Source organism: Aeromonas sp. FDAARGOS 1418, from assembly GCF_019048585.1.
Taxonomy (GTDB): Bacteria; Pseudomonadota; Gammaproteobacteria; order Enterobacterales; family Aeromonadaceae; genus Aeromonas; species Aeromonas caviae.
On record NZ_CP077387.1, the window covers coordinates 3049222 to 3163350 of the forward strand.

Consider the following 114129-nt stretch of genomic DNA (forward strand, 5'->3'; position numbering starts at 1 on the left):
TGGCATCCTGCTCGGCCACCAGATAACCGATGCTGTTGCTCTTGATGCCGCAGGCCATCACCGGCTCCATCAACTTGCCATCAAAGCTGACAGGGCGCTCCTTGAGGGTCCCCGTCATGGTCGGGATGGAGGGGCCATAGATGTCCGCATCCAGCAGGGCGACCCGCGCCCCCTCTTTTTGCAGCGCCAGCGCCAGGTTGACCGCGGTAGTGGACTTGCCCACCCCTCCCTTGCCGGAGGCAACCACCAGGATATTGCGGATCCCCTGCACCGCCGCCAGTTGCTGCGCGCGGGGCATGCTGGCCACGTCTATCTCCCCCGTCCAGTCGATGCGGGTCGCACCGGTTGCGCTGCGCAGCCGGGCATCGAACTCCTCTTTGATCTGTTCAAACAGGGACTGGCCGGCAAAGGGCAGCACCAGCGTGATGGCCAAGGTCTGTTCGTGCTGCTCGACTGCACGCACAAAACCGGCCGCGACCAGATCCTTGCCCCATCCTGCCGGCTTAAATTCGGCAAGGATCTGTTTTACTGAATCAATCACCATTAACTCCCCATTATGTTGTCGTTATGCTGAGGTGAACGGTTACCGCACATAAATCAGTGGCTTGCCGACGACATCGTGATGCCGCCAGTCAGGGCACCGGGGGCCACAACCCTAGGCAGGCCGCCCCCAATTCGGGTAACATGCACGGCACTGTATCATCCCAACAGGCACATAAAGAACGTATTATGGCAACTGATCCTCGTAGAATGCTGGTAACCTGCGCCCTCCCCTATGCCAACGGCTCCATTCATCTCGGCCACATGCTGGAACACATCCAGGCCGATATCTGGGTTCGTTATCAGCGAATGCGTGGCCATCAGGTGCATTTCGTCTGTGCCGACGATGCCCACGGCACGCCCATCATGCTCAAGGCTCAGCAGATGGGGATCTCGCCGGAAGAGATGATTGCCGCCGTCTCCCAGGAGCACCAGGGGGATTTTGCCGGTTTCAACATCAGCTTCGACAACTACCACTCCACCCACAGCGACGAAAACCGCGAGCTGGCGGGCGTGATCTATGGCCGCCTCAAAGAGTCCGGCAAAATCAAGATCCGCACCATCTCCCAACTGTTCGATCCGGAAAAATCCATGTTCCTACCGGATCGCTTCGTCAAGGGCACCTGCCCCAAGTGCAAGTCCCCCGATCAGTACGGTGACAACTGCGACAGTTGCGGCGCGACCTACAGCCCGACCGAGCTGATTGATCCGAAATCCGCCGTCTCCGGTGCGACCCCGGTGATGAAGGACTCCGAGCACTACTTCTTCGACCTGCCCCAGTTCGAAGCCTGGCTCGCCGACTGGGTACGCGGCTCCGGCGCCATCCAGGAAGAGATGGCCAACAAGATGCAAGAGTGGTTCGAAAGCGGCCTGCAACAGTGGGACATCACCCGTGACGCACCCTACTTCGGCTTCGAAATTCCCGGCGCCCCCGGCAAGTACTTCTATGTCTGGCTGGACGCCCCCATCGGCTACATGGCGTCGTTCAAGAACCTGTGCAACAAGCGTGGCGACATCGACTTCGACAGCTACTGGAAAGCGGACTCCGACGCCGAGCTCTATCACTTCATCGGCAAGGACATCGCCTACTTCCACTGCCTGTTCTGGCCGGCCATGCTGGAAGGCGCGAACTTCCGCAAGCCGACCAAGGTCAACGTGCACGGCTATGTGACCGTCAACGGCGCCAAGATGTCCAAGTCCAAGGGCACCTTTATCAAGGCGTCCACCTATCTCAAGCACCTGGATCCGGAGTGCCTGCGTTACTACTACGCCGCCAAGCTCAACAGCCGCATCGACGATCTGGACTTGAACCTCGAAGACTTCGTCTCCCGCGTCAACGCCGACGTGGTCAACAAGCTGGTCAACCTGGCCTCTCGCAACGCCGGCTTTATCGCCAAGCGTTTTGACGGCAAGCTGGCCGCCACCTGCGCCGAGCCCGCACTCTACGCCGAGTTTGCCAACGCCAGCGCCAGCATCGCCGAAGCCTATGAAGCGCGCGAATTCAGTCGCGCCATCCGCGAGATCATGGCCCTGGCCGACAAGGCCAACCGCTATGTGGACGACAAGGCTCCCTGGGTCATCGCCAAGCAGGAAGGGGCGGATGCCGAGCTGCAAGCCGTTTGCTCCGTCGGCATCAACCTGTTCCGCGTGCTGATGGCCTACTTGAAGCCCGTCATGCCGCAACTGGCCGAGCGCGCCGAAGCCTTCCTTGGCGAGACCCTGACCTGGGACGGCATCGCCGCCCCTCTGGTCGACCACGGCGTCGCCCCCTTCAAGGCGCTCTTCTCCCGCATCGAGTCCGCCAAGGTGGATGCCATGGTGGAAGCGTCCAAGGAAGACCTCGCCAAGGAGCAGAGCAAGAAGCCGGCAGGCCCCCTGGTGGACGATCCCATCAGCGAGACCATCACCTACGACGACTTTGCCAAGATTGACCTGCGGGTGGCGCTGATCAAGAAAGCCGAAGCGGTGCCGGAAGCCGAGAAGCTGCTGAAGTTGCAGCTGGACATCGGCGGCGAAACCCGTCAGGTCTTTGCCGGTATCAAGTCCGCCTACAACCCGGAAGATCTGGAAGGCAAGCTCACCGTGATGGTGGCCAACCTGGCCCCGCGCAAGATGCGCTTTGGTATGTCTGAAGGCATGGTGCTGGCGGCAGGTCCGGGCGGCAAGGATCTCTGGATCCTGGAGCCCCAGGAAGGTGCCCAGCCGGGCATGCGCGTCAAGTAAGCGCTGCCGCAGCCGTTCGCAACGAGGGAGGCCTCTGGCCTCCCTTTTATTTTCTCTCTTTCCTCCTCTTCTCCTGCTGATTGCGCCGTTGTGTGCTTTTCATCCCCCCTTGGGCGCTTGTTGCTCTCGATCAATTTACCTAGACTGGCGATTCACTTCGGGCCCATGGCCCCATTCATCAGGCAAGGAGCAAGCATGATCACCTTATATGGCACCCCCATCAGCCGTGCCCTGCGCGTATCCTGGTTACTGGAAGAGCTGAACGTGGCATGGCAGTTCCAGTTTCTCGACTTCGCCAAGGGCGAGAACCGCAGCGACTGGTTCTTGACCCTCAACCCGAGCGGCAAGATGCCGGTGCTCAAGGACGGGGAGTTCGTGTTGACCGAGTCCGCCGCCATCATGCAGTACCTGGCCGAGGTGTATGGCCCGAACTGGCTGCCGGCCAGAGGGACCCAGGCCTCGGCGCTGCACGCCCAGTGGATCAGTTTCATCACCTGCGAGCTGGAGCAGCCACTGTGGACCATCGGCAAGCACCGCTTCGCCCTGCCCGAGGCCCAGCGCCTGCCGGCCATCTTCCCCACCGCCAAGTGGGAGTTTGACAAGGCAGCGGCCATCGCCGAATCCTGGGTACCCGAGCAGGGTTACCTGCTGGGTGAGCAGGTCACCATCGCGGATCTGCTGCTGGCTCATACCCTGATGTGGGCCACCCGCTTCGAGCAGAGCATTCCCCCCAAACTCGCCGCCTATCGGGATCGCCTGGCCAAACGCCCAGCCCTGCAAACGGTGCTCGCCAAGACCCAGGCCATCGCCGACGCCGCCCAGGCAGGCTGACCCGCAGACAAGAGATCATCAATGCAAACGGGAGCCCGCAAGGCTCCCGTTATTGTGTGCAGGCGATGACCCTTGCCTGGCAAAGGCCGCCTCCTCAGTTGGTGTGAAAACCACTCCCCTTGGGCGGTAGCGCCACCTCATATTCCATTCGGGTCACCTCGGCGGTTCGGGGCCCGTGCTCAAGCCAGCCCAGCATCATCTGTACCTTCTGTTCGGGACCGGCAATCAGGATTTCCACCGAGCCATCTTCCAGGTTGTAGGCATGCCCCCGCAGCCCCAGTTGCAGCGCCCGCTCCCGGGTGAAGTAGCGAAACCCCACCCCCTGAACCTGACCCCACACCCGCACGACAAACGATTGCTCTCCCATTTATCACACCTTTCCCTTAAGTAATTTTTCCCCGGGGCGATAATGAGCGCGACACTCTCTTCCCCTTGCAGGACGCAATACCATTATGAAAGAAGTAAAGTTTCGGTGGGTTGACCGTTATCTCATTCACCTCACGATCAGCGAGAAATTTCTCATCACCTTCTGGTGCCCCCTGGTGTTCATCGCCTTCCTCACCTGGTATCTGCTGGCCGACGGCCATGATCAGGCGATGCAGCTCAGAGTGGATCAGCTAAAAGGGCGGGTCGAGACCACGGCCCAGCTGGTGAGCCAGCAGCCGACCCTTGCCCTGCCTGCGGATCTCGTGCTGACGCCTGGCGCCGCCACCGGCCTTAGCCAGCAGGGAGACATCTATCGCTATGGCGCCAGCGCAGGTCAGGCGGGCGTCGTCTCCGGCACCCTGGATACGAGTCACTACGCCCTCTGGGATGGTCAGGGCACCACGCTCACCATCATCGCGGTGCTGGCCGCCCTGCTGGCCCTCATCACCCACTATCTGATGACCTTTGTCTCGGGGGCGCTCTACTCCACCAACAAGGCATTGCAGACGGTAGCGAACGGCGATCTCACCTTCCGGCTCAACTTCTTCCCGGTGCGGGACGAGTTCTCCATTCTGGCCGGCAGTATCGACACCTTCACCGACCGCCAGCACAAGATAGTGCAACTGGTGGAAGAGTCCGCCGATGCCCTTACCCTGGCCGCAGACGAATTTCGCGAGCATGCCAGCGACGGCGAGCAGCTTGCCCGCGCCCAGCGCCAGCACATGGACTCCCTTGCCGCCGCCATGGAGCAGATGTCCGCCGCCATCCGGGAAGTGGCCCGCAACGCCAACGACACCCTGCTGCAAACCCGCCAGTCCAGCGACGAGGCGACTCACGGGGCACAACGGGTGGCACGCACCATCACCGCCATCCGCACCCTGGCAGACGAGATTGGCAATGCATCGGGCGCGGTCGAGCGGCTGACTCACAACGCCAATCGCATCAACGAAGTGGTCAACGTCATCAACGCCATCTCCCAGCAAACCAACCTGCTGGCCCTCAACGCCGCCATCGAGGCGGCCCGCGCCGGTGAACAGGGACGCGGCTTTGCGGTGGTGGCCGACGAGGTGCGCACCCTCGCCAGCCGCACCCAGCAGGCCACTGTGGAGATCCAGCAGATGATCGAGGAGCTCCAGGCCGGGACCGGGGCGCTGAACGACATCATGGAGAAGACGGTGGGGCGCGCGGCCGACAGCCAGCAGCTCATCACCGAAGTGGGCATGGACATCGAGCGGCTCAGCAACCACAGCGATGCGGTGCTGGAGATGAGCACCCAGATCGCCACCTCCAGCGAAGAGCAGAGTTCGGTGGCAGAGGAGATCACCCGCAACCTCGACAAGGTGCGCCACGAGGCAAGCCGGGTGGAGGAGTCCGCCAGCGCGGCGGTTGCCGGCACCACCGGCCTCAAGGGAACCGCCAGCGAACTCGGTCAGGCGCTCACCGGCCTGCGGATCTGACCCCCTCCGGCAGGCCATCGTCCAGATGGCCTGCCATGTCTGGGCCAGGCGCTGGGGACGCGCGAAACAGCCCGTTCGACCCTGACAGCGTGTGGATCCACGGATCCCGGTAGACGCGGCTTGCGTGCCTACCCTCACAGCCCCTACTATATGCCCCCTTCTTTTCTACCATCGGCAACTACCCATGAGCGCTTCCATCTATCTCGTCAAAGGCCGCGAAAAATCCCTGCTGCGTCGCCACCCCTGGCTCTTCTCCAAGGGCATTGAGCGGGTGCAGGGCAACCCCGTTGACGGCGATACCGTCGAAATCTTCACCCATGACGGCAAATGGCTCGCCCGTGGCGCCTGGTCCGGCAGCTCCCAGATCCGTGCCCGGGTCTGGACCTTCGACAAGGATGAGAGCGTCGATCTCGACTTCTTCATCCGTCGCCTCAAATATGCGCAGGAGTCCCGCGATGGGCTCATCAAGCGTCAGGGCCTCACCGGCTATCGCCTCTGCGCCGCCGAATCCGACGGTCTGCCGGGCCTCACCATCGACCGCTACGCCGACTTCCTGGTGTGCCAGATCCTCTCCGCCGGTGCCGAGTTCCAGCGCGAGCTGATCACGCAAGCCCTGCGTACCCTCTACCCCGAGTGCAGCATCTATGAGCGCTCCGACGTGGCCGTGCGCAAGAAGGAAGGGCTGAAGGAGCGCACCGGCGTCATCCATGGCGAGACCCCGACCGACCCCGTGGTGATCGAGGAGAATGGCGGCGTCAAGATCCTGGTCGATATTCGTAACGGTCACAAGACGGGTTTCTATCTGGATCAGCGGGATAACCGCCTTGCCGCAGCGAAATACACTGAAGGCAAGCGGGTGCTCAACTGCTTCTGCTACACCGGCGGTTTCGGGGTCTATGCCCTCCAGGGCGGTGCCAAGGAGGTAGTCAACGTCGATCTCTCCCAGAATGCGCTGGACATCGCCCGCCAGAACGCCGAACTGAACGGTCTCGATACCAGCAACACCCAGTTCGTGCGTCACGACGTCTTCAAGCTCTTGCGCGAATATCGCGATAAGGGCGAGAAGTTCGATGTTATCGTGCTGGACCCACCCAAGTTTGCCGAGAGCAAGGCCCAGCTGCTGGGCGCCTGCCGCGGCTACAAGGACATCAACATGCTGGCGTTCCAACTGCTGGCGCCGGGTGGCGTGCTCTTGACCTACTCCTGCTCCGGCCTGATGGAGCAGAGCCTGTTCCAGAAGATAGTGGCCGATGCGGCCCTCGATGCCGGCCGTGATGCCCAGATCCTGGAGCTCCTCTCCCAGGCATCCGATCACCCCATCGGCACCGCCTATCCGGAAGGCTTCTACCTCAAGGGGCTGGTGGTGCGCGCCCGCTAAGCCGAGCAGACCAGCGCTGCCCCCTTGTTCCCGGTTCCAGATCCGGGCCAGGCTGGGTTCTGCTAGTCATCAAAAAGCCCGCGATCAAAGCGGGCTTTTTTTATGCGGCCGCCAAAGAGACAACCTCCCCCCGACTTTGCCACCAACAGCGATTGCTGCCCCCATCCCTCCTCTTCAACTGACGACTGCCATCTTCAATCAAAGGTTGCCGCATCGTTAACCCGATTCTCATCTCTCTTTCACTACACAACCCACCAACAGAGACATGCCCGGCATTTTTTTATGCAAAAGCATGAAATATTACGCATCAACATTAAAAAATTCTCGGGGAAATATCAGCCATAAACGCATACCCACTCATCCGAATGAATATTGCTGTTTTTTCTCTGCTGTTGATAACGCCATATCCTGTCCGCCTCGAACATTGTCTGGGCGGCAGTGCCCCGCCCACCACAAATCATCCCGCTCAATCACGCGCTGGCGCGCCCAGCGGGAAGTAGTGACGAAATGGCCTCGCCTCCTCCACCACCCGCACGATGGAGGGATGATTGAGCAGACGGGCGCGATAGGCACGCAGGTGACCATAGCCAGCCGGGATCTCGTGGGCCCAGTCGGCGTAGAAGAGCGAGGGGGCGGCGGCGCAATCGGCCAGCGTGAAGTCTGCGCCGGCAATCCAGTGGCGTCCTTCCAGTCGCTGATCGAGCCAGGGGTAGATCTGATTGAGCATCTCACGGGCCTCCGCTACGCCATAGCGGTCGCGATCCGCGGCCGGGCGCAGCGCATCCAGCACCACTTTTTGCATCGGCGTCATCACATAGTTGTCGAAGACGCGATCCAGCATATGCACCTCCAGACCCGCATCGCCGGGCGGGATCAGGCTGACGGGACCCGGATGGTGCGCCTGCAGATGGGCGACGATGGTGCTGCTCTCGAGGATGCAGCGACCATCATCCAGCAACACCGGGAAGCGCTTGAGTGGCCAAAGGGCGGCAAGTTCGGCGCTGGCCGCCGGCTCTTCGAGATTCTGGTACTCGAACAGGGTGGCATTCTCGTAAAGGGCGATCAGCACTTTCTGGCTGTAGGACGAAAAGGGGTGGGCATAGAGTTTCATGAGGATGTTCCTGACGCTCAGAGGGATGACTTCCCTAGTCTAGATCCCCTCTCTATTTTCGATGCGTCCCTATCCCATGCTGGTTTTGGGATGATAAACGCCCATTCATGACGGCAATCACACCCGTATGGCTCTCTTTTAGGTAGGGTGATCCCGCCTGTGGCCGCCAAGCCGGGGCAGCCGACTCATCAGGGTTGATGAGCGGCACCACAACAAAAATTGATGTCAGGCCAAGCTGAACATCATCAAGGATCCCGTCATGAATCAATCATTGCCGCTGTTGACGCCGCTGCGGGGCATCGCTGCCCTGATGGTGGTGCTGTTCCACGCCCGCTTGCTGCTCTTCCCCCAGTGGATGGAGTCGATCGCCGGCCACACCCGACTCATCGAGAACGGCTACCTCTGGGTCGATCTGTTCTTTATCTTGAGCGGGCTGGTGCTGGCCCATGTCTACGGGGAGGCTTTCGCCCGCACGCCCCGCACCATAAGTTATGGCCGCTTCCTCTGGCTGCGGCTGACCCGGGTGTATCCCCTCTACCTGGTGACCCTGCTGCTGCTGGTTGGCTGGGAGCTCTACAAGGCCCACCACGGGATTGGCTTCTACGCCGGCCCCCTGTTCAAGATGTGGGAGTGGGAGGGGATGCCTCCTTTTGGTTCCCCCTTCACCCCCGCCGAGGCACTGCCAAGCGCCTTCCTGCTGCTGCAGGTGGTAACGGATCACGGATTGACCTGGAACTTCGCCGCCTGGTCGCTCAGCGTGGAGTGGATTAGCTATCTGCTGTTTCCACTGCTCATTCCCCTCGCCGTCACCCGCAGCCGCTGGAGCAACCTCGCCCCCTTGCTGGCCCTGACGGCACTGGCCTTTATCGTGCACAGCCGGGGTACCCTGGATGTCACCAGCGGAGCGCTGGCCATCGGGCGTGGGGTGAGTGAATTCGTGCTCGGCCTCTGGCTGCTGCCCAAGGTGAAGGCCGCCCGCCAGTGGCCCATGATGCAGCAAGATCTGCCGCTGCTGCTCGCCTTTCTACTCCCCTTCGCACTGATGCAGTTCACCATGACGCCGTTGTTGACCCTGCTACTGATCAGCGCCTACGTGTTGCTGATCTGGATTGCCGCTGCCCAGGGTGATCGCCAGAGCCCGCTGCTGCGCCTCCTGGACAACCGCTTCACCAACTGGCTGGGGGATCTCTCCTACTCCATCTACCTGCTCCACGCCCTGGTGTTGCTCACCGGCTGCGAGCTTGTCCACTCTCTGGCGCCGGGGCTCACCGCGTGGTGGTACGCCCAGACCAACCCCTTGCTGGGGGTGCTGGCCACCCTGTTGATGCTCGCCGTGCTGATCGGGCTCTCGGCGCTGAGCTACACCCTGCTGGAGCGGCCGCTGCAACGGCGACTGCGCCGGCTAGGCAAGGCTCCCCAACCAGTGATGGAGCAAGCTGGCTAGTTTCCGTCGCCACATGCTGCCCCGATGCAAGACCGGCACGCCGTCGGGGCGGCTCAAAGTGGGACTAGCCTGAGCAAGGCGAAGAGTACGGCTCTTTTTGAACCCGACAATCCCCTGCGCTTTGTGTGAATTCCAGTTCGAATCAAGAGGGCCGTCTGTGGCATAATGGCTCGTCCTGTGGTCCTCGGCGGGGCTTCGCCGGCGCATCCTTGCCCTCCTCCCGCCCTGCCTGGCAGCCTGACATCACTGTGTTCACAGGCCGCCAGGGCCACCCTATTTTTGCGCGCACATTTGACGGCGCCGCAGCAGTTATTGGCACACACAAGTCTGCCCACACAAGGGGAAAGCATGTCTTCCATTCGTCTGACCCAATACAGCCACGGCGCTGGCTGCGGTTGCAAAATCTCCCCCAAGGTGCTCGACACCATCTTGAAGAGCCAGATCCCGGGCTTTGACGACCCCACCCTGGTGGTCGGCAACAGCAGCAAAGATGACGCCGCCGTGGTCGACATCGGCAACGGCCAGGGCATCGTCTCCACCACCGACTTCTTCATGCCCATCGTCGACGATCCCTTCACCTTCGGTCGCATCGCCGCCACCAATGCCATCAGCGACATCTATGCCATGGGCGGCAAGCCCATCGTCGCCATCGCCATCCTCGGCTGGCCCATCAACACGCTGGCGCCGGAAGTGGCCCAGCAGGTGATCGACGGCGGCCGCCAGGTGTGCCACGAGGCGGGTATCTCGCTCGCCGGTGGCCACAGCATCGACGCCCCCGAGCCCATCTTCGGTCTTGCGGTGACCGGTATCGTGCCACTCGACGCCATCAAGCAGAATGACACCGCCCAGGTGGGCGACACCCTCTATCTGACCAAACCCCTTGGCATCGGCATCCTCACCACAGCCCAGAAGAAGGGCAAGCTCAAGCGCGAACATGAGCAACTGGCCCCGGATGCCATGTGCACCCTCAACAAGATTGGCCAGCGCTTCGCCGCCCTCCCCGGCGTGCACGCCATGACCGACGTGACCGGTTTTGGGCTGGCAGGCCACCTGCTGGAGATGTGCGAAGGTTCCGGCGTCAGTGCCCGTCTGGACTTCAAGGCGCTGCCGCTGCTGGACGAGGTGGATTACTACCTGAGTGAGGGCTGCGTACCGGGCGGTACCCTGCGCAACTTCGACTCCTATGGTGACAAGCTGGGCGCCATGGATGATCGCACCCGCAACATCCTGTGCGACCCGCAGACCAGCGGCGGCCTGCTGGTAGCCGTCGGTAAAGAAAGTGAAGCCGAGCTTCTTGCCATTGCCGCACAGGCAGGGCTGACCCTCTCTCCCATCGGCCAGTTGCAGGCCCGCACCGGCAACCAGTTCATCGAGGTTGTCCGATGAATACCCTGCCACTGGCCACGGATTACGCCCGGATCTTTTTGGATCAGGTTCCACTCATCGATCTGCGCGCCCCCGTCGAGTTCAAGGAAGGGGCCTTTCCCACCGCCGTCAGCCTGCCGCTGATGACGGACGAGGAGCGTGCCCGGGTCGGTACCTGTTACAAGCAGGAGGGACAGGCCGCAGCCATCACCCTGGGCCATCAACTGGTAGGTGGCGCGGTGCGCGCCGCGCGCATGGAAGGCTGGCTGGCCAGGTTGCGCCAGCAACCCGACGCCCTGCTCTACTGTTTTCGCGGCGGCCTGCGCTCCCAGACAGTGCAGCAGTGGCTGGCCGAGGCCGGCGTCACCCGCCCCCGGGTCGCGGGCGGCTACAAGGCGCTGCGCCACTTTCTCATCGACACCCAGGCGAAGGCCAGTGCAGAGTGCGACTGGACCGTGCTGACCGGCATGACCGGCTCCGGCAAGACCCACATGCTGGCGCACATCACCCAAGCGGTGGATCTGGAAGGGCACGCCCATCACAGGGGGTCGTCGTTTGGCCAGCTGCCGGGTGGGCAACCCGGCAACATCGACTTCGAAAATCGGCTTGCCATCGAGCTGCTTCAGCGTCGCAACCGGGGGGAATCACAGTTTGTGCTGGAAGACGAGAGCCGTCTTATCGGTCGCTGCGCCCTGCCACTCAACCTTTATGAGGCCATGTGCCGGGCTCCTCTGGTGGTGGTGGAGGTGCCGCAGGAGGCACGGGCCGAGCAGATCCGCACCGATTACGTGCAGGATCTCTGGTTGCGCTATCTGGAGTTCCATGGGCCAGATGCAGGCTGGCCACTGTTTGCCGGCTACCTCACCGACGCCATGGCCAGGCTCAAGCGCCGACTCGGGGACAAGGATTATCGCGAACTCGATGGGCTGTTGCAGGCCGCCCTCAGGGAACAGGCCCAGAGCGGGGACACCCGCGCCCATCTGGTCTGGATCAGGCTGCTGCTGACTCGCTACTATGACCCCATGTACCGCTATCAGCTGGACAACAAGCGCGAGCGGATCCTGTTTCGTGGTGACAAGGAGGCCTGCCTCGCCTTCTTCGCCAAACGCCCCCCCCTTCAGACCCCTCAGGAGAGTCCCACATGTTGAAGTTCGAGGTGATCCCGGTCACCCAGTTCGCCCAGAACTGTTCCCTTATCTGGTGTGACGAGACCCGCCAGGCTGCCCTCGTCGATCCCGGCGGCGAGGCGGACAAGCTGCTGGCCGCCATTGCCAAACGGGGGCTGACCCTGACCCATATCCTGCTGACCCACGGCCATCTGGATCACGTGGGCGCCGCCGCCGAGCTGCGCGAGAGAACCGGTATCGCCATTACCGGCCCCCACAAGGAGGATGCTTTCTGGCTCGATATCCTGCCCCAGCAGAGCCAGATGTTCGGCTTTGCCCATACTCCAGCCTTTACACCGGATAGCTGGCTCGAACAGGGTGACAAGGTGCAGGTTGGCAAATGCGAGCTGGAGGTCTACTTCTGCCCGGGCCATACTCCGGGTCACATCGTGCTGCTCTGCCAGTCAGAACGCCTCGCCTGGGTGGGGGATGTGCTCTTTGCCGGCAGCATAGGCCGCACCGATTTCCCGCGCGGGGATCACGGGACGCTGATCAAGTCGATCACCGAGACCCTGCTGCCGCTCGGGGATGAGATCGTCTTCATTCCGGGCCATGGCCCGAGCTCCACCTTTGGTCACGAACGGGCCAGCAATCCCTATCTGACCCAGCCCATCTGGTAATCCCCCCGCTCCTCGCGGGCATCCCATTGCGCCTTGAGGCGCAAGATCTCCGGCATGATCTCGAGAAAACGGGAGAGCAGCCGGGGATCGAAGTGCTGGCCGGAGCCATCGCGCATGGTAGCCAGCACCCGGTCCAGGGGCCAGGGCTCCTTGTAGGGACGACGCACGCTCAGGGCGTCAAAGACGTCGGCGATGGCCACGATCCGCGACGCCTCGGGGATCCCCTCGCCGGTCTCGCCGGCGGGATAGCCCGAGCCGTCCCATTTCTCGTGGTGGTGCAGGGCAATCTCCGCCGCCATGCGAAAGATGGGGGCATCGGATCGCCTCAAGATCTCGTAACCGATACGCGGGTGACTGCGCATGATGACCCACTCCTCCTCGGTGAGGGGGCCGGGCTTCTTGAGGATGTGGTCAGGGATACCAATCTTGCCCATGTCGTGCATGGGGGCCGCCAGCTCCAGCAGATCCGACTGCTCCGGGCTCCAGCCCGCCGCATCAGCCAGGGCCCGGGCGTAAGCGGCCATGCGCCAGATATGCACCCCGGTGTCGGTGTCGTTGTAGTGGCCCGCCTCGCTCAGCATGACGATGGCGGTGCGATAGCTGCACTCGAGCTGATCGAGGCGCACCAGGGAGAGATGATTGCGCACCCGGGCACGCACCGTGCTCGGACAGACCGGCTTGTAGATATAATCCACTCCGCCCGCCTCGAACCCCTGGCTCTCGCTGTCTGCGTTGTCGCTCGCGGTGATAAAGAGCACCGGGATCCCGGCGTGAGCCGGATCGGCCTTGAGCCGACGGCACACCTCGTAACCATCCATGTCGGGCATGCGCACGTCCAGCAGGATAAGTGCCGGCTCGTGACGCCCCACGGCGGCCAACCCCTCCTCTCCCCCTTTGGCAAAGAAGAGGTTGTACTCCTCCTTGAGGATTTGCCGCAGCAACCCGAGGTTGCTCGGCTCGTCGTCGATGATCAGCACGCGCGGTCGACTCATGGCGCAGGTTCCTCCCGATCCTCCAGATATTCCTCCAGCTTGCGGGTGGCGAACGGGATATCGAACAGCTCCAGGGCTGCGCTTATCTCGCTCACCAGCTCGCAAGGCAAGTGACTCCTTGCCTGGCTCAGCGCCGGCTCAATCAGATCCAGATCCTCGCTCACCAAGGCCTGATGCAGGGCGTGCAGGCAGACCTCCCGCGCCTCCCCCTGGGCCAGCGGGGAGCTGACCGCGCCCGGCTCGCGCCCGGCATAGGTATCGATGGAGTGTTGCGCCCGCTCCAGGGCCTCGAGGAAGGGTGCGATAAGCTGGCTGGTGTCGCCACCCTGCTCGATGGCCTCGTTCAACTCGGCACTGATACGCGCCACATCGGTGAGCGACAGGCTGCCCGCCACCCCCTTGAGCTTGTGGGTCAGGCTCGCGGCCGCATCGGTCTCGTGCTGGGCGATGTAACCCGGCAACACGGTACCAACCGTCATGTAGTCATCGCGAAAACGCCGCAGGTATTTAAGATAGACCGAGGCTTCACCCCAGTTGCGCAGTCCGGTATCGATATCGATGCCGGCCACCGGCTCGTGGGGGAGTAGCTCGTCGTTCACGGTGAGCGGCAGGACAACGTCCGGCAGATAACGCAGCAAGGTCGCGATGAGCTGCTCCACATCGAGCGGCTTGGCGATGAAGTCGTTCATGCCAGAGGCCAATGCCGCCTCCCGCTGATCCTTGAATACCCCTGCGGTGAGAGCCAGCACGGGAGTCTCCTCCCGCCCCGGCAGCAGGCGCAGGCGACGGGTCGCCTCGTAGCCATCCATCACCGGCATCTGCACATCCATGAGCACCAGATCGATGCGCCGGGCCGGATCTGCCAGGCAGGCCAGGGCTCGCTCCCCGTCGATGGCGGTGATCACCTCGGCCCCCTCCCGTTGCAGCAAGCGGGTCGCCACCTCCAGGTTGATGTCGCTGTCATCCACCAGCAGTATGTGCACGCCCGGCAGGCGCAGACGGCGCTGGCCACTCTCAAGGGGCTCCACATGCTCGCGCTTCTCGTGGATGAGACGCGCCACCGCATTGTAAAGACTGGAGCCGGTGACCGGTTTGTGCAGTACCAGATCCACCTGATCCGAGCCGGGGCGGTGCATCAGTTCATCCTGGGAATAGGCGGTCGCCATGATGATGATGGGTGACCGCTCCTGCTGCTCGAAGGCACGGCGAATGGCCAGGCAGGTCTCGAGCCCGTCCATGCCCGGCATGATCCAGTCGAGCAGGATCACGTCGAAACGCTCCCCCTGGCGCAGCAGATGGTGCAGCGCCTGCTCACCGGACTCCACCACCCGCGACTGCCATCCGAGGGAACCCACCGTCATCGACAGGGCGTCGCGGGTCACCTGATTGTCGTCGGCGATGAGCAGCGAGATGTGCTGCAGACGCTCGTTCAAGGCCTCGGGCCGCTCTACCTGCTCCAGCCGGACGCGGAACCAGAATTCGCTCCCCTTGCCAAGCTCGCTGGTGACGCCGATGTCCCCCCCCATCAGGTTCACCAGGCGGCGACTGATGGTCAGACCAAGCCCGGTGCCCCCAAAGCGGCGACTGGTGGAGGAGTCTGCCTGGGAGAAGGCATTGAAAATGTTGGCCTGCTGCTCGGGGGGAATGCCGATCCCGGTGTCGCGCACCCGAAACAGCAAGGTGGCCATGCCGTCTTGCTCTGCTTCCAGCAAGACCTTGACCTCCACCTCGCCGCGTTCGGTAAACTTGATGGCATTGCCGGTCAGGTTGAGCAGCACCTGCTCGAGGCGCAGGGCGTCCCCAATCAGATGGGAAACCGGCTCGGGGGCACTGCTCACCACCAGTTCGAGGTGCTTCTGGCCAACGCAGGTGGACATGATGGCCGCCACGTGATCGAGCACCTCTTCCAGACTGAATGGCACCCGCTCAAGCTCAAGCCGACCCGACTCAATCTTTGAGAAATCAAGGATGTCGTTGATGATCCCGAGCAGCGCCTGCCCGGCCTGGTGGATTTTGCGCACCAGGGCATGCTGACCATCGTCGAGACCTCCCTGTTCGAGCAGGTAGGTCAGCCCCATGATGGCGTTCATGGGGGTGCGGATCTCGTGGCTCATGTTGGCGATGAAATCACCTTTGACCTGTGCCAACCTGGCCGCTTCCTGCTGGGCCAGTTGCTCCTTGTGCCTGCTGCGCACCAGTGCAGCCACACCGGCACCAAACAACAGCAGCAGCACGGCGCTGGCGGCCAAGATGATCCCCCAGATATGAGTGCGAATGGCCTGCAGCTCGCTGTGCGGCACCAAGGACGCGGCTTTCCAGATCAGCTGATCATGATTCTGTGCCGGGTACAGGGTGGTCCAGCTCCAGAGTCCGTCGGCAGACTCCATCTGGCCGTTTGATGCGTCCCAGAACGCCTGCCAGGCCTGGGGGGAAGTGTGCTTCAGGGTGAGATCCGGGCGCTCGAGCATGAAGCCCCACTCCCGGGATGGGTCCGGGCTGCGCAGCCAGTATCCGTCCTGGTTGAACAGCATGGTGTGATCGGCTGCCTTGCCGCTGCTGTCGGCAAACTCCTTGAGCATACGGGCGGCCTGGACGTTGATAAGCAGCAAACCAAGATCACGCCCCCCAAGGCGCAGACGCTTGGCAATGCGGATCATGGGGTTGAAGGGGCGATCGATCACCCCGTGTTCAACGTTGAGATCGAGCGGCGAGACGTAGACCCGCTCCCAAGGCAGCGCCATGGCATCACGAAAGTAGTAACGATCCCCCTTGTTCTGCAACTGGTCGTCCGCCACCCGCCACAGACGCGGACCCTGACGATCGATGCGCACTAGCTCCATGCCATCCGGGGCAAGCCAACGCACCTGGGCATAGTCGGGATTGCGGTTCATCAGGATGGTGAACTGGACGGCCAGGGTGTCACGGTCATTGCGAGCCGCCGCTTCGAGCAGGATGGGTTCTTCCGACATGCTGCGCACATGGCGCAGTGGCACCGCCAGCTCGCCGTCAAGGCGGCCGCTGGCGAGCGCCAGGAAAGTGCTCTCATCGCTGCGAACGCGATAGAGCTCGCGCTCGATCAGTGCATTGCCCAGCAGATAGCCACCCGCCAGGACCAACAGCAGAATAGGTGAAAACAGCAGGATATATGTCCGTACGATTCCCTTCATAACGGTCAACATCGCCCCGAAAAATGGACTTGTCCGAGTACTTCTTGAACATCAGAGCACCACAACACGTGTCCTGCTGTCAATCATGCCTACAAGTAAAGACCAATAGTGCTGTTTGAGTATTTTATTTTCCCGGAAAAAATGCTGTAAAAACAAAGAGGCCACCCGATTGGGTGGCCTCTTCACAGGAAAGTTCGTTGTCGATTAGACGCGAACGAAATCCAGGTGAACCAGCTTGTAACGAACCGGGTGACGCTGGATAGCTTTCACGTTCACTTTGACTTCTTCACCGTTGATGACCAGGGTCAGCTCGGAGGAGTAGAACTCCGGCTTCTCTTGGGCCAGGATCAGCTTCTTGTGGTCCAGGGTAACGGACACGGCTTCTTTGCCTGCACCGTAAACGATGGCAGGAACCAGGTCAGCATGACGCAGGCGGCGGCTCGCACCTTTCCCCAGGTCAGAACGGACTTCAGCTTGGAATACGAAAGACATAGTGATTATCTCTTTTAAGATGAATGTATGGTGTTGACTGCGACCGGTCAGCACCTCGCAAAACGAGCGCGAATACTAGCACGGGCCCGGAGGGGATACAAGGAAAGAACCCGCGGCACTCCTCTCTAGGCAAAAAGGCACTCCACCACGCCTCTCGCCATCCCCTAACGCCCCTGCTCCAGACGGGCAAACTGCTGCTGTCGCCGGGCCGGGCTCAGGGCATCGAATTGCGCCAGAGTCTGCGCTTTCGGGCAATAGAGGCGCTGCCCGGCCTGTACCTGGATCCCTTTGGCCATCCTGTCACGATTTTCCTGCACCAGCGCCAGCAGATAACTGTAAGTATCCGAGCCGCCGGCCTCCTTTGACTGAAGCTGGCTTGCAATGCGCCACAGGGTTTCTCCCGCCGCCACCTGATGACAAACCCGCGATGCCTCCCCTGCCGCCGTGGCGGAAAGAGTCAGGGTCGCCTGCTCAGGGGCAGAATCTGCGGTGGCCATGGGCTGTGCATCTCCCTGCCTTGCCAAGGCCTGTGTAGGGACCTGCCCCCCAAGCCGTGCGAGCAAGGGCTCCCCCAGAGGCATCCGCATCTTCCTCTCCCGGGGCAGGGAGAACTCGGCGACAAAGGCGACAGCGCCCTGGACTTCGAACGAGGGGGCCGAGGAGGCGGCTTGCTGTACTGATTGGTGGGGCGCCATGCCATAGGCCATCTCATCGATGCGCTTTAGCCTGGCCAGGTAAGCCTTGGAGAGCTGGGCCTCCCCTTCGAACAGATCGAAGGGGGGCACCAGCCGGGCAGGAAAGAGGATCTGCCAGCGGCCATTCTTCTTTCTCTGTTCAAGTGGGGGAAACTGATTGCCCCGCCAGGCCGCAAAAATGGGCGGCACGGGGCGCAGCACCGGATAGTACTCCGGGTTGAGCTGCACCCAGGTTTGTTCCGCAATGGGTTGATACCCGCTGATGTTGACCAGTGCCACCCCCAACCAGATCCCCAGCATATGACGGCCTCCCTTCCCTTTGGCGTCTCGTTGCTTTCACACTATGGCTCAGAAAACAGATAGATAGTAGCTTAGCACTGGGCAATGGCGCTCTGCACCCGTTTATCCGAGATAGGGTATGGCGTCCCCAGTTGCTGGGCGAAGAAGGAAACTCGCAGCTCCTCGATCATCCAGCGGATATTGGCCACCTCGGCCGGGATCAGCTGGGATTTGGGGATCTTGGCGAGCAGTGCCTTGTACTCCGACTCCACGCTGTGCACCTTGAGCATGTAGACCCGATCCCGGTTGGGATCGATGGCGAGCTTCTCGAGCCGCCGCTCGATGGCCCGCAGGTAGCGCAGCAAGTCAGGCAGCCGCTGCCAGCCGGTCTCGGTGACAAAGCCCTTGTGAATGAGGTTACCCAACTGCTGCTGGATGTCCGACATGGCAAAGGCGGTGTCGAGCTGCATCTTGCCCTTGAGCCGTTTCTTGATCTCATGGGAGAGGGTCAGCACGGCTTCCACCTGTTTGGCCACCTCCACCACCGCATCGTTGAGCTCGGCGCGGACATACTCCTTGAGCGCCTCGAAACCCGCCTCGTCCCAAGCCAGCCCGCCGTGCTGCTCAATCAGCTTGTCGCAGCCGCAGGCGATGCAGTCGTCAATCAGCTCGGCCACCTTGCCAAAGGGGTTGAAATAAAGTCCCAGCTTGGCCTTGTTGGGCAACTTCTCCTGCAGATACTTGATGGGAGATGGCACGTTGAGCAGCACCAGCCTGCGTTGGCCTGCCCACATCAGCTGCTGCTGCACCACTGGACTCTCCACCAGCTGGATGGCGACCGAATCCTTCTGATCCACCAGGGCCGGATAGGCTTTCACCTCGAACCCGCCCCGCTTCTGGCTGTACTCTTGCGGCAGCTCGCCAAAGCTCCACAGGGTGAGGCCAGACTGCTCGATGTCATCGTCCGCCACTTGCGACAGGGTCTCCTGCACCTTGCCGCGCAGGGACGCTTTCAATGCCTCCAGATCCTTGCCTTCCGCCACCTTCTTGTGCTTGTCGTCCACCACACGGAAGGTGAGTTTCAGGTGATCGGGCACCGCAGCCCAATCCCAGGATTCACGGGGCACGGTCACGCCGGTCATGCGGCGCAGCTGACGCTCCATCTCGTCCAAGAGCGGCCCCTGCTCGGGGTTGATACTGGCGAGCAACGCGTCGGCGTAGTTGGGCGCCGGCACGAAGTTCTTGCGCATCGGCTTTGGCATCGACTTGATAAGAGCGACGAGCAGCTCATGACGCAGCCCCGGGATCAACCACTCGAACCCCTTCACCTCCACTTGGTTGAGCAGCGGCAGCGGAATATGCAGGGTCACACCGTCCGCCGCCTCCCCCGGCTCGAACTGATAGGTCAACTTGAGCTTGAGGCGCCCCTGCTGCCAGAAGTTGGGGTAGTCGAGATCGCTGATGTGGGCCGCATCCCCCTTCATCAACATCTCTTTTTCGAAGTTGAGCAGCTCGGCGTCCTGCTTTTGCGCCTCTTTCCACCACTTGTCAAAGTGGCGGCTTGATATCACCTCCTCCGGCAGACGGGCATCGTAGAAGCGGAACAAGTCCTCATCATCCACCAGGATGTCGCGCCGGCGGGATTTGTGCTCCAGCGCCTCTACCTCGGCCAGGAGCTTGCGGTTATCGCTGAAGAAACGGTGGCGGGTCTCGAAATCCCCCTCCACTAGGGCGCGGCGGATAAACAGCTCGCGGCACAGCGCCGGATCGATGCGGCTGAAGTTGATGATGCGCTCGTTGACCAGGGTCAGGCCATAAAGCGTCACCTTCTCCTTGGCCATCACGGCACCATTTTTCTTCGACCAGTGGGGGTCGCTGTGGTGTAGCTTGATGAGGTGCCCCGCCAGCGGCTCCACCCACTCGGGTTCAATCTTGGCGTTGATGCGGGCATAGAGGCGCGAGGTCTCCACCAATTCTGCGGCCATCACCCACTTGGGCGGCTTTTTGAACAGACCGGAGGCCGGGAAGAGGTGGAAGCGGCCGTTGCGGGCCCCGAGGAATTCGGGCTTTTCCAGATCCTTGTTGCCGATATGGCTCAAAAGACCGGTCAAGAGCGCACAGTGCACCGTCTTGAAGTCTGCCGGTTCCTGGTTGGCCTTGAAGCCCAGCTCTTTGACCGTCTGGCGCAGCTGGAAGTGAATGTCCTGCCACTCGCGCACCCGCAGGTAGGAGAGAAACTCCTTCTGGCACATGCGGCGAAACGGGTTGCTGCCAAGGAGATCCTGCTGCTCTTTCAGATAGTTCCAGAGGTTAACAAAAGCGAGGAAGTCGGAATCCTTGTCCTCAAAGCGCCTGTGCTGTTCGTCGGCGGCCTGCTTCTTCTCCATGGGCCGCTCGCGGGGATCCTGAATGCTGAGGGCGGCGGTGATCACCATCACCTCGCTCAGGCAACCGGTCTGCGCCGCACTGATCACCATCTTCGCCAGACGCGGATCAAGGGGGATACGCGAGAGCTGGCGACCTGTCTCGGTCAGCTGCAGCTTGGCTTCGCGATCGCCGGTGGCGGGCAGCTCGCGCACCGCCTCCAGCTCTTTCAAGAGGGTCAGACCGTCCTTGATATGGCGCGACTCGGGTGGCTCGACGAAGGGGAACGCCTCCATATTGCCAAGGCCGAGCGCCAGCATCTGCAAGATGACGGAGGCCAGGTTGGTGCGCAGGATCTCGGGGTCGGTAAAGGCCGGACGGCCGTTGAAATCCTCCTCGGAGTAGAGGCGGATACAGATACCGTCCGCCACCCGGCCACAGCGCCCTTTACGCTGGTTGGCGCTGGCCTGGGAGACCGGCTCGATGGGCAGGCGCTGCACCTTGGTGCGCCAGGAGTAGCGGCTGATGCGGGCGGTGCCCGGATCGATGACGTAGCGAATGCCCGGCACCGTCAGCGAGGTCTCCGCCACGTTGGTGGCCAGCACGATGCGCCGCCCGGCATGTTGCTGAAACACCTTGTTCTGCTCGGCGTTGGAGAGGCGGGCGTAGAGCGGCAATACCTCGGTATCGCGCAGGTTGAGCTTGCGCAGGGCATCGGCAGTATCGCGGATCTCCCGCTCGCCGTTCATGAAGATGAGGATGTCCCCGAGCCCCTCGCGTGCCAGCTCTTCCACCGCATCGAAGATCCCCTGCAGCTCGTCACGCTCTTCCAGCCCTTCGCTTTTATCACTGACGAGCGGGCGGTAGCGCACCTCCACCGGGTAGGTGCGGCCAGAGACCTCGATCACCGGCGCCTTGTTGAAATGGCGGGAGAAACGTTGCGGGTCGATAGTGGCCGAGGTGATGATCACCTTGAGATCGGGGCGTTTGGGCAGCAGTTGCTTGAGATAGCCCAGGATGAAGTCGATGTTGAGGCTGCGCTCGTGGGCCTCATCGATGATGATGGTGTCGTACTGGGTGAGCATCCGGTCGTTCTGGATCTCCGCCAGCAGGATACCGTCGGTCATCAGCTTGATGTGGGTCTGCTCGCTCACCTGATCGGTAAAGCGCACCTTGTAACCCACGTAGTGGCCAAGCTCGGACTCCATCTCCTCGGCGATGCGGGCTGCGACGGTACGGGCCGCCAGACGGCGCGGCTGGGTGTGGCCGATGAAGCCCTTGACCCCACGCCCGAGCGCCAGACAGATCTTGGGGATCTGGGTGGTTTTGCCCGAACCGGTTTCGCCGGCGATGATCACCACTTGATGCTCTTCAATGGCTTTGGCGATCTCCCCCTGCTTCTGGCTGACTGGCAGATTGTCCGGATAGGTGACCTTGGGCACGCCCGCCAGACGGGACTGATAGCGCGCCTGTGCCACATCCAGGTCAGCGGCGATGGTCTCGAGCACGGCAGCCTGCTTGGCTTCCGGCAGCTTCTTGACCCCGTGCAGTCGACTGGAGAGACGGCGGGCGTCGAGATTCATGCAGGCGGTAAGACGGCGGCGCAGCGCCTCGATAGAGAGAGACAAGGTACGAATTCCTTAAAAGAGTGCCCATCAAGGGCCATATCGATAGCTGGGGGAGATCCTAAAGAGCGAAGCTGGGCGGTGCAAGCCTTAAAGCGCCGCGCCAGCACATCAAGCCGGAGGCGTCATGACCGTCACGGATGAAAAGAGCAGGCCGGAGCCTGCTCTTTGAAAACAACCAGACAACACCGTTCAGACTCTGGCCTGATGCACGAAACAGGTGCCAAGCTGGGCGTGGATGGCCTGCATCACATTGTGGCGGTTGATGACCCCGAGCAGGCGCCCCTCCTCCACAACAGGATAGATCTTGGGCTTTTGACCCATCATCATCTCCGCCAGATCCAGGATGCTGGTGTCGGGACCGACTGCCAGCACCTCCTTGCGCATCACATCCCTGACCTGGGCCACCTGTTCACAGTGGTAGGCCTCCTTGAGCATGACGGCGATGCAATCCTGCTCGGAGACCCAGCCAATCAGATGTCCCTGGCTGTCCACTACGGGGCCGCCCAACTGATGACTGTTGAGAAATTTTTCCACCGCCGCCTGTACCATCATCTCTGCGCTGAAGGTGATGGGCTTGGTCTGCATGTAGTCCTTTGCCTTGAGTGATTCCATGACGCTTTCCCCCAACGAGCCTCCCGGGGGGAGGCAAGAGCCGGGCACTATGTCCGGCTCACTCCAAGCATAGTCCGCATGGATCAGGAGATGGATTGCAGCAAGAGCAAGAGCTCGTTCTGGCTGTGGCAGTCGGTCTTCTTGAACACCCCTTTCAGGGTGGAGCGCACGGTTTCCACCTTGACACCGCGCAGCTCCGCAATGTCGTTGCTGCTGTAACCCTTGCTCATCAGCACCAGCAACTCCTTCTCGCCGATGGTGAGGGGATAGAGGCTGGCCAGCGCTTCGATGTCGGGGTTGAAGGCGTGCTCGGGGTCACGCAGCACCACTTCCACATAGCGTTCAAAGCGGCTGAGTCCGCTCATCAGGGTGCATTGGACCAGCAGCGGGCGCAGGTTAGGCTGACGGGGAATGGACATATAGGCGCTGGCGCCGGGCAGCAAATAGGCAAAGCCATTGAGGATCTCCTTGAGCTGACGTTGCTGCTCCTTATTCTGCAAAGAGAAAATGCCATTGATGGCCCGCAATTCCACATTTTCATCGGCGATACGGTTGAAGGCCACATTGGAATAATGAATATGCCCCTTGTCGTCTATGATGGCGCTGGGCTTATTATGGTTTTTCACCAGCTGTTGCAACTGATAGTTCTGGGTTTCCAGGGCCAGCAAGTTCCAATAATGGTGGCTCCAGGCCGCCAGTCCGGAATAGATTTCGGAGAGCGAAGTGAGGTCGCGACTGCTGAAATCATCTTGCGCTGCACCACGGTAACTGCACAGGCTGCTCAGCCCCCTCCCTTTCACCTGGCAGACGCCGCCGGCGGCGAATTGGGCGCCGAAACTTGCCAGCAGGCCCACCGAGCTTGAAATGCTGTTGGCGCTGACGATCCCCTTGCACCCTTTATCCAGATAATGGTTGAACCACACATCCTGGCGATGATGTTGCAGGTAAAACTGCTGCTGTGCCTCGGTCAGACCGCTGGAAAAAAGCTTTATTCCGTCGCTCTTGTCATCATCCCGCAATAAAAACAGGGATGAACTGCAGGAAACGTCGGCGCGAAATTGGTCCACGACGAGCTTAATGTCAGAATCATTAATACCGCACTCGTATAACTGGCTGATATAGGGCGATATCCTTTCTTTCTCTAATGCCTTCACACCCGAACTCCTAATTCTTATTTTTATTGAAGAGGCATCTTACTCTGCAATGGGATAGCCGAAAAGTAGTCAAATGAACAAAGGGTTTATGATTTATTCATAAATAGTCATGAATATAGGCTCATGAATGAATATGACCAGAAAGGGTAAATAGCCGCTCATGTTTTTCCTGGCGCTGGTCGCTTACCTCCCTGTTTTGCCTCTTGATGCCTCACCACCCACTTGCCATCCCGGCCCCTCTTCCCCCCAAGATCACGCTTTTCAACCTTGGGGTCATCTGCATCCACACCGATTCACATGTTGCATTTTGGTGACTTTGGTGTTTCCATTTTGAGCGCCGGACGATATTGTATATACAAATCATCCCCTCAATGGAATTGAACCATGCGGATAACAAGGAGAGAAAATGGAACCTGAACACACGCTCACTGCACCGGCAGGATCAGGGGCCGGCATCAAGCTGCTGCTGGCCAGTCTGCTTGGCATCGCCATCTTTTTTGTTCCCTTCGAGCTTGGCGGGCGCAGCACCATAGTGGTGGATCACCTGGCCGGCTTTCTGATTGCCCAGCGCCCCCTTGCCCTGACCCTCATTCTCTTGCTCATCGCCTATGGCGCCATCACCCCCTTGCTGGATGGCCGCTGGCGTGCCCGTCCCATCGACAGGGTATTGAGCCTGTTCAAGCTGCTCGGGCTGGCCCTGGCCATTTTGTATGTCACAGACTGGGGCCCTGCCTGGTTGATGACCCCGGATCGCCTCCCCTTCCTGTTCGACAAACTGGCCATGTCAGTGGGTCTCATCGTGCCTATCGGCGCCATGGCCCTGACCTTCCTGCTCGGTTTCGGCCTGCTGGAATTCATCGGGGTGCTGATGCAACCCGTGATGCGCCCCTTGTGGCGCACGCCGGGTCACTCCGCCATCGATGCGGTCGCCTCTTTCGTCGGCAGCTACTCGGTGGGCCTGCTCATCACCAACCGTGTCTTCCTCGCGGGCAAGTACACGGTGCGAGAAGCCGTCATCATCGCCACCGGCTTCTCCACCGTCTCGGCCGCCTTCATGATCATCGTGGCCAAGACCCTCAACCTGATGGGACACTGGAACTTCTACTTCTGGTCCACCCTGGTGATCACTTTCATCATCACCGCCATCCTGGCGCGCGTTCCTCCCATCAGTCGCCTGGCTCACCATGGGGAGACCGACGAGCCGCTACCGGCTGGCATGAGCCGCTGGCAGGCGGCCCTCACCTGCGGCCTGACCCAGTCCCACCAGGCCGATCCACTGCTGCGGCAATTGAAGGACAACCTCAGGGACGGTCTTCACATGGCCGCTGCCGTGGTGCCCACCATACTGTCCGTCGGTCTGCTGGGCCTGCTGCTGGCAAAGCACACTCCCCTGTTCGATCTGCTGGGCTGGCTGCTCTGGCCACTGACCTGGCTGCTGGATCTCGGCGAGCCGCTCGCCACCGCCAAGGCCCTCTCGGCCGGTCTGGCCGAGATGTTCCTGCCCGCCATCCTGCTCAAGGATGCCGACCTGCTGGTGCGCTATGTCGCGGCCGTGGTTTCGGTCAGCTCGGTGCTCTTCTTCTCTGCCTCCATCCCCTGCATCCTGGCCACCCGGATCCCGGTGAGCGTGGGACAGCTGGTGGTGATCTGGCTGCTGCGCACCCTGCTTGGCATCCTGCTGGCCGCCTTGTGCGGCAGGCTGGCGCTGGCCCTCGGCTGGCTCGGTTGACCAAGGCTCATAAAAAAACAAAGCGCCATCAGGCGCTTTGTTTTTATCGGGATTGTCTCAGGGGGCGATGACGGCGAACCGGCCGCTGTTGAAATCATCTATCGCCTGATGGATCTCTGCCTCGCTGTTCATGACAAAGGGCCCATAACCCACGATGGGTTCATCGATGGGCTCGCCACTCAACAGCAACAAGCTGGCCTCGCCCTCCGCCTCCAGCATGAACTCCTCCCCGTTGGGATCGAGCAGCACCAGTTGTGCTTCGCCCGCGCGCTCCTGACCGTTGATCAAGAGAGAGCCCTTGAGCACCACCAAGGCGCTGTTCCATCCCGCTACCGCCGGCAGCACCACGCTGGCCCCGCCCTTGAGCCGCAGATCCCAGATGTTCATGGGCGAGAAGGTTCGGGCTGGCCCCTCTACCTCGCCTTGTTGCAACCCGGCATCGTTCCCGGCGATGATGCGCACCCGCACATCGCCCTCCTTGAGGCTCAGTTGCGGGATGGTGTCGCTGGTGATGCCCTGATAACCGGGCATCGACATCTTGTGTTTGGCGGGCAGGTTGACCCACAACTGCACCATGTCGAGGGTGCCACCACGACGGGTGAACCCCTGGGAGTGGAACTCGTCGTGCATGATGCCGGCGGCGGCCGTCATCCACTGCACGTCTCCCGGACCGATGATCCCCCCCTGGCCGGTCGAGTCGCGATGGGCGACCTCCCCTTCATAGACGATGGTGACCGTCTCGAAGCCACGGTGCGGGTGCTCCCCCACTCCCCTGGCATGATCGGCGGGCTCGAAATGTGCCGGACCAGCCCTGTCCAGCAGCAGGAAGGGGCTCAAGGCGCGGCCATGGGTCTGATACGAGAACAGCGAGCGAACCGGGAATCCGTCGCCGACCCAGTGTTGTCGAGGGGCGCTGTAAATACCGATGACTCTTTTCATGATGCTCTCCTGGGTGATCGTCACGGGATGTGCCGTTGCTCGCATTGTGAGTCTGGAACGCTGCACCCGGTAGACGTAAAATTTGCCATCAGCGTCCTATTTTGTGAACGATAAACCCATGCAACAGGATCTCAACGACCTCTATTTCTATGTCCAGGTGGTGGATCACGGGGGCTTTGCCCAGGCTGGCAGGGCCCTCGGCATGCCAAAATCGCGGCTCAGCCGCCGCATCGCCATGCTGGAGGAGCGACTCGGAGTGCGTCTTATCCAGCGTTCCACCCGCAGCTTCACCGTCACCGAACTCGGGCAGGCTTATTACACCCGTTGCCGGGCCATGCTGGTGGAAGCCGATGCGGCGCAGGATCTCATCGCCGCGACCCAGAGCGAGCCTTGCGGTCTGGTTCGCATCGCCTGCCCCATCGATCTGCTGCACGCCCACGTAGGGAGGATGCTGGTCTCCTTCGCCCTGGCCCATCCCAGCGTCAAGGTGCAACTCGTCGGGGTCAACCGGGCGGTGGATTTGGTCGCGGAGGGGTTGGACATGGCGCTCAGGGTGCGACCACTGCCCCTGGAGGACAGCGATCTCGCCATGCGGGTGCTGGGTTATGCGACCCAGTGTCTGGTGGCAAGTCCGGCCCTTGTCGCGTCACTCGGCATGCCCCGGGCCCCCGCAGATCTGCTGTCATGGCCGAGCCTCGGTCATGGCGCCAGCCTGGAAGGCCATCACTGGACCCTGCTGGGCCCCGATGGGGCCCGAGTCAAACAGCACCACAGCCCCCGCTTTGCCACCACCGACATGCAGACATTGCGTCAGGGGGCGATCGACGGGCTCGGGGTCGTGCAACTGCCCACCATGATGATGAATGAGCCCCTGGCCGATGGCCGGCTGGTGCGTCTGCTCCCCGACTGGGCCCCGCGCCAGGAGGTGATCCACGCGGTCTTCCCCTCACGCCGCGGTCTGCTGCCTGCCATCCGCGCCCTCATCGATCATCTGGTCGAGGGCTTCTCCCCCCTGGGGCAGGCAAGTGCGCCGCCCCCGCCATGATCTGTGCATGGCCGTTCCCGGGGGTGCCGACATGCAAAAGGCCAGAGCTTGGCTCTGGCCTTTTCATTTTTCCCCTTCTCAGAGGAGGGGAAACAGATACGGGCAGTATCCTCAGAAGGGCATCTTGAAGCCCGGGGGCAGTTGCATGCCGCCGGTCAGCTCGCCCATCTTGGCCTTGTTCTGCTCTTCCACGCGGCGCACGGCGTCATTGACGGCGGCGGCGACCAGATCTTCCAGCATCTCCTTGTCATCTTCCATCAGGCTGGGATCGATCTCGATACGACGCACGCTGTGGCTGCCGGCCATGGTCACCTTGACCATGCCTGCTCCCGCCTCGCCGACCACTTCCATCTGGGCCAGCTGCTCTTGCATCTTCTGCATGCGCTCTTGCATCTGTTGGGCCTGTTTCATCAGGTTACCCATTCCACCTTTACCAAACATAGATCGTCTCTCGTCTTGAAATCCGGCATCCAGCGCCGGGCTGTGGGTTCATCTGCCCTAAGTGGGGGCAGCCAAAGGTTTTTTCAACCGGGGGCAAGCCCCGGCACGGTTTTTTCACCGCAATTCAGCGACTCAGGGGTTCGATGCTCTCGGGATGGAGCACGGCGCCGAAACGCTGCTGCAAGAATTGTACGTTGGGATCCGCCGCCAGATCCCGGCTCACCTGTTCACGCACCCCGAGATAGAGACGATGCTCTATCTCGAGCGGCGTCTCCCGCGCGGGATCCGAGCCCAGGGTCACATCGATGTGAACCGGGCCGCCCAGCTCGGGACCGATGATCTCGGCCAGATCGGCGCGGGCCTTGTCGCTCACCAGATGGCGCTGCTCGGGTTTGAGCAGCAGGGAGACCCGATTGCCTTCCCGGGTCATCACCGCGTTGATGGCCAGTTGACGCAGCCGACCACCCACCCCGGTGCGGGCGATGAGCTCGGCCCAGGCGTCCCCGCAATTGACCAGCAAGGACGAGGGGATCAGACGGGCGACCTCTCCCTCCTCCTCGGGCTGGGCGTCGCTCTCCAGGGCATCCCAGTCGATGGTCTCCATCAATGCAATGGCGGGCTGAGGCTCGCTGGCGGCCACTGGAGGCGCGGCAGACACCATAGCGACAACCGCAGGTGCCGCCGCATCCGCGCTGCCGACGTCAGCGCCCAGATCCCAGGGCGGCAGATCCTCCTGCGAAGGAGGAGCCATGGTGGCGGGAGCTGGCTGAGCGGAAGTCACTGCCCGCGTGGGCAACGGGGCACTGGCAAACCCCTCGTCAAACCCCTGATTCAGATACTCTTCGTAGTCACTGGCCCCCTCTTCATAGGCATCGAGAGGGGGCAGGTCGTCATACCCCGTTTGCATGGCAGATCCCTGCCCCGGCATCTCGGGCCGCGCCGCTGGTTGCACCTCGGCCAGGGGCGAAGTCGCGCCGGCAGGCATCGCAGGGGCCGGTTTGGTCGCGGCCACCGGTTTGACGGGAGTGATCCGGGCAGGCGCGGCGTTTGCACTCTGCTCGCCACGCAGGCGGCTTCGCAGCAGATTGCGCTTGCCAAGCAGGCTCTGCATGCTGGAGGTCGAAGAGATGGTGACGTCTTCCCCTTGAACCTCAACCTGCTGCGTCTGCCCGGCGTCATCCGCCGCCAACGGCGCAGAGGCAGGCTCTGCAGGCGGACTGGTGGGCACCACGGCCTCGTAACCCATCCGTTCGGCCTCGCGCAGCAGCTCATCCTGCTCGGCAAAGAGCGGATCCAGCACTGCGCCCTCCTCCGCCTTGAGTGCGGGGGCGACGTGCTCGGCCTCAAGGACCGATGCTGGCGCGGCGGGAGCCTGTGGTGCTGCGCTGGCAGCCGGGGCCGGCTCAGCCCCCTGAGGCTTTCCCGGCAGGAGCGGCGCGTTTTCCCTCGCAGCCGCCATCACGCCGGTGTGCCCTGTCATGAGAGGCTGGGCCGCCAGGTTGGCGGGATGGACCACCTCGCGCCGGGGCGAGAAGGCCAGCATCCGCAGACAAGTCATCTCCAGTGCGGTGCGCCCGTCAGGGGCCCAGGGCAGATCCTTGCGCCCCCCCAGCACGATTTGATAGCAGAGCTGTACCTCTTCCGGGCTCATGGCTCCGGCAAGCTGCAGCAAGGCATCGGCATCCGCCCCCTGCTCCTGCACGCTCGCAGGCAGCAGTTGCGCCATGGCCACCCGATGGAGCAAGGCTTCCAGCTCGGCGTGAAGCTGGTCGAAATCCGGCCCCAGGGTAGCAATCTCGGTGATCTTGGCCATGGTGGCCGGGGCATCCTGGCGCAGCACTGCCTCCAGCAACTGGTGCAGGTGGTGATGATCGAGGGTCCCCAGCATGGTGAGCACGCTCTCCAGGCGCACGCTGCCGTTGCCGTGGGCCAACGCCTGATCGGTGAGGCTCAGGGCATCGCGCATGCTGCCGTCGGCCGCCTTGGCCAGGGCCAGCAGGGCGCGAGGCTCGAAGGGTTGGCCCTCCTGGTCCAGCACCCATTCGAGCTGCCTGGCAATCTGGGTCTGATCCAGGCTCTTGAGATGAAACTGCAGGCAGCGCGAGAGGATGGTGATGGGGAGCTTCTGCGGATCCGTGGTGGCCAGCAGGAATTTCACATAGGGGGGCGGCTCTTCCAGGGTTTTGAGCAGCGCATTGAAGCTGTGGCGCGACAGCATGTGCACTTCATCGATGAGGTACACCTTGAAACGACCACGGGCCGGACGGTACTGCACGTTGTCGAGCAGTTCGCGGGTGTCTTCCACCTTGGTGCGGGACGCCGCATCGATTTCCAGCAGATCGACGAAATTGCCCTGATCGATCTCGCGGCAGGTATCGCACACACCGCATGGATGGCTGCTGATCCCCTGCTCGCAGTTGAGGCTCTTGGCCAGGATGCGGGCGATGGTAGTCTTGCCCACCCCGCGGGTCCCGCTCAGCAGGTAGGCGTGATGCAGCCGTCCCTGATCCAGGGCATTGGTCAGGGCAGTCAGCACATGTTGCTGGCCGACCACTTGTTCAAACGTATGGGGGCGCCATTTGCGCGCCAAAACCTGATAGCTCATAGATCTCGATGCTGGGAAACGAGGCATTGAGGCTGGATGCTAACACAAATGGAGGGCTGGCTGTATGGGGGATGCGCCGCCTTGGGAGGGATCGCTTGAATTTCAAACCGGTGCCCGTTCAGGCACCGGTTTGCGGCAGAAAGCAGGGTGACGAGGCCTGCCGCGCGAAGAGGCGATTTACGCCCCCGCGAGTTCCACCAGAGAGACCACCTTGACGCCGGCGGCGGTCAGGCGGGCATCACCGCCCAGGGACGGCAGGGAGATGATGAAAGCGGCATCCGCTACCTCACCGCCGGCGCGGCGGATGAGCTTGACGGTGGCATCGACGGTGCCGCCGGTGGCCAGCAGATCGTCCACCACCAGCACCTTGTCACCGGGCACGATGGCATCGGTGTGCAGTTGCAGAGTGTCGGTGCCGTACTCCAGGGCGTAGGACTCCTCGATGACGGCGCGGGGCAGCTTGCCCGGCTTGCGCACCGGCACGAACCCCAGCCCCATGGCGTAGGCAACCGGGGCGCCGAAGATGAAGCCACGGGCCTCGGTGCCGACAATCTTGGTGATGCCTTGATCACGGTAATGATCGGCCAGCAGATCGATGGTGGCCTTGAAGGCCTCGGCATTCTCGATCAGGCTGGTGATGTCGCGAAACAGAATGCCCGGCTTCGGATAGTCGGGAATGGTCTTGATGCTCGCTTCGATAAACTTCAGGGTTTCCGGATTCATTATTTGACCGCTTATTTTTTGAGCCCTGCCATGGCGGCGCACGGGGTCTCCGCCTGGGGGCAATAAAAAGGCCCGTCACGCAAAAATGACGAGCCAACTCCATAGCATTATTGCCGCGATAGCTTAGGGATTTCACTTCTTCATTGCAACCGGCTCCAGCACCGGCAGACGCATCAACCAGGTGAGCAGGATCACCATTATGACAACCAGCAGCCATCTCACCCAGGGCAATGGCACCACCAGCAGCGATACCGAAAACGAGATCAGGATGAAGATGATGGCGCGGCGTCTGGCATGGCGGCGAATGCCGCGATACTGCTGCCAATCGAGGATGGGGGGGCCAAACCAGGGATGCGCCAGCAACCAGCCATGAAAGCGGGGGGAGGAGCGCGCAAACAGCGCCGCCGCCAGCAACATGAAGGGGGTGGTCGGCAACAGGGGCAGGACTATCCCGACTATCCCGGTGGCGAAGGCAAGCCAGCCCAGGGCCATCAGACACCAGCGTTTCATGGGTACTCCTCTGCATGTATCTCTGCCTTTAGCCTAACAGAGTTGGCCCGGAAGCTGACAGCCTGGCCCAGTCTGCGACCGTCGATGGGGGCCATCGAGTGGGCAGACGGCTGACAATCCCGGCCATTGCCACTACAATCTGCGCTCTTTTTTCTCCCCTTGTCTTCGGAAGCAGCTATGCGCGTTATTTTGGCCCCCATGCAGGGGGTGCTGGATCACCTGATGCGGGAGGTCCTCACCTCCGTCAATGATTACGACCTCTGCGTCAGTGAATTCATCCGGGTGGTCGATCAACTGCTGCCCGCCAAGGTCTTCCATCGCCTCTGCCCCGAGCTGAAACAGGATGGCAAGACCCGTGCAGGGACCCCGGTACGGGTGCAACTGCTGGGACAACATCCGGAGTGGCTGGCAGAAAATGCCATCCGGGCCATCGAGCTCGGCTCTCCCGGGGTCGATCTCAACTTCGGCTGCCCTGCCCCCACGGTCAACAAGAGCAAGGGGGGCGCCGTGCTGCTCAAGGAACCCGAGACCGTCTATCGCATCGTCAAGGCGGTGCGGGAGGCCGTGCCTGCCCACCTGCCGGTGAGCGCCAAGATCCGCCTGGGATACGATGACAAGGATCTCTATCTGGACAACGCCCAGGCCGTCTATCAGGGGGGGGCCAACGAGCTGGCGGTGCATGCCCGCACCAAGCGCGAAGGCTACAAGGCGCCGGCCCACTGGGAGTACGTGGACGCCATCCGCCGCGCTCTGCCCATCCCCGTCACCGCCAACGGCGAGATCTGGAACCATGCCGATGCCCTGACCTGTGCTCGGGTGTCCGGTTGCGATGCCCTCATGGTGGGCCGGGGCGCCATCTCCCTCCCCAACCTGGCCAACGTGATGAAGACGGGGTGTGCCCACATGAACTGGGCCGAGGTACTGCAACTGATGGTGACCTACACCGAGCAGGATCTGGCGAGCGACAAGGCCGACTACTACCCGAGTCGCATCAAGCAGTGGTTCTCCTACATAGTGCGGGAATACCCCCAGGCCGACGAGCTGTTTCGTCGCATCCGCACCATCAAGACCGCAGAGGAGATCCGCACCGCCCTCGAGCGCGAGTGCGCCTCACAGGCCTAGACTTGGCCGCCGCCCCGCGGCGCCCTATGATGAAGGCTCATTGACAGGAGGTCAGGATGCAGGGAGTGCCGGTCAACTTTACCCATCAGCACGACAGGGCCGATTTTCGCGCCCTGCCGGGGCAGCCTGCGACCGAGCTCTATCGCGCCCACATCCAGCACCACATCTTCGATCCCCATAGTCACGAGGGGTTTGGCCTCGGTGTCATCGAGTGCGGCGCCGAGCGCTTTCGCTATCGCGGCAGCCAGCTCCTGGCCGGTCCCGGCAGCCTGGTGCTGATGAACCCCGATGAGCTGCACACGGGCGAGTCAGCCTGCGAGCAGGGATGGCGCTATCGCATGCTCTACCTGCCCGCCGACCGGCTCGAGGCCATCAGCGGCGAGCGCGACTGGTATTTCACCGATGCCGTGCGAAGCGATCCGCGCACTGCCCCCGTCCTGCAGGCAGCCCTGGATGCCCTCTGGCACTGTGACAGAGAGCTCGCCGCCGACGGCCTGCTGCTAAGGGTGTGCGAGACCCTGCGCCCCCATGCCCGGACCCTGGCGGCCCCGCGCGAAGCGGCCCACCCTCTGGGCCGCGCTATTGACTATATGCAGGCCTGTTTCGCTCGCCCCATTACCCTGGCCGAGCTGGCCGGTGCAGTGAACCTCAGCCCCTACCACTTCCAGCGCAGCTTCAAGGCCCGCTTTCACGTCACCCCCCAGCAGATGTTGATGGCCATCCGCCTGCAGCGCGCCAAGGGGTGGCTGGCTGCCGGCCTGCCCGCTGCCGAGGTGGCCGCCGCCTGTGGTCTGGCCGATCAATCCCACCTCAACCGTGCCTTCCTGCGCCGCTATGGCACCACCCCGGTCCGCTACCAGAAACAGGTGCAGGCTGGCCGCTAAAGCGCAATCTGGTTCAATACGCCCCCCCTTCCCCCCTGCTAGGCTGGCCTCCTTCTTCTTTAGCGGATATGAAACATGTTGATCGGAGTCCTGTTTGCCCTGCTGGCCGGCCTGATGTGGGGGCTCATCTTCGTCGCCCCCCTCTTGGTGGACGGCTATCCCCCCGCCCTGCTCGCGAGCGGCCGCTACCTCGCCTTCGGCCTCATCGTACTGCCGCTCGCCTGGCAGGCACGCAAACACCTGGCGGCCCTCTCGGCCAGCGACTGGCGAGAAGCCCTCGCCCTCACTCTGGTGGGGAACCTCCTCTACTACTTCTGCCTGTCGGGGGCCATCTTGCGCATCGGCTCGCCCCTGGCGGCCATGTTTATCGGCACCCTGCCGGTGGTGACGGCCCTGGCCGCCAACCGCCTCTATGGCGCACGGGACGGTCGCCTCTCCCGCACCCGGCTCTACCCGTCCCTGGTGCTGATGGGGGCCGGCCTCTATCTGGTCAACAGCGCCGAGCTCACCTGGCACACCGAGGCGCGCACCGAACAACTGCTTGGGCTCGCCCTGGCGGTGGGCGCCGTGCTGTGCTGGACTTGGTATCCCCTGCGCAACGCCCGCTGGCTGCGCGAGCACCCGGGCCGCAGTCCGGCCGTCTGGGCCACCGCCCAGGGGCTGGTGACCCTGCCGGTGGCGCTCATTGCCTATCTCGGCAGTCTCGGCCATCTTGCCCTGAGCGCACCGGACTTTCCCCTGCCCTTCGGGCCGACGCCCCTGCGCTTCGTGCTGCTGATGGGGGCGGTGGGGCTCTTCTGCTCCTGGCTCGGCACCCTGTGCTGGAACGAGGCGAGCCAGCGCCTGCCGACCGTGCTGGTCGGGCCGCTCATCGTGTTCGAGACTCTGGCGGGGCTCTTGTATGCTTTTATGCTGCGCGGGATCATGCCCCCCATGAGTACCCTGGTGGGTGTCGTCTGTCTGGTGGCGGGAGTGCTCTACGTCATCACCGGCAAGCCGCAGCACCTGCCGGAAAAACCCGTCAAAGCACGGTTAACTTGACTCATGTCATCTTGATAAACCGCGGGTTTCCCTATACTGGCCGAGTTTTATCACTCGTTTTTGGGGGCTGCTGTGTGTGAAGTGACGCAAGTCCGGTTGGCCGAATGGCATCAGCGCCTTCTGACCGACTGGGCGCAAACAAGAGAGGAGCTGATCCGTCAGCTCAAGGCCTGTCGACAAGATGACTGGGCACAGAAGGTGGAGCGCTGCGAGCGGGATCAACTGGTTGATCTGACCAGCCGTCTCGATCTGCCCGGGGTGGAACACAACGTGGCACGCCTCAAGCGGCTCGACGCGGCGCTCTGCCAGATGGATCTGGGGCTCTATGGCTTCTGCTCCGATTGTGAGGAGCCGCTGCTCCCTGAACAGCTGGAACAGGATCCGACCCTGCAACGCTGCCCGCGCTGCGAGGCCCGCTACCGCAAGGGATTCCACGCTCACGAACTCTGATGGGGGCACCCTTTGTGCCCGCCATTTTCCTCCTCCACCCCTTCTCGCTTCCCATCATGACCAACCCCCTGGTGCGACGATCCCGGCAACCCCTGGGGGCAGCCGCACAGGCATGAAAAAGGGGAGTCATGGACTCCCCTTCTCGTACTGCGTACTCGTCACTGGGCCAGCAGGTGGCCTACCAGCTCATGACGCCACCCTTGCAGCAGCATGGGCTTGTCCGCCCTGGCCCGTTCCTCGGCACTCATGCGCCAGCTCCAGGTGAAGTACTGGTGGATGATCTTCTTGCTCGCCACCAGCTCCGGTGGAATGTTGCTGGCCTTGGCCTTCTCCTCCACCATGGCCTTGATGCGCTTGAGCTCGGCCTTGTACTGGGGGAAGTCCACCAGACGGCGGATGGGATCGGGCCAGCTCGCAGGGTCGCTCTGCTGGGCGGCGGCGACGATGTCCAGCATCCGCTTGCCGTGGATCTTGATCTCGATGGGCGAGAGGCCCAGCTCGTTGAGATCCCGAAGGGAAGCGGGACGACGCTCCGCCACCTTGAACAGGTGCAGCTCTTTCACCACGAAGTTGAGGGCGAGATCCCGGCGTACCGCTTCCTGCTGGCGCCAGGCGGCCAGCTCGCGCAGGATGGCCAGCTCGCGGCGACCCAGTTGCCAGGCGTTGACTATCTCGAGGTAGGCCTGACGGGGATCGCTGCCCTGGGTCTTGCGGGCGGAGTGGTTCTGGCACTCCTGCTCGAACCAGGGGAACTTGCCGCTCTCGCGCAGTCTGGCCATCACCTTCTCGTAGAGGGGCATGAGGTAGAAGACATCCGCCGCGGCATATTCCAGCTGACGAGGGGTAAGGGGGCGCGCCAGCCAGTCGGTACGGGCCTGATCCTTCTCAAGCTCGACCCCGAGGAATTCGTTGACCAGGGCGCCAAACCCCACCGACACGCCATGGCCCAGGAAGGCTGCCGCCAGCTGGGTATCGTGCATCTGGTTGGGCAGGTGACCCGCCTGATGCTGGATGAGCTCCAGATCCTCACCGGAGGCGTGCAGGATGGCAATCTGTCCGGCCCGACCGAGGCGCTGCCACAAACCGGAGAGATCCAGGGTCAGGGGATCGAGCAGGGCAAGCTGCTTGCCATCGTAGATCTGGAACAGACCGAGCTGGGGATAGTAGGTACGGGTGCGAACGAATTCGGTATCGATGGCCAGGGGAACGTCGGCCAGAGAAGCGAGATACTGATCCAGTTCGGCTTGCTGTGAAATGAGTTGATATTGCATCGTTGCCTGCACGTTGGTCGGATCCAGAAAGAAAAAACCGTGGATGTCCCACGGTTTTGCATAACGACAGCGCTGGACTGCAAAGCAGTGCATGCCGGTTACTGCTTGGCAATCTCCTCGTCGCGCAGCACGCGGCGCAGGATCTTGCCCACGTTGGTCTTGGGAAGTTCGTCGCGAAATTCTACCAGTTTCGGCACCTTATAGGCAGTCAGATGTTTGCGGCAGTGGGCAATTATCTCCTCTTCCGCCAGCTTTGCATCTTTCTTGACCACGAAGATCTTCACCTGCTCGCCGGACACCGGGTTGGGTACGCCGACGGCGGCCACCTCCAGCACCTTGGGATGCAGGGCTACCACGTCTTCTATCTCGTTCGGGTAGACGTTGAAGCCGGAGACCAGGATCATGTCCTTCTTGCGATCGACGATCTTGAAGAAGCCCTGCTCGTCGCATACCGCGATGTCGCCGGTGCAGAGCCAGCCATCCTGCATCACCTCGGCGGTCGCCTCCGGGCGCTGCCAGTAGCCGGTCATCACCTGAGGACCGCGTACCTGCATCTCGCCGGGGGCACCCCGTTCGGTGACCTGGTTCCCCTCGTCATCCACCAGACGGATCTCGGTGGAGCAGACCGGCAGACCGATGGAGCCGTTGTAATCCACCAGATCATAGGGGCAGACGCTCACCAGGGGCGAGCACTCGGTCAGGCCATAGCCCTCCAGCAGCGGGGTGCCGGTCAGCCCCTTCCACTGCTCGGCCACCGCCCGTTGCACCGCCATGCCGCCACCGATGGTGAGCTTGAGCTTGGCAAAATCCATGCCCTTGAACTCGTCGTTGTTGACCAGGGCGTTGAACAGGGTGTTCACCCCGGTGATGCAGGTGAAAGGATACTTCTTGATCTCTTTGACAAAACCCGGGATGTCACGGGGGTTGCTGATGAGCAGGTTGTAGCCCCCCAGACGCATGAACAGCAGGCAGTTCACCGTCAGGGCGAAGACGTGATAGAGCGGCAGCGCCGTGACCACAAACTCCTTGCCGCGCTCCAGCACGGGGCCATAGACACCGAGGCACTGCTCGACGTTGGCGATCATGTTGCGATGAGTCAGCATGGCCCCCTTGGAGAGGCCGGTGGTCCCGCCAGTGTATTGCAGGAAGGCGATGTCCTGGTTGCTGATCTCGGGTTTGATGTACTGCAGGTAGCGCCCCTTGGCGAGGGCCTGGCGCATGGTGCTGGCATGGGGCAGGTTGTACTTGGGCACCAGCTTCTTGACGTATTTGACCACGAAGTTGACCAGGGTCCCCTTGGCCAGCCCCAGGTTGTCTCCCATCCGGGTCAGGATCACATGCTTGACCGGGGTGTCATACACCACTTTTTCCAGGGTGTGGGCAAAGTTGGAGACGATGACGATGGCCTTGGCGCCGGAGTCTTTCAACTGATGCTCCAGCTCGCGCGGGGTATAGAGGGGGTTGACGTTCACCACCGTCATGCCGGCCCGCAGGATGCCGAATACCGCGATGGGGTATTGCAGCAGGTTCGGCATCATCACGGCCACCCTGTCCCCCTTGCCGAGCTTCAGCTCGTTTTGCAGGTAGGCGGCGAAGGCTCGGGACTGCTCCTCCAGCCGACGGTAGGTAATGGTCTGCCCCATGTTGACGAAGGCGGGTTGATCGGCGAACTGGTTCACCGACTCTTCAAACATCTCGACCAGAGAGCCGTATTGGTCTGGATTGATCTCGGCGGGCACCCCTTCTGGATAACGCTTCAGCCAGACTCTTTCCACGAACTTCTCCTGCATAACTCGCACCTGTGCGCTCACTGTGTTGCCTCCGTCCCTGTCACATCCATTTCAATCAGTTGTTTTAAGTTCATGCTCTAATGCCGCACATATTTACATAAGGCAACATCAATTAACAGTGAATTAACAACGGGAAATGTGAGGGAGAAAGCAAACCTGACATGATTCAAAGCCGCCGATCCTACCGGATTTGAGCGAAGTTTTCGATATAAACGGCGGTTTCTGATGAATTTTCCATATGAAAATGATGGCCTCCTGCCACTGTCACCCGTTCAATGTGGCCAAAGGCCGCCTCCCGCAACTGCCACTGTGCCAGGAGCCCGGGGAAGCCCTGCTCTCCCCGGATAAAGAGCACCGGACAGGCGATGGCCCGGATCAGGGCCTGGGCCTGCCCCTCGCTCATGCGCAGGGGCGAGAGATCGCGAAGACGGGGATCACTGCGCCAATACCAGCGCCCTGCCCGCACCTCCAGTTGTCGCTCGCAGATAAGGCGTGCCGCACTCGGGGGGATGTCCGCCACCTTGCAGCGGGCAGCCACCGCCTCCTCGAGGGTGGCAAATCCACTGGTTGCACGCTCACGGGTACGAGTGCGGTTGAGGATGGCGCGGCGCAGCTGCCCCGGCACCTCCTCGTCGGGCTGGCTCAAGGGGCCGAGCCCCTCCAGCAGAATGAGCCGCTCAATTTGTTCGGGAAAAACGCCGGCATAGGCAGAGGCAATCAGCGCCCCCAGGGAGTGACCAAGCAGGATGAAACGCTGCCAGCCCGCGGCCTGGGTGATCTGGTAGAGATCATCCAGCCAGTCCACGAAGACATAGGGAGTCGACTTGTGATCGGAGTGACCATGGCCCGGCAGATCGACGCAGACCAGATGAAACGCCCCCAGCCAGGGGGCCAGAGGCAAAAAGCTGGCACCGTTGTCGAGCCAGCCATGGAGGGCCACCAGCAGCGGTCTGCCCTCCTGACCATTGTCCAGCAGGGCGATGTGCCGCCCGTCCGCCAGGCGCAGCCTGCGCTCCTGCAATGTCGCCGTCATCCGGGCTCCTCAGCGGCGCAGGGGCCGTCTGGGCCAGAAGGGATCATAGAAAGGATCGTAAAAGTAGGGATCCATGTAGCGGATCTCCACCTCCTTCACCGGTGGCCACAGCTTGCTCCCCGTCACCTTGAGTACCGAGAAGCGATACTTGTGCTCGCCAATCTGGCTGTCCACCGGCTTGTCGAGGGTGCCGAGCACCGTCAGGCTGCGACCCTTGGCATAGAGGGTCGGGTCGACAAACCCTTGCATGATGGCGAGAAAACGACCTGGGCTCTGCTCGGTCTGCTCCGGCACCCCGTTGGACTTGAGGGGCAGATAGACCACCTCGATGACACTCTGATCCGCCTTGTTGTGGACCGCCGAGATGACACCGCTCCAGCGGGCCGGCTTGCCTTCCATTCCCTGCAGGGCAGGTTGATAGGCCACCAGCTGATCCGCAGGCTCATAGGCAAGCTCTTTGGGCACCGTGCTGCAACCGCCCAGCAGCAGCCCCACCAATCCCAGCATGATCACGGATTTTCTCATTCGTCTCTCCTTCATCGTCCGACAAAGCAGCCCGGGGCAGCTGTTGCCGCCTATTCGCGACCCGGCAGTTTCTTCCAGGTCACCTTGTCACGCAGATAGACAGGGGTGGCTTGCTCAACCGGCACCGCCTCACCCGCAAACCAGGCCTGGCGTGCCAGAGGCAGCATGTCGGCGGCCGCCGGGAAACGCACCTGGCTTGGCATCAGCACATCTGCCAGGCCGCCCAGAGTCTCGCCATAGGTTTCAAAACCGGTGCCAACGCAGCTCACCGCGCCAGTCAGCTTGTCACGGGCCTGCACCAGTGCGGCAGGCTCGCTCACCACCTCCTCGCCCACCAGCGTCATCACCCCGTCCACCAAGGCGTAGTGGCCGAAATAGACCTCGTCCATGCGCGCATCGATGGCGGCAAGCACCTGCTCGGCCCCTTCCAGCTTATGGGCCCCCTGGGCCATGGCTGCCAGGGTGGAGACACCGATCATCGGTACGCCGGCACCAAAGGCGAGCCCCTGGGCCACGCTGATCCCGATCCGTACCCCGGTGAAGGAGCCAGGCCCACGACCGAAGGCGATGGCGTCGAGCTCATCCAACGATAGACCGGCTTCATCCAACAGAGCCTGAACCATGGGCAGGATCTTGCGGGTATGGTCACGGGGCGCCTCTTCCCAGCGGGAGTAGAGGCTATCGCCCACCAAGAGGGCTGCGGAGCAGGCTTCGGTGGCGGTATCCACGGCCAGGATCTTCAACTCATCCATTCTTTTTATTCTCTTCACATCAGTCAGTTAAATCGTCAGCATGGCCAAGGCCTGCCGTCATGCATGGCCGGGTGCAATCAGCCCCGGCGCGGCGGACTCACTCCCGTGGTCCGAAAAATTCTCCCAGGGTCGCCAGCTCCCGGGTCCGTGGAATGGCAGGCAGGCTCTTGATGAAGGTGGCGCCATAGGGCTTGTTGACCACCCGGGGATCACAAATAACCAGTACGCCGTGATCACTGCGATCACGGATGAGCCGCCCCACCCCCTGCTTGAGGGCAATCACCGCCTTGGGCAACTGCAGCTCGGCAAAGGGATCCCCCCCCTTGAGCTTGCAATCCTCCACCCGTGCCTTGAGCTGGGGATCGTCCGGGCTAGCAAAAGGCAGTTTGTCGATGATAACACAGGACAATGCCGCCCCCCGCACGTCTATCCCCTCCCAGAAACTGCTGGTGGCCACCAGCACGGCCCGACCGTTCTCCACGAAGGTCTTGAGCAGCCGCTGCTTGTTGTCTTCCCCTTGCAGCAGGACGGTGCGGCCGATTTCCCGGCGCAGCACCTCGGCCACCTGGCGCATCACCTGATGGCTGGTGCAGAGGAAGAAGCACCCCCCCGGCGTCTTGTTGATGAGGGGGATCATCAGGGTCGCCAGCTGCTCCCCGCGCCCGAAGGCATTGGGCTCTGGCAGGAAACGGGGTACGCACAGGCGCGCTTGCTCGGCGTAATCGAACGGACTGTCGAGAATGAGTTCGGCGCTGCCGGCCAGCCCCATCTCGGCGACGAAGTGGGCGAAGCGATTGTCCACCGTCAAGGTGGCCGAGGTGAAGACCCAGGCCACCTCGGGGCGCTGCACCTCGGCACCGAAGCGCTCGGCGACCGACAGCGGCGTCAGATTGAGGGTGAAGTGCAGACGCGAACAGTCATACCAGTAGGAGAAACCGGTCTGGTTGACCGCCAGCACCTCCCCAAGGCGAGTACGCAGCTCGCTGATGCGCTCGAAACAGTGATCCAGCTGCTCCCCTCGCCCGAGCGCCAGTTTCAGCACTTCATAACAGAGCCCGATGGCATCGTTGAGGCGGGCCAGCGCCTGGGCCCAGAGGGATTGTCTCAGCAGATCCCGGGTGTTGCCGCGCCCCCCCTCCACGCCGAAGGCAAGGCGCAGATCCTGACTGGCAATGGCAAGCCTGTCCGCCGCCTTGCCAAGCTGGGCCATGTCATGAGCCTCTGCCCGGTAGGCAAGCTGGATATCCTGCGCCAAATCCTGGATGGTGCGGCTACCCACGGACTTGCCGAAGTAGTGGCTGGCGATCTCGGGCAGCTGGTGCGCCTCGTCGAATACATAGACCTGCGCCTCGGGCACCAGCTCGCCAAAGCCGGTGTCTTTGACCGCCATGTCGGCGAAAAAGAGGTGGTGGTTGATCACCACCACCTGGGCGTCCATGGCACGGCGCCGGGCGATGACCAAGTGACAATCATCGTAATAGGGGCAGTCGCGACCCAGGCAGTTGTCGTTGGTGCTGGTGACATGGGCAAGGATCTCGGCGTTCTCCTGTAGCCCCGGGATATCCCCCACATCGCCGTTGTCGGTGGCAGTCGACCAGGATTTGACCTTCACGAGATCGCTCAGGATCTCGGGCTTTTGCAGATGGGATTCACTCAACAGCCGGTTCATCCGCTCGATGCAGAGGTAATTGCTGCGCCCCTTGAGCAGTGCCACCGGCGGGGTGTAGTGAAGCGCCCCCCTGATGGTGGGCAGATCCCGATAGAAGAGCTGCTCCTGCAGATTCTTGGACCCGGTGCTGATCACCACCCGCTTGCCGGATTCCAGCGCAGGGACCAGATAGGCATAGGTTTTGCCAGTGCCCGTTCCAGCCTCCACCAGCAAGCGGCCACCTTGCTTGATGGCACGGGACACCGCCTCGGCCATCTCCAGTTGCGGGGCACGGGCCTTGAAGCCGTCAATATGGCGGGCCAGGGGGCCGTCTGGCTTGAACAGGGTCTGGATGATGGTCAAAGGCATGTCCCGCTGCAAAAGCGGGCATTATGCCAAAAGCGCGGAAAAAGCGGGACTGATAATGCGTTCAGACGAAGAGATCAATCCGGTGGTCCGGATCCGGTTTGTGATCATCATCCTGCACCGCTGGTTGATCAGGCCTTGGCGGCTGCTCTCTCTGCTGGTGATGCTGGCCACCGCCGTCATTGTCGGTGCCTATCTTGCGCAGCTGATGTTTCTGGCTGATCTGGGTCACCTCCCGCTTGATGTCATCCGGGCTCGGTGTCGAGGGTGCGCGGGGCAGGATGGGAAATAACAGGTCCTGGCTGGGCATGATGTCGCCTCCTTTGGCATCTCATTGTCTAGTTATCGACCAGAAAACCGTTTTCTCAACTTTAATCGTCCTGATCACATTTTTCGGTTGCATTTTCTGTCAAGGCAGGTAGTTTAAATCGGGCGTCAACAACGACATCTGATTTGTAAAGGATTGATTACATCATGAAGTTCACCAACCTGAAGACTCATCATCACCATCATCATCCCGAATAGTCTTTCAGGAGGTTGACTGCTGGAAGACACTTAACTGGTGACTTCCAAAAGGACCGCAAGATTCATGAACCCTCGGAAGCACATACTTCCGAGGGTTTTTTCGTTTTTGACTAGAAGGAAATCGAGCAATGGAAACACAACGTCTGCGCATCGCCATGCAAAAATCCGGTCGTCTGAGCCAGGATTCCCAGGCCCTCTTCAAGAGCTGCGGCCTCAAGATCAACCTGCGGGAACAGCGCCTCATCGCCCATGTCGAGAACATGCCCATCGACATTCTGCGGGTGCGTGATGACGACATCCCGGGTCTGGTGATGGAAGGGGTGGTCGATCTTGGCATCATCGGCGAGAACGTTCTCGAAGAGGTGCAGCTCATCCGCGCAGCCCAGGGGCAGCCCTTTGCGGTGAAGACCCTCAAGCAGCTCGACTTCGGCGGCTGCCGCCTCTCTCTGGCGGTGCCGGACGATGTCAACTACACAGGACCCGAGAGCCTGGCCGGCAAACGCATCGCCACCTCCTACCCCGGTCTGCTCAAGCGCTTCTTCGACGAGAAGGGCCTGGGCTTCAAGAGCGTGATGCTGGGCGGCTCGGTGGAAGTGGCCCCCCGCGCGGGTCTGGCCGATGCCATCTGCGATCTGGTCTCCACCGGCGCAACCCTGGAAGCCAACGGCCTGAAAGAGGTCGAGGTGATCTACCGCTCCAAGGCCGTCCTGGTGCAGGCTCCCAACCCCCTGAACGATGCCAAGCAGAAACTCATCGACAAGCTGCTGCCCCGCATCCAGGGGATGCAACAGGCGCGCGAAAGCAAATACATCATGCTGCACGCCCCCAAAGACAAGCTCGATGCCATCACCGATCTGCTGCCGGGGGCGGAGCGTCCCACCATCATGCAGCTCGCCGGTGACACCAACCAGGTGGCCCTGCACGTCGTCTCCAGCGAAACCCTGTTCTGGGAGACCATGGAACAGCTCAAGGCCCTGGGTGCCAGCTCCATCCTGGTGCTGCCCATTGAAAAGATGATGGAATAAGCCGAGATGATGGAATAAGGAAGACACATCATGCAGACCCTGATCTGGAAGACCCTCTCCCCCGCCCGGCAAGCCGAAGTCCTGACCCGGCCCGCCCTTGGCGACGAAGCCGACATCGGTACCGTGGTGCGAGACATCATTGCCGCGGTACGCAGCCGGGGCGATGAGGCCCTGCGCGAGCTGAGCCAGCGTTTCGAACGCGCGCCCCGCGAACAGCTTCGGGTGAGCGACGCGGAAGTGGATGCCGCCTGCGCTCGACTCGGTGATGACATCAAGGGTGCCATCGAGGCCGCCATCGCCAATATCCGTACCTTCCACGCCGCCCAGGTGCAGCCCGTCGTCCGAGTCGAGACCCAGCCCGGGGTGCTGTGCGAGCTGCGCACCCAACCCATCAGCCGGGTCGGTCTCTATGTCCCGGGAGGCAGCGCGCCGCTCCCCTCCACCGTGATGATGCTGGCCATTCCGGCAAGCCTGGCCGGTTGCCGCGAGGTGGTGCTCTGCACCCCGTCTCCGGCGAGCGACGAGATCCTGTTTGCCGCCCGCGCCTGTGGTGTTCGTCAGGTGTTCGCCATCGGCGGCGCCCAGGCCATCGCGGCCATGGCCTATGGCACGCAGACCATCCCCAAGGTGGACAAGATCTTCGGCCCGGGCAACGCCTATGTGACCGAAGCCAAGGGCCAGGTTTCCCGTGACTGGCGGGGCGCCGCCATCGACATGCCAGCCGGCCCCTCCGAGGTGCTGGTGATCGCAGACGAGAGCGCCAACCCGGCCTTCGTGGCATCGGACCTGCTCTCCCAGGCCGAGCACGGCCCCGACAGCCAGGTGGTGCTGGTCACCACCTCTGCTCCCCTGGCCGATGCCATCGGCAGCGAGCTCCAGGCGCAACTCGCCGAGCTCAGCCGCCGCGACATCGCCGAGCAAGCCCTGAAGGCAAGCCTGGTGATCCTCTGCGACAACCTGGAGGAGGCCTGCGCCATCTCCAACGCCTATGCACCGGAACACCTCATCGTGCAGACCCGGGCCCCCCGGGATCTGCTGGACAAGCTCGAGAACGCGGGCTCCATCTTCCTCGGGGCATGGACACCGGAGTCAGTCGGTGATTACGCCAGCGGCACCAACCACACCCTGCCCACCTACGGCTATGCCCGCACTTGCTCGAGCCTGGGGCTTGCCGACTATCAGCGCCGCTACACGGTTCAGGAGCTCACTGCAGACGGCATACGCGGCCTTGGCCCCATCGTCCAGCGCATCGCCCAGGCCGAGGGACTCGATGCCCACAAGCATGCCGTCACCCTCAGGTTGAACGCCCTGGCCGCCGAGCCCCAACAAACAGCACAGCAGAAGGATTTGTCATGAGCATCGTCAATCTGGCCCGTCGCGTCGTGCGGGCTCTCACTCCCTACCAGTCCGCGCGCCGCATCGGCGGCCAGGGCCACGTCTGGCTCAATGCCAATGAGGCCCCCCTGGCCTATCCCTTCACCGTCGAGGGGAGTCGCCTCAACCGCTATCCCGAGTGCCAGCCGGCCGAGGTGGTAAACGGCTATGCCGCCTACGCCGGGGTCAATCCGGATCAGGTGCTGGTAAGCCGCGGTGCCGACGAGGCCATCGAGCTGCTGATCCGCACCTTCTGCGAGGCAGGGGAAGATCAGATCCTCATCTGCCCCCCCACCTACGGCATGTACGCCATCAGCGCCGAGACCTGTGGCGTGGGGATTGTCGAGCAGCCATTGACCGCCAGCCGTCAGCCGGACTGGCCCGCCATCGCCGATCGCCTCTCTGACGTGAAGCTGGTGTTCCTCTGCTCCCCCAACAATCCCACCGGGGATCTGGTGGGCCGCAAGGGACTCGTCGCCCTGCTGGAGAAGGCCCGGGACCGCGCCATCATCGTCGTGGACGAGGCCTACATCGAGTTCTGCCCGGAGGCCTCCGTGGTGGACCTGCTCGCCCAATACCCCAACCTGGTGGTGACCCGCACCCTCTCCAAGGCCTTCGCCCTGGCAGGGATCCGCTGCGGCTTTACCCTGGGGGATCCCGAGGTGATTGCCATGCTGGCCAAGGTGATCGCGCCCTACCCCATTCCCGACCCCATCGCCCAGATTGCCGCCCAGGCGCTCTCTCCCATGGGGCTGGAATTGATGCAGGAGCGGGTGCAGGAGCTCAACAAGCAAAAGGCGCTCATCAAGGCGGAGCTGCTTCGTCTGTCCTGCGTCAAGGAAGTGTTCGAGGACAAGGGCAACTTCGTGCTGGTGCGCTTCAAAGATGGCGCCGCCGTGTTCGCCGCCATGAAGGCCGCCGGCATCATCTTGCGTGATTTCTCCAGCAAGCCTGGCCTTGACAACAGTATCCGCATCACCATCGGCTATCAGGGCGAAATGGACGCCGTGCTGGCGGTATTGCGTGACCTGCCCCCACCCTCTCTGTAAGACAAGCAAGGATGTAGCGATGAAAACCCCGTTTTTGTTTATCGACCGTGACGGCACCCTGATCGAGGAGCCGGTCACCGACAAGCAGGTGGACAGCCTTGCGAAGCTGCGCTTCGAGCCCATGGTGATACCTGTGCTGCGTGAGCTCCAGGCCGCCGGCTACGTGCTGGTGATGGTGACCAACCAGGATGGGCTCGGCACCGCCAGCCTGCCCCTTGAACACTTCCAGCCGCCTCACGACCTGATGATGCACCTCTTCGAATCCCAGGGCGTCACTTGGGAGCAAGTGCTGATCTGTCCCCACTTCCCCACCGACGGTTGCAGCTGCCGCAAGCCTCACCTTGGGCTGGTGAAGGAGTATCTCGCCTCGGGCCGCATCGACTTTGCCAACTCCTTCGTGATTGGCGACAGACAGACCGACATCCAGCTTGCCGAGAACATGGGCATCCGCGGCATACGCTACCACCCGCAAGATCACGGCTGGACTGCCATTCGTGATCAGCTGCTCTCCAAGGGGCGTGTGGCCGAGGTGGAGCGCTACACCAAGGAGACCCGCATCCAGGTGGCGGTGGATCTCGACAAGAGCGGTGGCAACCAGATCGCCACCGGCATCGGCTTCTTCGATCACATGCTGGATCAGATAGCGACCCACGCGGGCTTTCGCCTCAAGCTCAAAGTGAGCGGCGATCTGCACATCGACGATCACCACACGGTGGAAGATGTGGGATTGGCGCTGGGTCAAGCCCTGCGTCAGGCCCTTGGCAACAAGCGCGGCATCGGCCGCTTCGGCTTCGTGCTGGCGATGGACGAGGTGCAGGCGGTGATCGACGGGCGTCCCCGCCAGGAGGCTGACAACACCTCGCTGACCGAGCTGGACGTGGCCACGGCACTGGATCTGAGCGGCCGTCCCTACTTCGTGTTCGACTGCCCGAGCGGCTTTGGTCGCGACAGCGTGGGAGAGATGGCCACCGAGATGGTGCCTCACTTCTTCCGCTCCCTCTCTGACGCCATGGCCATCACCTTGCAGATGAAGGTGGGCAGCGGCAACACCCACCATCAGGTGGAGGCGCTGTTCAAAGGCTTTGGCCGCGCCCTGCGCCAGGCCATTCGCGTGGAAGGGAGCGAGCTTCCCTCCAGCAAGGGGGTGCTGTGATGGGGAAACAGAACCTGGTCATCATCGACACCGGCTGCGCCAACCTCGCCTCGGTGCGCATGGCGTTCGAGCGCCTCGGCGTGCAACCCAGGGTGAGCTGCAAGGCCGCCGACATCGAGCAGGCGGACAAGCTGATCCTGCCCGGCGTCGGCACCGCCATCGCCGCCATGAAGAACCTCAATGAGCGGGAACTGGTGCCCCTCATTCGCGCCGCCAAGCAGCCGCTGCTCGGTTTTTGCCTCGGCATGCAGATGCTGGCACAGGCCTCGGAAGAGAACATGAGCACCGATGGCAGCGAAGGAGCGCTCATCGACTGCCTCGGCATCGTGCCTGGCAGGATCCGCCTGATGGAGGTGGGCAACCTGCGCCTGCCCCACATGGGCTGGAACCAGATTGAGCACGACGAGACCCACCCGCTACTCAAAGGCATCCCCAGCGGCAGCTACTTCTACTTTGTCCACTCCTATGCGCTGGAGGTGACCGACGCGACCCTGGCGACCTGCGACTACGGCCTGCCCTTTACCGCCATCGTCGGGCGGGACAACTTCTTTGGCGCCCAATTCCACCCGGAGCGATCCGGCCCGGCCGGTGCCCGCCTACTGCAAAACTTTCTGGAGCTATGACAGGCATGATTATTCCCGCAATCGACCTTATCAACGGTCAGGTCGTGCGCCTCTACCAGGGCGACTACGGCCAGAAAACCGCCTACAGCGACAACCCGCAGGCCCGCTTCGATGACTATGTCAGCCAGGGGGCGGCGCAGCTGCACCTGGTGGATCTGGACGGCGCCAAGGATGCCAAGGCACGCCAGTTGGCCCTCATAGCCCAGCTGCTGTCCGCCACCGAGGCACCGGTGCAGGTCGGCGGCGGCGTGCGCAGCGAACAGGACGTGGCCGACTTGCTGGCGGCCGGCGCCAGCCGGGTGGTGATCGGCTCCACCGCCGTCAAATCCCCGGATCTGGTGGCCAGCTGGATGGAGAAATATGGCCCCGAGCGCATCGTGCTGGCGCTGGATGTCAACATCGATGAACAGGGCAACCGCCACATCGCAGTAGCTGGCTGGCAGGAGAACAGCGGCATCTCCATCGAGGCGCTGATCGAGCGCTTCCTCCCCGCCGGACTCAGACACGTGCTCTGCACCGACATCAGCCGGGACGGTACCCTGGCGGGCACCAACGTCGAACTCTACCGGGATCTCTGTGCCCGCTACCCGAGCGTCGGCTTCCAGGCCTCCGGCGGTATCGGCGGTCTGGCGGATATCGAGGCGCTCAAGGGAACCGGCGTCAAGGGGCTCATCCTCGGCCGTGCCCTGCTGGAGGGCAAGTTTGACGTGGCAGAAGCCATTCGCTGCTGGGGTGACGGCCGCGCTGCGTGACGCGCCCCTTTCCGGCATCAGACAGCCTGCCCATCCGGGCAGGCCTCTTTCTCCCCGATGGGGGCGAACCTTATGATTTGGCAGCAATTGGCTCTATACTCGACCTCACAGGGATAGCGTCATGGAAGACATATGTTGACACCTCACAACGCCACCATCCTGATCGTCGACGACTCACCCGAAAATCTGATGGTACTGACCGAATTGCTTTCGCCTCATTACCGCGTGCTGGCTGCGCAGAGCGGGGAAAAATGCCTGCGCATCGTCAGCGCGGATCCAAAGCCTGACCTCATCCTGCTGGATGTGATGATGCCCGGCATGGATGGTTATGAAGTGCTCAGGCAATTGCGTCAGTCCCCGATCAGCAGCCGTATTCCCGTCGTTCTGCTCACCGCCCTCGCCGACCCCCAGAGCGAGGAGTTCGGCCTCTCCCTCGGCGCTGCCGATTACATCACCAAGCCCATCAAGCCGGTGGTCGTTCAGGCCCGGGTGCGCACCCAGCTGGAGGCCAAGCAGGCCCGTGACGGCCTGCAAAACCAGAATGCGGCGCTGGAAGCCGAGGTCGCGCGGCGAATGGCGGAAAACGACCTGATCCAGCAGGTCTCCATCCGCGCACTCGCCCATCTGGCGGAGATCCGCGACCCCGAAACCGGCAACCATATCCTGCGCACCCAGGGCTACGTACGTCTGCTGGCGAGCGCCCTGGCTGATCACCCCCGTTTCGCCGATACCCTGACCCCGGGTTACATCGACCTGCTGAGCCGCTCCGCACCGCTTCATGATATCGGCAAGGTGGGCATTCCCGACCACATCCTGCTCAAGCCGGGCAAGCTGACTCCGGAGGAGTGGCAGATCATGCGCACCCACGCCAAGCTCGGCAGCGATGCCATTGAGGAGGCCGAACAGGACATGGAGCAGCCCCTGGCCTTCCTCACCCTGGCCAAGGAGATCGCCCACTGGCACCACGAGAAGTGGGATGGCAGCGGCTACCCGGACGGCTTGCAAGGGGACGCCATCCCCCTCTCGGCTCGCCTGATGGCGCTGGCAGACGTGTTTGACGCCCTCATCTGCGCCAGGGTCTACAAGCCGGCCATGAGCTACGACGAGGCTCGCGCCCTCATCCTCTCCGGCAGCGGCCACCATTTCGATCCCGATGTCGTGACCGCCTTCGATCGCCATTTCGACGCATTCGTCACCATTGCCGAACGCTACCAGGATGGCAGCGAGGCCGTGGATGGCTGAGGCTCCCCTGACCCGGGCACATGTGCTCAACGTCGTGCTCACCTATGCCGCCGTGGCAAGCCTGTGGATCCTGCTCTCCGACAAGGCGGTGGAGTGGCTGTTCAGCACCCCTGCCCAGTTCGCCATGGCAAGCACCATCAAGGGCTGGCTCTTTATCCTCATCACGGCCCTCATGCTTTATGCCATGCTGCGTCGTCGCATTGACACCACCGGCAGCACACCTGTCTTTACGCGGCGTCAATGGATCCCCTTCCTGTTGCTCAACGGGCTCATTTTGGCCCTGACCGCCATGGCCATCGCCCGCAACATCGAACTGGCACGCAACAAGGAGGTGGCTCGTCTCGAAGCCATCGCGGATCTCAAGAGCCAGCGCGTCACCGAGTGGCTCGGAACCCACGAGCAGGATATTCACCAGCTCATAAAGGGTCTGGGCAGTACTGATTTCTATCGTCCCGGACAAGCACCATCCTCACCCGAAGCGATCACGCCACCACTGGCAAGGCTGCTCGAATTCATCTCGGTACGCGGATTTCACGGTGCGGCCGTGTTCAATCCTGCCGGACAGCCCCTGTGGCATACCCCGGGTGGCGACACCATGAATGCCACGTTGCGTGACGCCCTGACACGGCTCGAGCAGGGCAAAGTCATGCGTCTTGGTCCCTATCTCGATGATCGCGGCCACGCCAGGCTGGACTTTCTGGTCAATCTGGAGGTCGCTGCAGGACCTGCCCCCGTGCTGGTGATGCAGATAAGCGCAAATCGCTGGCTCGATCAGATCCTGGGGGCCTGGCCCGTCCCAGACAGCAGCGGAGAAGCCATACTGTTTCGCCAGCAGGGGGATCAGGTCCACTATCTGAGTAGCCTGCGCCATCGCCCGGAACCGGCTCTCACCCTGCACTATCCCGTCACCCACCCCACCCTGCTGGCAGCCCAGTATTTGCGGCTCGCCGAACGCGGCACGCCCCAGGTACTCTATGGCCAGGATTACCGGGGTAGCGAGGTCTTCGGGGTTGTCTATCCGGTCATGAACACGGACTGGTATCTGCTGGCCAAGATCGACAAGGCGGAACTCTACCAGGCCACTTTCAAGGAGAGCGTCTGGATCGGTCTCATCGGCCTGCTGGTGCTCTTTGTCACCAACGCCGGCATCATCCTGCTGCGCCAGCACACCCGGCTGCAGATGGCCGAACAGCTTCAGCACTCCCAGTCCCAGCGGCTGGAGGCGTTGCAACTGCTCTCCGCCATCGCCGACAGCTCGGAAGACGCCATCTTCGCCAAGAACAAGGAGGGCAGATACATCCTCTTCAACCGGGCCGCCAGCCAGTTTGTCGGCAAGCCGGTTGACGAGGTGCTGGGCCAGGATGATCTGACGCTCTTCCCGCCGCCGCAGGCACAAATGCTGATGGCATCCGGGCGCCAGGTCATAGAGCGCAACCGGGTACAGACCGAGGAGGAGTACCTGACCCTGCCCGATGGCGAGCGCGTTTTTCTCGCAACCAAGGGCCCCTTGCAAGACAGCGAGGGGAAGGTGATCGGGATCTTCGGCATCTCTCGGGACATCACGGACTTCAAACGGGCCGAGGCCGACTTGCGAGAGCGGGAGGGGCTGTTCCGTGCCCTGGTGGAGCAATCCCTTGCCGGGATCTACATCATCCAGCAGGGTCGGCTCTGCTACATCAACCCCTGTTTTGCCCGACTGTTTGGCTATGACACCCCGGGGGCGCTGATCGCCGTTGGCCAGTTGCACGCCCTTGCCGCTCCCAAGGACAGCACCAGGGTCGCCGAGCTGGTGCGCGCGTGCGAGCAGGACGCGCGCGATATCCACACCCGCTTCAGTGCCCTGCATCAGCACGGGGAGTCCCTGGAGGTCGAGCTGTACGGGCGGCGCGTCGATTACCTCGGCCAGCCCGCCATCATCGGCATTCTGCTCGATGTCACCGAACGGGAGCAGGTTGAACAGGCCCTGACCCGCCAGGCCAGCGAGCTGCGCCAGCAGAACCATGAGCTGGAGCGGTTCAACAAGGTGATGGTGGACAGGGAGCTCGCCATGCTGGCTCTCAAGCACCAGATCAACGGGCTCTCCCGTCAGCTCGGAGTGCCGCCCCCCTATCCCCAGGCCCCCATGCCACCGGAGGATCTCCCATGATGAGCTGGTCACCCCTGTGGCATGTGCGCCCCTCTACCCAGCGCTGGGGGATCTCCCTGCTGGCCGTGCTGCTGCCCGTTCTGATGTTGCAAATCCGGGTCCAGCTGCCCATCGCCTTTGGCGAGCGACCGCTGCTGGTTCTCTTCATGCTGCCCATCATCGTCTGCGCCCTGTTGGGGGGCTTGTTGCCTGGTCTGCTCTGCACTCTGGTCACCGCCCTGGTCACCAGCTATTTCATGCTCCCCCCCACCCACTCACTGAGCGTGGCGGTAGGCCAGGATCTGGTGCAATGGTGCCTGCTCATCGCCAACGGTCTGCTCATCAGCGTACTCAGCGCCGCTTTTCATCGTGCCCGGGCCAGAGAGGTCCAGCGCTGGCAGGAGCTGATGAACGCCCAGAACCAGTTGCAGCAGAGCGAGAACCGCTTCCAGGTTACCTTCGAACAGGCGGCGGTCGGCATCGCCCTGGTCTCCCCCGATGGACACTGGCTGCGTGTCAATCAGCGGCTGTGCCACATCCTGGGCTACCGGGCCGACGAGCTCACCGGGATGACGTTCCAGCAGTTGACCCATCCGGACGATCTCTACATCGATGAGGCCCACGTCGCCCGGGTGCTGGCGGGGGAGCTCCCCCACTACACCCTGGAGAAGCGCTACCTGCACAAGGGGGGCGAGATTATCTGGACCACCCTGACGGTGGCCTTGGTGCGCGACGCCGAGGGCAATCCCGACTACTTCATCTCCATCATCGAGGACAACCGGCAGAACAAGGAGACCGAGGAGGCGCTGCGCCGCAACGAAGCCATACTGCGTGAGTCCCAGCGTCTCGCCAAGATAGGGAACTGGCGCTGGCGCGTGGCCGATGACAGCCACTTCTGGTCACCGGAGATCTATCGCATCTATGGCCGGGATCCGGCCCTCCCCCCCGCCGTCTATCCCGAGGTCAGAAAATACTTCACCCAGGAGGGGTGGCATACGGTGGCCCAGGCCGTCGAGCGCTGCAGGATGGACGGGCAGCCCTACGAGTGCGATGCCGAAGTGATCACGGAGCAGGGGGAGACCGCCTGGGTCATTGCCCGCGGGGCGGCGCTCAGGGACAGGGATGGCACCATACTCGAGCTCTACGGCACTGTGCAGGACATCACGGAGCGCAAGCTCGCGGAGCAGCGCCTGCAACACAATCAGCAGATGGCGCTCGATACCCAGCGTCGTGCTCGCCTCGCAGCCCTGAACCTGATGGACGACGCCATCAGTGCACGGGTGCGCGCCGAAACCGTCAGCAGCGCCCTGCGCGAGAGCGAACAGCGCCTGCTGATGGCCCAGGAAGGGGCCCATGTCGGCATCTGGGAATGGGACATGGTCAGCAACCGTCTCTTCTTCTCGCCGGAATGCGCCCGCCTCTATGGCCGCAGTGCCGAGGCGCTCGGCGAGCTGGCCGCCTGGCAAGCTTGCCTGCATCCGGATGACAGGCCCCGCATCGAGCAGTTGCTGGCGGAGCGGGCTGTCAGCGGCGCCCCCGTCGAGCTGGAGTTCAGGATCCTGCTGCCAGATGGCGGCATCCGCTGGCTGGTGAGCAAAGGGAGCGTCTATCGGGACGCCCAGCAGCGGCCCGTGCGCCTCCTTGGCATCCATCTGGACATCACCCAGAGCAAGCTGGCCGAGCAGCAGTTGCGCCAGTTGTCCCTGGCCCTCGAACAGAGCCCTGACGGCGTCTTCATCACCGACACCCGGGCGCGCATCGAGTACGTCAACCCCGCCTTCCTCGCCGCCAGCGGTTACCAGCAGCATGAGGTGATAGGCCGGACCCCGTCCCTGCTGCGCTCTGGCCTCACCCCGGATGCCAGCTATGTCGCCCTGTGGGATGCCATCAACCACGGCCAGCGCTGGCATGGCGAATTCATCAACCAGCGCAAGGATGGCTCCCACTACCAGGTGCTGGCCACGGTGTCGCCGATCCGCCAGGAGAGCGGCGAAATCACCCACTACGTCACGGTCCAGGCCGACATCACCGAGAAGAAGCAGCTCGGCGAGGAGCTGGACCAGTATCGCTACCACCTGGAGGAGATGGTCAACGAGCGCACCCGGCAGCTGGCCCAGGCCCACCAGCGGGCCGAAAGTGCCAACCACGCCAAGAGCGCCTTCCTTGCCAACATGAGCCACGAGATCCGCACCCCCATGAATGCCATCCTGGGGCTCACCTATCTGCTCAAGCGCGACACCCGGGATCCCACCGACCTCGAACGGCTGACCAAGATAGACACTGCCGCCCAGCACCTGCTCAGCATCCTCAACGACATCCTGGATCTCTCCAAGATCGATGCGGGCAAGATGACGCTGGATCTGACCGATTTCTCCCTCACCGCCATGCTGGACAACGTCCGCACCCTGATGAGCGACCAGGCCAGGGCCAAGGGGCTCACCATAGTGACGGACATTGGCGATACCCCCGCCTGGGTGCACGGTGACATCACCCGCCTGCGCCAGGCCCTGCTCAACTATGCGACCAACGCCATCAAGTTCACCGAGCAGGGAACCGTCACCCTGCGCGTCAGGCTGGCCCGCCCCCTCACCACCGGCTACCTGCTGCGCTTCGAGGTGGAAGACACCGGTATCGGCATCACCCCTGCGCAGCGCGAGAAGCTGTTCCAGGCGTTCGAACAGGCGGATGTCTCCACCACTCGCAGATATGGCGGCACTGGCCTTGGCCTTGCAATCACCAGCCGGATCGCCGCCCTGATGGGGGGTGAGGTCGGAGTCACCAGCGAGCCAGGCCAGGGAAGCTGCTTCTGGTTTACCGCCAGGCTGTTCAAGGCAAAGGAGGACGCCCCTTCCCGGACCCCGTCCGAGCAGGGGAACGAACAGGCCTTGAGCTTCCCTCGCCACGCCCGAGTCCTGCTGGTGGAAGACAACGCCATCAACCGGGAAGTGGTGCTCGAGCTCCTGTGCCACAGCGGCCTCGTCATCGAGACGGCCGTCAACGGCCAGGAGGCCCTGGCCCTCGTCAGCCAGCACCCCTTCGACCTCATCCTGATGGACATACAGATGCCGGTGATGGATGGCTACAGCGCCACCCGCGCCATCCGGGCCCTGCCCGGCATGGACAGGTTGCCCATCCTGGCGCTCACCGCCAGCGCCTTCGAGGAGGACAGAAAGGCGAGCGCATCGGCCGGCATGAACGATTTCATTGCCAAGCCCGTTACCCCCGCCAAGCTGTTTGACGCCCTGCAGCGCTGGTTGCCCCAGAGCAAGGTCCCCGAGCTTGCCCCGGACGACAGCACTCGCCATCCCGTGACAGGCCCCCTTGCCCGCCTGCAGGCACACCCGGGTCTGGATCTCGACCAGGGGCTGGCGACCCTCAACGGCAATCAGGAGAAATACCTGGCCCTGCTTCGCTACTTCATCCATGAGCATGGCCAGGACATGGCCCGGCTGCACCGCCACTTGCAGGCCGGGGAGCACAGTGGTGCGACCCGCATGGTCCACAGCCTGCGCGGCGTGGCGAGCACCCTGGGGGCGCATGAGCTGTCGCGCCACTGCCTGACCCTGGAGCAGGCCATCGCGGACGGCAACACTGAACCCACCGGACTCATGTCATCCATCGATGAAGAGATCGCCGCCCTTTGCGCTCTGCTCGGGGACGATCTCGCCGCCCCGACCACCGATCTGGTGCCTCTGGGGGATCAGTGGCGCCAGCAACTGCTGGGCCAGATGGAAGCCCTGCTGGTGCAAAGCGACACCGCCGTGCTCCCCCTCTACGAGCAGTATGCCGGTCCCCTTCGCCTCATGCTGGGGTCTCGCAGTGACACCCTGACCAGGCAACTGAAGGCGTTTGATTTTGATGCTGCCCTGCTCACCCTGCGCCAGCATATGGCAACGGACGAGACCCACCCGGACGATCGGGCCCGCCTCCCCGAGGCGCCAGCCTGCCATCCGGGGCAGGTGAAGGGCGACAAAGGGTTGAATCACTGAATAAAGTCATGCATATAGTGGGGTGCCCAGAGGCGACGAGACGGCCTGCCGGGCCTGTCGTTTCTCCCTTCATGGGCCCCCGTTCAAGGCATGCCAACCCTGTTCCCGTCCGCCGCCCGGGCCAACGCCGGCGGCAGAACGACGTTTCTTTAACCGTGCTTTACATGGAGCAATGAGCATGTTGTCAAAGCGTATTATCCCCTGCCTCGACGTCAAAGATGGCGTGGTGGTCAAGGGCGTGCAGTTTCGCAACCACGAGGTGATGGGCGGCATTGTCGACCTCGCCCGCCGCTACGCCGCCGAGGGCGCCGATGAGCTTGTCTTCTATGACATCACCGCCTCGAGCGACGAACGGGTAGTGGACAAGAGCTGGGTAAGCCGGGTGGCGGAAGTCATCGACATCCCCTTCTGCGTCGCCGGCGGCATCAAAAGCGTGGAGGATGCCCGCCAGATCCTGGAATTCGGGGCCGACAAGGTCTCCATCAACTCCCCCGCCCTGGCCGATCCCACCCTGATCACCCGGCTCGCCGAGCGCTTCGGCGTGCAGTGCGTGGTGGTGGGTATCGACTCCTACTTCGATGCCGCCCTCGGTCAATATCAGGTCAAACAGTTTACCGGCGACGAGAGCCGCACCCGCACCACCAGCTGGACCACCCTGGAGTGGGTACAGGAAGTGCAGCGCCGGGGCGCGGGGGAGATAGTGCTCAACGTGATGAACCAGGACGGCATGCGTCAGGGCTACGACCTTGAGCAGCTCAAGCTGGTGCGCGCCGTGTGCAAGGTGCCCCTCATCGCCTCCGGCGGCGCCGGGGCCATGGCGCACTTTCGCGATGCCTTTACCCTGGCCGACGTGGACGGGGCGCTGGCCGCCTCCGTGTTCCACAAGGGCCTCATTCCCATTCCCGAATTGAAACGCTGGCTGAAAAACGAAGGAGTCGCCATCCGTGAATAATCAAGCAGTAGACAATGCATTGCCGCTGGCCGAACGCCTGGACTGGGCCAAGTGTGAGGGCATGATCCCCGCCATCGTCCAGCATTCCCTCAGCGGCGAAGTGCTGATGCAGGGCTTCATGACCCGCGAGGCGCTGGAAAAGACCCAGACCACCGGCCAGGTCACCTTCTTCAGCCGCAGCAAGCAGCGCCTGTGGACCAAGGGCGAGAGTTCGGGCCATGTGCTCAAGCTCGTCGCCATCACCACCGACTGTGATCAGGACTCCCTGCTCATTGCCGCCGACCCGGTCGGCCCCACCTGCCATCTGGGCACCCCCTCCTGCTTCGACGGCCACCCCGTGCCGCCGCTCGGCTTCCTGGCCGAGCTCGAACAGATCCTGGCATCACGCAAAGGGGCAGATCCCGCCACCAGCTACACCGCCAGCCTCTATGGCAAAGGCACCAAGCGCATCGCCCAGAAGGTGGGTGAAGAGGGGGTGGAAGTGGCCCTGGCCGCCATGGCGAAAGACAGGGAAGAGCTCATCAACGAATCCGCTGACCTGCTCTACCACCTGACCGTCTTGCTGCAAAACGAAGGCTTGGGTTTGAAGGATGTGGTGCAGCGCCTGCATGAGCGCCACACCAAGTAATTATTGAATTCTTTTCAACAAAACGGGCCCTATGGGCCCGTTTCATTTCATGATTGCCCCCTCGCCGGGGGATGGCAGGCCCCGCGCCGCCCTCAGCCGATACGGGTCCAGAAGCTCATGTTGACCGAGTGATGGTCAAGCAGGGTCAGGTACTCCCCTGCCACGTCGTTGTGCAGCCACTGCTGGCAATAGGCTTCCACCAGCGACTGGCTGGGGGCCATCACCACGTCCGCATAGAGGCCGTCGGCGCCGCGCAGCAGGCAGTGCATGATGAGCCCGGATTGCTGGACAAGAAACTCGGACTCGACCCGCCGTGACAGGGCGAGCAAGTCCGCCTCCGTCACCCCTTCCCTGAGCCTGAAGGTGGCAAATTCGACGCCCCCTGCCTCTTGCATGTCACCCTTGATGATCATCTCGTTTTCTCCGTTGTGGATGGTCTGGAGAACCCAGCATAACGAAGGGCTACTGACAGCCTTGTGTCAGTCCTGAATGACCTTTTCGGCGCCACTGCCCCCAGGGGGGAACGCGTCCGACTGGCGCAGGGCAAGGTAATCGGCCAGAGTCGCGCCAGGTGGTGCCCCTTCTCCCGGTCGGCACGGCGCCAGGGTGTCGATGCGATCCACCCTGAAATCCCGGTAGGCCCGGCGCAGCGCACACCAGGCGCCGAGCGTCCAGCATCCGCCCCAGTAGAAGAGCCCGAGGGGAAAGAGCTGACGTTCCGTCCTGCTGGCGCTGGCATCCCGGTAGCCAATGTGCAGCCAGTGACCGGCCGTGATGGCGTCGTGCAACCTGTCCCAGCGAGCGTATGCAGGCTGCGCCGTGGAATAGTCCGGCACCCGCACCACGGGGACGCGAGGTGCCCGAGCCTCCTTGGCGGGCAGGGCCGCTTCAATCTTGGCGAGCAGGGCGCGGGCCGGATCGGCCATCCCCTTGCCCGTCAGCACCGCCACCAGGTTCACCCCGGTGATGAGGGCCTCCAGCTCGGCCGCACTCAGTTGCAACGGGGCCATTTCGAATCCCTCGCTCAGCCGATAGCCCAGCCCGGCTTCCCCGTAAACCGGAATGCCCGCCAAAGAGAGATCGTCGATATAGCGGTAGATGGTGCGCTCCGACACGCACAGGCGCGTCGCCAGCTCCCGGGCGGTCAGGGGTTGATGCGCCCGCAGCAGGTTGGTCAGTTGAAACAGTCGGTCCGATTTTCTCACAGGCATCCTCAGGCTGGCGGGAGATGGCAGGCATGGTAAGCCGGGATTGGCTCGAAAGGCACGCGTTGTTGGTCGAACTCCGTTATCAGAGGCCCAGGCCATCTTTGAAGCAGCATCTTCACCCCTGAGGCCACGAAACACAAAACGGGCCCGCAGGCCCGTTGATGGCGCGGCGCCTTTGTCGTCACGCCAACTGCTTGCGCAGCATGAATTTTTGCACCTTGCCGGTGGAGGTCTTGGGCAGCGGGGTGAAGATGATGCGCTTGGGGGCCTTGAAGTGGGCCATCTGCTCGCGGCAGAACGCAATGAGCTCGGCCTGGGTGAGCTCGCGCCCCTCCTTGAGCTTCACGAAGGCGCAGGGTACCTCCCCCCAGGTCTCGTCCGGCATGGCGATCACCGCGGCTTCTTCCACATCGGGGTGGCGATAGAGCACGTCTTCCACCTCCAGGCTGGAGATGTTCTCCCCGCCGGAGATGATGATGTCCTTGGATCTGTCCTTGATCTCCACATAGTTGTCCGGGTGCCAGACCGCGAGATCCCCGCTTCGAAACCATCCCAGTGCCATCGCCTCCTCGCTCGCCGCCGGGTTCTTGAGGTAGCCCTTCATGACGATGTTGCCCCGCAGCACTATCTCTCCCAGGGTCTTGCCATCCATGGGGACCGGCTCGCCGCTGACGGGGTTGATGACCCGCATCTCCCCTTGCAGGGGGGAGGCCACCCCCTGGCGCGCCTTGAGACGGGAGAGGGTGGTGGCATCCTGCCCCTGCCAGCGTCTTTGCGGCTCGCACACCACGCAGGGACCATAGGTTTCGGTGAGGCCATAGACATGGGTCACGGCGATCCCCATGGCCTCCATGCCGGCGATCACGGTGGCGGGTGGTGCTGCCCCCGCCGTCATCGCCTTGACGGGGTGGTCGAGTCCCTGCTTGAGGGCCGGATCGGCATTGTTCAGCATATTGAGCACGATGGGGGCGGCGCAGAAATGGCTCACCTTGTGTTCGCGCAGCGCCCCGTAGATGGCCGCCGCCTGCACGTGGCGCAGACAGACGCTCACCCCGGCGGTGGCCGCCAGGGTCCAGGGGAAGCACCAGCCGTTGCAGTGAAACATCGGCAGGGTCCAGAGGTAGACGGGGTGCTTGGGCAGCTCCCAGGAGAGGGCGTTGTTGACCGCATTGAGGTGGGCGCCGCGATGGTGATAGACCACCCCCTTGGGGTTCCCCGTGGTGCCGGAGGTGTAGTTGAGGGAAATGGCCTGCCACTCGTCCGCTGGCAGCCAGCCGGGTTCGTCCCCGTCCCCCAGGGCGATGAAACCCTCGTAGTCGAGCTCGCCCACCAGCTCCCCTTCCCGGTAGAGGGGATCGTCGATGGCGATCACCAGGGGCTGGCTGTCAATGAGAGAGAGCGCCTTTCGCACCACGGCGCCGAACTCCCGGTCCACCAGCACCACCTTGCTCTGGGCATGCTGGAAGATGAAGGCCATGGCGTCCGCATCGAGCCGGGTGTTGATGGTGTTGAGGACGGCGCCGCTCATGGGCACCCCGAAGTGCGCCTCGAACATGGCCGGCACATTGGGGGCGACGATGGAGACGGTGTCCCCCTCGCCAATGCCGCGACGGCGCAGGGCCGAGGCGAGCTGGCGGCAACGGCGTTCGGTCTGGGCCCAGCTCTGGCGCAGGGGCCCGTGGATCAGCGCCGGATAGTCGGGATAGACCCTGGCGGCCCGCCCCAGAAAGCTCAAGGGGGTCAGCGCCTCGAAATTGGCGGGCGTCTTGCCAAGGCCGGCGTCGTACATGTTCTGCTCTGTCATCGGATCCTTCCTCACAGGGACACAAAACGGGGTGGCTCTCGCGGTTCACCACGACCGGCATTGCGCCCTGATGCGGGGCCAGGATACCGGCTGGAACCGGATGAAAGGGTATCAAGGGGGCCAGATCCCAGGTATTAGCGAAACGTCTTAGGGGCCCTCGACCCTGCTCTCCCTGTCGCCAATCGCCGACGCTATTTTTGCGCGGTCACTTTTTGCGCAGTCAGCCCCTGTCGCGATCCCGTGGCCCTTGCCTTGAGCCTGCGGCGCAAAATGCGAAGAATGATCCCAAGCCCTCAACGGGTATGAGTACGAGGAGAAGAGTGATGAACAAATCCATGTTGGCAGGTGTCGGGATCGGTGTGGCCTCTGCGCTGGCATTGTCGGCGGTCGCCAGCGGATCCCTGTTTTCATCAGAGCCCCAGTTTGCCGAGGTGCTGGCCAGCAAGCCGGTGACCGAGACCATCAAGACGCCGCGTCAGGAGTGCCGCAACGTCACCCTGACCCACCGCAAGCCGGTGCAGGACGAACACAAGATCCTGGGTACCGTGGTTGGCGCGGCCCTGGGCGGCGTGGTCGGCCACCAGTTTGGCGGTGGCAGCGGCAAGAAGGTGGCCACCGCCGCAGGTGCCGTGGCAGGGGGTTATGCCGGGAATCAGGTGCAGGGAAACATGCAGGCGGGTGATACCTACACCACCACGGAGCAGCGCTGCAAGACGGTGCAGGAGAGCAGCACCCGCACCATCGGCTATGACGTCACCTACCGCCTCGCCGGCCAGGAAGGGGTGGTACGCATGGAGAAGCAACCCGGCCCCACCATTCCGGTCAAGGATGGCAAGCTGGTACTGAGCAACGCGCAGGGTTGATACTCCGTTAGGAGCGCCCTGCCATGAGGAAGGCCCACCACGACGGTGGGCCTTTTTCCTCTTCGCAACCCAACCTGTCTGCAACAGGTCTTCCCAACAAAAGTTTTCTCAACAGAAAGGGGCCCGCAGGCCCCTTTCTTGTTGCTCAATCATCCTCAGTGGCGACCGAAGGGCCACCAGGACTTGTCGTTGTCCAGAATGTCGACCCGGGTCTGCTGCAAGGCGCCGGGCTGGCCCCCTTCCACCCGATCGAGGCTCACCCTGAACTGCTCGTTGGGCTCGACGAACCAGTCATCGATGATCAGCACCTTGACCGACTTGCTGCCCCCCTCGCCCGCGGCCCAGCTCACCGACTGACCGAACCAGGGCAGGAAATCCAGTCCCCAGCGCGCCGTGACCCCGTCAAGGGCCACCCGGGCCCGGGCTGGCTTGCTGAGATCGCCGCTTCGCACCAGGGGGATCTCGGCAAACCACTGCCCCTCGTTCACCGTCACGCTGGCGCGCGCCAGCGAGATGGTGGACGGTGCCAGCTTGTCCTTGATGGTCACCAGGGTCTGGTGCTGATCCCCCAGGGTCGCGCCGCTCGCATCAAACAGCTCCAGGGTAAAGGTCTCATCCCCCTCGTGCAGGGTGTCGCTCTTCACCGGGATGCTGATGGTCTGGGGCTCGCTCTGCCCGTCCGCCCAGTGCAGGGTGCCGGTGAGGGGCGCCACGTCGCTTGTGTCCGCGCTGCCGTAGACGATGCGATAGCTGACGCTCGCCTCCCCGTGGCTGCCATCGCTGCGACTGACACTCAGGGACAAGGTATTCCCCTCCTCCACGTTCGCAGCGGCGCTCTCGAGGCTCAATACCCCGGCTGGCGGCAGCGGATACTGGATGGCTACCAGCACGGGATCGTGATCCGAGGCGCTGAAGGGCCCTTCGGATTTCGCCAGCTGGCCGCTGTACTTGCTGCCGTACTCGAAGAAGTTGCTCTCGGCGGAGTTGATGTGCCAATCCTCGATACCGATCACCTTGGCCGCGAGGCTCGGGTTTGCCAGGGCGTGATCCAGGTTGCCGAGCTCCCCTTCATAGCTGTAGGAGTAGGTGTCGGTGCCGTGGAAGCGGGTGTTGAGGTTCACAAACCCATACCCCTTGCCCAGGACGCTGCCGCTCTCCTCGAAGGGCTGGCCCGCCAGGGTGGTGAAGGAGGCGCTCATGATCTGGCGCGCCTGGGCGGCCGGATCATAGTCAGTCAGCACCCGGATGGGATCTTCCATGCCGTAGGCGTTCATGTCGCCGATGAGCAGCAGATCCCCGGCCAGATCCTTGAGCTGTTCCCCCAGCACCTTGGCGGCGGAGACCCGCAGCGCGTTGCAGTGGCCCTGGCCATCCAGCGGATCGGCGGTGGCGTAGTCGGGGTAATCCTCGAAGCAGGCGGAGCCCTTGGACTTGAGGTGGTTGACCACCAGGGTCAGGGGCACATCCCCCTTGGGCGAGCTGAAGCGCTGCACCAGCGACTCGCGCATCCCCTGATTGATGGTCACCGGCTTGCCGCTGGCATCCACCGCCTCGGCCTGCTGCACCGGCAACGCGATGAGGCTGGCGGCCCCTTGCGGGCTCACGCTGGCGGGTCGGTAGATGAGCCCCACCGTGATGGCGTCGGTGCCAATGGGCTTGCCATCCGGCGAGGCAATCCAGCGGTAGTGATCCGCCTCGTCCGGCTGGGCGGCGTTGAGGGCCGTCACCAGGTTGGCGATGGCGGAGTTGTCGCCATAGCCGTTGTTCTCGATCTCCATCAGCCCCACCACGTCGGCATTGAGGCGGGTGATGGCGCTGACGATCTTGGTACGTTGCAACTCGAACTCCGCCACCGTCAGGGCGCCCCGGTTGCTGCCGGTGGGGTTGGCATCCCCGCCCACGACCGTGGTGAAGAAGTTGAGCACGTTGAAGCTGGCGACCCGCAGATCCCCCGCCTCGGCGAGTTCCGGCGTTTCCACCCGATCCCAGCCGCTGTGATCTATCTGGCTCGCGTCGATGCGGTTGCTGGCCACCAGCCTGAACAGGTTGTAAGAGTAACCGAGCGCCCCCTCCAGCCCGTTGAGCTTGTCGCCGATGCGCAGGTAACCGTCCTCGGCGTTGAAGCCGGGGAACCAGGGCAGCACACCGTCCGGCGCCTTGGCGTCGGTCTCCACCACCAGCTGGTTCTGCTGGTTGCGAAGGGCCCAGTCGCTCGCCTCCTGGCTCATGGCGGCAAATTTCTGGGTCGACTTGATGAGCGGCGCGCCATAAGAGAGCACCAGGTTGTTGCGCTTGCCGTCGTAATCGAAGCTGAAGTTGCGGGTCACCACCAGGCTGGAGCCGGGCACCAGCCGTACCTGCATCCCCTCGTGACGCTCCAGCAGCTGGCTCAGGCTCTCGCCCGCCACCGGCACCAGATCCACTGCCGCTGGCACTGCCCCAGCGGGCCGAGTCACCACCAGATCGTCTGCGTTGATCTGGGTCTGGTTGAAATACTCCTTCACCTTGCCCGAGACGCACACCTCGGCCCCCGGCACGATGGCAGCATTGGCCTTGGTGCTGTAGACGAAGAGGCCGTCGGAGGTCGCCGGATCCCCGTCCCCCTGCTCGTCCTGAATGAAGAAGCCCTTGTAGAGGCCGCTCACTACCTGGGTTACCACGCCGCGGGTGGCGTAGGCCTGTTCCGATTCGAACTTGCCGGCTGGCACCAGGGGGCTGCTGGTGCCGGGGCCCTGAATGGCGGGCACGGGCACCAACTGATCCACCGGGCAGACGAAGGCGGGCGGCTGGGTGCCATCGCAAGGGCCATCGCCACTGCAACCCAGGCCACTGGCGTCATCTTTCGGGGCGGCCACGTATTCCTGCGCCGGATCAAAAGGGGACGTCGCATCAGTGCGGCCCATGGTGACGGTGGCCTTGCGGCGCAGGGTCATGTCCAGGGTCGAGACGTTGCCCGACACCCAGGCCATGCCGGGATCCACCCCTACCTGGCCGACGCTGTCGATTATCTCGCTGCCGCGATAGAGCACCAGGGCGTCGTCACCGTTGAACACCAGGTTGCCGCTGGTCTGGGTCGTCTTGGCCAGGATCTCGGCATTTGCTGAGGGGTTGGCCAGCACCAGGGTGGCGCCCGGGGCGAGGGTGCCTTGCAGCGCCAGGCTGTTGGTGGGGGATTCGCTGATGGGTTTGCCGTTGGCGTAGAGCGCCAGCCGGTATTGGGAGAGATCGACGAGGTCCGAGCCGAGGTTGCTCAGCTCCACCGCCTTGTTGTTGCCGGACCCTTCCAGGTATTCGGTGATAAGCAGTTGCGCCTGTGCCTGTCCAGCGAGCGCCAGCCCGACGGCCAGCGCCACCAGAGAGTGTCTTCCTGACATGGTCAGTTTCCTTTTTTATTTGCAGATCATGTTATTGGCGCCCCGCACAAGGCGGGCCGCAGCACCTTGGATGCAGCCATCAACGGAAGGCATGTCAGCCCCCGGCCGAAACTGCGCGCCCACTCTGCCCCGTCGGCGCCGGGGCTGCTGCGAGCTGGCTAACAATGACAACAAAATGTTGCGCCAAGGTGACGGGCAATACCCGAATGGGCAGTGTCTGCCATCGCTGCGCAGGAAGTTGTCGCCACCCCCAGCCCCTGCTGGCGGCCTCTGTCAGGGAGCGACATCGGCGCCGGGGCAGACGGGGGGAGCATTACGGCAGGCCTCTGCCCGGTACCATCTCGTGAGCAACCCCACTCACAGACACTGGATCATGGGCAAATCCATGGGTGCCATACCGGGCGCCACTCCCTTCGTGGCCCGAGAAGGCAGAAAACCGGGGGATGAGACTCTCTTCTGGTGCTCTTGTGGAACCGGTTCCAGTAATGACAGAAATAACAAGAGAGGAGATGACACAAACGTTTGTTGCTTTTGCGCTCGCGAATGGCAATAGTTCTCACTTTCTTTTTTGACCGTCTCTATTCTCGAGGTGCTACAAGATGTTTCGTCACCCCCTGGCAAAGTTGCTGCTGCTCGGCCAGCTCGTCCTGGTGAGCTGGATGGCGCAGGCCGCCCCCCCCGTTGAAGTGGAAGATGTGATGGGCCGCAAGGTCTCCCTCAGCCTTCCGGCAAGCCGCATCGTGCTCGGTTTCTATCCCGAAGATTACCTGGCGGTGGCCGGTGAAGGCGGGGCCGAACGCCTGGTGGGCATGTCCCTGGGCTGGTTCATGAAGTCCCGTCCCGCCATCTGGTCGCTCTACGTGGCCAGCCAGCCACAACTGGCCAAGGTCCCCGACCTTGGCAACGTGCAGGATCAGAGCTTCTCCATCGAGAAGACCCTGGCGGTCAAGCCCGACCTGGTGATCCTGGCGAAGTGGCAATATGAGGCCCTGAGCGCCGACCTGCCACGCCTTGAGCAGGCGGGGATCCCGGTGGTGGTCATCGACTACAACGCCCAAACCCTGACACAGCACATGGCAAGCACCCTGCTGCTTGGCAAGCTGACCGGCCAGGAGGCCCGCGCCCGGAAGATGGCCGACGAGTACAAGGCCAAGATTGACACCATCACCTCCCGCATTGCCGCCGCGAAGCGCACGCCGCCCCGGGTCTACATCGAACTGGGTGACAAGGGTCCGGCCGAGTACAGCTACACCTATGGCAAGGACATGTGGGGCGCCATGGCCCTGCTGGCCGGTGGCAACAACGTGGCCGCCCCCTTCGTCGATCGCTGGGGCCCCATCCACCCGGAACAACTGCTGGCGAGCAAGCCCGAGGTGATCCTGATGGCGGGCTACGAGAGCGTGAGCAGTGCTGTCGCCATGCAGGTGGGCCAGGATGTGTCGGCAGAGACCGTGCGCCAGCGTCTGCAAGGCTTTGCCGCCCGTCCGGGCTGGAGCGAGCTGCCTGCGGTGAAGCAGGGTCGTCTCTACGCGGTCTATCACGGCGCCACCCGCAGCATCATGGATGCCGCCCTCATCGAGTTCATGGCCAAGGCCCTCTATCCGGACCTCTTCCAGGATCTCGATCCCCTGGCCACCTATCAGGCGTTCTACCAGCACTACCTGCCCATCCGTCCCCAGGGCACCTTCATGCTGGGCATCAAGCAGGATGACGCAAGCTAAACCCGGCAATTCGGGTGCGGCCCACCTCGGCCATACCCTCTTCAGCAACCCTCTTGGATTGTGTGGGCGCCTCTTGCGGCGCCCGTTTCAGGATTGACATCATGAATGATTTGGCTGCCCTGCAGCAGACCCTCGCCCGGCAGCGGCAACGGGAGCGCCGTCGCTGGCACTGGCTCCTGCTGCTCGCCCTGGTCCTGTGCATTACCCTGGTGCTCGACATCGCCACCGGCCCCTCCCTGCTGGCCCTGCACGACGTGATCGATGCCTTGATCGCCCCCGCCCAGGCCGATCCCATGACCCGCACCATCGTCCACGACATGCGCCTGCCCATCGCCCTCATGGCCCTGGTGGTCGGTGCCTCCCTCGGTCTTGGCGGTGTGCAGATGCAGACCCTGCTAGACAACCCCCTCGCCAGTCCCTATACCCTCGGGCTCGCGGCGGCGGCGGGCCTTGGCGCGGCGCTGGCCCTCTACACCGGCGGCCTCGGGCTTCCTCCCCTGGTGGCCATCCCTGCCGGTGCCTTCATTGTGTGCATGTTTGCCGCCTGCCTGCTGTTTGGTCTGGCCATGATGCGCCATGTCAGCAGTCAGACCCTGATCCTGGCGGGCATCGCCCTGCTGTTCCTGTTCCAGTCCCTGCTCTCCCTGCTGCAGTTCCTCTCCTCCCCCGAGCTCAACCAGCAGATCCTGTTCTGGCTGTTTGGCAGCCTGATGCGCACCACCTGGGACTCCCTGATCATCACCGCCGTCGTCACCCTGATCTGCACCCTGCTCATCTACCGTGACGCCTGGGCCCTCACCAGCCTGCGCCTCGGGGAAGCCCGCGCCCGCAGCCTCGGGGTCAATGTCGACAGACTGCGCATGAAGACCCTGGTGCTGGTCGCCCTGCTCACCGCCACCGCCACCAGCTTCGTCGGCGTGATCGGCTTCGTCGGCCTGGTGGCCCCCCATATCGCCCGCATGCTGGTGGGGGAAGATCAGCGCTTTTTGATCCCCCTCTCCGCCCTGTGCGGCGCCTGCATGCTCTCGGCGGCCTCGGTGCTCTCCAAGTCCATCATTCCGGGGGCCCTGTTCCCCATCGGCATCGTCACCGCGCTCATTGGCGTGCCCTTCTTCATCTGGTTGATCCTCGGCAGGGGGCGTAAACGTGCTTGAAATATCCCGACTCTCCCTCTCCCTCGGCCAGCAGACCTTGCTGCGGGATCTCAGCCTCACTCTGCATCCGGGTCAGGTCCATGTGATCATCGGCCCGAACGGGACCGGCAAGACCTCCTTGATGCGCACCCTCTTTGGTGAACTGACCCCGGACAGTGGCGACATTCGTCTCGGGGACCAGAGTGCCCGCCAGATGACGCAGGCCAGGTGGCGCCAGCAGTTTGGCTACATGCCCCAGAACATCCAGCTGGAGCTGGATCTCAGCGTCATCGAAGTGGTGGTGCTGGGGCGCCTCGACAGCCTCTCCATGCGCCTCGCGGACGAGGACATCCTGGCTGCCGGCCGCGCCCTGCAGGCGCTCGGGATCGCCCATCTCGCGGATCGCCCCCTCTACTCCCTGAGCGGCGGCCAGCGGCAGATGGTGCTCTTCGCCCAGGTGCTGCTGCGCGACCCCCGCATCATGATGCTGGACGAGCCGGTCAGCGCCCTGGACCTGCACCACCAGATGCAGCTGATGGAGCACCTGTGCCAGCAGACACGGGAGCAGCAGTGGATCACTCTGGTGGTGCTGCACGATCTCAACCTGGCCGCCCAGTTTGCCGATCAGCTGATCGTGCTGGCAGGGGGAGATCTGCAGGCCTTCGGCCCCCCCGCCCGGGTGCTCGACGCGGCCCTCATCGAGCGCCTCTACCAGGTGCCGGTGGAGATAAGCCACGATCAGCACGGCATCCCCTTCCTCAGAACCCTGCGAAAGACACCATGACACAGTGCTGCGCCACCCCGGCGACCACCGCCCCACGCGCTGGCGGGAGGCGACCATGAACGGCGCCTCCTACTGGCGGGACTGGCAGGGCATGAGCCCGGCCGCCCGCCTGCTCATCACCAATGGGCTCGCCTTCAACCTCGGCTTCTACATGATGATGCCCTTCCTCGCCCAGCACATGGGCAGCGGGCTGGGCCTGGCCGGCTGGGCCTGCGGCCTCGTCATGGGGATGCGGGTCTTCAGCCAGCAGGGGCTCTTCCTGTTGGGCGGCACCCTTGGGGATCGCATCGGCTACCATCCCGCCATCGTCTGGGGCTGCTTGGTACGATCCTTGGGCTTCGTGCTGCTGGGCTGGGCCGAGTCCCTGCCCATCCTGCTGCTGGCCGCCGCCCTCACCGGCTTTGCGGGAGCCCTGTTCACCCCCTGCGCCCAGGCCTACCTTGCCAGCGAATGCCACAACCCGAGCCAGCGTCAGCGCGCCTTCGCCCTGCACAATCTGGCCAGCGAGGCGGGCATGCTGCTCGGCCCCCTGGTCGGCCTCACCTTGACCCAGCAGAGCTATACCCTGACGGGGATCCTGGCGGCGAGCCTCTTCGCTCTGCTCGGAGTGCTGCAATACCGGGTGCTGCCCAAACGCCCGGTGAGCAACCAGAGCCCCCGTAGCGCCATCTTGCGCCAATGGGGGGAGATAGTGCGCCAGCGCCCCTTTATGGGGTTCACCCTGCTGGCAGGCAGCTACCAGATCCTGTTCCACCAGCTCTATCTCGCCCTCCCCGCCCATATCCAGAGCCTGCCGGACGCCACCCACCTGCTCGGCGGCGTCTTCACCCTCTCGGCGGTGATCGGCGTTCTGCTCCAGCTCCCGGCCTCCCGCCTGGTGGAGCGCCGCCTGGGAGTACCGCTCGCCATGGGGCTGGGGATAGGCATGATGGGCCTAAGCTATCTCGCCCTGCCCCTGCTGGCACCCTGGCCGACGGCAGGCGTGTTGACGCAGGTGGCCCTGCTCTCCCTGGGCTCCATCCTCTGCTTCCCGCTCTTCGCCGCCCAGCTGCCCCGCTACGCGCCCCCTGAGCAACTCGGCAGCTACTACGGCTTCTATGCCAGCGCCGGGGGCTGCATGGCGCTCTTTGGCAACCTGCTCATCGGCTTTATGCTGGGGGATGCAGGCAGCCGCCCCGCCACCGCCATCTGGTGGCTGCTGGCCCTCGCCGGCCTGCTGGCGGGAGTTGGCCTTTATTCTCAGTTGCGCAAGGATGGCCAGGTTCAACCTGCTCCCCATCAATAAACAGGGCGGCCAAGGCCGCCCGGTTTTATTCCCTTTCTCCCCCTTCCACTCTCTGCCTTATCCGGCTAAACCGGCTTCAAAACCTTGTCAGATACGCGAGCAAGCTCGGCTGTACTCGATGAGCAAAACAACATCGGACATGCACGATAGCAATAAAAAGGACGCCATCGGGCGTCCTTGAAGAGGAAGACAGAGCAGGGTCAACTCCCCAGATGCAGCGCCAACAAGACCGCCAGCGGGATCACCACCACCGAGAGCGCATTGCCGCCGAGCACAATACTGGCCACCTTGTCGGGCTGGCACTGGTACTGCTCGCACAGGATGTAATTGAGCACCGCCGGGGGCAGCGCCACCGACAGCATCAGGAGTGGTATCCAGTCAGGTTCGAGGGGCAGCAGCCAGACGGCGAGCCCCAGGGAGAGGCCCCCCGCCAGCAGGTAGAGCAGGTTGCACTTGATGGCCAGCCCCTGGTGATCCAGCTCCCCTTCCATCAGCCGGATGCCTAAGGCAAACAGCATCAGGGGCACCGCTATCTGGCCGAGCAGGGCGGCGCTGGTCACCAGGTATTCCGGCAGCGGGATATGCAGGTTGGCCACCAGCAGCCCGGCGAAGGCGGCCCAGAGCACGGGGCTTCTCAGCCAGCCCCAGCGGGAGCTGCTGGCCGAGAGGATGAACATGCCCACCGAGAAGTGGAGCAGGTTGGAGAGCACAAAGAGGATGACGATGGCGCCGAGCTGCTGCTCGCCAAAGGCGAGCACCATCAGCGGAATGCCGAGGTTGCCGGTGTTGCGAAACATGGCGGGCAGGATCAGCGCGGCCCGCTCTATCTCCTTGAGTTTGAGCAGGGAGAGCAGCAAACCGGGCAGCAGGATCACCAGGGCACCGGCCCCCACAAGGGGCAAGTGCGCCGCCAGATCCAGGGGGTATTTCACCAGGGCCGAGAAGACCAGCGCCGGAGTAAAGAGTTCGATATTGGCCCGGTTGACATAACCCAGGGCCCCGCCCGGTCGCAGCCGCCCATAGAGGGCGCCAAGGCCCACCACCGCAAACACGGGAATGACGATATTGAGCAGGGCGCTGAACATGGGTATCCCGTTTACAGTTCGCGGGCCGGGCGTCCCATCAGCACCACGGGGTCCAGCGTCACCTCCTGGCTGCCGTTGCTGACCCAGAGCTGGCCGTCGGAGATGGTGCAGGTGAGCTGCATGGTGCGCTCCACCATGGCCGCCAGGGGCAGGGTCTGGCAGTCGGAGAGTTCGATGACGCTCAGGTTGTCGTGCAGACCGAGCTTGCCCTGGTTCTGCTTCCACCAGACGCTGGTGCCACGACCGCCATAGAGGTAGAGCACCACCTGGCGAGAGCGATTGCATGCCTTCTTGAGACGGCGCTCGTCCGGCTGACCCAGCTCAATCCAGAGTTCAATCTCATCGGAATAGTTCTTGCACCAGAGCTCGGGCTCGTCGTCGGCTGAGAGCCCCTTGGTGAACTCCAGTCGCTCGGCGGCATGCCAGGCGAAGGCCGCGAGGCGGATCATCATGCGCTCGTCGGTCTCGGAGGGGTGACGGGCCAGGGTGAGGGAGAAGTCCTGATAGAGATTGCGATCCATGTCAGACAAGCTGATCTGGGCCTTGAAGATGGTTGCCTTGAGCGCCATAGAAGTCGTGAATACCTGATAAAAGAGAAGGGGGCGGACATGCCGGGCGTCAGTGTAATCAAAATGGCCGCCGTGTTCGACCGTCTTGCGCTCCCTTTACCCCATCAGGGGCGGGCAAGTGCTTCAGAAGCACAAAAAACAAATGCCAGTCGTGAGACTGGCATTTGGCGGCATGAACGAGAGTGACTCACTTCTCGGCGGACTTGACCCCGAAGGCATTGAGCAGCAGGCAGCAGGTCACTGCCACTGCCACGAACCCGCTCAGGAAGATAAAGGGCATGGCCCCATACCCCAATACAGTCCAGATGGTGTGTTCAAGCAGACTCATAGTGTGTCCTTCATCCAGTGAAATGGGTGTCCCTTTCGTGACGGGGTCGCCCCCGTTCCTGATGAGACTATTTGACCTCAACCCGCGCCTGAGTCCTATGCCACCAAAGTAATAAATGGGGCACCAGTTTGCGCCAGATCAAGGTTTTAGCCCTCCCCGCCCCGTTTTTCTTCGCGCCCTCGCCCCAAACCGGAAAGGTACGCCCAACAAAAAGCGAGGCGACCTTGGGGTCGCCTCGCTCGATGCATGCCGTCGAGAGCCATCAGTAGAAGGTCTGCTGCTCCGCCGCCATCGCTTTCAGCCGCGCACAGGGGGCGAAGCGGTCGCCAAAGCGCTTCTGATGGTGCTCAAGACGCCCCACCAGATAGTCGATGCCGAGGCTGTCCATGTAGCGGAACGGACCGCCCAGGAAGGGGGGGAAGCCGATACCGAAGATGGCGCCGATGTCGCCATCCCGGGCCGAGGCCACCACGCCGCCATCCAGGGCCATGGCCGCTTCGTTGAGCATCAGCAGCACGCAGCGCTCGGCGATCTCCTGCCTGGCAAGCTTGGCCTGGGGCTTGACGCCCAGCACGTCGTAGACGCTCGCGTCCACCGTCTTCTTGCCCTCCTTGCCGGTGAGCTTGTTGCGCGGGGCCGCCTTGCCATAGAGATAGAAGCCCTTGCCGTTCTTGCGCCCCTTGCGATCGTCCTCCAGCAGCTTGTCAAAGGCCTTGGGCGCCTGGAACTGCTCGCCACCCAGCTCTTTTTCTAGGATGGGGGAGATCTTGGCCCCCACGTCGATCCCCACCTCGTCCAGCAGGGTGATGGGGCCGACCGGGAAACCGAAGTCGAGCAGAGCGCCGTCCAGTACCTCCACCGGCTCCCCTTCCAGCACCAGGCGCGCCGCCTCGTTCATGTAGGGCGCCAGGATGCGGTTGACGTAGAAGCCGGCCTCGTCCTTCACCACGATGGGGGTCTTGCCCTGGGCCCGGGCGAAGGCCAGGGTGGTGGCCACCGTCTCGGCGCTGGTACCCGCGTGGGGAATGATCTCGGCGAGCGGCATCTTGTCCACCGGGCTGAAGTAGTGCAGCCCCACCACCCGCTCCGGATGCGTCGCCGCCGAGGCGATCTGGTGGATGGGCAGGGAGGAGGTGTTGGAGGCAAACACGGTGTGCTCCCCGCACTCGCGCTCCACGTCCTGCACCATCTGGTGCTTGAGGTTGATGTCCTCGAACACCGCTTCCACCACCATGTCCACCCGGTGGAAACCGGAATAGTCCAGGGTGCCGGTGAGCAGGCTCATCTGTTTTTCCAGCTCGCTGCGCAGCAGTTGGCGACGCTTGAGCTTCCTCGCGAGGAGGTCGTAGCTGTAACGCATGGCATTGCCGATGCCGGCGCTCGCCACATCCTTGATCCGCACCGGTACCCCCGCCTTGGTGGCGGTGACGAAGGCGATGCCGCCCCCCATCAGGCCGCCCCCCAGCACGGCGGCATGACCCACCTTGCGCGGCTCGGCTCCTTGATAGCTCACCTCTTTCTTCATCTCCGTGGTGGCGAAGAAGAGGGAGCGCAGGGCGGCGGATTCCGGCGTCATCACCAGCTCGCCGAAGTGGCGGGCCTCGGCCTGCAGGCCGGCCTGCATCCCCTCCTCCACGCCGATGCGCACCACCTCGATGATGCGCTCCGGCGCCGGGTAGTTGCCCCGGGTCTTGGCCTTGACCCCCTTGCGGGCCTGATCGAACAGCACCTTGCGACCAAATTTGTTGGTCTCCAGCACCTTGCCCTGCAGATCCCGTTTCAGGTGGTGGCGCGGCTTGCCCTTCTTGGCAAGCTTGATGGCGGCCTCCAGCAAAATGGACGGGGGCACCATGTCATCCACCAGCCCGAGCTTCCTGGCCTGTTTGGCCCGCACCTGCTTGCCGGTCAGCATCAGATCCAGTGCCTTGGCCACCCCGATGAGGCGCGGCAGGCGCTGGGTACCGCCGGAGCCCGGCAGCAGGCCGAGCTGCACTTCCGGCAGGCCCAGTACGGTTTTACCGTGATCGGTCACCACCCGGCCATGACAGGCGAGCGCCAGCTCCAGCCCGCCGCCAAGGCAGGGGCCGTGAATGGCGGCGATCACCGGGATCCCCAGGGCTTCGATTTCGGCGAACACCTCCTGTCCGGCCCGGGACAGCGCTTCGGCATCCTGGGCGCTGGTGCAGGCCGCCAGCATGGCGATGTCGGCCCCGGCAACGAAGGAGTCCTTCTTGCCGGAGACGATCACCAGGCCGATCAGATCCCCGTTCCCTTTTACCTCGGCCAGCAGAGTGCGGATCTCGTCCGCAAAAGAGGCCTTCAGGGTGTTCATGCTCTCACCGGGCACATCCATGGTGAGGATGCCGATGCCGTCTTTGCGAATATCCAGAGAAAAAGTCTTGGCACTCATCATTCCACCTCCAGCACCATGGCCACACCCAGCCCACCCGCCGCACAGGCGGTGTTGAGCCCCAATCCCCCACCCCGGCGCCGCAGTTCATGCAGGGTCTGGGTGATCATGCGCGCCCCGGTGGCGGCAAAGGGGTGACCAAAGGCCAGCGAGCCGCCGAGCACGTTGAACTTCTCCATGTCCACCTCGCCGATGGCCTGATCCCGGCCCAGCTTGTCACGGGCAAATTCGGCGCTTGCAAACATCTTGAGGTTGGCGAGCGTCTGGGCAGCAAACGCTTCGTGCATGTCGATGAGGGTCAGATCCCCAAGGGTGATGCCGGCACGGTCCAGCGCCAGCGGCGTGGCATAGGAGGGGCCCATCAGCATGTCCTGCCAGACATCGATGGCGGAGAACGCGAAGCTGCGGATGTAACCCAGCGGCTCCAGACCCAGCTCGCGGGCCCGCCCTTCACGCATCATCAGCACGGCGGCGGCGCCGTCGGTAAGCGGAGTGGCGTTGGCGGCCGTCACCGAACCGTGGGCCCGGTCAAAGACCGGTTTGAGCTTGGCGTAGCTCGCCAGATCCGAGCTTTCACGGATGTTGTTGTCCCGCTCCAGCGGCGACTTGTAGGGGGGCACGTGGGCGGTGAACACCTCGCCACTCAATTTGCCCTGCGCCCAGGCTTCGGCCGCCAGGGTGTGGGAGCGGTGGGCCAGCGCATCTTGCGCCTCGCGGCTGATCTGGTGGGTCTTGGCCATCTGCTCGGCGGTCTGCCCCATGGAGAGACCGGTGGAGTACTCAGCCACGGCCGGGGGCACCGGCAGCAGGTCCTTCAGGCGCAGACGGCGCAGAATATTGAAACGCTGCTGGAGGTTGCGCGCCTTGTTGAGATCCACCAGGGCGCGGGCCAGAGACTTGCTGACTCCGATGGGCAGCACGGAAGAGGAGTCGGCACCGCCGGCGATGGCGATGTCCACCGTGCCGGCCATGATGGATTCGGTGACGTTGGCCACCGCCTGGAAACTGGTGGCGCAGGCGCGCGACACGCTATAGGCATCGGTGCTGACGCTCATGCCGGTGCCAAGTACGATCTCCCGGGCGATGTTTGGCGCTTCCGGCATCTGCACCACCTGGCCGAACACCAGCTGGTCGATGAGCTTGGGGTCGAGATCGGTGCGGGCGAGCATCTCGCTCACCACCAGTTTGCCCAGATCGACCGCAGGCACGCCGTGAAAAGCGGTGGCCTGCTTGGCAAAGGGGGTGCGCAGACCCGCCACGACGGCTATCCGTTCGCCCTGGCGAGTCGTCAGTTTCAATGGCTGTTTCATCCTGGCTCCTTGGGTTAAAAAGGCAGAGGTCTGACCTCATTGCGCCACATCTTAACAATCCAATCACAACTTTCATACGGCTGATTGAAACTAAATTGTCCCCATCTTGCCACCCTCCCTCGCCCTTGTGAGCCAACTGGGGTATAAAAAGATCAACTTCCATAAAAACAACGGGTTTATCGCATGGCAGCGGCCGAGTTCAGAGCACTTGGAGACTATCTGGGCAGCCAGATCCTGGGACAGGGCCCCCTCATCGAGGGGCTGCTGATCGCCCTGTTATGTGAAGGACATGTGCTGATCGAGGGGGCCCCCGGTCTTGCCAAGACCCGGGCGGTCAAGGCGCTGGCCGGCGCCGTGGAGGGGCGCTTTGCCCGTATCCAGTTCACCCCGGATCTGCTCCCTGCCGATCTCACCGGCAGCGAGGTCTTCCATCCCCAGGATGCGAGTTTCGTGTTTCAACCCGGCCCCCTGTTCAATCACCTGGTGCTGGCGGACGAGATCAACCGGGCGCCGGCCAAGGTGCAGTCCGCCCTGCTGGAGGCCATGGCCGAGCACCAGATCACCGTGGGCAAGAAGAGCTGGCGCCTGCCCTCCCTCTTCATGGTCGCCGCCACCCAGAACCCCATCGAGCAGGAAGGGACCTATCCCCTGCCGGAGGCCCAGCTCGATCGCTTCTTGCTCAAGCTGCTGGTGGATTACCCCAGCCCCGCCATGGAGCTGGCCATCCTTCAACTCAACGCCCGCGGCGACGCCCTGCCGACGCCGCCGGTCACCCTGAGCCAGTCCGACTTGCTGGAAGCTCGCACCGCCGTTCAGGGGGTACAGATGCAGGGGCGCCTCGAGCACTATCTGGTGCAACTGGTGTGCGCCACCCGCCCCGGCAGCGGCCTGTGCCCCGAGTTAGACCCCCTGGTCGCGGTGGGGGCCAGTCCCAGAGCCAGCATCGGCCTCGCAAGAGCCGCACGGGCCCGGGCCTGGCTCGCCGGGCGCGACTTCGTGCTGCCCGAAGACATCCAGCAACTGGCGCCTGCCGTGCTGCGCCACCGCCTCATCCCGAGTTATCAGGCGCTGGCGGACAACCTCGATAGCGAGGCGCTCATCACCCTGCTGCTGGATGCCATTCCATGCCCCTGAACCGGCCCCCGCAGGCAGCCCTATCGCCATGACCCCCGTCGCCGAGCCCCGGGATCACCCCGACATCGCCCTCACCCTCGAGCGGCTGCTGGCGGTGCGCCTCTGGACGCGCCAGGGCGAGCGTGCCCGCATTCATCAGGCGGCCCAGGGGCGTATCGGGCGCCAGCCCGGGCTGCATTTCAGGGAGCTTCGCCTCTATCAGGCCGGTGACGAGGTGCGTCACATCGACTGGCGGGTCACCGCCCGCCTCGGCCGCCCCCACACCCGCCTCTACGGGGAAGAGCAGGATCAGGCCCACTGGTTGCTGCTGGATCTCTCACCCGCCATGTACTTTGGCTCCCGCGCCCAGCTCAAGGCCCGCCTTGGCTGCGAGCTGGCCGCCGCCCTGCTCTGGCAGGGGGAGAAACAAGCCAATACCTTGATCTGCCAGGGCGCAGCCCCCCACACAGAGCACCAGCGCGGCTCTCTCATGCCTCTCCTGGAAGCGCTCTGCCGCCATTACGAGGCAGGGCTGGATCGCGCCCCCCAGCCTAGGACGCTGGCCCAGACCCTGGCACGACTCATCCTGCCCCACGGGGCCAGATTGACCCTGATAAGCCATCACCAGGTACCGGACCAGGCCCTCTGCCAGCAGTTGCAACGCCTTCGCCTGCGCCACGATATCCACTACTGGCAGATCCGCGATCCCCTGGAAGCCGCCCTGCCCGAGCAGGGGCAGCTGGCAGTGCAGGCAGGCAGACACAGCGGTTGGCTCGCGGGAGAAGATCCCCGCTTTCGCGCCCGCTACCAGAGGGCGGCCGACGAACAGGCCGAGGCCTGTCGCCAGCAGTTGCTGCCCCTGGTGACGCGCCTCTATCGCCTCGACAACGGCGCCACCCTGCAACGCCAGTGGCAGGAGGGCGGATGCCGTCTGTTTTGAGGGGGGAGCAAGGCGTGCCCGCACCGGATGCATATCGCCAGCCCTCGTCCAGTGAGGCCTTGCAAGCCATCCGTGCCGAGCTGCGCGACATCCACCAAGGCCCCGCTCTCGAGCCTGCACAGGATCCTCGCCTGATGGCCCTCGGGGGGCTGCTGATCGCGGCGATCGCCGCTTGCCTGATCGCCATGACGGCCCTCACCCTGTGGCGCCAGCGCCACTGGGCGCTCCGGATAGACTGGCAGGCAGATGATCTCGTCCCCAGGCTGCAGGATGCCCTGCGAGAAGCGGCCATGGCCCGCTGGCCCGAGGCGGCCCCCCTGCAAGGGGAGGACTGGCTCGCCTGGCTGGACAGCAAGGGGGGGAGCGATTTTTCCCGGTTTGCCGCCCAGTGGCCGCTCTGGCTCTATGGGGGCAGAGTGCCCGATGAGGCGCAGCGCAAAAGATTGCGCCTCGCCTATCTCGCCTGGGGGCGACGCTGCGTCAGCGCGCCGCGATTCCCGGCAAGCAAGCGAGGGGCCCCTTCCCCGGAGGGTACGCGATGATCCTCGCCTGGCCCTGGTTTTCCCTCGCCCTCGCCCTGCCGCTGCTGGTGCGCTTCGGCCTGCCTCCCATGAAGGGGCGCAAGGGAGGAAACCGGCTCGTTCATGGAGGTTTTCCCCTGCTCCAGCCCCAGGCGGGGCAGCCCTTGTGGCGCATGATGATCTGCTGGTGTGCCCTGGTACTGGCCCTGTGCCGCCCCCAGTGGCAGGAGCCCCCGATCATTCACTACCAGAGCAGCCGGGACCTCATCCTGGCGGTGGATCTCTCCGACAGCATGCGCACCCAGGACATGCTGGATGACGGAGAGCAAACGGACAGGCTTGCCGCGGTGCGCCAGCAGATAAGCAACCTTGTCGCCTCCCGCCCGGGGGATCGCATCGCCCTCGTCGTCTTTGCCGATCACGCCTATCTGCTCTCCCCCCTCACCCAGGAGACCGGGGCCCTGCTCACCCTGGCCAGGGAACTCGACTTCGATCTGGTGGGGCGCACCACGGCCCTGGGGGAAGCCATCCTGCTTGCACGCCAGCACGCCGACCCCACCCGCCCCACCGCCCTGCTGCTGGTGACGGACGGGCGAAATACCTCGGGCAATGCGGATCCCCTGACCGAGGCCAGGCTCGCCGCCAAAGCAGGCATCCGTCTCTATACCCTGGGGGTGGGCGCCGACCCCGACACCTTCGCCGCGCCCGCAGGGGACGCCGATCCCAGTGCCGAACTGGATGAAGCCCTGTTGCAGCAGTTGGCGACGCTGGGAGGAGGCCGCTATTTTCGCGCCCGCAACCGGGGCGATCTCGCCGCCATCAAACAGGCCATCGACACCCTGGAGCCCCTCGCGCGGCCCCAGACCCTCTCCCGGCCCCACCAGGAGCTCTACCCCTGGCCACTGGCCCTGGCCTGGCTGCTGCTCTGCTGGCCAGCCCGCTGGCACATCCCCCTGTCACACAGGCCATCCCATGAGTAGGCAGGCCATGATGGTGGCACCATGGAGCTGATCTTGCTGCGCCCCCTCTGGTTGCTGGCCCTGCTCCCCTGGCTGTGGCAGGGGTGGCGCCGCCGCCGCGATCCCGGCTTGCTCTCCCCGGCCATGCAGGCCTATCTGCTGCCGAGCCGCCATCGGGCCATCCCCTGGCGCTGGCTTGCCTGTCTGCCGGTGATCCTCGCGCTCTCGGGCCCCGCCCTGCGCCAGCAGAGTCTCTCCATGCCGAGCCCGGCCCTCGATATCTGGCTGCTGGATCTCTCCGATTCCATGCTGGCACAGGATCTGGCGCCGGACCGGGCAACCCGGGTGAGACTGGGATTGCAGGAGATGCTGGCCGACATAGCGCGGCAGGACGCGGCCCATCCCATCGCCCTCATCCTGTTTGCCGGGGATGCCTACCTCGCCATGCCTCCCACCCGGGATCATCAGGCCATCGCCCTGCTGCTGCCGGACCTGCGCCCGGCCATCATGCCTGTCCAAGGCAGCGCCCCCGAGCGCGCCGTTGCCCTGGCCCTCACCCAGATCCCGCCGGGCCAGTCCGCCCGTCTGCTGCTCGTGACCGACGGCCTCTCCGGGACAGCGCGCGATCGCATCGCCGCCCTCTTGCCCTGCCTCAACGACCTGTTCTGCAAGGCAGGCTCAGCCCCGCGGCTCGACATCCTGCTGGCCAGCGGGGGCAAGGAGACCCGGCTGCCCGGCGTGGCTGCAGAGCGCTGGCAGCTCGGCAGCCCGATCGGCCACACCTTGCCGGCGCCCGACGAGGAGGCCATGACCGCCCTTGCCGCCAGTACCGGAGGCAGGCTGGCCTGGCTCGATTCCGGCCTGCCCCGCTTTGCCCCCCTGCCCATGGGCCAGGCCCTGACGCAGGGGCAATCCCGGGATCTCGGCCCCTGGCTGCTCATCCCCTTGCTCCCCCTGGCGCTGCTGGCGCGGATCGGCGCCCACTGGCTGCTGGTGATCCTCGTCATTGGCTTCGCGCCCCCTTCCCTGCAGGCGGCCTCCCGACAAGATGAAGCAGGCTGGCAGGCTTATCGCCAGGGACACTATCGGGAAGCGGCCAACGCCTTCCAGGATCCGGTCTGGCAAGGCAACGCCTGGTATAGATCCGGGGATTACGCCAGGGCCGTCGCCGCCTATGGCAGGGCAAACAGCGCCACCGCCCACTACAACAGGGGCAATGCCCTGGTCTGGCTCGGGGATCTTGCCGCCGCGGAGCAGGCCTATCTGAGCGCCCTTCGCCTTGAACCTGGGCACAGGGATGCCTTGCACAATCTGGCCCTGCTGCGGGCCAACCCGCCGCAGACAACGCCCTCGGCAAATACCCCGGAGCAGGCCGACACTCCCGACCCCGCCCGCGCCTCAGAGGCTCCCCGCCCCCCGGCGCCCCCCGTGCTGCTGCTGGAGCAGCGTCTTCGCAAGGAGGCCCTGCGCCGCCCCCTGATCAAGGTGGAGGAGCCCTGGTGATCCTCGTGCTGCGCTTGCTCTCCCCCCGGATCGGCTGCTGGCTGCTGCTCGCCCTGTGCGCCATGCGGGTGCAGGCCGTCCCTGTCGAGGCCGAGCTGTTGCCGGGGGCGAGCGAGCGCGACTGGCTGCTCGTCATCGAGGCCGACGGGCTGCACCGCGATGAGGATCTCAACCTGCAACCGCTGCTGCGCCAGTTTGCGGTCGGGCGGGTCAGTATCCAGCGGGTCAGTGCCCAGAGCCGCAGCCTGACCCGCTGGCAGATCCCCCTGCACCTGCTCGATACCAGCCCGCGCCAGGTGCCCTCCCTGCCCCTTGGCGCCGATCTCACCCCCTCCCTGGCGGTGCCGACACGTTCCCTGGACGGCACCCTGATGCCGGCACAAGACCCGGTATTCTCTCCGGTCGAGCTGCAGGCCCGGGTGCTCCATGAGGGGAATCTCTACCCCGGCCAGCCCTTCATCTATGAGCTGACCCTCTGGCTGCCTGCCAACCTGGAGGCCCCCAACCTCGGCGAGCCCATCACCCCGGCCTTTACCATTCGCCGCCTTGGCGAGGACCGCTGGGACTCTCCCGCCAGCCCCGGCCTGCCCGGGCGTCTCACGAGAAAATGGCTGCTGCAGGCCAAAGGGCCCGGGCTCCATCGCGTCGAATCCCCCCGCTTTCAGGGGCGGTTGCCGCCCCAGGACCAGGCCGGTGCGACCGCGCCAGACAACGCGGGGGATCTGCTGTCCGCCAGGGCGACGACCCTCTTCATCAAGGTGGACAAGGCCCCCCTGGAGCCGGTGGCGAGCAGCCTGGTGCTGCGCCAGCAGTTCAGCCCGGCGCAGGCCAGGGTGGGTGAGCCGGTGATCCGCACCCTCACCCTGGTGATGGAAGGGGGGGATGGCAACCGCCTGCCCCCCTTGCCGCCCCCGCCCCTGCCCGCCGGCCTCTCCATGAAGCCGGACGGCGAGCAGCAACAGGAGCGATTCGTGGCCGAGGGGGCGCTTCGCTTCGAGCGCCAGTGGCGCCAGGCCCTGACCACCGACGAGGCGGGGCGCTATGTGCTGCCCCCCCAGACCCTGCGCTGGTTCAACACCCAGAGCGGTCGCATCGAGGAGGCGCGCCTGCCCGCACATTCTCTGGTGTTCACGGCAAGGGAGAGCGCCACTCCCGCCTCCCCCGCACCAGGGGTCCAGTATCTCTATTGGGTGCTCCTGGCCATCCTGCTGCGGGCATTCATGCGCCGCTGGCCGCGCTGGCGCGCCTTCTATCGCCTGCAACGGGCCCTCGCCACGGGCTCTCCTGACGAGGCCAGGGAAACCCTGCTGACCTGGGCCGTCCTGCGCTGGGACGCCCCCTGTCTGCATCTGGCCAGGCTGCCCTGTCACCGCGACCCCGCCATGGGAGCGCTGCTGGACGACCTGGATCGGGCCTGTTTTGCCCCCGTACTCGCCCCTGGCGAACACCTGCCCAGACAGGCGCTCGCCAGGGAGTTGTGCACCTGGGAGAGCTTTGCGATAGCCTATGGTCTTCGAATACTGGCGTGGATGCGTGCATGATGCGCCCCTCATGAAACAGGACACCCTTTTATGGCGTTAGGTTTTTTCAGAAGAAAAAGGGCCGGCACGGGAAAGGATCCCTGCGCTTCTCCGGTCTATGGGGAGATGGCAGACAAACAAACCAAGTACGAAGCCCTGGTGCACGCCCTGCACGGGGACATCTACCGCTACGCCTACTGGCTGTGCCGGGATCCGCAAATCGCCGAGGATCTGGTGCAGGAGACTTTCCTGCGCGCCTGGAAGGCGATAGATACCCTGCTGGACGACAAGGCTGCCAAGGCGTGGCTCATCACCATATTGCGGCGGGAGAATGCCCGCCGCTTTGAGCGAAAGCAGTTCGATCTTGTCGACCTCGACGAGCACCCCCTGCGGGATCAGGGTGTCCTGCCAAGCGAGCAGGAGATGGAGCACGAATGGCTCAGGCGCCACATCGCCCGCCTGCCTGCCGAGTATCAAGAGCCGCTGCTGCTGCAGGTACTGGGGGGATTCAGCGGGGAGGAGATCGCCGAGCAACTCGGCCTGAACAAGAACACCGTCATGACAAGGCTGTTTCGCGCCCGCAACCAGATAAAAGAGGCCATGGAGTCTGCGAAACAACAGAGAGGACACACCAATGGATGAGCTTGAATTTCGCCGCCGGGCCATCACTCACCCCTCGGACAGGGATCCCGCCTTCTTGAAAGCAGCCGAGGCGTCACCGGCCAATCGCAAGCATCTGGACGAGATGCAGCAGCTCGAGCGCCAGGTGCGCAGCACTCTGGAAGTGGACGTACCGGCCGGTCTTGCGGAGCGGATCCTGCTCAGGCAGGCGATGGCAGCCGAAGAGGAGCAGGTGGTCCCGCTGCCCGTCACTCCTGCACGCACGCAATGGCGCGCTCTGGCCATCGCGGCCTCGGTCGCCTTCCTGCTCGGCATGAGCACCCGCTGGATCAGCTGGCCTGTGGCACCGGACACCCTGTCGCTGGCTCAAGTCGCCATGTCCCACGTTTATGGGGAAGAGCCCTTCATTCATGCGGTGGATGAGCGGGTCAGCCTGCACACCATCAACGCGAAAATGGAGAAATATGGCGCCACCCTGAGCGAGATGCCGGGCATGAAGGTAACCTATGTCAACCACTGCGCCTTCTACCAGGGACCGGCCCTGCACATGGTGCTGCAGGGCAAGATGGGACCGGTCACCCTGTTTCTCGTCCCCAAGCATCTGCCACTGACGATCCAGTCCGATTTTGCAGACGGGACCCTCAAGGGGGAGATACTGCCGCTCAAGGGGGCCAACATGGTGCTCATCGGAGACATGCAGGAGCCCCTCGCCCCAGTTGCCCGCCAGCTTGAGTCACGCCTGCACTGGTCCATTTAACAGACCTTGACCCAGGCTGACTCGTCCTCCGCCTCAGCCACATCACAGGCAGACATCCTCATTGTCTGCCTGTTCATCCCCACATCCCCGCATGTTCCCGCCCATTGCCCGCGCGAAGTCACATTTTTACTATTTATTTTAAATGACGCAAACGGCACCATTTGTGCTTTATTTATCCAATAATAGATAAATCAGCCTAATAAAACGGCAAGTTAAAACAAATGATTAACACAATGGAAACTTTTATGTATTCTGCTGTCACTGGTCTGATTTCTTACCTCCTACCAGATCCATAGAATCACGCCAGCAATGAATGGGAAGAAGCTGACATAACAACAGATCATGTCGTCAATAGCCGCCAAAGAGCCGCGATGTCGACAGAAAATCTGCTTACAAAGAGAGAACACTATGACAACTGCCTTTTTCAAGAAAAGCCTGATCGCTGCGGCCGTGACCCTGGCCAGCACCCAGACCTTCGCCGCCGCGTTCCAGCTGAACGAGCACTCGGCCTCCGGTCTGGGTCGCGCCTACGCAGGTGAAGCAGCCATCGCCGACAACGCGGCCGTGCTGTCCCGCAACCCGGCGGCCATGACCACCTTCGACAAGATGGCACTGTCTGTATCCGGCACCTATATCAAGCCCGACGTGGACGTGGCTGGCGACATTTATGCCGGCCCCACCAAGCTGGCTCCGTCCAGCGAGAGCGACATCGCCCCCGATGCCTTCGTGCCGGCCACCTACTTCATCCAGCCCCTGAATGATCAGTGGGCCTGGGGGATCGGCCTCTTCTCCAACTACGGCCTCTCCACCGAATATTCCAAGACCTTCGCGGCCGGTGCCGGCGCCGGTGACACCGAGCTGCTGACCTTCAACATCAACCCCAACATCGCCTATCGCATCAACTCCAGCTTCAGCGTCGGTGCCGGCATCAATGCCGTCTACGCCGCCGCCGAGCTGAACCGTTATGCCGGTGCGCTTTCCGCCGCCATTCCGGGCGCCAACTCCGATACCCGTCTGGCTCATCTGAAGGGCGATACCTGGGGCTTTGGCTGGAACGTCGGCACCCTGTACGAGATCAATGAAAACAACCGCCTCGCCCTGACCTACCGCTCCCAGGTGGACTTGAGCTTTGACGGCGACTTCCAGGGCGCCACCTCCGGCAATCGCGTCGTCGATGGCAACCTGAAGCTGGATCTGCCTGCCCAGGCCGAATTCGCAGGCTACCACCGCCTGAACCAGCAATTCGCTGTCCACTACTCCGTGAACTGGACCGACTGGAGCGCCTTCCAGGAGCTCAAGGCCACCAGCAGCAACTGCGCCGGCGGCGTGTGCCTGCAAAAAGACGAGAAGTTCAAGGACTCTGCCCGTTACGCCCTGGGCGGTACCTGGTACGTCAACCCGTCCTGGGAAGCCCGTATCGGCTTCGCCTACGACAACAGCCCCATCGAGCCGGAATACCGCAGCCTGAGCATTCCTGACTCCGACCGTATCTGGTACAGCGCCGGTGCCACCTACCACATCAATCCGGACATGAGCCTCGACTTCGGCATGGCCTATCTGGACGGCAAGGAAGTGGACGTGAACGAAGGCCTGCGCAACCACAGCGATGCGCTGCGCTGGAAGGGCACCTCTCACGGCAACGCCCTGCTGGCTTCCGCCCAGTTCAACATGAAATTCTGATTTTCATGTCATCATCAAGAGCGCCCCAGGGCGCTCTTTTTTTATCCAACTTCGCCATCTGAGCGCACAGCTGTGGTAAACAACTGTACTCTTTTCTTTTTTTATCAAGCTGTTATGGGGATTTCTTTCAGCATTTAATCCCGTTTTGCCGCACGTTCCCCTCTCCCCGTTGCCTTGCTGGTCATACCATATAAAATCCCGGCCCCAACCGAATAACAGAATGAACACCCAGTTCATCCCGAGGAAAGACCATGCATCCGACGTTCAAACCCTCCCTCATAGCCCTCTTGCTGCTGTCGAGCCAGGTGCAGGCTGCCGGCTTCCAGCTCGCGGAGCAATCCGCCACAGGCATGGGGCGTGCCTTCGCGGGTGAGGCCGCCATCGCCGACAATGCCAGCGTGCTCTCCCGCAATGCCGCCGCCATGACCCGGTTCGATACCCTGGCCTTCTCCGGCGGCGTTATCCACGTGCACCCCGACGTCAACATCGAGGGCACCACCCGGGTGCCTACCCCCCAGGGGCCGGTCAGCCTGGATGCCGGAGCCCACGACATTGCGGGTGACGCCTGGGTGCCCAACGCCTATCTCATCGTGCCCCTCAACGAACAATGGCGCCTCGGACTTGCCGCCACCTCCTATTACGGACTCGGGGTCAAGATGCCGGACAACTACAACGCCGGTCACTTCGGCAACGTCTCCGACATCAAGACCATGGATCTGGGGGCCTCCCTGGCCTATCGCATCAACCGCATCTGGTCCGTCGGGGCCGGTCTCTCCGCCATTCAGGGGGAAGGGGAAGTGGGCGGCACTTTCCCCTCCAACAACCAGATAGCCAAGCACCTGAAAGGGGATGGCTGGGCCATGGGCTGGAACCTGGGCACCCTGCTTGAGTTGTCGCAGGCAACCCGCATCGGTCTCTCCTATCGCCACGACGTGACCCTGACCCTCTCTGGTGACGCCATCGGCATCGATCAGAAGGGCCAGCCCTTCACCGATACCGGCAGCCTGGATCTGCCTCTGCCCGCCACCGCCGAGCTGGCCCTGTTCCATCAACTCACCCCGGCCCTGGCGCTGCATTCGAGCATCAACTGGACCAACTGGAGCAAGTTCGTGCAGCTCGAATCCGAGCTCGACCACCACGGCACCATGCACATCAAAGAGGAGCACTGGGAAGACAGCTGGCGCTATGCCCTGGGGATGACCTACCAGCTGGCCCCCCAGTGGCAACTGCGCTCCGGTATCGCCTACGACCGCAGCCCGGTCCCGGCGGATCGCCGCACCATCTCCATCCCCGACTCGGATCGGGTCTGGTACAGCGCTGGCGTGGGCTACCAGATTGACCGTCACCTCTCGCTGGATCTGGGGCTGACCCTGATCGACGGCAAGAAGGTGGACGTGAGCGAAACCATGCAGCTCAGGCCCGGCATCCCGCAGACCACCTCCACCTTCAATGGCACCTCGGAAGGGGATGCCTGGCTCGCCGGCCTGCAGCTCAACTACCTGTTCTGACACCCCGGGTTTCCTGACAAATAGTATGCCAGTTGTTGACCTTCCCGACCGGTCGGCACTGGCATAGTGATCCGCTTCACCATAGAATCAAGCCTGTAACCATGGTGGAGAGATACATGTATTCCTATGTAGCAAGGCAGCCCATTCTGGATCGGGAGTTGAACACCCAAGCCTATGAGCTGCTGTTTCGCGACAGCCTGGACAATGTATTTCCCTCCGTCTCCGCACAGCAGGCCACTTCCAGGCTGGTTGCCGAGCAGTTCTTGCAGCAGAACATCGATCATCTCATCGGAGATCACCCCTGCTACATCAATTTCCCCCACTCCCTGTTGCTGGATGGATTGGCCGAATGCCTCCCCCGTGACAAGGTGGTGATCGAGATCCTGGAGGATGCCGAGCCCGACGATGCGCTGCTGGAAAAAGTGATCCAGCTCTATGGGCTGGGCTATCGGTTGGCGCTGGATGACTTCACCATGGTCTCAGACTGGGACAGGTTCCTCCCCTACATCCATATCATCAAGTTCGACCTGCGCAGCACGCCGCAACCCTGCATCGAGCACTTCATGGCGAATCATCGCCACCTGCCCCTCACCTATCTGGCCGAGAAAGTCGAGGATCAGGCCGAGTTCGAGCGGATGAAGCAGCTCGGTGTCACCCTGTTCCAGGGATTTTTCTTCAGCCGCCCCCAGATGGTGCAACAGCCCACCATACCACCGGCCCAGCTGGTGGTGATGCAGCTGCTCGAGGTGGTCAATCAGACCGAACCGGATCTGGACAAGATTGAGCAACTGCTCAACCAGGATCTCACCCTCTCCCTCAAGCTGCTGCGCTACATCAACCACCTCAAGCGTTTCCCCCAGCCCATCGCCTCGTTTCGCCAGGCCGCAAGTTCCCTGGGGCACGCCCAGCTCAAGCGCTTCGTCGCCCTGATCGCCGCCACCAGTGCGGGGAGTGAAAAGAGTGCCGAACTCCACCAGATGTCCCTCATCCGAGCCCGGTTCTGCGAACTGCTGGCCCAGACCCATGCGCCCGCAGAGCAGGCACAGCAAGCCTTTGTCACCGGCCTCTTCTCCCTGCTGGACGTGCTCATGGGCGAACCGCTGGATCAGCTGCTCGGCTCCATTCCCCTGACCGACGACATTCGTGCCGCCCTGCTCACCCGCAAGGGCAAGCTCGGGTTCTACCTCGCGTTCTGTGAAGATTTCGAGAAAGCCGACTGGCAGCGGGTTGCAGCCAACACCGTCCGGCTCGGCCTCAACGAAGAGAAGGTCAGCCACCTCTATCTGAGCGCCACCGCCTGGGTCAACCAGCAGCTTCAGGCCATGGAAGAGCAACCGGTCCACTCCCGCCAGACATGACAACGTCCCTCTTGAAGGGACGTTGTCATTCCATCAACCCGCTGCACTCTCACCCACGCATTCAGCCTGCCTCGATGGCGATGGCCGTTGCCTCCCCTCCCCCGATGCACAGGCTCGCCACCCCTCGTCTGAGCCCGCGGGCACGCAGGGCATGGATCAGGGTCACCAGGATGCGGGCGCCACTGGCGCCAAGAGGGTGCCCCAGCGCACAGGCCCCGCCGTTCACGTTCAACTTGTGATGGGGAATGCCGCACCCGGCCATCGCCAGCATGCTCACCATGGCGAATGCCTCGTTCACCTCGAACAGGTCCACCTCCTCCACCGACCAGCCCACCCGGGCCAGCAACTTGTCAATGGCGCCGACGGGGGCACTGGTAAACTCCGCCGGCAGTGCGGCGTGACTCTGGTAACCCACTACCCTGGCCAGCACCGGCAATCCGAGCCGGGCAGCGGTCTCGCCCCGCATCAGCACCAGGGCAGCCGCCCCGTCCGAGATGGAGCTTGCATTGGCCGCCGTGATGGTGCCGTGCTTGCTGAAGGCCGGCTTGAGGCCGGGGATCTTGTCGGGCCTGGCTTTGCCCGGTTGCTCATCCTCGGCCAGCAGCAGGGTATCCTCAGAGGTCATGACGGGAGCCAGTTCCGCGGCAAAGGCACCGCTGCGCTGCGCTGTCAGCGCCCGCTCCAGGGAGGCGATGGCAAAGGCATCCATGTCGGCCCGGGTCAGTCCGCTGCGATCGGCACTCAACTGGGCGTAATGACCCATCAGATGACCTTCGTAGGCATCCTGCAAGCCGTCCAGGAACATGTGATCGAGCACGCTCTGGTGCCCCATGCGAAAACCGCTGCGCGCCTTGTCCAGCAGATAGGGGGCGCGGCTCATGCTCTCCATGCCCCCCGCCACCACGACCTCGGCCTCCCCCAGGCGCAGGCTGTCCGCCGCCAGCATCACCGCCTTCATGCCGGAGCCGCACACCTTGTTGATGGTGGTGCAGGGCACGCTGTCCGGCAGCCCCCCCTTGAGCGCTGCCTGGCGGGCTGGCGCCTGGCCGACCCCTGCGCTCAGCACGTTGCCCATATAGACCTCATTGACCTGCTCCCCCGTCATCCCGGCCTGCGCCAGCGCGGCGCGGATGGCGCAGGCGCCAAGCTCGGGGGCACCGAGCACGCTCAGGGCCCCCTGGAAGGCCCCCATGGGGGTACGTTTGGCCGCCACAATCACGATATCCATCGATAGCACTCTCCTTGTTACATCGGGATAACATATGCCGCGACCGCGACAGGAACAAGACTTGCGGGGAAGTTGACGTTTGGGTAAGGTGCCAGCCTGCATTGACAACCAGATGGCAGCCAAGACAGCCCCATGACCAAATCCAGGGACGACACCCGCACCTTCAGCATCAGCGAACTGGCTCGCGAGTTCGATGTGACCACCCGCAGCATCCGCTTCTACGAGGATCAGGGCCTGCTCAACCCGACCCGCCAGGGACAGCACAGGATCTACAGCCGTCAGGACAGGGTGCGGCTCAAGCTGACCCTGCGTGGCAAGCGTCTGGGCTTCAGCCTCGCAGAGATCCGGGAGCTGTTCGATCTCTACGATGCGGACAAGAGCAGCCGCTCCCAGTTGCAGACCATGCTGGGGCTGGTGGCCGACAAGCGGGAGACCCTGCAGCAGCAGTTGGAAGATATCCAGATGGTCCTGCTGGAGCTGGAGGCGGCCGAACAGCGCTGCCGCCAGGCCCTGGCACACCTCTCCCCCTGAGTCACGCAGACGGGCGAGGCAAGCGGGGATCACCGCCAGCAAATAGACACAAATGAAAGAGGGAGGCTTGAAGCCTCCCTCTTGTCATGCATGGTGGACGACCGATATCAGGCCTCCTTGCTCCAGCGGTTCGGATCGTAATCCGGGCTGTAGCGATCGACAATGATGGCGCAGGCCGCATCGCCGGTGATGTTGAGCGCGGTGCGGATCATGTCGAACAGACGATCCAGCGCGAACAGCAGCGGCAGACCCTCGATGGGAATCCCGGCCGCCAGCAGCACGGCAACCACCAGGAAGCTCGGGCCCGGTACACCGGCCTGACCGATGGCACCCAGGGTGGAGGTGACGATGATCGCCGCCCAGGCACCCATGGAAAGATCGATGTTATAGACCTGGGCGAAGAAGATGGCGACCAGGCCGTAATAGATGGCATTGCCGCTCATATTGATGGTGGCGCCCAGCGGCAGCACGAAGGAAGCGGTGGCGTTGGTCACCTTCAGATCGCGCTCGCAGGTCTCCATGTTGACCGGCAGGGTCGCCATGGAAGAGGCGGTGGAGAAGGCCACGATCTGCGGTTTCTTCATCGCGGAGAAGTACTTGCGTACCGGCGTGTTGGAGAAGAACGCGATCAGCAGCGGATAGACCACGAAGCCGAAGATGAGGATGGCGGCGACATAGACGACGAACAGCTTGAGCACCAGGGTCAGCACGTCGAAGCCGTAGGTGCCGATGGCGTCGGCCATCAGGCCGAAGACGCCGATGGGGGCGATCAGCATCACCTTGTTGATCATCCAGACGAAAGCGTCCACCAGGGTGTTGAGCCCGTCCACCAGCGGCTTGGCGCGCTCGCGGGGCTGCTTGGCCAGGGCGATGCCGAGGAACATGCAGAACACCAGGATCTGCAGGATGTTGGCCTCGTTCAAGGCGCTGAACACGTTGGTCGGGATCATGCCAAGCAGGGTGGCCACCGCATCGGGCAGTGCACCCTTGTCGGCGTAGTCGCCGGAGAACATGGCCGCGGTGGCGCCAAAGTCAACGCCCACACCGGGTTTGAACACCTGACCCATCACCAGCGCCAGGAACACCGCCAGTGCGGAGGTGCCGAGGAAGAAGGCGAGCGTGGTGACGCCAATCTTGCCAGCAGCGGGGCTGGCCCCCAGGTTGGCGGCCCCGGACAGGATGGCCACCGCCACCAGCGGGATCACCAGCATCTTGATCAGCTGGATAAACAGGGTGCCGAGCGGCGCAAACACTGTGGCTTGCTCTCCCATGAGTGCCCCGACCAGCGCGCCCAGCACCATGGCCACCACTACCTGGAAGCCGATGTTTTTGATTAATCCTTTTGTTAACACAGAATGTTCCTTTATTTAGCAATTACTCACACTTTTACAGCGTAAATGACCACCCAGAGCGTCAAATCCTCTCCATTGCTCTGGCGGTGCGCTTTATCTCATATTTGCGCCCCGTTTTACATCAGAATCCGTTAACGAAATGCATTGATAACTTTATGAGAAAGTAAAGCCTCAAAAGAGACACGGCTGTTTTTGCTCCTTTTACCATGACAACATCCAAAACAGTGTGCTACGTTGGCTCTGCAAACGTGCATACAGGGAAGAAAAGATGCTGAAAGTTAACGAATATTTTGACGGAAATGTTAAATCCATCGGTTTCGAGCAAAAAGGCGAGAAAGCTACCGTTGGTGTGATGGAAGCGGGCGAGTACCTGTTCAATACCGCCGCCCCGGAGCGCATGACGGTGATCAAGGGCGCCCTCACCATCCAGCTGGCCGACGAAGATGAGTGGCACACCTACCAGCAGGGAGAATCCTTCGACGTGGCCGGTCACTCCTCCTTCAAGCTGGAAGTGAAGATCGCCTCCGCCTATCTGTGCGAGTTCCTCGACTGATGTATCACGCGCGCCATGGGATGCCGAGCGGCTCCCCCATGGCGCGCCTCTCCCGCGCCCATTTCCCTACCGCCATCACACCCCGCTATCTCCCCCCTTTTCAACGACTACAAAAAATTTACAATGTTTAGACGAAATCCATAATTGGAGTACGTCATGATCAGTGTCTTCGACATGTTTTCCATCGGGATAGGCCCCTCCTCCTCCCATACCGTGGGACCGATGCGGGCCGCCTGCGCCTTCATCCAGACCCTCAAAGCGAACGCACTCCTCTCCCGTACCGGACGCGTCGTCGTCGAGTGCTACGGCTCACTGGGCCAGACCGGCAAGGGGCACGGCACCGGCAAGGCCATCATCCTGGGACTGGCCGGATTTGAACCCGAATCCGTGGACATCGAGGCCATTCCCGCCTTCCTCGCCCAGGTAGAGCAGACCCAGACCCTCTGCCTGGGCGGCGAGCAACCCAGCGAATTTCCCCGCATCGGCGCCATCCTCTTCAACCGGCGCAAGACCCTTCCCGCCCACTCCAACGGCATGACATTACGCGCCTATGAGGGTGACACCCTTGTGTTCGAGCAGACCTACTACTCCATCGGGGGCGGTTTCATCATCGAGGAGAGTCACTTCGCCAACGCCCGGGAAGAGGCGGCCCGCTTCGATGCCGCCCACCCCATCCCCTATCCCTTCGAGAGCGGCGCCGAACTGCTGGCCCAGTGCCAGGAGAGCGGCCTCTCCATCTCGGGGCTGATGCTGGCCAACGAGAAGGTGTTTCGCTCGGAAGCGGAGATCAAGGCTGGGCTTCGCAAGATCTGGCAGGCGATGCAGGGGTGTGTGGAGCGTGGCTGCAAGAGCGAGGGGGTGCTGCCAGGCGGTCTCAAGGTCAAGCGCCGGGCTCCCGCCCTCTATCGCCAGCTCTGTGGCGAGACCAATTTCAACAAGGATCCGCTGATGGTGATGGAGTGGGTGGATCTCTTTGCGCTGGCCGTCAACGAGGAGAACGCCGCCGGGGGCCGCGTGGTGACGGCGCCGACCAACGGCGCAGCGGGCATCATCCCCGCGGTGTTGCACTATTACGATCGCTTCGTGCGCAAGGTGGATGACGAGCTGTTGATGCAGTACTTCCTCACTGCCGCCGCCATCGGCATCCTCTACAAGAAGAATGCCTCCCTCTCGGGGGCCGAGGTCGGCTGTCAGGGCGAGGTCGGCGTGGCCTGCTCCATGGCCGCTGGTGCCCTGGCCGAGCTGCTGGGTGCCAGCCCCGCCATCGTCGAGAACGCCGCCGAGATCGGCATGGAGCACAATCTCGGGCTGACCTGTGATCCCGTCGGTGGCCTGGTGCAGGTGCCCTGCATCGAGCGCAACGCCATGGGCGCAGTCAAGGCGATCAATGCCGCCCGCCTCGCCCTGCGCGGCACCGGCGAGCACAAGGTGTCACTGGACAAGGTGATCAGAACCATGTGGGAAACCGGCAACGACATGAAGACCAAGTACAAGGAGACCGCACGGGGCGGCCTTGCCGTCAACATCACCGAGTGTTAAGCCTCTGTGATAAAGCTGCATATGGCTCTCGAATACCCGGCATCGCCGGGTATTTTTTTGCAAAACGTTTGTCTGGCGCTTAACAAAATGGATAACCATCAAAATAAATTTTATACTCGCGCCACGAATTCAACAAAAATAGATCTGTTTCAACTTTTTTTAGGCATTGAACCGTTACACTGTGGTTATCCGGTTCCCTGGCCTTTGTGACGACAGACCCGTCCCATGGATCCCTTTTCTGCGAGTGGGCATGGCGCCCCCTTCTACCCTGAGGTAATTGTTACATGATCAGCGTTTTTGATATCTTCAAAATCGGTGTTGGCCCCTCCTCTTCCCACACTGTCGGCCCCATGAAGGCAGCCAAACAGTTCGTGGATGAACTGCGTGCTGGCGGCAAGATCCGTGACATCACCCGGATCCAGGTCGATGTCTATGGCTCCCTCTCCTGGACCGGCAAAGGCCACCACACGGATACCGCCATCATCATGGGTCTGGCGGGCAACCTGCCGGAGAACGTCGACATCGACGCCATCCCCGAATTCATCTCCCGCGTGGAGCAGACCGGTCGTCTGCCCATCGGCCTGCACTGCCACACCGTCAGCTTCCCCAAGGGCGCCATGATCTTCCATGACGAGGCCTTGCCCCTGCACGAAAACGGCATGAGGCTGACTGCCTTCATCGAAGATGACGCCGTCTACAGCAAGACCTACTACTCCATCGGTGGTGGCTTCATCGTCGACGAAGAGAACTTTGGCAAGGGTGACAGCGGCGACATGTCCGTCAGCTATCCCTTCAAGAGTGCCGCCGAGCTCATCGCCCACTGCAGCCAGAGCGGTCTCTCCATCTCCGCCCTGATGATGGAAAACGAGAAGTGCTTCAACACCCCGGAAGAGATCTACAAGAAGCTTGGCAAGATCTGGACCACCATGCGGGAAGGGATCGAGCGCGGCTGCCGCACCGAGGGCGTCCTCTCCGGCCCGCTGCGCGTACCGCGCCGCGCCGCCCCGCTCTACCGCCAGCTGACCACCAACGAGAACCTCTCCAACGATCCCATGAACATCGTGGACTGGGTCAACATGTTCGCCCTGGCGGTGAGTGAAGAGAACGCCGCCGGTGGCCGCGTCGTCACCGCGCCGACCAACGGCGCCGCCGGCATCATCCCCGCCGTGCTGGCCTACTACGACAAGTTCATCCAGCCGGTGGGCCGCGACGAGTACACCCGCTTCTATCTGGCCGCTGCCGCCGTCGGCATGCTCTACAAGATGAACGCATCCATCTCCGGGGCCGAAGTGGGCTGCCAGGGTGAAGTGGGCGTCTCCTGCTCCATGGCCGCCGCCGGCCTGACCGAGCTGATGGGCGGCAGCCCTGAGCACGTCTGTGAAGCCGCCGAGATCGGCATGGAACACAACCTGGGTCTGACCTGCGACCCGGTGGCCGGCCAGGTACAGGTACCCTGCATCGAGCGCAACGCCATTGCCGCCATGAAGGCGGTCAACGCCTCCCGCATGGCCCTGCGTCGCACCTCCAAGCCGCGTGTGTCGCTGGACAAGGTGATCGAGACCATGTACATCACCGGCAAGGACATGGACTCCAAGTACCGCGAGACCTCCCGCGGTGGCCTGGCCATCAAGGTGATGCAGGTCGCCTGCGACTAACGCCGGATCGCGATGACATGAAAAAAGCGGGATATATTCCCGCTTTTTTTTGGTCGCAATTTAAAGGGCAGCATTCGTGGACAAAGGGAGGCCGACAAGGGATAAAAAGAGACGGGCATATCACCTCCACCCGTTCGCCGTGACAGAAGAACGGGGGAGAGCTATTTCACGATGCGATCGGCCAGGGTACCGACGGCCACCACGAAATAGGGGGAGCGATTCCAGTGACGCAGTACCCGGTAATTGTCATAGGCAAGGTAGCTTCGCCCGTGAATATCGTCGGGGCGGATGAGGGAGGCCTGCATGTCGACCGCAGGCAGAGGTGAGCCGTCCTGCTGGCGAACCCCGAGGGCCTGCCAGGTCGCCAGGGACTTGCGGGTATCAAGTCCCAGCAAGGCGGGGTCCAGGCGTTCTGGCACCCTCACCCGCCGTCCCCAGGTCTGGTCTTCGCGCCAGCCGTTCTGGCTCAGATAATTGGCAGCCGATCCAAATACATCCGCCAGATTGCCCCAGAGATCCTTCTTGCCGTCCCCGTCCTGATCCACCGCGTATCGCAGGAATGACGAGGGCATGAACTGCACCTGTCCCATGGCCCCCGCCCAGGATCCCTTGAAGTTGGCGGGGTTCACATGTCCCTGCTCCAGAATGCGCAGGGCATCGAACAACTCGCCTTTGAAGAAGGCTTCACGGCGACCGTCCCAGGCCAGGGTCGAGAGAGAAGAGATAAGGGGATAATGGCCGGTTATTTTGCCGAAATTGGTTTCAATTCCCCACAAGGCAACAATAAAGCGGGGCTGAACCCCATATTCCCGGCCTATTTTTGTGAGCAGCGGCAAATGCTGGCGATATAAGGTTTGGGCTTGCTTGACTTTCCATTCCGGCACCGCCCGGGGAATATATGTGTCCAGGGTCAGTTTGAATTCCGGCTGATTTTTGTCGTGCCTGATGGCGGCATCGACAAGGTGGACATCCGCAAAGGCCGCACTCACCGTCTCGGGCAACATCCCCGCCGCCAGCGCCTGCTCTTTGAGGCTCGCCACGTACTGGTCAAAATCGGGGCCGGCCTGCACCGGCGATCCCGACAGGGCGCCTGACAACAGCAGTGCCAGCCGCCCCGCCCTCATCGTGCGTCCTTTAATTGCGCCTTGTGCTGCTCCAGCAGGTTTTCCGGTGGCGGTGGCACCTGCAGATAAAAGCCCTGGCTCTTCAGGGCGGCCATCACCCGCTCCGTGGAGGCCAGCCCCAGGGGCTTGGCCGGGTCCAGCTTGGTCATCAGGACCAGTTCGGGACGCCCGAAGGTACTCATCAGCACCTCGGGAACGCGGGAAAAGTCCTCTCTTCGTTCAATAAAGAGATAGGTCTCGGCTTTTTTGCGACTTTTATAGACTGCACACAACATGGAAATTGATATAATCCGACGGGTTTATTGCCTCTGGTGGTGGCAAACTATAACATCAGGAATTGAATAACAATAACGTATTACCGTCTCGGTTCGGGGAAGATTCATGGTTGAACGCGATAACGAATTGAAAGGGACCACCTTCACTATTTCTGTGTTGCATCTCAGCGATGGCAATCCGGCCCGGATCCGACAACTGCTGGAGGCCAAGGTCGCGCAGGCCCCCCAGTTTTTTAATTGTGCCCCCCTCGTCCTCAATGTGGAACGCCTTGAGGCGATCCCCGATTTCGAACAACTCAGGGAGCTGGTCGAGTCGGAAGACTTCGTGCTGGTCGGGATCACGGGGGCGCGGGACGAGGCGATGAAGACGGCCGCCAAGGCGGCAGGCCTCGCCGTCATGGTGTCAGGCAAGAGCCGCAAGGCAGAACCTGAGCCGACGCCGCCTGTGCCTGAGCCCAAGCCAGTGGAGGCCGCACCGGTTCCTCCGGTGCCAGCGCCCGTGGAGGCAAGCAAGGTCCACGTGGGCCCGGTGCGCTCCGGTCAGCAGATCTATGCAGCCGGCACCTCGCTGGTGGTGCTGGGCTCGGTGAGCCCTGGCGCCGAAGTCATCGCCGATGACAGCATCCATGTTTATGGTGCCCTGCGTGGCCGAGCCATCGCAGGGGCCAAGGGCAATCCCAAGGCCCGCATTTATTGCCAGCAATTGCAGGCCGAGCTGCTCTCCATCGCGGGCACCTTCCAGCTCAGCGATGCATTGCCTGCAGGCGTGATACAAGAGCCGGTCCATATCCGGCTCGACAATGAACAACTTCGTATAGACCGAATCAAATAGAGTTACAAGGAAGCGAGAATGGCGCGAATCATAGTCGTTACATCGGGCAAGGGTGGCGTTGGCAAGACGACAACCAGCGCGGCACTGAGCACCGGTCTGGCCCAGCGTGGCCACAAGACCGTGGTCATCGATTTTGACATTGGTCTGAGAAACCTGGACCTCATCATGGGTTGCGAGCGGCGCGTGGTCTATGACTTCGTCAACGTCATCAACGGGGAAGCCAACCTCAACCAGGCCCTCATCAAGGACAAGCGTTGCGAAAACCTGTTCATCCTGCCCGCCTCCCAGACCCGGGACAAGGATGCCCTGACCCGTGAAGGGGTGGAGAAGATCCTGGATCAGCTGGCGGAGATGCAGTTTGACTACATCGTCTGCGACTCCCCCGCCGGTATCGAATCCGGCGCCCTGATGGCGCTCTATTTCGCCGACGAGGCCATCGTCACCACCAACCCGGAAGTCTCTTCCGTGCGTGACTCGGATCGCATCCTCGGTATCCTGGCCTCCAAGTCCCGCCGTGCCGAGCGCGGTGAGGATCCCATCAAGGAGCACCTGCTGCTGACCCGCTACTGCCCGACCCGCGTCAACCGCGGCGACATGCTGAGCGTGCAGGACGTACAGGAGATCCTGGCCATCAAACTGCTCGGGGTGATCCCGGAGTCCCAGGCGGTGCTGCGCGCCTCCAACTCCGGCGAGCCGGTCATTCTGGACAAGGAGTCCGATGCCGGTCAGGCCTACGAGGACGCCGTCGCCCGCCTCTTGGGTGACACCAAGGATTTCCGTTTTCTGGAAGAAGAGAAGAAGGGCTTCTTTAGCCGACTGTTCGGGAGTTAAGCATGTCATTATTGGATTATTTTCGTTCCAACAAGAAACAGAACACCGCACAACTGGCCAAAGAGCGGTTGCAGATCATCGTGGCTCACGAGCGTTCATCCAGAGGGGGGCCGGATTACCTGCCCCAGCTCAAGCAGGACATCCTCGACGTGATCCGCAAATACGTGCAGATCGACCCGGACAAGATCACCGTCCAGCTTGATCAGAAGAGTGACGAGTTGTCGGTGCTGGAGCTCAACATCACCTTCGCCGACGACCAGAAGAAGGGATGAGCTGACGCACCATGCGCGACCCCTTCCCCCAATGAAGACCGGATCCTTTCCCAGGATCCGGTTTTTTAATGCCTGGCGTCCCGGCATCTCGCCAAGGGCATCAGGGCCAGCTAGAATACCGCGCACCCCGAGGCGCTGCCGACGGACTTTCCCTCTCCCCTTATCTGGAACACGGCTCTTATGTCTTTGAATGACGAAATGCACAGCGTCGAGGAACTGCTCGACACCGCCCTCGAACTCTTCATGGAGCTGGCCTCCGACAACCTGCCCGAGCAGGAGATCGTCCGCTTCAATCAGGAGTTCAACGACCGCGGCCTGCTGGCGGAGACCGATCCCGCCGACGACTGGGCGGCCGACGTGGGATTTGAGGTGAGCGACGCCGACTATGCCGAGATCTGGGTCGGCCTTGGCAACGAACAAGAAGAGTACGAGCACCTGTTTGCCCGCATGCTGCTCTCCCGCCGCGTCGACGAGAAGTTCTGCCACATCGAATGGCTGCCCCAATAATTCCGGATCCCGATGATCCTGGCCACTATGACTGGGACGGCGGGCCCGCGCCCGTGAGGCCTTCGCGCAGACGGCGACTGCTGGGCTGGCTCGGCAAGCTGCTGCTGGCCGCCTTTGCGAGCACCATCGTCTCGGTTGCGCTGCTGCGCTTCATCGACCCTCCCATGTGGACCTGGCGCCTCGAACGCGCCCTGTTTCCCCCTGCCAAGGTGGCCGAGGTGCAGCACGACTGGGTGCCGCTTGAGCAGATTTCCCGGGAGCTGCAACTGGCGGTGATCGCTGCCGAGGATCAGCGCTTTGCCGAACATCACGGCTTTGACATGGATGCCATCAGCTCGGCCCTCAGGCACAACCAGCAAAGCGGGCGGGTGCGCGGTGCCAGCACCCTCAGCCAGCAGACCGCCAAGAACCTCTTCATGTGGAGCGATCGCAGCTTCCTGCGCAAGGGGATAGAGGCCTGGTTCACCCTGTTGATGGAGCTGGGCTGGGACAAGTCCCGCATTCTCGAGGTGTATCTCAACATCGTGGAGTTCGGACCCGGCATCTATGGCGCCGAGGCGGCCGCCAGGCACTACTTCGGCAAACCGGCGATACGCCTCACCCGCTACGAGGCCTCCCTGCTCGCCGCCGCCCTGCCCAACCCCTGGCGTTATCGGGTCAAGCCCCCCTCACCCTATGTGCAGCAGCGCTCGGCCTGGATCCGTCGTCAGATGGGTCAACTCGGGCAAGTCACCTTGAACCGGGTCCACGGCACAGAGTAGCGCCATCCTGCGGATCAGAGGCGGGCCCCAGATGGCCGCCGACGGTTTCCCGATGAAGGGGCAGATAGTGCCACCACCAGGTTTCGCGCCGCCGCTTGATCTGCCTTCTGTACTGTCGTCGCTTCATCTTGCCAGGCCACCCCGTCACGCCGCCCCTGCTGGCGGCTCTGTTAACCTTATCCCCTGATCCCGCCATTTGACAGCACGGCGTCACCGCCCCCGGGCTGGCTGCCCATCCCAATACTTGTTAAAGTGGCGAACCTGGACGTATCTGGAGTGATTTCATGGAACAACGTAGCCCGGATCAGCTGGTCGAGTGGGCCTATGATCAGTTTCTGGAGCAGGCCGCCGACATGCTGGCCCCCGAACAAATCGTCGACATCACCCTCGAGTTCGAGCAACGTGGCGCGGTGGAGGCAACCCTGCCCAATGCCGACTGGTCGACCGAACTCGGCGAGCCGGTGGACATGGCACGTTGGGCCGAGGTCTGGGTCGGCTTGCTGGATCATCAGGACGAATTCGAGGTGATCTACGCCACCTTCCTGCTCCCCCGGGATCAGAGCGAGCACGACGTGCATATCCGCTGGCACCGCCAGCAACAGGCATAAGAAAAGGCGCCCCAGGCGCCTTTTTCGTTTTTTGCGCTGCCCGAGTCAGGGGCCTGCCGCGATGGCCTTGGCCAGACAGCGGCGACACCAGCAGGCGCTGGCATCGCTCATGGGCAACGCGGGAAGCTGGTTGCACCAGCAGCGCTCGATGGGTTCCCCCGCCGACACGGCGCAGAACGCCGGCTCGCCGCAGCCCGGGCAGGCATGAGTGCTCTTCGAGCCATCGAGCTCAGCCATGCGGGCCAGCTGGGCCTCGCTGTCCATGACGGACCACTCGCCTATCTCGGTCAGGGTGCGGCCACAACCGAGGCAGAGCCCCTCCTTGGCCCGGCAGTCACCGATGCAGGGACTCGGCACCTTATTCGTCCCCTGCCGGCGTGTCGGAGCCCACGAGGCGGATGCTGTGCTCCTCGATGACGATCTTGCCCTGCTTGTAGAGGCCGCCGATCGCTTTCTTGAAGGTGCCCTTGCTCATGCTGAACATCTTGTAGATGACGTCAGGATCGCTCTTGTCTCCCACCGCAAGGCTGCCCCCCTGCTTTTGCAGACGCAGCAGGATGCGCGCACCGGCGTCATCCATCCGGGCCAGCCCCGGCTTTTGCAGGGTCAGGTCCAGCTTGCCATCTTCGCGTACCTGCTTGACCCAGGCGGTCAGCGGTCGGCCCGTCATCACGCGGCCGAACACCTCGTTCTTGAACAGCATGCCGGCGTACTGGCCATTGACCACGGCCTTGATGCCAAGGGGGGTGTGTTCCCCCGGCAGCACCGTCACCTCGTCACCGCTCTTGAAAGGAGGGTCGATGCGCAGGAAGCGCTCCAGACGGCTGGTGCCGACCATGCGCCCTTCGTTGTCCAGCATCAGGTACACCAGATAGACATGGCCCACCTGCATCGGCTTGTTCTGCTCGCGGCTTGGTACGAAGAGATCCTTCTTCATGCCCCAGTCGAGGAAGGCACCAATCTTGTTGGCGTTGACCACCTTGAGACCGACGATGTCCCCCACCATGGCGAAGGGCTTGTCGGTGGTGATCACCGGCTCGCAATCCGCATCCAGATAGAGGAAGACGGACACCTCGCTCTCCTCGGCGACGCCTTCCGGCAACTGGCGCCTGGGCAGCAGCAGCTCGCCGTATTCCCCCGCCGCCAGCCAGGCGCCGCGCTCCTCGATCTCGACGACGGTCAGAGTGTTCATCTTGCCAATCTGTAACATGGTGATCTCTTCTTTCAATATCCGGATGGGCCCACCTCATGGAAGACCCGTCATATAGAGGTGCATCGCCGCCGTCGGATGAGAGAGGACGGGGCCGATTTATGTCATGCAGGCGCGCATGTTACCCCAGAGCGGCAGCAGGACCTAGCCCCTCCCCCCTGTGTCTGACCTCTTTTCCCGCTCCCGGGCGGCCAGATTGACGATATTAGCAGCATTCAGTTCCCCCTTTGCTGCAAATAACCCTACTTTTAGGTAGACTTCGCGGCCGTCAATCCAGAGGAAGCGTCGATGAACCCAGCCACTCGTACCCGTCATCTCAATCAATGGATCCAGACCCACAGCCAGCAGGAGATGAGTTACCCCGCCCTGCACGGCTTCCTGTGCGCCCGTCTGACGGGGCCCGTTGCCCCCGACTGGCAAGATCCGCTGGCCGGCCTGCTGCCTCATGATGCAGCGCTGGACGGGAAGAGTGCCGAGGCGCTGCATCACCTGATCGCCGAGCTGGAAGCCCAGGCCGACGACGCACAGCTGGCCCTGCCGAGCCAGTGTCGCCTCTCTACCGACAACCCGGAGCAGGTGTTTGACAAGCGCCATCCTCTGGGCCAATGGAGCTATGGCTTCAGTCAGGGGGTGGCCTGCTGGCCGACGCCGACCGACCTGAACGATCCGGCGACCCGCCATCGCTTCAGCCTGGTGGCCGAGCTCTGCCTGTTTCGCGACAAGCCCATGGCCATGATGCTGCACCAGGCTGCGGCCAGCGAGCTCCCCTTCCTCGATTTTTGCAAGCGTCAACGCCAGCAGATGAAGACGGCCCTCAACCTCCTGCTCGGCCAGGATCACTACGAGGCCGAGCCTGAAGAGAGCCCGTCCCTGGACAACGAGCAGACTCGCCAGTGGCAGCAGTGGTTCGAGCTGGCGGCAGAGAGCCGCGATCCCCTCCCTCGCCTTGGCTGGTTCGAGCGCATCATTGCCGATGCCAACCTCCTGTTCGATGAGGCATTCTGGCAAGCCCACGCGGGCCATGGCTGGCAGGTCCCCGAGGCACGCCCTCTGATCGCGGCCAGGGCCGGTCGAGCCGATTGCCTGCTGCGACTTGGGCAGCTTGGGCAGGCACGGGATGAGTACCTGTCCCTGCTCGCCCTCTGCCGCGCCGACGAGCCCGCTTGCCGCCACCCCCTCTCCACCCTCTATGCCTGGCAAGGGGAGTGGGATGCCCTGCAACAACTGCTGGTGCGCTTTGATGAAGCCTCCTGCTGGCTGCTCTACAACAAGGCCTTGATGAGCTTTGTCTGCGAAGGGGAAACGGCGGCGCGCCCTCATCTGGCGGCGGCAATGAGGATCAATCCCCATGTGCCCGCCACTTTGCTGGGCCAGCGCCGCTTGCCCAAGCAGGAACCTCGCCGCTGGCAGGGAGGCAGCCGTGACGAGGCGGCGCTCTACGCCTTGCAGAGTCGCGAGGCCTGGCTGACCCACAACGCCTTGATATGGCTGCGAAAGAGTGCGGGCAAGCAGGCCAGTTGAGACCCCAATTGCCGATTCGATGACAGAACACGTGCGCAAACGCACATTTTTCTGGTGACTGGTCAGACAAATGCCCCTGTGTTACGTATCATCAAGGCCAAAGTATCAAGAGAAACTGCACCCGATGCAGCCGCCACAGCAGGATGTCATATGTCGAAGATCATTGAGCTGCTCGCGCACTACCCTCCTTATCAGCTGGTTCACGCCGCTGAGATGGTGCGCGATACCTTTGAACAGTTTTATCAGCAGCGGTACCAACTCACCGTGCCCCAGTGGCGCCTGATGATGGTGCTCGGCCCCCACTACCCCATCAGCCAGAAGGAGCTAGTGGAGGCGAGCGGCATGGACAAGGTACGGATCTCCCGCGAGATCCATCGTCTGGTGGAGAAAGGCATCCTGTTCACCGAGAACAGCGTGCAGGACAAGCGCATCAGCCTGGTCTCCTTCACCCCGGCGGGGCTCACCCTGTTCCAGCAGCTCAAGACAGAGGCGGGAAGCTGGCAGCACACCCTCACCGACTATCTGCCGGCCGAGGCGCGCCAGAGCATTCGCCTGCACCTGCAGAGCGTCAGCGATGCCATCGAACAACTTCACCTGCTGGACAACGAGCAACCCTCATGAAGCTGAACAACTTTGCCACCATGGATGTCAACATGCTGCTGAGCCTGGTCAACATGCAGCTGCGTGATCACTACGAGGATCTCGATGATCTTTGCCGGGCGCAGGATCTCGATAAAGAGGCCCTGGTTGCCAGGCTGGCCAGTGGCGATTTCCACTATCAGGAAGCTCAGAAGCAGTTCAGATAGGGATCCGGATCACAACCCGACCCATGCCGCTGGCTCCGTCGGCAAAAGCTGCTAAGGTGGTGGCTACCCGGTCAGTTGATGTTCGCAAGAGGTATGGATACATCTTGTTGTCACAGACCGCGGTTAGCCTCTCGTTCACCACCCGCAGCCAAGGATGACCCATGATGCGCCTCATTCGACCAACCAGCCTGATCACCCTCTGCACATTGCTGGTGATCAGCCTCTTCCTCCCCCAGGTCCCCAACAGCGCCGAGCAGTGGCTCACCACCCTGCTGCTGGCCTCCCTGGTGGCGGTCTTTCTGATGGTCGGTAGCGGCTGCCGCCACTTCCTGCGCGAATAACGACGCCAGAGCGCGATGACTGCCCAAAAACAACAACGCAGCCCGAGGGCTGCGTTGTTGTTTCAGGATACTGGGGAGGCCCCGAGTCGCATCAGTAAGCCAGGGTTTCCAGCTGCTCCTTGGCCTGCTCGATCCCCTTGGCTTGCGCCTCCGGCCCCATGCCCATGCCTTCGGCATAGATGAAGTCCACTTCGTTGATGCCGATGAAGCCCAGCACGGTACGCATGTAGGGGGTTACCAGGTCGGTGGCATTGCCCACGTGCATGCCGCCACGGGGGCTGACCACCAGGGCGCGGGTGTTCTCCACCAGGCCGACCGGACCGGTCTCGGTGTAACGGAAGGTCACGCCGGCACGGGCCACCAGATCGATCCAGTTTTTCAGCTGGGTCGGGATGTTGAAGTTGTACATGGGGGCCGCGATGATCACCAGATCGCTCGCCTTGAGCTCGGCGACCAGCTCGTCGGACTGGGCCAGCACCGCTTGCTGACGCTCGTTCAGGTTCTCGCCACCACGCAGGCCCATGGCCAGCTCGCCGTCCAGCACCGGCAGGTTCAGGGTCGCCAGATCGCGTACCTGGATGGTGTCACCCTGGCGCTCGGCCAGGTAGCCGTCGATCAGGGCGTTGGATTGGGAATACTGGCCCAGGATGCTGGACTTCAGAACGAGGATATTGGCCATGGTGAAACTCCATTTGATTGTCAATTGAACAGCCAGGCTGTCGATGAAGGTCACTATAAAGACTGGCATTAAAGCCTGATAGCGAAAATAGATGCTCAAGTCATTCAAAAAATTTGATGTCTGTGCATTTCCTCGGCAGAGAGGGGCTCATCAAACTCCACACCCTTGGCATGACAAACGATTGCCGTTATGATCCGCCGCACTTTTTGTACGTGATCCGGATCTCATGACCTCCTCCCGCAGGCACTCCCCCTTTGCCGGCGCCGTCTGGATGATGGTGGCAGGCCTCTGCTTCGCCGCCGTCAACAGCCTGAGCCAGTATGTCAGCTTCACGCTCGGCCTTCCCTCGACCCAGGTCGCCTTTCACCAATATCTGATAGCCCTGGTCTGCCTGCTGCCCTGGCTGGTGCGCCACGGTCTGCGCCAGTCCCTGATGACGAACCAGCTGCGCCTGCACCTGCTGCGGGTCGCCCTGGCGGTGACCGGCATCCAGTTCTGGCTCTGGGCCCTGGCGGTCCCCGTCCCCATCTGGCAGGGGATCGCGCTCTTGATGACCTCCCCCCTGTTTGCCACCCTGGGATCAGCCCTCTTTCTCAAAGAGCAAGTGAGCTGGGCCCGCATTCTCGCGACCCTGGCGGGGTTTGTGGGCGCCATGCTGATCCTGGCCCCCTGGACCGACGACTTCACCCTGGCCTCCCTGCTGCCGGTGGCGGCCGCCCTCTTCTGGGCAGGCTACTCCTTGCTGGTGCGCTATCAGGCGGCCAGCGAGTCGTCCCACACCATCGTCGTCTATCTGCTCGTCTTCAGCACCCCGTTCAACGCCATGCTGGCGATCCCTGAATGGCAGTGGCCAAGCGAAACCCAGTGGCTGCTGGTGGCCGCCTCTGGCGTACTGTCGGCACTGGCCCAGATGTCCATCGCCCGCGCCTACAGCGTGGCAGAGGCCTCCTTCGTGCAACCTTTTGATTTTGCCAAGCTGCCCATGAACGTGCTGGCCGGCTGGCTGGTATTTGGCTGGGCCCCCCCCGGCCGCTTGTGGCTGGGGGCGGCCATCATCATCGGCGCCATCACCCTGCTCACCCATCTGGAGCAGCGCGCCCACCCACCCACTTCCTGAGGTACGCCATGCGTGCCTCTTTTTTTGCTCACCCGGATCAGCCCTGCTGACCACCGACCTCAGGAGAGATCAGATGTTTGGAACCGCCACCCGCCCCACTGCGACCCGCGCCCTGCTGCTGGGATCAGGCGAACTCGGCAAGGAGGTCGCCATCGAGCTGCAGCGGCTCGGTATCGAGGTGATCGCCGCCGACCGCTATGCCAACGCCCCCGCCATGCAGGTGGCCCACCAGGCCCGCGTGCTGGACATGCTGGATGGCGCAGCCCTGCGCGCCCTGGTGGCCGAGGTCAAGCCCGACCTCATCATCCCCGAGATTGAAGCCATCGCCACCGACACCCTGACCGCCCTCGAGCAGGAAGGGGTCAAGGTGGTGCCCAATGCCCGCGCCACCCAGCTCACCATGAACCGGGAGGGGATCCGTCGCCTCGCCGCCGAAACCCTGGGGCTGCCCACCTCTGCCTACCGCTTTGCCCAGAGCAAGGAGGAGTTTGTGGCCGCCGTCGAGGCCATCGGCTTGCCCTGCGTGGTCAAACCGGTGATGAGCTCCTCCGGCAAGGGGCAGAGCCTGCTGCGCGACCTCGCTAGGCTGGATGAAAGCTGGACCTATGCCCAGGAGGGGGGCCGTGCCGGTCGTGGCAAGGTGATTGTCGAAGGCTTCGTTCCTTTCGAGTACGAGATCACCCTGCTCACGGTGCGCGCGGTCGATGGCATCCACTTCTGCGAGCCTATCGGCCATCGTCAGGAGGATGGCGACTACCGCGAATCCTGGCAGCCCCAGGCCATGAGCGAGCTGGCCCTGGCCCGCTCCAAGGAGGTGGCGGCCAAGGTGGTCGAAGCCCTTGGCGGCTACGGTCTGTTCGGGGTCGAGCTCTTCATCAGGGGTGACGAGGTGTGGTTCAGCGAAGTCTCCCCCCGCCCCCACGACACCGGCATGGTGACCCTGATCTCCCAGGATCTCTCCGAGTTCGCCCTGCACGTGCGCGCCATCCTGGGGCTGCCCGTCGGCACCATCACCCAGTACGGCCCGAGCGCCTCTGCCGTGGTGCTGCGGGAGGGCCACAGCCAGGATATCCGCTATCAGGGGATTGGCGAGGCACTGGCCCTGGTGCCGGGTGCCCAGTTGCGTCTCTTTGGCAAGCCGGAGATTGCAGGTCGTCGTCGCCTAGGGGTGGCGCTCGCCCGTGGGCAGGATTGCCAGGAAGCCGTGGAGCAGGCCAAGACGGTGGCAGCCCGGGTCGAGGTACTCTTCTAGGCAATCCGCTTTACCACGCAAAAACAAACGTTTATCTGCGTGATCCGGCGCAAGGGGCAGGTGACTGCCCCTTTCCCATTGGAGCACCGGGCTTATAATCCCCCCTTCACCTATGTCAGGAGTACAAGATGTTAACTGCCGTGATCTTCGATATGGATGGTGTTCTGATCGACTCGGAACCCTTCTGGCAACGGGCACAGATGGCCGTCTTCGCCGAACTGGGCCACTTCCACACCGAGGAGGACTGCAACTCCACCATAGGGGTGCGCATCGATCAGCTGGTGGCCCACTGGTACCGGATCCGCCCCTGGAGCAGCCCCAGCCAGGAAGAGGTGGTACAGCGCATTCTGGATCAGGTGATCGCGCTCATCCTGCAAGAGGGACAACCCAAGGCCGGGGTGCTGGAAGCGCTCGACCTCATCGAGGCGCAAGGGCTCAAGATCGGGCTCGCCACCTCCTCCCCGTTTGCCATGGTCGAGGCGGTGCTCGGCAAACTCGGCATCCAGGACCGTTTCATGGCGGTCCACTCCGCCGAGGTGGAGCGCTTTGGCAAACCCCACCCGGATGTCTATATCCACGCCGCCGAGAAGCTCGGCGTCGAGCCTGTGCACTGTCTCGCCATCGAGGACAGCTTCACCGGCCTGCTGGCAGCCAAGGCAGCCTCCATGACGGCGCTGATCGTGCCGGACCCGGCGCTGGTCGGCGATCCCCGTCTGGCCATCGCCAACCACGAGCTGCGCTCTCTTGCCGAGCTGAACGCAGAGATGCTGGCCGGCTGGGTCAAGTAGGCAGCACCCTGGCGGACTGACCTCCTGCCTCCCTTGAGCCCGCTCATAAACGTGCGCTTGCTCGCGGTTGCGCCGCCTTGTGGCGACTAGAATCAGCAGGAGCACAGAGACGGCCCACGGGCCCGAGGAGGTCACCATGATCGAATACACCAGCAAGCGTATCGTCTGCCCCCACTGCGGCCACCACACCCGGGTCGAGCTGGATGCCAGCCAGGGGGATCAGGAGTTCTACGAAGATTGCATGGCCTGCTGCCACCCCATCCACCTGCGGCTGCACCGGGATGAAGCTCGCGACTGCCTGCAACTCTTCGTGGATGCCGACGACGAGCAGCTGTTCTGAATCCCCCTGTCCAGACACAGACAAAAACAAACGGGACCCTGTGGGTCCCGTTTGTTCTGGTGCCATCGTCAGGCTGGATCACGCCTCCCTCAAGCACGCCGCCTTCGCCGACGTCATGGTCGGAACAAACTCCACTACCTGATAATCGGCCACCTCTGCCTGCTTGAAGGGATCCTCTGCCAGCATCGCCTCCAGGGCGTCTCGGCTCACGCCCTGCGCCAGTATGACGCCCCCGACTCGGGGTACCCGACGCCCGGATGCCAGAAAATGGCCTGCGGCATAGTGCCGCTCCAGCCACGCAATGTGGGCCGGGATCAGGGCATCGATCTCCGCCAGCGGTTTCACATAAGTCAATGTCACGACAAACATAGGGAAGTCTCCAAGGCTCTGGGGCGGCGCCTCTTCCACAAGAGGGCGCCTTTCCCGTGATGCCGCCCTCCTCTTCGTACCCTGGGGGCAGCGCTCAGGTGGTCACTGGCGCGCCGCCAGCACCCGCTCCACGGTGTCAACGATGGCCTGGGTCTGGGGGTCAATCTCGATGTTGGTCTGCCAGCCGGCCTTGACCCAGCCCAGGTTGGTGCGGGCCAGGGTCTCGGGGATCAGGTTGACGCAGAATTCCCTGGCGCGCACCTCGCCCACGGTGAGGCTGATGCCGTCGATGCCGATGTAGCCCTTGGTCAGCACGTACTTCATGAGCGCAGGAGCGAGGCGATACCACACCTGGCGGTTGTTGGGGGTGTCGATGACCGAGGTCACCTCGGCCGTCCCCATGATGTGGCCGGACATGGCGTGACCGCCAATCTCGTCCCCAAAGCGGGCGGCCCGCTCCACGTTGACCTTGTCACCCACCACCAGTTGCCCAAGGTTGGTGAGGCGCAGAGTCTCCTGCATCAGATCGAAGCTGACCAGATCCCCCTCCACCCGGGTGACGGTCAGGCAGCAGCCGTTGTGGGCCACCGAGGCCCCCAGGGCCAGCCCCTCGCCCCAGGCCGGGCTCGGCATGCGGATCACGTGGGTGCGAAAATTGGGCAGTGAATCGATGGCCACCAGTTCGGCGGTCCCTTGTACGATGCCGGTGAACATGAGTCTCTCCAGGCTGTGAAAATTGTCGGCAGGTTACCCCCGGCCACCTTGCAAGACAAGGGTGCCGGCTGACAAGGAGAGGCGCGATCGCTATAGTGACCCCAATCAATCCAGACTGAACGAGGAAACAAAAATGCAGGTATATCAATGCTGTGAAGCCATTCGCATCGCCTACAACCAGATTGGCTCCGGTGAGCAGGGTTATGTGCCCCAGGCCATCGCCGCCAGCATACGGGCGCTCAACGCCGTGGCCTCCGACGAGCGGGTACCAGCGGATCTGCGCGAGCAGGCGGCCTATGCCGCGGCCAACCTGCTGATCAGCGATCACGAAGACGCCTGATCCCGGCTACAAATCTGCCGCCGACCTTCCCCGTTGGCGGTTTTTCAGGCTAGAATGACACCCCCGCATTTTGTCTCCTCAGGACGAGGAGGCAAAAGCCCATCTCTCTTGTCCGCTCTTTCTCTTTTATCTGATCCACTCGGAGGTGTCAGTGCAACGTTATTGGTCCGAGGCGAAGCAGCTCGTTCGTCTAGCCAGCCCCATTCTGGTCGCCCAGGTGGCCCAGATCGCCATGAACTTCGTCGATACCGTGATGGCGGGACAGGTGAGCGCCGTGGATCTTGCCGCCGTGTCGGTGGCGTCCAGCTTCTGGTTGCCGATCATCTTGCTGGTGCAGGGCATCATCATGGCCCTCACCCCCATCGTTTCCCAGCTCAACGGCGCCCGCAAGCAGGACGAGGTACGCCCCGCCGTGCACCAGGGCTTCTGGCTCGCCCTCATCGTCACGCCCATCGCCATGGTGGCACTCTACTTCAGCCCCCTGGCACTGCAGTTCATGGACGTGGATCCCGTCATGGCGGCCAAGACTGCCGGCTACCTGCACGCCATCCTGTGGGGCCTGCCCGCCTTCGTGATGTTCCAGGTGCTGCGCAACTTCAGTGAGGGGCTCTCCCACACCATGCCGACCATGGTGATCGGGTTCGTGGGGCTCGCGGTCAACATCCCCGCCAACTACATCTTCATTCACGGCCACTTCGGCATGCCGAAACTCGGCGGCGTCGGCTGCGGCGTGGCCACTGCCATCGTGCTCTGGGCCATGCTGCTGGCGATGATCGTCTATGTGAAGTGCTCTGCCCACTTCAAGCGCATCAACCTGTTCGCCCAGCTGGCACGCCCCAACGGCAGCCGGATCTGGCGCCTGTTTCGCCTGGGGTTTCCCATCGCCATGGCCATCTTCTGCGAGGTGACCCTGTTTACCGTGGTGGCCCTGATGCTGGCCCCCTTCGGTGCGGAGACGGTGGCGAGTCACCAGATTGCGCTCAACTTCTCCAGCCTGGTCTTCATGCTGCCCCTCTCCATCGGTGTCGGCGTGACCATCCGGGTCGGTCACAACATAGGGGAAGGTCAACCGGATCAGGCCAGGGTCGCCGCCCGCACCGGCCTGATGCTGGGCATGGGAGTCGCCGCCGCGACCGCCGCCCTCACCGTGCTGCTGCGCGACCCCATCGCGGGGATCTACACCGACGACCTGCAGGTGATCGGCCTCGCCGCCACCCTGCTCTTCTTCGCCGCCATCTACCAGATCTCCGATTCGGTACAGGTGGTGGCCGCGGCGGCCCTGCGCGGTTACAAGGACACCCAGGCCATCTTCTACGTCACCATCGTCGCCTATTGGGGGCTGGGTCTGCCCACCGGCATGATCCTGGGGCTGACCGACTGGGTGGTACCGCGCATGGGCCCTCAGGGCTTCTGGATAGGCTTCATCGTCGGTCTCACCTCCGCCGCCCTGATGCTGGGCGCACGGCTGCGCGTCATCTACGGCCGCTTCGCCAGCCCCGCGGCCTGCACCGCCCTCTCCCGGGCGCAATAGGGCGCGGCCAGGGGCACGGGGAGCCGCACTTTTGGGGCGGCTCGCCTGTAAAATCAACAGGCTGCACAAGAACTGGGCAAACAGTCTCCTTTGTGCATGTCCCTTGTTGACAGCCTTGGGGGCCATGGGTAGTATGCCGACCACGCCAGCAGTGCTGGCGGGATAAAACGGGTTTTCAGCCCGGTTTATGAAGTGGGTTTATAGCTCAGTTGGTTAGAGCACTACCTTGACATGGTAGGGGTCGTTGGTTCGAATCCAATTAAACCCACCACTTTTCGTGATGCGTCCTTAGCTCAGCTGGTTAGAGCACCACCTTGACATGGTGGGGGTCGGTGGTTCGAATCCACTAGGACGCACCATCACGAAACCCTGTTATGCGTCCTTAGCTCAGCTGGTTAGAGCATCACCTTGACATGGTGGGGGTCGGTGGTTCGAATCCACTAGGACGCACCATAACAGTTTGAATAAATTGCAGATATGAATTTGATGTGGGTTTATAGCTCAGTCGGTTAGAACAGTACTTTGACATGGCGTAGGCAATGTCGTTGGTTCGAATCCGGTTGAACACAGATGTGGGTTTATAGCTCAGTTGGTTAGAGCACTACCTTGACATGGTAGGGGTCGTTGGTTCGAATCCAATTAAACCCACCACTCCCCTGCAATGACACACAAAGTCGCCTTGCGCACCCTGCGTCCTTAGCTCAGCTGGTTAGAGCATCACCTTGACATGGTGGGGGTCGGTGGTTCGAATCCACTAGGACGCACCAGATTTGAAAAGCCCGCTTGATAGCGGGCTTTTTGCATTGGTCGGCTCTGACATCCGCTCTCCCCCGTCATCTGCCTCCTGTCCCCTCTGGCCCGCGGGCCGCCATTGTCGTGCCATGGCCACCGCGTTTACCTCGCGTTGTCAGAAGAGATCGAGCTGCTGGCCGCAGATCCGCTCGAACGACTCCCCCACAAAGGGAAGGATGGCGTCGGCGATGGGCCTGAGCTGCTTGTCGATGTAGTGCTCGTAGTCGACGGCGCTGCGCCGGTACTCCAAAGGCTCGGGGCCGTTCAGGGTCATCAGGTAGGCGATGGTGCCCCTGTGCTGATAGCGCTGGGGCAGGCCGCGGCGCAGATTCTCCTCGTCCGCCAGGCGCGCCGCCCGCACATGGGGCGGCACGTTCTTCTGATACTCCTCGAGTTTCTGGCGCAGCCGCTTGCGGTAGATGAGCAGATCGTCGTGACGGCCGGCCCGGGTCTCGTCCACCATGGTGCGCACATAGCTGCTGGGATCCTGGTCGTGGAACACCATTTCGTAGAGCCGGGTCTGGAATGCCTTGGCAAGGGGGGTCCAGTCGGTGCGCACCGTCTCCAGCCCCTTGAACACCAGGTGCTCCCCTTCCCCTTCGCCCACCAGTCCCGCATAGCGTTTCTTGCTCCCCTTCTCCAGCCCGCGAATGGTGGGCATCAGGAAACGGCGGTAGTGGGTCTCGTACTGGATCTCCAGATGGCTCGGCAGGTCGAACTCCCGCCTGATCAGCGCGGCCCAGTTGTCGTTGATCATCTTCGCCAGTCGCTGGCCAATCTCGTCCGCCTGTTCGAGACGGATATCGCTCCCCAGGTGCACGAAGGTGGAGTCGGTGTCCCCATAGATCACCTCGAACCCTTCTGCCTCTATCCACTCCCGGGTCTGCTGCATGATGCCGTGGCCCCGCAAGGTGATGGAGGAGGCGAGCCTCGGGTCGTAGAAGCGGCAGCCCCCCGACCCCAGCACCCCGTAGAAGGAGTTCATGATGATCTTGATGGCCTGGGAGAGGGCCTTGTTACTGGCGGCCTTGGCCCGATCCCGCGCCGCCCAGAGGGTGGCGATGAGATCCGGCAGGAAGTGACGGGTTCGGGAGAACAGGGCGCCGCGAAAGCCTTGAATGGCGTTGTCCGGATGTTTGAGCCCCTCCACCAGCCCCATGGGGTCGATGCAGAAGGTGCGGATGATGCTGGGATAGAGGCTCTTGAAGTCGAGCACCAGCACGTGGCGATAGAGCCCCGGCTTGGAGTCCATCACATAGCCGCCGGGGCTTGCAAGCCCGCCGTCTGCCGGCAGGTTGGGCGCCACATAGCCACCGCGGTGCAGCCGTGGCAGATAGAGGTTGGTGAACGCCGCCACCGACCCGCCCACCCGGTCGAGCTCAAGACCGGTGAGGGAGGCGCGCTCGATGGCGAAGGGGATGAGGTGGCAGAAATCGAAGATCTCCCACACCAGCCTGCAATCTTCCAGGTTGTAGCGGGCCAGCGCCTCCTTGTCGGAGTGGAACAGTTCGGTGATCTTCTCCCCCCGGTTGGCCACGTCCTCGATGTCCTTGCCCCGCCCGAGCAGCTCGCTCGCCACCGCATCCAGGCTGTAGTTCGGGAACTGCCAGGTGGCGCTCTTGAGGGTATCGATGCCGTCCAGCACCATGCGC

The 114129-nt window shown here is 62.9% G+C and carries 102 protein-coding genes, 5 tRNA genes and 1 other annotated feature (2 of these 108 cut by a window edge); of the genes, 66 read left to right on the plus strand and 41 right to left on the minus strand.

Annotated elements, in window-relative coordinates; genetic code table 11:
- Positions 1-544 carry the 5' portion of an iron-sulfur cluster carrier protein ApbC gene (gene apbC / locus I6L48_RS14280; protein WP_113070269.1) on the minus strand. The gene continues 539 nt to the left of window position 1, outside the view, so 544 of the gene's 1083 nt are visible here — the first part of the coding sequence; the start codon lies at positions 542-544; the stop codon falls past the left edge of the window.
- 185 nt (positions 545-729) lie between these two features.
- On the opposite strand from apbC, the gene metG reads away from it, so the two are divergent.
- Together metG and I6L48_RS14290 are read left to right on the plus strand one after the other, a co-directional pair.
- The gene (gene metG, locus I6L48_RS14285) at positions 730-2763 is read left to right on the plus strand and encodes a methionine--tRNA ligase (protein ID WP_010674729.1); all 2034 of its coding nucleotides are present in this window, start codon (positions 730-732) and stop codon (positions 2761-2763) included.
- A 195-nt stretch (positions 2764-2958) separates the two neighbouring features.
- Positions 2959-3594, plus strand: a complete 636-nt coding sequence (locus tag I6L48_RS14290; protein ID WP_042017632.1) for a glutathione S-transferase family protein — start codon at positions 2959-2961, stop codon at positions 3592-3594.
- A gap of 94 nt (positions 3595-3688) precedes the next feature.
- Here I6L48_RS14290 and I6L48_RS14295 read toward each other — a convergent pair whose 3' ends face one another.
- Positions 3689-3961, minus strand: a complete 273-nt coding sequence (locus I6L48_RS14295; RefSeq protein WP_042017631.1) for an acylphosphatase — start codon at positions 3959-3961, stop codon at positions 3689-3691.
- 85 nt (positions 3962-4046) lie between these two features.
- On the opposite strand from I6L48_RS14295, the gene I6L48_RS14300 reads away from it, so the two are divergent.
- Together I6L48_RS14300 and I6L48_RS14305 are read left to right on the plus strand one after the other, a co-directional pair.
- A complete protein-coding gene (locus I6L48_RS14300) occupies positions 4047-5477 on the plus strand; it encodes a methyl-accepting chemotaxis protein (RefSeq protein WP_113070270.1) in 1431 nt (476 codons plus the stop codon).
- Positions 5478-5661: 184 nt separating this feature from the next.
- Positions 5662-6855 (plus strand): class I SAM-dependent methyltransferase, encoded by a 1194-nt coding sequence (locus I6L48_RS14305; RefSeq protein WP_216987360.1) that lies wholly within the window; start codon positions 5662-5664, stop codon positions 6853-6855.
- 466 nt (positions 6856-7321) lie between these two features.
- On the opposite strand, the gene I6L48_RS14310 is transcribed toward I6L48_RS14305, so the two are convergent.
- Positions 7322-7966: a glutathione S-transferase family protein gene (locus tag I6L48_RS14310; RefSeq protein ID WP_113070272.1), complete on the minus strand. Its 645-nt coding sequence runs from the start codon at positions 7964-7966 to the stop codon at positions 7322-7324.
- Between the two features lie 259 nt (positions 7967-8225).
- Here I6L48_RS14310 and I6L48_RS14315 point away from each other — a divergent pair, with 259 nt between their 5' ends.
- From I6L48_RS14315 to I6L48_RS14330, 4 genes are all read left to right on the plus strand, one after another.
- The gene (locus I6L48_RS14315; RefSeq protein WP_113070273.1) at positions 8226-9410 is read left to right on the plus strand and encodes an acyltransferase; all 1185 of its coding nucleotides are present in this window, start codon (positions 8226-8228) and stop codon (positions 9408-9410) included.
- Between the two features lie 348 nt (positions 9411-9758).
- A complete protein-coding gene (selD, locus tag I6L48_RS14320; protein ID WP_113070274.1) occupies positions 9759-10796 on the plus strand; it encodes a selenide, water dikinase SelD in 1038 nt (345 codons plus the stop codon).
- Positions 10793-11923: a tRNA 2-selenouridine(34) synthase MnmH gene (mnmH, locus tag I6L48_RS14325; RefSeq protein ID WP_113070275.1), complete on the plus strand. Its 1131-nt coding sequence runs from the start codon at positions 10793-10795 to the stop codon at positions 11921-11923. The genes selD and mnmH overlap by 4 nt, the downstream gene beginning before the upstream one ends.
- Positions 11917-12561, plus strand: a complete 645-nt coding sequence (locus I6L48_RS14330) for an MBL fold metallo-hydrolase (protein ID WP_113070276.1) — start codon at positions 11917-11919, stop codon at positions 12559-12561. The genes mnmH and I6L48_RS14330 overlap by 7 nt, the downstream gene beginning before the upstream one ends.
- Here I6L48_RS14330 and I6L48_RS14335 read toward each other — a convergent pair.
- The 7 genes from I6L48_RS14335 to I6L48_RS14365 form a co-directional block, all read right to left on the minus strand.
- Complete coding sequence (locus tag I6L48_RS14335) at positions 12537-13553, minus strand: HD domain-containing phosphohydrolase (RefSeq protein WP_041215179.1); 1017 nt, start codon at positions 13551-13553, stop codon at positions 12537-12539. The two genes, I6L48_RS14330 and I6L48_RS14335, sit on opposite strands and share 25 nt — an antisense overlap.
- Complete coding sequence (locus tag I6L48_RS14340; protein WP_216987361.1) at positions 13550-16720, minus strand: response regulator; 3171 nt, start codon at positions 16718-16720, stop codon at positions 13550-13552. Before I6L48_RS14340 ends, I6L48_RS14335 begins: the two co-directional genes overlap by 4 nt.
- 204 nt (positions 16721-16924) lie before the next feature.
- Positions 16925-17212: a 50S ribosomal protein L25 gene (rplY, locus tag I6L48_RS14345; protein ID WP_010674717.1), complete on the minus strand. Its 288-nt coding sequence runs from the start codon at positions 17210-17212 to the stop codon at positions 16925-16927.
- A 164-nt stretch (positions 17213-17376) separates the two neighbouring features.
- A complete protein-coding gene (locus tag I6L48_RS14350) occupies positions 17377-18207 on the minus strand; it encodes a hypothetical protein (RefSeq protein ID WP_216987362.1) in 831 nt (276 codons plus the stop codon).
- Between the two features lie 71 nt (positions 18208-18278).
- A complete protein-coding gene (hrpA, locus tag I6L48_RS14355; protein WP_216987363.1) occupies positions 18279-22178 on the minus strand; it encodes an ATP-dependent RNA helicase HrpA in 3900 nt (1299 codons plus the stop codon).
- A gap of 189 nt (positions 22179-22367) precedes the next feature.
- The gene (locus I6L48_RS14360) at positions 22368-22790 is read right to left on the minus strand and encodes a CBS domain-containing protein (protein WP_010674714.1); all 423 of its coding nucleotides are present in this window, start codon (positions 22788-22790) and stop codon (positions 22368-22370) included.
- Positions 22791-22873: 83 nt separating this feature from the next.
- Positions 22874-23944 (minus strand): transcriptional regulator, encoded by a 1071-nt coding sequence (locus tag I6L48_RS14365; protein WP_041215183.1) that lies wholly within the window; start codon positions 23942-23944, stop codon positions 22874-22876.
- Positions 23945-24350: 406 nt separating this feature from the next.
- Between I6L48_RS14365 and I6L48_RS14370 the strand changes: the two genes are divergently transcribed.
- Positions 24351-25673, plus strand: coding sequence for a YjiH family protein (locus tag I6L48_RS14370; protein ID WP_216987364.1), 1323 nt, complete (start codon positions 24351-24353; stop codon positions 25671-25673).
- Positions 25674-25730: 57 nt separating this feature from the next.
- Here I6L48_RS14370 and I6L48_RS14375 read toward each other — a convergent pair whose 3' ends face one another.
- The gene (locus tag I6L48_RS14375; RefSeq protein WP_216987365.1) at positions 25731-26612 is read right to left on the minus strand and encodes a pirin family protein; all 882 of its coding nucleotides are present in this window, start codon (positions 26610-26612) and stop codon (positions 25731-25733) included.
- 118 nt (positions 26613-26730) lie between these two features.
- Here I6L48_RS14375 and I6L48_RS14380 point away from each other — a divergent pair, with 118 nt between their 5' ends.
- A complete protein-coding gene (locus tag I6L48_RS14380) occupies positions 26731-27657 on the plus strand; it encodes a LysR family transcriptional regulator (RefSeq protein ID WP_042863849.1) in 927 nt (308 codons plus the stop codon).
- Positions 27658-27768: 111 nt separating this feature from the next.
- Here I6L48_RS14380 and I6L48_RS14385 read toward each other — a convergent pair whose 3' ends face one another.
- The 4 genes from I6L48_RS14385 to I6L48_RS14400 form a co-directional block, all read right to left on the minus strand.
- Positions 27769-28098, minus strand: a complete 330-nt coding sequence (locus tag I6L48_RS14385; protein WP_005301028.1) for a YbaB/EbfC family nucleoid-associated protein — start codon at positions 28096-28098, stop codon at positions 27769-27771.
- 124 nt (positions 28099-28222) lie between these two features.
- Entirely contained in the window at positions 28223-30703 is a 2481-nt protein-coding gene (gene dnaX / locus I6L48_RS14390; RefSeq protein ID WP_216987366.1) for a DNA polymerase III subunit gamma/tau, read from the minus strand.
- Between the two features lie 177 nt (positions 30704-30880).
- Positions 30881-31426 (minus strand): adenine phosphoribosyltransferase, encoded by a 546-nt coding sequence (gene apt, locus I6L48_RS14395; RefSeq protein ID WP_010674707.1) that lies wholly within the window; start codon positions 31424-31426, stop codon positions 30881-30883.
- A gap of 132 nt (positions 31427-31558) precedes the next feature.
- The gene (locus I6L48_RS14400) at positions 31559-31936 is read right to left on the minus strand and encodes a YbaN family protein (RefSeq protein ID WP_039039141.1); all 378 of its coding nucleotides are present in this window, start codon (positions 31934-31936) and stop codon (positions 31559-31561) included.
- 177 nt (positions 31937-32113) lie between these two features.
- Between I6L48_RS14400 and dusC the strand changes: the two genes are divergently transcribed.
- From dusC to I6L48_RS14420, 4 genes are all read left to right on the plus strand, one after another.
- Positions 32114-33058, plus strand: a complete 945-nt coding sequence (gene dusC, locus I6L48_RS14405; RefSeq protein ID WP_167825585.1) for a tRNA dihydrouridine(16) synthase DusC — start codon at positions 32114-32116, stop codon at positions 33056-33058.
- Positions 33059-33114: 56 nt separating this feature from the next.
- Positions 33115-33942 (plus strand): AraC family transcriptional regulator, encoded by an 828-nt coding sequence (locus tag I6L48_RS14410; protein ID WP_167825584.1) that lies wholly within the window; start codon positions 33115-33117, stop codon positions 33940-33942.
- Between the two features lie 75 nt (positions 33943-34017).
- Positions 34018-34983 carry a DMT family transporter gene (locus I6L48_RS14415; protein ID WP_171865380.1) on the plus strand — a complete coding sequence of 322 codons (966 nt, stop codon included), beginning with the start codon at positions 34018-34020 and terminating at the stop codon, positions 34981-34983.
- Between the two features lie 81 nt (positions 34984-35064).
- Positions 35065-35433: a TraR/DksA C4-type zinc finger protein gene (locus tag I6L48_RS14420; RefSeq protein ID WP_216988078.1), complete on the plus strand. Its 369-nt coding sequence runs from the start codon at positions 35065-35067 to the stop codon at positions 35431-35433.
- A 158-nt stretch (positions 35434-35591) separates the two neighbouring features.
- Here I6L48_RS14420 and rnd read toward each other — a convergent pair whose 3' ends face one another.
- The 7 genes from rnd to I6L48_RS14455 all read right to left on the minus strand — a co-directional run bounded on the left by rnd (position 35592) and on the right by I6L48_RS14455 (position 43128).
- Positions 35592-36704 carry a ribonuclease D gene (rnd, locus tag I6L48_RS14425; RefSeq protein ID WP_039039174.1) on the minus strand — a complete coding sequence of 371 codons (1113 nt, stop codon included), beginning with the start codon at positions 36702-36704 and terminating at the stop codon, positions 35592-35594.
- 98 nt (positions 36705-36802) lie between these two features.
- Complete coding sequence (gene fadD / locus I6L48_RS14430) at positions 36803-38479, minus strand: long-chain-fatty-acid--CoA ligase FadD (protein ID WP_010674700.1); 1677 nt, start codon at positions 38477-38479, stop codon at positions 36803-36805.
- Between the two features lie 196 nt (positions 38480-38675).
- Positions 38676-39527 carry an alpha/beta fold hydrolase gene (locus I6L48_RS14435; RefSeq protein ID WP_201922115.1) on the minus strand — a complete coding sequence of 284 codons (852 nt, stop codon included), beginning with the start codon at positions 39525-39527 and terminating at the stop codon, positions 38676-38678.
- 9 nt (positions 39528-39536) lie between these two features.
- On the minus strand, positions 39537-40052 hold the full coding sequence (locus tag I6L48_RS14440; RefSeq protein ID WP_039039136.1) for a Slp family lipoprotein: 516 nt from the start codon (positions 40050-40052) through the stop codon (positions 39537-39539).
- 50 nt (positions 40053-40102) lie between these two features.
- A complete protein-coding gene (gene tsaB / locus I6L48_RS14445) occupies positions 40103-40804 on the minus strand; it encodes a tRNA (adenosine(37)-N6)-threonylcarbamoyltransferase complex dimerization subunit type 1 TsaB (RefSeq protein WP_069651243.1) in 702 nt (233 codons plus the stop codon).
- A gap of 97 nt (positions 40805-40901) precedes the next feature.
- Entirely contained in the window at positions 40902-42821 is a 1920-nt protein-coding gene (locus I6L48_RS14450; protein ID WP_201922112.1) for an ATP-dependent DNA helicase, read from the minus strand.
- A 61-nt stretch (positions 42822-42882) separates the two neighbouring features.
- Positions 42883-43128 (minus strand): hypothetical protein, encoded by a 246-nt coding sequence (locus I6L48_RS14455; protein WP_182934893.1) that lies wholly within the window; start codon positions 43126-43128, stop codon positions 42883-42885.
- 190 nt (positions 43129-43318) lie between these two features.
- Positions 43319-43443, plus strand: a sequence feature (His leader region).
- A gap of 28 nt (positions 43444-43471) precedes the next feature.
- On the opposite strand from I6L48_RS14455, the gene hisG reads away from it, so the two are divergent.
- The 11 genes from hisG (at position 43472) to hisIE (ending at position 58255) form a co-directional block, all read left to right on the plus strand.
- Complete coding sequence (hisG, locus tag I6L48_RS14460) at positions 43472-44368, plus strand: ATP phosphoribosyltransferase (protein ID WP_010674694.1); 897 nt, start codon at positions 43472-43474, stop codon at positions 44366-44368.
- Between the two features lie 30 nt (positions 44369-44398).
- Positions 44399-45724: a histidinol dehydrogenase gene (gene hisD, locus I6L48_RS14465; RefSeq protein WP_102983876.1), complete on the plus strand. Its 1326-nt coding sequence runs from the start codon at positions 44399-44401 to the stop codon at positions 45722-45724.
- Complete coding sequence (hisC, locus tag I6L48_RS14470; RefSeq protein WP_069651239.1) at positions 45721-46791, plus strand: histidinol-phosphate transaminase; 1071 nt, start codon at positions 45721-45723, stop codon at positions 46789-46791. Before hisD ends, hisC begins: the two co-directional genes overlap by 4 nt.
- 19 nt (positions 46792-46810) lie before the next feature.
- On the plus strand, positions 46811-47944 hold the full coding sequence (hisB, locus tag I6L48_RS14475) for a bifunctional histidinol-phosphatase/imidazoleglycerol-phosphate dehydratase HisB (RefSeq protein ID WP_041211397.1): 1134 nt from the start codon (positions 46811-46813) through the stop codon (positions 47942-47944).
- Positions 47944-48567 carry an imidazole glycerol phosphate synthase subunit HisH gene (hisH, locus tag I6L48_RS14480; RefSeq protein WP_113978456.1) on the plus strand — a complete coding sequence of 208 codons (624 nt, stop codon included), beginning with the start codon at positions 47944-47946 and terminating at the stop codon, positions 48565-48567. The genes hisB and hisH overlap by 1 nt, the downstream gene beginning before the upstream one ends.
- A 5-nt stretch (positions 48568-48572) precedes the next feature.
- A complete protein-coding gene (gene hisA / locus I6L48_RS14485) occupies positions 48573-49319 on the plus strand; it encodes a 1-(5-phosphoribosyl)-5-[(5-phosphoribosylamino)methylideneamino]imidazole-4-carboxamide isomerase (protein ID WP_216987367.1) in 747 nt (248 codons plus the stop codon).
- Between the two features lie 132 nt (positions 49320-49451).
- A complete protein-coding gene (locus I6L48_RS14490; RefSeq protein WP_010674688.1) occupies positions 49452-50561 on the plus strand; it encodes a two-component system response regulator in 1110 nt (369 codons plus the stop codon).
- Positions 50554-52707, plus strand: coding sequence for a PAS domain S-box protein (locus I6L48_RS14495; RefSeq protein WP_216987368.1), 2154 nt, complete (start codon positions 50554-50556; stop codon positions 52705-52707). The genes I6L48_RS14490 and I6L48_RS14495 overlap by 8 nt, the downstream gene beginning before the upstream one ends.
- Complete coding sequence (locus I6L48_RS14500) at positions 52704-56675, plus strand: PAS domain S-box protein (RefSeq protein ID WP_216987369.1); 3972 nt, start codon at positions 52704-52706, stop codon at positions 56673-56675. The genes I6L48_RS14495 and I6L48_RS14500 overlap by 4 nt, the downstream gene beginning before the upstream one ends.
- Before the next feature lie 178 nt (positions 56676-56853).
- Entirely contained in the window at positions 56854-57627 is a 774-nt protein-coding gene (gene hisF / locus I6L48_RS14505; RefSeq protein ID WP_216987370.1) for an imidazole glycerol phosphate synthase subunit HisF, read from the plus strand.
- Complete coding sequence (gene hisIE / locus I6L48_RS14510) at positions 57620-58255, plus strand: bifunctional phosphoribosyl-AMP cyclohydrolase/phosphoribosyl-ATP diphosphatase HisIE (protein WP_216987371.1); 636 nt, start codon at positions 57620-57622, stop codon at positions 58253-58255. Before hisF ends, hisIE begins: the two co-directional genes overlap by 8 nt.
- Before the next feature lie 92 nt (positions 58256-58347).
- Here the strand turns inward: hisIE and I6L48_RS14515 are convergent, their stop codons facing one another.
- The 3 genes from I6L48_RS14515 to I6L48_RS14525 form a co-directional block, all read right to left on the minus strand.
- Positions 58348-58668 (minus strand): hypothetical protein, encoded by a 321-nt coding sequence (locus tag I6L48_RS14515; RefSeq protein ID WP_042881380.1) that lies wholly within the window; start codon positions 58666-58668, stop codon positions 58348-58350.
- 66 nt (positions 58669-58734) lie between these two features.
- Positions 58735-59433 carry a YafY family protein gene (locus I6L48_RS14520; RefSeq protein ID WP_216988079.1) on the minus strand — a complete coding sequence of 233 codons (699 nt, stop codon included), beginning with the start codon at positions 59431-59433 and terminating at the stop codon, positions 58735-58737.
- Between the two features lie 211 nt (positions 59434-59644).
- The gene (locus tag I6L48_RS14525) at positions 59645-61267 is read right to left on the minus strand and encodes an acyl-CoA synthetase (RefSeq protein WP_216987372.1); all 1623 of its coding nucleotides are present in this window, start codon (positions 61265-61267) and stop codon (positions 59645-59647) included.
- 323 nt (positions 61268-61590) lie between these two features.
- Here I6L48_RS14525 and I6L48_RS14530 point away from each other — a divergent pair, with 323 nt between their 5' ends.
- On the plus strand, positions 61591-62130 hold the full coding sequence (locus tag I6L48_RS14530; RefSeq protein ID WP_010674678.1) for a glycine zipper 2TM domain-containing protein: 540 nt from the start codon (positions 61591-61593) through the stop codon (positions 62128-62130).
- A 155-nt stretch (positions 62131-62285) separates the two neighbouring features.
- On the opposite strand, the gene I6L48_RS14535 is transcribed toward I6L48_RS14530, so the two are convergent.
- Positions 62286-65504, minus strand: a complete 3219-nt coding sequence (locus I6L48_RS14535) for an ExeM/NucH family extracellular endonuclease (RefSeq protein ID WP_254203216.1) — start codon at positions 65502-65504, stop codon at positions 62286-62288.
- 599 nt (positions 65505-66103) lie between these two features.
- Here I6L48_RS14535 and I6L48_RS14540 point away from each other — a divergent pair.
- From I6L48_RS14540 to I6L48_RS14555, 4 genes are all read left to right on the plus strand, one after another.
- A complete protein-coding gene (locus I6L48_RS14540; RefSeq protein WP_216987373.1) occupies positions 66104-67225 on the plus strand; it encodes an ABC transporter substrate-binding protein in 1122 nt (373 codons plus the stop codon).
- A gap of 101 nt (positions 67226-67326) precedes the next feature.
- Positions 67327-68379 (plus strand): iron ABC transporter permease, encoded by a 1053-nt coding sequence (locus I6L48_RS14545; protein WP_103243163.1) that lies wholly within the window; start codon positions 67327-67329, stop codon positions 68377-68379.
- Positions 68372-69142 (plus strand): ABC transporter ATP-binding protein, encoded by a 771-nt coding sequence (locus I6L48_RS14550; RefSeq protein ID WP_216987374.1) that lies wholly within the window; start codon positions 68372-68374, stop codon positions 69140-69142. The genes I6L48_RS14545 and I6L48_RS14550 overlap by 8 nt, the downstream gene beginning before the upstream one ends.
- Positions 69143-69197: 55 nt before the next feature.
- Positions 69198-70427, plus strand: a complete 1230-nt coding sequence (locus tag I6L48_RS14555) for an MFS transporter (protein ID WP_216987375.1) — start codon at positions 69198-69200, stop codon at positions 70425-70427.
- A gap of 200 nt (positions 70428-70627) precedes the next feature.
- On the opposite strand, the gene I6L48_RS14560 is transcribed toward I6L48_RS14555, so the two are convergent.
- The 5 genes from I6L48_RS14560 to fadI all read right to left on the minus strand — a co-directional run bounded on the left by I6L48_RS14560 (position 70628) and on the right by fadI (position 76129).
- Entirely contained in the window at positions 70628-71512 is an 885-nt protein-coding gene (locus I6L48_RS14560) for an AEC family transporter (protein ID WP_216987376.1), read from the minus strand.
- 11 nt (positions 71513-71523) lie between these two features.
- On the minus strand, positions 71524-72081 hold the full coding sequence (locus tag I6L48_RS14565) for a YaeQ family protein (protein ID WP_216987377.1): 558 nt from the start codon (positions 72079-72081) through the stop codon (positions 71524-71526).
- Between the two features lie 187 nt (positions 72082-72268).
- Positions 72269-72409: a TIGR02808 family protein gene (locus I6L48_RS14570; protein ID WP_010674670.1), complete on the minus strand. Its 141-nt coding sequence runs from the start codon at positions 72407-72409 to the stop codon at positions 72269-72271.
- A 262-nt stretch (positions 72410-72671) separates the two neighbouring features.
- Positions 72672-74819: a fatty acid oxidation complex subunit alpha FadJ gene (gene fadJ / locus I6L48_RS14575; RefSeq protein WP_113070648.1), complete on the minus strand. Its 2148-nt coding sequence runs from the start codon at positions 74817-74819 to the stop codon at positions 72672-72674.
- Positions 74819-76129 (minus strand): acetyl-CoA C-acyltransferase FadI, encoded by a 1311-nt coding sequence (gene fadI, locus I6L48_RS14580; protein WP_010674668.1) that lies wholly within the window; start codon positions 76127-76129, stop codon positions 74819-74821. The genes fadJ and fadI overlap by 1 nt, the downstream gene beginning before the upstream one ends.
- Before the next feature lie 183 nt (positions 76130-76312).
- Between fadI and I6L48_RS14585 the strand changes: the two genes are divergently transcribed.
- The 11 genes from I6L48_RS14585 to I6L48_RS14635 all read left to right on the plus strand — a co-directional run bounded on the left by I6L48_RS14585 (position 76313) and on the right by I6L48_RS14635 (position 88609).
- The gene (locus tag I6L48_RS14585) at positions 76313-77263 is read left to right on the plus strand and encodes a MoxR family ATPase (protein WP_039039116.1); all 951 of its coding nucleotides are present in this window, start codon (positions 76313-76315) and stop codon (positions 77261-77263) included.
- 28 nt (positions 77264-77291) lie between these two features.
- Positions 77292-78182: a DUF58 domain-containing protein gene (locus tag I6L48_RS14590; RefSeq protein WP_113070298.1), complete on the plus strand. Its 891-nt coding sequence runs from the start codon at positions 77292-77294 to the stop codon at positions 78180-78182.
- Positions 78167-78724, plus strand: a complete 558-nt coding sequence (locus tag I6L48_RS14595; protein ID WP_225159456.1) for a DUF4381 family protein — start codon at positions 78167-78169, stop codon at positions 78722-78724. Before I6L48_RS14590 ends, I6L48_RS14595 begins: the two co-directional genes overlap by 16 nt.
- Complete coding sequence (locus I6L48_RS14600) at positions 78721-79683, plus strand: VWA domain-containing protein (RefSeq protein WP_216987378.1); 963 nt, start codon at positions 78721-78723, stop codon at positions 79681-79683. Before I6L48_RS14595 ends, I6L48_RS14600 begins: the two co-directional genes overlap by 4 nt.
- A gap of 21 nt (positions 79684-79704) precedes the next feature.
- Positions 79705-81165, plus strand: a complete 1461-nt coding sequence (locus tag I6L48_RS14605) for a tetratricopeptide repeat protein (protein ID WP_216987379.1) — start codon at positions 79705-79707, stop codon at positions 81163-81165.
- A 62-nt stretch (positions 81166-81227) separates the two neighbouring features.
- Entirely contained in the window at positions 81228-82706 is a 1479-nt protein-coding gene (locus tag I6L48_RS14610) for a BatD family protein (protein WP_216988080.1), read from the plus strand.
- A gap of 30 nt (positions 82707-82736) precedes the next feature.
- Positions 82737-83327 (plus strand): sigma-70 family RNA polymerase sigma factor, encoded by a 591-nt coding sequence (locus I6L48_RS14615; RefSeq protein WP_216987380.1) that lies wholly within the window; start codon positions 82737-82739, stop codon positions 83325-83327.
- Positions 83320-84063 (plus strand): DUF3379 domain-containing protein, encoded by a 744-nt coding sequence (locus tag I6L48_RS14620; RefSeq protein ID WP_041215209.1) that lies wholly within the window; start codon positions 83320-83322, stop codon positions 84061-84063. Before I6L48_RS14615 ends, I6L48_RS14620 begins: the two co-directional genes overlap by 8 nt.
- Before the next feature lie 408 nt (positions 84064-84471).
- Positions 84472-85743, plus strand: a complete 1272-nt coding sequence (locus I6L48_RS14625) for an outer membrane protein transport protein (RefSeq protein ID WP_039039109.1) — start codon at positions 84472-84474, stop codon at positions 85741-85743.
- 251 nt (positions 85744-85994) lie between these two features.
- Entirely contained in the window at positions 85995-87251 is a 1257-nt protein-coding gene (locus I6L48_RS14630) for an outer membrane protein transport protein (protein WP_113070304.1), read from the plus strand.
- Positions 87252-87367: 116 nt separating this feature from the next.
- Positions 87368-88609 carry an EAL and HDOD domain-containing protein gene (locus tag I6L48_RS14635; RefSeq protein WP_113070305.1) on the plus strand — a complete coding sequence of 414 codons (1242 nt, stop codon included), beginning with the start codon at positions 87368-87370 and terminating at the stop codon, positions 88607-88609.
- Positions 88610-88670: 61 nt separating this feature from the next.
- On the opposite strand, the gene I6L48_RS14640 is transcribed toward I6L48_RS14635, so the two are convergent.
- On the minus strand, positions 88671-89837 hold the full coding sequence (locus I6L48_RS14640) for a thiolase family protein (protein ID WP_109112698.1): 1167 nt from the start codon (positions 89835-89837) through the stop codon (positions 88671-88673).
- Positions 89838-89969: 132 nt separating this feature from the next.
- On the opposite strand from I6L48_RS14640, the gene I6L48_RS14645 reads away from it, so the two are divergent.
- Positions 89970-90368 carry a MerR family DNA-binding transcriptional regulator gene (locus tag I6L48_RS14645; protein WP_010674655.1) on the plus strand — a complete coding sequence of 133 codons (399 nt, stop codon included), beginning with the start codon at positions 89970-89972 and terminating at the stop codon, positions 90366-90368.
- Between the two features lie 107 nt (positions 90369-90475).
- Here the strand turns inward: I6L48_RS14645 and I6L48_RS14650 are convergent, their stop codons facing one another.
- Positions 90476-91720: a dicarboxylate/amino acid:cation symporter gene (locus I6L48_RS14650; protein WP_041215213.1), complete on the minus strand. Its 1245-nt coding sequence runs from the start codon at positions 91718-91720 to the stop codon at positions 90476-90478.
- Positions 91721-91988: 268 nt separating this feature from the next.
- On the opposite strand from I6L48_RS14650, the gene I6L48_RS14655 reads away from it, so the two are divergent.
- The 3 genes from I6L48_RS14655 to I6L48_RS14665 all read left to right on the plus strand — a co-directional run bounded on the left by I6L48_RS14655 (position 91989) and on the right by I6L48_RS14665 (position 95467).
- Positions 91989-92273 carry a pyrimidine/purine nucleoside phosphorylase gene (locus tag I6L48_RS14655; RefSeq protein ID WP_010674653.1) on the plus strand — a complete coding sequence of 95 codons (285 nt, stop codon included), beginning with the start codon at positions 91989-91991 and terminating at the stop codon, positions 92271-92273.
- 156 nt (positions 92274-92429) lie between these two features.
- Positions 92430-93812, plus strand: coding sequence for an L-serine ammonia-lyase (locus I6L48_RS14660; protein WP_010674652.1), 1383 nt, complete (start codon positions 92430-92432; stop codon positions 93810-93812).
- A gap of 284 nt (positions 93813-94096) precedes the next feature.
- The gene (locus I6L48_RS14665) at positions 94097-95467 is read left to right on the plus strand and encodes an L-serine ammonia-lyase (RefSeq protein WP_039039104.1); all 1371 of its coding nucleotides are present in this window, start codon (positions 94097-94099) and stop codon (positions 95465-95467) included.
- Between the two features lie 161 nt (positions 95468-95628).
- Here I6L48_RS14665 and I6L48_RS14670 read toward each other — a convergent pair whose 3' ends face one another.
- Both I6L48_RS14670 and I6L48_RS14675 read right to left on the minus strand, forming a co-directional pair.
- Positions 95629-96591, minus strand: a complete 963-nt coding sequence (locus I6L48_RS14670; RefSeq protein ID WP_010674650.1) for a lytic transglycosylase domain-containing protein — start codon at positions 96589-96591, stop codon at positions 95629-95631.
- A complete protein-coding gene (locus I6L48_RS14675; protein WP_039039102.1) occupies positions 96588-96866 on the minus strand; it encodes a YcgL domain-containing protein in 279 nt (92 codons plus the stop codon). The genes I6L48_RS14670 and I6L48_RS14675 overlap by 4 nt, the downstream gene beginning before the upstream one ends.
- A 106-nt stretch (positions 96867-96972) precedes the next feature.
- On the opposite strand from I6L48_RS14675, the gene minC reads away from it, so the two are divergent.
- The 6 genes from minC to I6L48_RS14705 all read left to right on the plus strand — a co-directional run bounded on the left by minC (position 96973) and on the right by I6L48_RS14705 (position 100677).
- Positions 96973-97698 (plus strand): septum site-determining protein MinC, encoded by a 726-nt coding sequence (gene minC, locus I6L48_RS14680; protein WP_039039101.1) that lies wholly within the window; start codon positions 96973-96975, stop codon positions 97696-97698.
- Between the two features lie 18 nt (positions 97699-97716).
- Positions 97717-98529 (plus strand): septum site-determining protein MinD, encoded by an 813-nt coding sequence (minD, locus tag I6L48_RS14685; protein WP_010674647.1) that lies wholly within the window; start codon positions 97717-97719, stop codon positions 98527-98529.
- Between the two features lie 2 nt (positions 98530-98531).
- Positions 98532-98801: a cell division topological specificity factor MinE gene (gene minE, locus I6L48_RS14690; protein ID WP_010674646.1), complete on the plus strand. Its 270-nt coding sequence runs from the start codon at positions 98532-98534 to the stop codon at positions 98799-98801.
- A gap of 180 nt (positions 98802-98981) precedes the next feature.
- Positions 98982-99308, plus strand: coding sequence for an HI1450 family dsDNA-mimic protein (locus I6L48_RS14695; protein WP_029314491.1), 327 nt, complete (start codon positions 98982-98984; stop codon positions 99306-99308).
- Between the two features lie 53 nt (positions 99309-99361).
- Positions 99362-100069, plus strand: a complete 708-nt coding sequence (mtgA, locus tag I6L48_RS14700) for a monofunctional biosynthetic peptidoglycan transglycosylase (RefSeq protein ID WP_216988081.1) — start codon at positions 99362-99364, stop codon at positions 100067-100069.
- Positions 100070-100353: 284 nt separating this feature from the next.
- Positions 100354-100677, plus strand: a complete 324-nt coding sequence (locus I6L48_RS14705; protein WP_010674643.1) for an HI1450 family dsDNA-mimic protein — start codon at positions 100354-100356, stop codon at positions 100675-100677.
- A 45-nt stretch (positions 100678-100722) separates the two neighbouring features.
- On the opposite strand, the gene I6L48_RS14710 is transcribed toward I6L48_RS14705, so the two are convergent.
- Both I6L48_RS14710 and I6L48_RS14715 read right to left on the minus strand, forming a co-directional pair.
- On the minus strand, positions 100723-101034 hold the full coding sequence (locus I6L48_RS14710) for a DUF1289 domain-containing protein (RefSeq protein ID WP_216987381.1): 312 nt from the start codon (positions 101032-101034) through the stop codon (positions 100723-100725).
- 1 nt (position 101035) lies between these two features.
- Positions 101036-101905 carry a S1 RNA-binding domain-containing protein gene (locus I6L48_RS14715; RefSeq protein WP_113070309.1) on the minus strand — a complete coding sequence of 290 codons (870 nt, stop codon included), beginning with the start codon at positions 101903-101905 and terminating at the stop codon, positions 101036-101038.
- Positions 101906-102175: 270 nt separating this feature from the next.
- On the opposite strand from I6L48_RS14715, the gene I6L48_RS14720 reads away from it, so the two are divergent.
- From I6L48_RS14720 to I6L48_RS14735, 4 genes are all read left to right on the plus strand, one after another.
- On the plus strand, positions 102176-103408 hold the full coding sequence (locus tag I6L48_RS14720) for a UPF0149 family protein (protein WP_201927223.1): 1233 nt from the start codon (positions 102176-102178) through the stop codon (positions 103406-103408).
- 150 nt (positions 103409-103558) lie between these two features.
- Entirely contained in the window at positions 103559-104029 is a 471-nt protein-coding gene (locus tag I6L48_RS14725; protein ID WP_010674639.1) for a MarR family winged helix-turn-helix transcriptional regulator, read from the plus strand.
- The gene (locus I6L48_RS14730) at positions 104026-104214 is read left to right on the plus strand and encodes a DUF4250 domain-containing protein (RefSeq protein WP_216987382.1); all 189 of its coding nucleotides are present in this window, start codon (positions 104026-104028) and stop codon (positions 104212-104214) included. Before I6L48_RS14725 ends, I6L48_RS14730 begins: the two co-directional genes overlap by 4 nt.
- A gap of 161 nt (positions 104215-104375) precedes the next feature.
- Positions 104376-104555 (plus strand): hypothetical protein, encoded by a 180-nt coding sequence (locus tag I6L48_RS14735; protein WP_010674636.1) that lies wholly within the window; start codon positions 104376-104378, stop codon positions 104553-104555.
- A 91-nt stretch (positions 104556-104646) separates the two neighbouring features.
- Here the strand turns inward: I6L48_RS14735 and I6L48_RS14740 are convergent, their stop codons facing one another.
- Positions 104647-105234 (minus strand): FMN-dependent NADH-azoreductase, encoded by a 588-nt coding sequence (locus tag I6L48_RS14740; RefSeq protein ID WP_039039094.1) that lies wholly within the window; start codon positions 105232-105234, stop codon positions 104647-104649.
- Positions 105235-105460: 226 nt separating this feature from the next.
- Here I6L48_RS14740 and I6L48_RS14745 point away from each other — a divergent pair, with 226 nt between their 5' ends.
- The 4 genes from I6L48_RS14745 (at position 105461) to I6L48_RS14760 (ending at position 108731) form a co-directional block, all read left to right on the plus strand.
- The gene (locus I6L48_RS14745) at positions 105461-106351 is read left to right on the plus strand and encodes a DMT family transporter (RefSeq protein WP_216987383.1); all 891 of its coding nucleotides are present in this window, start codon (positions 105461-105463) and stop codon (positions 106349-106351) included.
- A 73-nt stretch (positions 106352-106424) separates the two neighbouring features.
- Complete coding sequence (purT, locus tag I6L48_RS14750) at positions 106425-107603, plus strand: formate-dependent phosphoribosylglycinamide formyltransferase (protein ID WP_216987384.1); 1179 nt, start codon at positions 106425-106427, stop codon at positions 107601-107603.
- Positions 107604-107731: 128 nt separating this feature from the next.
- Positions 107732-108391 carry a hexitol phosphatase HxpB gene (gene hxpB, locus I6L48_RS14755; RefSeq protein WP_010674632.1) on the plus strand — a complete coding sequence of 220 codons (660 nt, stop codon included), beginning with the start codon at positions 107732-107734 and terminating at the stop codon, positions 108389-108391.
- Between the two features lie 136 nt (positions 108392-108527).
- Positions 108528-108731, plus strand: a complete 204-nt coding sequence (locus I6L48_RS14760) for a CPXCG motif-containing cysteine-rich protein (protein ID WP_042014369.1) — start codon at positions 108528-108530, stop codon at positions 108729-108731.
- A 78-nt stretch (positions 108732-108809) separates the two neighbouring features.
- Here I6L48_RS14760 and I6L48_RS14765 read toward each other — a convergent pair whose 3' ends face one another.
- Both I6L48_RS14765 and I6L48_RS14770 read right to left on the minus strand, forming a co-directional pair.
- Positions 108810-109100: a YciI family protein gene (locus tag I6L48_RS14765; RefSeq protein WP_113070650.1), complete on the minus strand. Its 291-nt coding sequence runs from the start codon at positions 109098-109100 to the stop codon at positions 108810-108812.
- Positions 109101-109202: 102 nt separating this feature from the next.
- Positions 109203-109814 (minus strand): riboflavin synthase subunit alpha, encoded by a 612-nt coding sequence (locus I6L48_RS14770; protein ID WP_216987385.1) that lies wholly within the window; start codon positions 109812-109814, stop codon positions 109203-109205.
- A gap of 133 nt (positions 109815-109947) precedes the next feature.
- Here I6L48_RS14770 and I6L48_RS14775 point away from each other — a divergent pair, with 133 nt between their 5' ends.
- The 7 genes from I6L48_RS14775 (at position 109948) to I6L48_RS14805 (ending at position 112452) form a co-directional block, all read left to right on the plus strand.
- Positions 109948-110154 (plus strand): YaeP family protein, encoded by a 207-nt coding sequence (locus I6L48_RS14775; protein ID WP_010674629.1) that lies wholly within the window; start codon positions 109948-109950, stop codon positions 110152-110154.
- 151 nt (positions 110155-110305) lie between these two features.
- The gene (locus I6L48_RS14780) at positions 110306-111685 is read left to right on the plus strand and encodes an MATE family efflux transporter (protein WP_029314480.1); all 1380 of its coding nucleotides are present in this window, start codon (positions 110306-110308) and stop codon (positions 111683-111685) included.
- Positions 111686-111879: 194 nt separating this feature from the next.
- A tRNA-Val gene (locus I6L48_RS14785) sits at positions 111880-111956 on the plus strand.
- Between the two features lie 11 nt (positions 111957-111967).
- Positions 111968-112044, plus strand: a tRNA-Val gene (locus tag I6L48_RS14790).
- A gap of 17 nt (positions 112045-112061) precedes the next feature.
- Positions 112062-112138 (plus strand) — tRNA-Val (locus I6L48_RS14795).
- Positions 112139-112259: 121 nt separating this feature from the next.
- Positions 112260-112336 (plus strand) — tRNA-Val (locus I6L48_RS14800).
- A 39-nt stretch (positions 112337-112375) separates the two neighbouring features.
- A tRNA-Val gene (locus tag I6L48_RS14805) sits at positions 112376-112452 on the plus strand.
- Between the two features lie 140 nt (positions 112453-112592).
- On the opposite strand, the gene I6L48_RS14810 is transcribed toward I6L48_RS14805, so the two are convergent.
- Positions 112593-114129, minus strand: partial view of a DNA polymerase II gene (locus I6L48_RS14810; protein WP_216987386.1) — the 3' portion only. Its footprint extends 866 nt past the window's final position; 1537 of the gene's 2403 nt are visible here — the last part of the coding sequence; the start codon falls outside the window, past its right edge — the gene reads right to left on this strand; its stop codon occupies positions 112593-112595.

Excerpts from the sequence above, each read along its gene's own strand:
- I6L48_RS14310 (WP_113070272.1), bottom strand. The coding sequence starts at position 7,966 with ATGAAACTCTATGCCCACCCCTTTTCGTCCTACAGCCAGAAAGTGCTG.
- hisC (WP_069651239.1), top strand. The coding sequence starts at position 45,721 with ATGAGCATCGTCAATCTGGCCCGTCGCGTCGTGCGGGCTCTCACTCCC.
- I6L48_RS14695 (WP_029314491.1), top strand. The coding sequence starts at position 98,982 with ATGTCTTTGAATGACGAAATGCACAGCGTCGAGGAACTGCTCGACACC.
- I6L48_RS14330 (WP_113070276.1), top strand. The coding sequence starts at position 11,917 with ATGTTGAAGTTCGAGGTGATCCCGGTCACCCAGTTCGCCCAGAACTGT.
- tsaB (WP_069651243.1), bottom strand. The coding sequence starts at position 40,804 with ATGGATGAGTTGAAGATCCTGGCCGTGGATACCGCCACCGAAGCCTGC.
- I6L48_RS14305 (WP_216987360.1), top strand. The coding sequence starts at position 5,662 with ATGAGCGCTTCCATCTATCTCGTCAAAGGCCGCGAAAAATCCCTGCTG.
- I6L48_RS14490 (WP_010674688.1), top strand. The coding sequence starts at position 49,452 with ATGTTGACACCTCACAACGCCACCATCCTGATCGTCGACGACTCACCC.
- I6L48_RS14675 (WP_039039102.1), bottom strand. The coding sequence starts at position 96,866 with ATGTTGTGTGCAGTCTATAAAAGTCGCAAAAAAGCCGAGACCTATCTC.
- fadJ (WP_113070648.1), bottom strand. The coding sequence starts at position 74,819 with ATGAGTGCCAAGACTTTTTCTCTGGATATTCGCAAAGACGGCATCGGC.
- minC (WP_039039101.1), top strand. The coding sequence starts at position 96,973 with ATGGTTGAACGCGATAACGAATTGAAAGGGACCACCTTCACTATTTCT.
- I6L48_RS14720 (WP_201927223.1), top strand. The coding sequence starts at position 102,176 with ATGAACCCAGCCACTCGTACCCGTCATCTCAATCAATGGATCCAGACC.
- I6L48_RS14495 (WP_216987368.1), top strand. The coding sequence starts at position 50,554 with ATGGCTGAGGCTCCCCTGACCCGGGCACATGTGCTCAACGTCGTGCTC.
- purT (WP_216987384.1), top strand. The coding sequence starts at position 106,425 with ATGTTTGGAACCGCCACCCGCCCCACTGCGACCCGCGCCCTGCTGCTG.
- rplY (WP_010674717.1), bottom strand. The coding sequence starts at position 17,212 with ATGTCTTTCGTATTCCAAGCTGAAGTCCGTTCTGACCTGGGGAAAGGT.
- I6L48_RS14640 (WP_109112698.1), bottom strand. The coding sequence starts at position 89,837 with ATGGATATCGTGATTGTGGCGGCCAAACGTACCCCCATGGGGGCCTTC.
- I6L48_RS14455 (WP_182934893.1), bottom strand. The coding sequence starts at position 43,128 with ATGCCCAGCCAGGACCTGTTATTTCCCATCCTGCCCCGCGCACCCTCG.
- I6L48_RS14655 (WP_010674653.1), top strand. The coding sequence starts at position 91,989 with ATGCTGAAAGTTAACGAATATTTTGACGGAAATGTTAAATCCATCGGT.
- hisB (WP_041211397.1), top strand. The coding sequence starts at position 46,811 with ATGAAAACCCCGTTTTTGTTTATCGACCGTGACGGCACCCTGATCGAG.
- I6L48_RS14555 (WP_216987375.1), top strand. The coding sequence starts at position 69,198 with ATGAACGGCGCCTCCTACTGGCGGGACTGGCAGGGCATGAGCCCGGCC.
- apt (WP_010674707.1), bottom strand. The coding sequence starts at position 31,426 with ATGAATCCGGAAACCCTGAAGTTTATCGAAGCGAGCATCAAGACCATT.
- I6L48_RS14705 (WP_010674643.1), top strand. The coding sequence starts at position 100,354 with ATGGAACAACGTAGCCCGGATCAGCTGGTCGAGTGGGCCTATGATCAG.
- mnmH (WP_113070275.1), top strand. The coding sequence starts at position 10,793 with ATGAATACCCTGCCACTGGCCACGGATTACGCCCGGATCTTTTTGGAT.
- I6L48_RS14375 (WP_216987365.1), bottom strand. The coding sequence starts at position 26,612 with ATGAAAAGAGTCATCGGTATTTACAGCGCCCCTCGACAACACTGGGTC.
- hisD (WP_102983876.1), top strand. The coding sequence starts at position 44,399 with ATGCAGACCCTGATCTGGAAGACCCTCTCCCCCGCCCGGCAAGCCGAA.
- I6L48_RS14545 (WP_103243163.1), top strand. The coding sequence starts at position 67,327 with ATGAATGATTTGGCTGCCCTGCAGCAGACCCTCGCCCGGCAGCGGCAA.
- minE (WP_010674646.1), top strand. The coding sequence starts at position 98,532 with ATGTCATTATTGGATTATTTTCGTTCCAACAAGAAACAGAACACCGCA.
- I6L48_RS14635 (WP_113070305.1), top strand. The coding sequence starts at position 87,368 with ATGTATTCCTATGTAGCAAGGCAGCCCATTCTGGATCGGGAGTTGAAC.
- I6L48_RS14515 (WP_042881380.1), bottom strand. The coding sequence starts at position 58,668 with ATGATCATCAAGGGTGACATGCAAGAGGCAGGGGGCGTCGAATTTGCC.
- I6L48_RS14380 (WP_042863849.1), top strand. The coding sequence starts at position 26,731 with ATGCAACAGGATCTCAACGACCTCTATTTCTATGTCCAGGTGGTGGAT.
- I6L48_RS14735 (WP_010674636.1), top strand. The coding sequence starts at position 104,376 with ATGATGCGCCTCATTCGACCAACCAGCCTGATCACCCTCTGCACATTG.
- I6L48_RS14350 (WP_216987362.1), bottom strand. The coding sequence starts at position 18,207 with ATGCTGGGGATCTGGTTGGGGGTGGCACTGGTCAACATCAGCGGGTAT.
- I6L48_RS14605 (WP_216987379.1), top strand. The coding sequence starts at position 79,705 with ATGGAGCTGATCTTGCTGCGCCCCCTCTGGTTGCTGGCCCTGCTCCCC.
- I6L48_RS14295 (WP_042017631.1), bottom strand. The coding sequence starts at position 3,961 with ATGGGAGAGCAATCGTTTGTCGTGCGGGTGTGGGGTCAGGTTCAGGGG.
- selD (WP_113070274.1), top strand. The coding sequence starts at position 9,759 with ATGTCTTCCATTCGTCTGACCCAATACAGCCACGGCGCTGGCTGCGGT.
- I6L48_RS14315 (WP_113070273.1), top strand. The coding sequence starts at position 8,226 with ATGAATCAATCATTGCCGCTGTTGACGCCGCTGCGGGGCATCGCTGCC.
- I6L48_RS14620 (WP_041215209.1), top strand. The coding sequence starts at position 83,320 with ATGGATGAGCTTGAATTTCGCCGCCGGGCCATCACTCACCCCTCGGAC.
- I6L48_RS14595 (WP_225159456.1), top strand. The coding sequence starts at position 78,167 with ATGCCGTCTGTTTTGAGGGGGGAGCAAGGCGTGCCCGCACCGGATGCA.
- I6L48_RS14340 (WP_216987361.1), bottom strand. The coding sequence starts at position 16,720 with ATGAAGGGAATCGTACGGACATATATCCTGCTGTTTTCACCTATTCTG.
- I6L48_RS14585 (WP_039039116.1), top strand. The coding sequence starts at position 76,313 with ATGGCAGCGGCCGAGTTCAGAGCACTTGGAGACTATCTGGGCAGCCAG.
- I6L48_RS14530 (WP_010674678.1), top strand. The coding sequence starts at position 61,591 with ATGAACAAATCCATGTTGGCAGGTGTCGGGATCGGTGTGGCCTCTGCG.
- I6L48_RS14440 (WP_039039136.1), bottom strand. The coding sequence starts at position 40,052 with ATGAGAAAATCCGTGATCATGCTGGGATTGGTGGGGCTGCTGCTGGGC.
- I6L48_RS14360 (WP_010674714.1), bottom strand. The coding sequence starts at position 22,790 with ATGGAATCACTCAAGGCAAAGGACTACATGCAGACCAAGCCCATCACC.
- I6L48_RS14300 (WP_113070270.1), top strand. The coding sequence starts at position 4,047 with ATGAAAGAAGTAAAGTTTCGGTGGGTTGACCGTTATCTCATTCACCTC.
- I6L48_RS14410 (WP_167825584.1), top strand. The coding sequence starts at position 33,115 with ATGCAGGGAGTGCCGGTCAACTTTACCCATCAGCACGACAGGGCCGAT.
- I6L48_RS14740 (WP_039039094.1), bottom strand. The coding sequence starts at position 105,234 with ATGGCCAATATCCTCGTTCTGAAGTCCAGCATCCTGGGCCAGTATTCC.
- I6L48_RS14500 (WP_216987369.1), top strand. The coding sequence starts at position 52,704 with ATGATGAGCTGGTCACCCCTGTGGCATGTGCGCCCCTCTACCCAGCGC.
- I6L48_RS14660 (WP_010674652.1), top strand. The coding sequence starts at position 92,430 with ATGATCAGTGTCTTCGACATGTTTTCCATCGGGATAGGCCCCTCCTCC.
- I6L48_RS14610 (WP_216988080.1), top strand. The coding sequence starts at position 81,228 with ATGCGGGTGCAGGCCGTCCCTGTCGAGGCCGAGCTGTTGCCGGGGGCG.
- I6L48_RS14385 (WP_005301028.1), bottom strand. The coding sequence starts at position 28,098 with ATGTTTGGTAAAGGTGGAATGGGTAACCTGATGAAACAGGCCCAACAG.
- I6L48_RS14770 (WP_216987385.1), bottom strand. The coding sequence starts at position 109,814 with ATGTTCACCGGCATCGTACAAGGGACCGCCGAACTGGTGGCCATCGAT.
- I6L48_RS14435 (WP_201922115.1), bottom strand. The coding sequence starts at position 39,527 with ATGACGGCGACATTGCAGGAGCGCAGGCTGCGCCTGGCGGACGGGCGG.
- hisF (WP_216987370.1), top strand. The coding sequence starts at position 56,854 with ATGTTGTCAAAGCGTATTATCCCCTGCCTCGACGTCAAAGATGGCGTG.
- I6L48_RS14625 (WP_039039109.1), top strand. The coding sequence starts at position 84,472 with ATGACAACTGCCTTTTTCAAGAAAAGCCTGATCGCTGCGGCCGTGACC.
- I6L48_RS14665 (WP_039039104.1), top strand. The coding sequence starts at position 94,097 with ATGATCAGCGTTTTTGATATCTTCAAAATCGGTGTTGGCCCCTCCTCT.
- I6L48_RS14370 (WP_216987364.1), top strand. The coding sequence starts at position 24,351 with ATGGAACCTGAACACACGCTCACTGCACCGGCAGGATCAGGGGCCGGC.
- I6L48_RS14590 (WP_113070298.1), top strand. The coding sequence starts at position 77,292 with ATGACCCCCGTCGCCGAGCCCCGGGATCACCCCGACATCGCCCTCACC.
- I6L48_RS14540 (WP_216987373.1), top strand. The coding sequence starts at position 66,104 with ATGTTTCGTCACCCCCTGGCAAAGTTGCTGCTGCTCGGCCAGCTCGTC.
- I6L48_RS14775 (WP_010674629.1), top strand. The coding sequence starts at position 109,948 with ATGCAGGTATATCAATGCTGTGAAGCCATTCGCATCGCCTACAACCAG.
- I6L48_RS14600 (WP_216987378.1), top strand. The coding sequence starts at position 78,721 with ATGATCCTCGCCTGGCCCTGGTTTTCCCTCGCCCTCGCCCTGCCGCTG.
- I6L48_RS14670 (WP_010674650.1), bottom strand. The coding sequence starts at position 96,591 with ATGAGGGCGGGGCGGCTGGCACTGCTGTTGTCAGGCGCCCTGTCGGGA.
- I6L48_RS14645 (WP_010674655.1), top strand. The coding sequence starts at position 89,970 with ATGACCAAATCCAGGGACGACACCCGCACCTTCAGCATCAGCGAACTG.
- I6L48_RS14560 (WP_216987376.1), bottom strand. The coding sequence starts at position 71,512 with ATGTTCAGCGCCCTGCTCAATATCGTCATTCCCGTGTTTGCGGTGGTG.
- I6L48_RS14765 (WP_113070650.1), bottom strand. The coding sequence starts at position 109,100 with ATGTTTGTCGTGACATTGACTTATGTGAAACCGCTGGCGGAGATCGAT.
- I6L48_RS14615 (WP_216987380.1), top strand. The coding sequence starts at position 82,737 with ATGGCGTTAGGTTTTTTCAGAAGAAAAAGGGCCGGCACGGGAAAGGAT.
- I6L48_RS14745 (WP_216987383.1), top strand. The coding sequence starts at position 105,461 with ATGACCTCCTCCCGCAGGCACTCCCCCTTTGCCGGCGCCGTCTGGATG.
- I6L48_RS14535 (WP_254203216.1), bottom strand. The coding sequence starts at position 65,504 with ATGTCAGGAAGACACTCTCTGGTGGCGCTGGCCGTCGGGCTGGCGCTC.
- I6L48_RS14630 (WP_113070304.1), top strand. The coding sequence starts at position 85,995 with ATGCATCCGACGTTCAAACCCTCCCTCATAGCCCTCTTGCTGCTGTCG.
- I6L48_RS14415 (WP_171865380.1), top strand. The coding sequence starts at position 34,018 with ATGTTGATCGGAGTCCTGTTTGCCCTGCTGGCCGGCCTGATGTGGGGG.
- rnd (WP_039039174.1), bottom strand. The coding sequence starts at position 36,704 with ATGCAATATCAACTCATTTCACAGCAAGCCGAACTGGATCAGTATCTC.
- I6L48_RS14725 (WP_010674639.1), top strand. The coding sequence starts at position 103,559 with ATGTCGAAGATCATTGAGCTGCTCGCGCACTACCCTCCTTATCAGCTG.
- hisG (WP_010674694.1), top strand. The coding sequence starts at position 43,472 with ATGGAAACACAACGTCTGCGCATCGCCATGCAAAAATCCGGTCGTCTG.
- I6L48_RS14525 (WP_216987372.1), bottom strand. The coding sequence starts at position 61,267 with ATGACAGAGCAGAACATGTACGACGCCGGCCTTGGCAAGACGCCCGCC.
- hisA (WP_216987367.1), top strand. The coding sequence starts at position 48,573 with ATGATTATTCCCGCAATCGACCTTATCAACGGTCAGGTCGTGCGCCTC.
- I6L48_RS14450 (WP_201922112.1), bottom strand. The coding sequence starts at position 42,821 with ATGCCTTTGACCATCATCCAGACCCTGTTCAAGCCAGACGGCCCCCTG.
- I6L48_RS14290 (WP_042017632.1), top strand. The coding sequence starts at position 2,959 with ATGATCACCTTATATGGCACCCCCATCAGCCGTGCCCTGCGCGTATCC.
- I6L48_RS14730 (WP_216987382.1), top strand. The coding sequence starts at position 104,026 with ATGAAGCTGAACAACTTTGCCACCATGGATGTCAACATGCTGCTGAGC.
- dusC (WP_167825585.1), top strand. The coding sequence starts at position 32,114 with ATGCGCGTTATTTTGGCCCCCATGCAGGGGGTGCTGGATCACCTGATG.
- I6L48_RS14565 (WP_216987377.1), bottom strand. The coding sequence starts at position 72,081 with ATGGCGCTCAAGGCAACCATCTTCAAGGCCCAGATCAGCTTGTCTGAC.
- I6L48_RS14760 (WP_042014369.1), top strand. The coding sequence starts at position 108,528 with ATGATCGAATACACCAGCAAGCGTATCGTCTGCCCCCACTGCGGCCAC.
- dnaX (WP_216987366.1), bottom strand. The coding sequence starts at position 30,703 with ATGAGCTATCAGGTTTTGGCGCGCAAATGGCGCCCCCATACGTTTGAA.
- hxpB (WP_010674632.1), top strand. The coding sequence starts at position 107,732 with ATGTTAACTGCCGTGATCTTCGATATGGATGGTGTTCTGATCGACTCG.
- fadI (WP_010674668.1), bottom strand. The coding sequence starts at position 76,129 with ATGAAACAGCCATTGAAACTGACGACTCGCCAGGGCGAACGGATAGCC.
- metG (WP_010674729.1), top strand. The coding sequence starts at position 730 with ATGGCAACTGATCCTCGTAGAATGCTGGTAACCTGCGCCCTCCCCTAT.
- hisH (WP_113978456.1), top strand. The coding sequence starts at position 47,944 with ATGGGGAAACAGAACCTGGTCATCATCGACACCGGCTGCGCCAACCTC.
- I6L48_RS14400 (WP_039039141.1), bottom strand. The coding sequence starts at position 31,936 with ATGAAACGCTGGTGTCTGATGGCCCTGGGCTGGCTTGCCTTCGCCACC.
- minD (WP_010674647.1), top strand. The coding sequence starts at position 97,717 with ATGGCGCGAATCATAGTCGTTACATCGGGCAAGGGTGGCGTTGGCAAG.
- I6L48_RS14570 (WP_010674670.1), bottom strand. The coding sequence starts at position 72,409 with ATGAGTCTGCTTGAACACACCATCTGGACTGTATTGGGGTATGGGGCC.
- I6L48_RS14335 (WP_041215179.1), bottom strand. The coding sequence starts at position 13,553 with ATGAGTCGACCGCGCGTGCTGATCATCGACGACGAGCCGAGCAACCTC.